Below are 115,343 nucleotides of genomic sequence, written 5' to 3'. Positions count from 1 at the left end.
TATATAGGTATACCATTTTTACTAATCATTTTTTATACGATTATAAGATGGTACAAAGAAAAAAATGTAAAGTTCTTAGCCTACATGATACTTGTTTCAGCACTATTATCCTTGGGACCATATCTCCATATTAATGGTCATATAACAAAGATCCCCCTGCCATGGATTTTGTTTGAATCGTTACCCTTATTAGAACATCTTCTGCCCGGCCGGTTTGCGCTGTACGTGATTTTATTCTCAGGCATTACAATTGCCATATTTATTTCAAAAGTGAACAAGCAGGAGAAAATACCGAAATTTACAGCATATGCGGTTTTTACTATTGGACTGTTTTGCATCATCCCTGTATTCCTTGTATCACCCTATCCAGTGCAGAAACCATCCATACCTGTTATTTTTAAGAACTCAACTATACAGCATTATATACCTGAGAATAGCAACATTTTGGTTGTTCCAGTATCTGAGGGAGCCGAAGGAACAGCCATGCTGTGGCAAATATACAGTGACATGTGGTTTAAAATGCCTGAGGGGTTTGCAATAAACCGGTATGGATTCGGCCCCATGCCTTCTTTATTTATCAAAACAGTAGATTCCATCCAGAAAAACGGCGTTTCCCCTCAAATGGATCATGGCTCCAAAGCAGAAATTTACGGTTACTTGAAATACTATGATATACGCTATATTATTGTCGGGCCAACAAAGAATAAACAGAACATCGTATCGTTCTTTACTGCTATTCTAGGAAAAGGGTATACATTGACGCATGGCGTATATATATGGACGGTAGATCCCTCTGCTTTAAAACAAGGATATTTTATAAGCGGAGATAAATACAGTACCTACTACAAAAATATGGACTGGATTGGCAGGCAAATAGAAATAACAACTTACAATACTATCGTTACCATAGAAATCAGCGGCAAATGGAGGCACAATGGAATCCCTATGAATATTACCGTATATATAAAAAGAAGATCTTCCGGAGATAAAATATCAGAATATCTTTATCGCGTAACTAACAATACGAATATTACTTTGTTTGCTCCACCCAATGCAACAATGACTATCATTGCAGATAATACCTGGATCCCGGACAGGTATATACACAATGGTGATCACAGGGAATTATCTGTTTTGTTTGAGGTGAAAAGTATACAAGATAAAAACAGAAAATAGCATATTAACGCATACCTCTGAGCATGTTGTTCTCATAATCGCACTGATATCCTTGGTTACTTATGTTTTTCTATACCTATCCATATATAAGTATAGCGTGCCTCCTATACATTCTGATGGTGAAGGATATTATGTGTATTTGTCTTCCTACTTTATTTATAAAGATCTCACAATAAAAAAGATCGCGGCTAAAAGATTTAATCAAAACACTCACTTGCTATCATTGGCGGGAGAAATTCAGATAACCGCGATTCATAATATAAATCGCACCAGTTTCCATAATAAGATCATCAATAATATTTACATCATGGACTTTACCACTTGTTATCTTGATAACAGTGGGGATATTCCCGCGTAAATCTGCAAATATCTATACCTCTACCCGATCCGCTTGTTAAACCTGCTCACGCCGAGCAAGAAAAGCATAATGCTGAAGATGGCAAGTAGCAAGGGGTCAAATCTTTTCAGCTACGTCATTAAAACCAAACCCAATGTGTCCCCCTTATCAAGGGATTGTAAATTACATTTTCCAATATCAAGAGCAAATCCTTATTTCCAATAAATCATCTCTCACATAAAAAATGCCAATATGGCAGGTTGTCCGAAATAATAACAGTGGAAAACTCTTTATTTAATGCCGCAATCTGATTTCTACTGAGCCTCTGCTCTATGTTGGTAAAAAACCGATCATATACATCCTGCTTTATACGCTTTATGGTATTCTTGTTATAAGACTCATACAGGGGAATATGTTTTGACAACCCGATAGGTTTTAGTATCTTACCTAACTCTATCATTGGTAAATATCCCGTAATTGTTGTGAACCAGGTAAAAATCGAACGAAATAAAGGATTCCTGATCCTTGAAACCAATTTCCGTAAAATGGTAACATGGAAAAACAAAATACGAAAATGGATTGGTCTATTATCGAGAGCATAATATAAGTATATCAAAAGAAGAGGGGAGTATTTTTTCAAATTTTTAACTTCATCAAGTGCGTCGGTGGGTAAATGATGTAGAACACCAAGACAGAATATCAAATCAGCGAAACTGTCTCTAAATGGTAATTTCTTAATGTCACACATAAAAAACAGAGCGTTACTGTCTTTTAAATTATTACGTGCGATAAATATCGATTCAGAAAAATCTACCAGTACAAGTTCCTTGCATTTGTCTCTCAGAAAGTAACTCCACCTTCCAATACCGCATCCGAGATCACAAACCCTTTTGTTTTTTATACTGTTCAAATCTATCAGATCAAAGTATTGAAGAAATTCTTGTTTATGCTCCGGTAATATTCTTGAAAATTTCTGCCACTCTTCACCAAATGTAAATTGAATATCTTCTGCGAACTCAGAGGATTTATTGTTTATTTTATCTGTAGTGATCTTTAATCTCTTTTTAAGATGTTCTGTATATTGTATTGGATCCAGCAAAACAATTACATCATCAACTATAGGATAAAAGTGTTTGTCGACAAGTAAGCCTTCCGAACTAAGGTTTACATTCTCTGTACCAAAGATATTTTTCAAGACCTCTATTTTGTCTGTATAATATCCCACTCTATTTCTTCCGCATTATCTCTTTTTATTTATAACTTCTTTTATAATCTTCAAATATACCGGGGCCCAGTCCTTTACCGAATACCGCTCTTCAACTGTTTTTCTTCCTGCCATACCAAGCCTTTGCCTTAACTCAGGATTTTCAATCAACAAAGATAGCTTCTCAACCCATTCTTTTTCATCTTTGGCAAGAAAACCATTGATACCATCCTGTATTATTCCTGTATTTACGCCAACAGGAGAAGCCGCGCACGGCATCTCCATAGCCATATACTGCAATACCTTCAATCCACACTTACCTCTTGTCCACTCATTATCCGGCAAAGGCATAATACCTATGTCAAATTCAGACATCTCTGTTAATTCCGTGTCCAATGACCATTTAACATTTTCGGTTTTGATACCATCAGGATTGTACCCCCCACCGATAATTTTTAGGCTGCAATTTTCAGGTAATCGCTTCCAGATATTATCAAGCAATTTAAGATACATAGCTGTAGATCCGCTGCCTATCCAGCCAATCACGACATTGCTTTTGTCTTGTTTAATATCTGTAGATTTATAATAATCCGTATCTACAATAGTCGGTATTACAGAGATGTGATCATTGTATAACTTTGCATGCGAGACGAGATAATTATTCCCCGCTATTATGTGCGTAGAAAGTCCTATTATCTCATCAAACTTCCTTTCTGATTTTATAAGCCTTTTTAAGAAAGGGCTTATGCCTGTTGTACTTTTAACCGGCATCCATATCGCATCATCAAAATCAAATATGATCGGTATTTTTCTCATTGAGATATACCTTTCTATCCATGGTCTGCCAAATAATATTGCCTCCCTATAAACTATTACTTCATCGTAAGACTTGATATCGGAGATATTGTGTATCTGTCTTAATAGGCCTTTTACCATTGCATTTGATTTCTCGAATAAAGAAGTGGCAGGATCGTTATATATGTGCATATACTCTGCACTGTTAAGGAATGCTCCTACCTTGTATTCAATGCCTGCTTCTTTAAAGTATGAGAGATATTGATATATGCGGAATCTGGGTCCAGGGGATTCTATTGGATGAGGCGATAGAATTAATATTCTCATAGTTTTATAATCAAAAGATTTCCACGATGTTTACGCCGGGGTAAAACGTCTATATCGTTATTCCCGCGAAAGAGGTAATCCGGAGAATGTATACCCACGTACTTGGGTATAACAGATATCCCGGTACAGGCGTCGGGATACTTCATTAAAAACTTCATAGAGTCGGTTCGTGTTTCATATTCTTTATCCACAGCAATCTAATGTTGTAATATCTTCCCTAAAGGGATCTGTTTTAAAAAATACCAAATTCCAAATGCTGAATATACTATATAAAAAGGCTCTATAGTAATGGTTCTAAATCTATTTTGAACATAAAAACCTACAGAGAAAATTATCATGGTTAAAAATAAACTTAAAATCCAGACATGTTTCCTAAAATCTTTTGTTAATGCTATTATTATCCCTAAATATCCAAACAAATAAATAGGTAAAGATACTATAAAACTCTGGAGCCATTTATTAAATGGATAATGTTTATAACTTACACCTGGTGTAAGAAATTGAAATAAATCTACTTTCTTTAGTTCAATAAATTTTCTTGGATTATCCTTAATCCATTGCAAAGCTTTTATAATATATAACTTACGGTCTTTTACCGCATCAGATGGAATCCAACTCATGCTTGCCAACCATTTGTATTCACTGCTATTGATTGAAGGGGTCGCAACCAAAAATTTATATGTTGATTCATTGTTGCCTGTATAAAAGAAAAAATCAGCTCCATTGGTTGAAAAAGTATAAACTCCATTAACTCGCAAATTATATAATCCGTACGGAAGCGTAAATAATAAGCATATTCCCCCAAACATAAGGCTATAGACCAATTTTCTTATTTTTGTAGTATTCATTGAAATAAAGATAATAAGTACAATGAATGGTGAGAATAATAATATATGCGATTTGGTTAGAAATGTAAGTAAATATAAAAATGCACTTGTAATTAGCGATTTAAGGTTTTGTTCTTTAAGAGCTTTTAATAAATAATAAATCGTTATTATAAATAAAGATTGAAAAAGCATCTCCTGTGAGAATGTTCCAACAAACCACATAGTCATAGGGAAGATTAAGTATATAAAAGCACTTAATAAAGGTATTCTTCTTGAATACTCCTCAAAAAGCAGTTCGGCTATAAGGTACAAATATATGCCAGATAAAGAGAACAATATTATCTGAACAAATATCATACCTATTATCCAGTGGTTACCAGTTAATAATTTGACAAAGGCTTCCAAATACGGATACAAAGGAGCTACAATAAAAATGCCAATATTAAGATTGAAATTCCCTGCAAGAATTTGATTACTTAAATGATTGTATCTCAAGTTATCATCAACCGAATAACCAACTCCAGTTGATTTCATTAAACGTGTAAACAAAACACCAATAAAAAAATAGGCTGAAAATAAAAGGAACAAATTTAGTTTACGATTTTTAAATAATAGTGCCGCATTTCTTTTCAGGCTTATTGCAAAAGTTTTCATATATGCTCCATTCCCTTGTTACAGTTTATCGTAAATCCACCTATACCTTTTCACCCCAACCTTTACGGATAATGATGTATCAACCATCCCCTGCGCTCTTTTATCAAAATCTGGATCGTTTATCAACTGCATTGCTCTATCAAACGCCCTTCTGTACTCCTTCTGCTCAAACTTATAAACGATAGAGCCAAGAGCATTTTCAAGGATTATCTCCTCTGTATCTCCTACGCCTGAATTCCCTATAACTGGTAAACCGCAGGATAAATATTCCGCAAGCTTGGTTGGAGATGAGGATTGCTTAGAAAAACTTGGTTTTATAAAGAATATGCCCATATCCGATGCCCACAGATATTTGTGCACTTCATCCGGTGATACCCCTTGAATCGTATGATCCTCAGGTGAAACGTCCTGATCCTTCAGTATGCGCAGGGCATAGGCATGCTCTGTTTTATTGAGCAGTAAAAAATGTGCCTTTGGCTCATTAGCCTTTATCACTTTGAAAAACTCAACCATTTTATCAAATAGATACCATGTGCCGATAGAGCCGGAGTAAACAATTACTATCTTATCATCGATATCGAGTTCTTTACGCATCTGATGACGCTGGTCTTCATCCAACAAACCCGCTTTAATAAATGTGCCTGTGTACTCATCTGAAAGACAGGTCGGGGAATTATTCCTATTAGGGAACCGGCTTGGATCAACGCATGTTGGGATAACGCTTATTGGAGCATTAATGTACGCAAAGGATTGAAGATAAGTTTTAATCTTATCTGTTAATACAACAATTGCATCCGCATTGATAAGCATTTTTCTTTCAGCCCATTTTGTAGTTTTGTAGCTTGTACTTTTTCTTGTCCACTGTTCAGCATCAACCTTTTCATCTGCCATCATACCTCGCATATCAAAGATGAATTTTGTTTTGAATATCTTTTTTAACATCAAAGCCATCATACCTGGAACATAGCTGCGTGCATGGACAATATAATAAGATTCTTTTGTAAAAAAGATTAGAGCCTTGAGGATTCCATACATTATATCATATAGGGAAGAAAAGAACATCGGATGTTTATGATATTTAATAGGGATCCATTTGATCCCGGCATTATCAAGTAAAGTTTGAACCTTTTTTTGCTCTGTCTCAAAGTCCTTTTCATAATGGTGCTCAAAAGATAATACTGTAAACTTATATCCCTGTTTAGAAAGCCCAATTATATAAGGTATCACCTGCGATTGTCCCAGCGGCTGACAGAGACCGTTGTAGGTAATATAAAGGACTTTGTTTCTTTTATTAATAGGATTGGTACATAATGGCATTAAACTGTAAAAGCATTTTATTTGACATAAATCAATTATTTGTGTAGCCAATCTTAATGAAGATTTTAATTACAGGCGGCAAGGGATTATTAGGCAACAGTATATTAAAAACAACCCCTTCAAACAAAGATATTATCTGGACATACTTTAAAAATCCCCCCCAAACACATGTTCCAAATGCAGTATACATGGACCTGAGTAATAAGGATACTGTTGAGCATGTTTTCAGTAATTTTATACCGGATTGGGTTATACACACTGCCGGGAATGGTAATGTTGATTGGTGCGAAAAGAACAAGGAAGAGGCATACAGAATCAATGTTGAAGGTACCGAGAATATAGTTTTTGCCTGTAAAAAGTACAAAGCGAAGATAATTTATATATCTTCGAATGCTGTTTTTGACGGTAACAATCCTCCCTATAAAGAAACTGATCTCGCAACACCTGTCAATTTCTACGGACATACAAAGATTATATGCGAACATATTGTAAAGGCTTTTATAGAGGATTCCGTCATAGTGAGACCAATCCTTATGTACGGCTGGGACAGCGAAGGCGAGAGAAGCAATCCTGTAACAAGGCTGGTCAAGACATTAAAAAAACATAAAACAGTAAAAATGGTTAATGATATTTTTGTAAATCCCCTGTATGATATGGATTGTGCACATGGTATTTGGAAGATTATAGAGAGTGGAAAAACCGGCACCTATAATTTCGCAGGTAAAGACTGTATGAACAGGTATGAGATGGCAATCGAAACTGCACGGGTATGGGGATTGGATGATAATTTGATAGAACCAGTAAAAAATGCATATTTTAAAGACATTGCTCCAAGACCGTTCAATACATGCTATGACACGACAAAAATGGAAAAAGACTTAGGCATAAAACCCCGTTCGTTTAAGGAGGGGTTACTGCTTATGAAAAAAGAGAGGGAATAATGCCTTTCTTTTCTATCGTAACACCTACATACACCCATGCCAATTTATTAGTAGAAACAATCAAAAGTGTACTTGATCAAACCTACAAAGATTTCGAACTCATTATCGTTGATGACGGTTCTCCTGATCATACAAAACAGGCTGTCGAGCCATTTCTATCTGATAGAATAAAATACTTTTATCAGCCAAACAAACGCCAGGGGGCAGCCAGGAATCTCGGGATCATAAATGCAAGCGGAGAATTTATAACCTTTCTCGATCATGACGACCTCTGGTCACCTCTGTTCCTTGAAACCTATTACAAGTTTATTCAGGGAAAGCCCGATACGCAATGGGTGCATGGTCCATTCTTCTGGTTTAATGAAAACTATTACTGGAAGGGCAATGCTTATCCTGTTGAAGGTTGGATATGGAAATTGTTGCTGAAAGGTAATCTTATAAATACGCTGACAATCGCCGTAAGAAGAAAGCTATTGGAAAATATCAAATTTGATGAGAGCCCTCTCATCTGGCCAAGCGAAGATTGGGAATTCAATTTTAGACTCTCAATAGCTTCACCCTGTTATTTTCAGCCATTACCATTACTCTTCATGAGAAACCATATAACAAGGACGTCCTCTACAACACAGCTCGTACAAATGGAAAAAGCTTACTTCTTTGCACTTGATAAAATGATACAAAATCCGTTTATGCATGATAAGCCTGCTCACCTAAAAAGCGCGGCATTGTCGCATGGTCACCTTTTTATTGCAGAAAATGCCTATGGGAGAAACCTTCAGGGACAACTGATGAAACATACGACAAATGCTGTTACAAATTATCCGTTTATTATATTCACAGAAAGATGGTTATCGCTGTTTATTAAAATATTTATTCCGGCATTTTTAAGAAATAAGTTGAGAAACCTGAAACAACGCCACCTTGCTAAAGAAAATAGAGACTCCCGGACCAATAGCCGGTTGCCAAGTGCATTAGAGCATTTATAACTGTTTACCCACCAAGCACTGTCTTGTATATCTTCAGCTTGTCTGCAACCTCTCGTTCAAGTGTATTGTTTTGCAGTACCCACTGCCGTGCCTCTTTCATCATGGGTTTGTATTTGTCAGGATGCAAGAGAACGTCTATTGCTGCGTCCGCCATTGCCTTCGCATCTCTATAAGGAACAAGTATGCCGTACTTGCCGTCCGCTATACCTTCTTTGTGCCATTCAAAGTCGTACACAACTATAGGAGTTTCAGCAAGCTGGCATTCGGGAATAACCCAGCCTGCATGCGGTGCAATAACAACGTCCGCTGTAGAAAGGAAGTTGGCAACAGCCGCCGTTGGTTGACTTTCTATAAAAAGAATCTTATCGGATAACCTGTATTTTTCTATTTCTTCTCTGAGATATTGCTTCAATGGCCCGTCTCCCACAATCCACATTACTGTGTCTGGAAGATCGTAATTTGAGAATAACTCTTCTGCTATTAGTGATAAATCCTCCGATCTCTTTTCTTGAATCAGCCTTCCTATATAGAGAACAACCTTTTTGTTTATTGAGTTATAGTTCGGTTTTAGATTTACTCTGTTTCCCGGAGGCGAGTAATGAGCCTCTTCCATTGAAAAATGATAACGGAAATATCGATCCCCAAGTTCATGAGGTATTATGCCATCATTCCAATAATTATCCCTGTCAGCCATAACACCGTTTGCGTGGAGCAGGGTAAAACGCAAGAGCCTTTTCTCGCGGTCGACGGTCTTCAGTATAGGGAGTTCCAGGCGTCCTTCTTCCCAATATATATTTTTAAAGTTCGAGCATACCTCCACGACATACGGCTTACCCGTAATCTTGGAAATGGCATAAGCAAGGCTTCCGAGGATAAAAGGCTCTTGTGAAAAGAGTACGCTGATGTTGTTTTTAGCGGTATAACGCCAGAGATACAATACATTATACATCAATGAAAGCGCTGTATTCAGATGCCTTAATTTGCCTTTTTGCAGCCATGTAAATCGTTTATTGCTGAGATATAAGATAGTATAGGTATCGTTAATCTTTTCTTTGTATGGTTTGAAAGGTTTATCCACCAGAAACACATAATGAACCTTTTTAAAATATCCCTTCAGATCTTGACTGAGGAGATCCTTTCTTTTGAACTTTGTTATAAAATCAGGATTAGCAATGCTGAAAATTAATATTGCTTTAGGATTATTTGTTCTGTTCAATCTCCACCCTGCACACTATATCAAAATGACAATCAAGAAAATTATAATCCGGTTTAACAATGGTATGTGTATCTGCCTTTCTAACAACATAACCTAATCCATGAAGTAGTTCTACTAACTCTTTTGCCGACGAATCTTGTCTTTTTAAGAAATTATCATCTACTTCGACAAATAATAGCGGTTTATGCCTCTGTAATATATGAAACGCACCTTTTAAAACATTATATTCGAATCCTTCTACGTCTATTTTAATTAAATCTATCTTTGGAACAGCATGAGTCTGAACGAATTTATCAATCGTTGTGACTGCAACGTTATAACTGGAATTTACCAGATCATCTTTCATACCATTAAGGTTTATATAAGCTCCGCCTTTATTTAAAGGACTCGGTGTGGTTAACGTAAATTCTCCATCCTGATTACCCAAACCCATGTTTGAGACTTTGATGTTGCTAAAATTATTAAGGCCTATATTTTCAATACATTTGTCATAAACTACCGGATTAGGTTCAAACCCGTATACAAAACCTTCACTCCCGACAGCTTTTGCAAAATTCAACAACATTATTCCGATATTAGTTCCCACATCAAACACCGTGTAACCTCTTTTACACAAAGCAATGGCATTTCCCAAAGCTATATCTTTGATTCCATAATAAAGCTGCCATTCCATCCAGTCGCTTATATCAAGCGTGTAAACGATACCATTGCGAACAACATTTCTGATCGAGTTTGGCCGGTATTGATAATTGTTGGGAGCCAACCTCACAATCAACGATCTGAAATCCCTGGACATGGTGTATTTTACCAGCAGCTTTTCCAATACAGATATTTTAAAGATGTTTCTCAATGAATTAAGAATTTTTGTTTTGAATCCGATTTTCAATTTATGCTTCCTATTCATCCGCAATGAATCAACGTATACGGTCTCGTACATTCTTACCATGGTGCGATATGAAAAATTCTTGGTTCCTCTCCCATCTGTGATCATTCCAGTGCAGGCAAATTAGCACAACCATAAAAGATTGCAACTACATAGTTATATGGGTCACGAAATCCGTATGCTCTCCGACTGATAAGCTTTATCTTATTGTTTCATCCCTTACACAACCCCATTGGAGATTCTGAGCTTGGTCCATGCCAAAATTCCTTCTTCATGCCTCCGCAAGAGATAGGCAAAGTCCTGGAGCAGTTTCAACCTGGAATGGGTCGCCCACCAAAACCATTGCTTGAGCCATCCTTGAGCCCATCCCTCAGAAAGGTACCCCCAAAAACCGTTGAAACGCCTCTTTGAGCAAATAAGCTCGTACAATGGGGAGATTCATTCTTAACATAGACCTCAGTGTCTCATGCTCTTTGTCTGTAAGATTCCATGGATTTTTGAGCCATAGGTAGCTTCGCTGATCTTATGAAAACCAAAGATAAGCTTTCTTTCAAAAATAATATCGACAAGTACTTGTCCAAACATATTATTTTTGTGCAGGGTTTTGATGGTTTATAGATGAAAATAGAAATTTTATCGTTTTAATACTGAGAGAGTACTTCAGTATAATCCTGCTTCCACGAAACAATGCGTCTCTTTGACTATAGGCAGCAGTATCTTTTTTGTATGTAAAATAGACTTTCTTTATAGAAGAAACAACTATCAGACGTACATTGACTATAAGGGTAAGAAAATACAAAAACACGATAGCATAAGAAGGAAAATGCTTTTTGTACAGGTAGAAATAGGGCTCATTAGTATGGTTATGAATACGTTTTTCCAGGATCATAGAAGGATTCTTAGGTATAGACTTACTACGGAAATGCACTATCTCTGCTAAAGGGAAAAGCTTTATTGCATATCCATTTTCTTTGACAGTCAGACATATATCCTGCTCTTCGCCTCCAAAGAAAAAGGTCTCATCAAAACCTCCTACTTTGTCAAACAATTCTTTTCTGATCAACATGCACGCCCCTGATATTTTATCTACCTCTACTGGAGAGAAAGACTTCATACGAGTCATTAGGTTATGATTACGTCTTCTATTGTAATAAGGATCAAAAAAGGTACCTAAGAATAGATGAAGTGGTGAATACTCCAAGAAACAGGTATACAAATCCATATTATTATCCTGATCGTATATTACAGGGCCCATTATTCCAATCTCTTTATGCTCTCTTATATGCTCCACCATCTCTTCCATGCCTTTTATAACTAGAGTATCAGGGTTAAAGATAAAGAGAACTTCGCCTTTTGCCTGTTTTACGGCAACATTATTTGCCTTGCTAAAGCCAAGGTTTGCATTGTTCTCAATGACCTTGACCCACGGGAATCGCTCGTGGATTGCTTCAATACTGCTGTCCACAGATCCGTTATCCGAGACTATAACCTCATACGGACATCTCTTTGCATCAATCTTATCTTGAATGGATTGGATACAGTTAAGGATGTATTCCTTTACGTTGTAATTGACGATGATGATGGAGAGGATGGGGGATTGAATCAATTTTTATTTAACCTTCAATTTCTTGTTAATATACTTCAAAAATGGAGAGTATAAAGAGGGAGCAATCCGTAAGAATCTTTTTATGTCCTCCCACCGTATGTCAAGATACCTATGAGCGAGGGTATTCCTTATTTTGGCGAGCTCTGAAAAGTCTTCTGCATCTCCTTCATTCTTATAAATATACGAAGCAATATGAAAAAGTACCTCTCTGGATGTCTCCGGGAGTTGTTCACCTTTTGTGGTTAATACCATCTTCGCAACATCCAGCGTGGCATTGATGATACATTCAACCCACCTTTCTATCTCCAGTCTTTTATTCCTTTGAGACTGATATTTTTTCCAATCAATTTCTTTTTCATAGAGCGATAGATAAGTCAGTTCTTTCTCTATATACTCTATATGAGGAATAATTTTAACTTTATCCGATTGCTGCAACCATTCTCTCCCTATAAGACTCAATAATATTCGTTCTTGCATATTCAGCTTCATCGCTTATCAGACATAAGAAATCCAGGAATATACTTGTATCTCTGATGAGAATGGGCACGCCTTTTCTTAAAATTTCATCTGCAACAATGGCACTTGCCCTATTGAGAACGACAAGGTCAACATCCTTTTTAAATAACATCTCAAGATCAAGAGCAATATGGTTTTCCTCTTTATATCTTTTCCCAAATGCTTCCCACTCTATACCTTTTTGTGGGGCAAAGTATACAGCGATATCGACGTCCCCGTCTGTACGGATTTTGTTCCTGACGGATGAACCAAAGAGGAACGTAAAAGCTATATCCGATCTCTTTACAAAATATTTTTTTAAAAGCCCCATCGCCTTCTTATCCATTGGGCAATCCCTTGAGGTAAGATTTAACCCAGAAATAATCAATATGCAAGGACTAATGCAGCACTATGCAACTTCCTTGATTTTTAACGAGATGCCGTCAACAACAGGCAAAGTACGGCGTTCCGCTACTATATATAAACCGTTTCCCTTTGATTGTTTTGGGTTTGATATTCATGAGCGGGTCAGGGTTTGAGTTTCTCGATAACGGCTTTTGCGACTTTGTAGTAATCTTTTATCGCATTTGGGTCATCGAGGATCCCCCTATAGTATCCGGCGATATGCAATGCCTTGTATAATTTTTCAAATTCCCTGGTAAGTTTCCCGTTGCACGGCGCAAGATACTTTCTTATCGCCGCTCTATATCCGTCCACGGATTGCGGCAAATCTTTCTCATCCACACCCCTGCTTACAAGATATTCATCTATGGCTTTCAGCACGGCAAGATAGGCAGTCGAGCAGGCTTCCTGGACGTATTAATGTCCGTATAGGTGTCATCCTCAAGGGGCGACTTGTGCAACAATACTTTTACATTTTCCAAACATCGTAAAGCCTCTCGCATTTCTCCACCTCTTTCTGATTAAACTATATCATCTTCATCTATCAAAAACCCGTCTTTAACAATAATACAGAGGATATGGTCGCACGAACATTATGTGGATAATTTTCGTAAAGTCAAGAAGTTGTGAGGAGTCATTTACTTGACATAATGCCTGTACCGCTGATAAATAAATTATCTATGACAATCCCTGAAACAGAAACACTCGACGCCTGCCCCAATTGTGGATCGAAAGAAAAAAGATTTCTTTTCACGAATACGGACAGGCTCCACGGGATTCCGGGAGAATTCGGGTTAAACCGCTGTATGAACTGTGCTGCCGTATATCTGTCCCCACGGCCGACGATCGAAGCTTTGCCTCGATACTATCCCGACGACTATGGGCCCCACCAAACAAGCGAACAGGCGTTTACTCAATCAGAGACCATGAGGGGATCGATGGACTTCCACAGAAACACCATTTTGAGTGAGGTTTATCATTACAAAGATTATGGAAACAGACCCAGGATAAAAACAACCATCGTTGCTAAGCTCGTTGCATACCTTTCATTCCCGTTATGGAAACGTGCTCGCTACGGTCTGTCGCGGATTACTTTTCCCCCGTATGTCCAGGGCGAAAAAACACTGGACATAGGGTGCGGGACCGGCAGTTACCTTAAAATGCTAAGAAATCTTGGATGGGAGGTCTATGGCTAAAGGATATGTATATTCCGCTCAAATCGGCAGGTGATTCCGGACAAATCGGCACCCCAATCGAAGCTTAAGCGACGCTGGCACGTTTTCCTGAAAAATAAAATGCGAAAAATTTGCAGTTGCAGTTTTTATCAGTTGTGCTAATTGATTTACCACATGATCACACGTTAGAAAATGGAAGTTAAATGATATCCATAGTTTGCGTATATAATAATCAAGATATTTTAAAAAATATTTTACTCAAAAGTTTGAAAACACAGACTACTAAGTTTGAGCTAATAACTATAGACAATACAAACCACAAATATGAATCAGCAGCTCAAGCACTCAATTTTGGTGGGGAGAATTCAAATAATAAGTATATCATGTTTGTACATCAGGATGTTGAGCTACATTCTAATTCATGGCTACAAGATGCGGAAACATATCTTGATTCAATACAAAACCTTGGAATAGCAGGTGTAGCAGGTATCTCTGAAAAAGGTAATACAGATAACGAAAGAGCGAGAAATATCATTAGACATGGTCCAGATTATCATGTATGGGGAAATAGCATTAACTCTCCAGAACCGGTTCAGACTTTGGATGAATGTCTAACAATTATACCTCAAACCGTCTTTCAGAAGCTTAAATTCGATGAGGGAGTATGTATAGATTGGCATCTCTATGCTGTTGATTATTGCCTTACTGTGAAAAGAATGAACCTCGCTGTTTATGTACTACCTATGTATATATATCACAAGTCACTGGGCTTTTCGTCATCTGAATATTATCAAACTGTAATAAATATATTAGAAAAACACAAAGATCATATTCAGTCGATTTATGCATCAGGCGGAAGCTGGAGCACAGCAATTGATATTACCAAACAATTGTGCGATCGTTTAGAAGAAAAAAATAATCTTATTAATGCAATTACTGCTGAACTGCAGCGGCGAGAGGAAATGTATACGTATAGCGGTCTATTCTGGAAGTTCCGGAATACCTATAACAAATTTATACATAAAGCTTTTCCTTATAGCTCCAGAAAGAGAAAAATTTATAGTTTCCTTCATGAAAGTTTAAAAAGTAATCCTCTTAAAGTAAATAAAGAATGAAAATCTCTGTTACCCATTTTATCAAATGAATCATAAAATAGAATATGAAACCATTGATAACTGTCCTGTATGCGGCTCAAAAAAGTCCGTTTATCTTTTTACAAACACAGATAGGTTGCACGGAATTCCGGGAGAATTTGGATTAAATGAATGTGGAAATTGTAAGGCTATATATCTTTCACCAAGACCGAGTCTAAAATCTTTGCCATTGTATTATCCGGATGATTATTCTCCACACCATTTGGATTCAATGGAAGCATCTGGCTTTCTAAGAGAAATAAGAAAACGTTTGAGGAATACAATTCTTTATGAACGTTATAATTATAAAAACTTCGAATTTCAACCAAGGATAAAGCCGGATTTGATTGGGAAGTTATTGGCATATCTATTATTCTTTTTCGGGGATAGATCGCGATATAATATACATAAGGTATTATTCCCACCATACACTAAAAATGGAAAAGTACTCGATATTGGATGCGGACCTGGTTATTTTTTGCATCTACTGAAAAGATTAGGCTTTCAGGCGTATGGGATAGAACCCGGTGAAATAGCGGCGAGTTTCGGAAGAAATAATTTCGGGCTTGACATAAAAAAAGGTACATTGCTTGATTATACATTCCCTGACAACTATTTCCATTTTATTACAATGACTCATGTACTTGAACATATACATAATCCTGTTGAGGTGTTAATAGAGGCAAAAAGGATACTTCGTCCTGATGGTATGATTGTGATCAGAACACCAAATATAGCCAGCTATGGATATAAAAGATTTGGGAAAAACTGGTTACCTATAGAGACGCCAAGGCATTTAATCCTTTACTCTAAAGAAAGTATTGTTGAGTTAGCAGATAAAACAGGATTAAAATTACATACGTTTTCTACAACTCATGTGAAGGGCATACTTTTTTGGGCATTAGGATATTCAGTACGGGACAAAAATAAAAATAATAAAGACTTTGGGTTTCCTGAACAATTTACAATTCCTCAAAAGCTATTCATTAATATATTAGATTTGTACGAAAGGGTTTTGATCTTATCAGGAAAAGATGTTGGCGAGGAACTGCAGGCAGTGCTTGTAAAGCGTTAAACCCATGTCCCTGTCCAAGACCTTGATCAAAAACGCCTTCAGCAACTATGCCGGGTTTGCCATCTCCGCGCTCGTCAGTATCTTCGTGTCCCCTTTCGTCGTCCACCATCTGGGCAATACGGGGTATGGATTATGGGCGTTGTTCCAGTCGGTGTTCGGTTATTTCGGCCTGCTTGACATGGGACTCGGTGTATCCGTAATAAAATACATCTCTCAATTCAAGGCCCGGGACGACCGGCAATCCATCAATACGTTCGGCTCGACGATATTCTTTACCTACACAATCATCGGCGGCGTCGCACTCGTCTTATCGCTTGGACTGGCCCCGATTATAACGCACGTCTTCAGCATACCTTCGGCATACAAACACATCGCATTCTATGCTGTCATTATAAGCGGGTTTACGACCGCCGTCGTGTTCCCTATGGGGTTTCTGGCGAACAGCCTATCCGCTCACCAACGATACGACCTTAGCAATGCAATAGGCATCATCAGGAGCATATTGTATGCGGCGAGCATAGTCTTCCTCTTGAAACATGGATTCGGGCTGTTGTCCTTGTTTATGCTGAACCTCGTCTTATCCGTTATTACAACACTGATAGCCGCTTACCTGGTGCTGGTAAAATATAAGTTTATATTGATAAAATTGCGTCTGTTTAGTCTTGACATGCTGAAGACGGCGTACAAATACAGCATATTCGTATTTTTAAACAGCCTCTCGGCGCAGGTATTGTTGAACATAGGAAACATGATCATAAGCATCCTCCTGACGGTCGAGCTTGTCACCTTTTACGCCCTTGCCACGAAGATAGGGAACGTGATCCTCCAGACGGTGTCGGCCATCGTCGCGATAACCTTGCCGGTCTTCTCTTCATTGTGGGACGTCAACGACAAAGAAAAGCTCAGGTTCACATACCTCGAGATAACCAAAGGGATCATGCTGCTCTCGCTCCCCGTTTCCATGGTAGCGATCATATTCAGCGAGTCTATATTGAACGTGTGGATAGGGCCAGGCTATCACCTTGCGGCGCTTACCCTGATATTCATCGTAGGGATCTTCTTTATCCATTACATCGGGGGCTATATCACGGGAATCTTGTTGTTCGGCATCGGCAGGCACAAGGCACTGTCCATAGCAAACGCCATCGCCGCCGCCGTCAACCTGCCTCTTGCCATAGGACTGACAAAACTCATAGAAATGAAATTCGGGCACGGTTACGGGATATTCGGTATACCTATTGCACTCGGGCTTTCGATGAACGCTGTGGACATATTTTTCCTGCCCTGGTACGTGAACAAGATCATAGAGCTGCCCAACAGGCAGTACCTCAAGACCTTCGTCAAACCCGTCCTTTTCATTGTCCCCGCAATCGTGGTCGCCCTGCTCATCAAGCATTACTACGAGCCGCACAAGCTGATCGTGTTTGTCCTTGAGAGCGCAATTATCGGTCTTTTCTACTGGGGGCTGTATTATCTGTTCGGGATGACGAAGGACGAGAGGGCCAGGTATCTGGGATACGTGAGTCAGTTTGTGGGCAAGAGTTAGAGGGGTATGAGTTCAGGAGTTAGGAATGGAATTCCGAGGCATGGGGTAAGTACCCCAGTTAGAACACAAGCCAAAAACTGATCTTCTACAAAAACGAATGAGCCTATAGCTCAAGTCCTCTGGCAAAGGCGTGGCGGGACTATCTACATCTATCTTCTTACCCGTTAAGTATAGTAAGATGTTGGTATCAAGTAAAAACTTAACCCCACTCACTTCGTATGTCTCTTTGGAACTTCTTGGAGGCTGTATTAAAAGCCCAGTAAAGTTGGGAATAAAAAATCAGATATTAGTTGTCTTTGTACCATTAATGGCTCTATAAATAATGATAAGGGATGCATATATGTCGGAATTGAGATTTAATTTTGTAACGGGTGATTGGGTTATCATTGCACCAGAGCGGGCCAAAAGACCCGAAGATTTTAGATTATCCGAAAAAAAAGAAGAGATACCAGCTTATGAGGTTGCCTGTCCTCTATGTGCCGGGAATGAGGATAAAACACCACCTGAAACATTCCGAATAAATAAAAATGATAACTGGGTGGTCAGGGTTGTACCTAATAAATTTTCTGCTGTTAATAGTGAAAACAATATAATAAGGCAAAGTACGGGTGTTAAAAAATTCATGACAGGTGCCGGACTGCATGAAGTCATAATAGATACCCCATTGCACAACGCGACTATCGCAACCATCCCTGTTTCAAATGTTGAAGACGTACTGTTCACATACAAAAGGAGGTTCCTTGATTTTTATAAGATCAGCTACATTGAGCATGTGATCATATTTAAAAATCATGGCTTAATGGCAGGGACTTCACTGCAGCATCCACATTCACAGATTGTCGGAACACCTGTAATACCCGGACAGCTTAAAAGCAGAATAGAAGAGGCTTTGAGATATTATGATGATTTTGGAGAATGTCTGTATTGTCTGATCCTCGAAGAGGAACTTAATGATGCAGTCAGGATCATATCTCAAAACGATTCTTTTGTTGCTTTCATACCGTACTCAGCATTATCGCCGTTCCATATATGGATATTTCCGAGAAGGCACATTGCATGTTTTGGAAGTATTACTGATTCAGAACTGCATGACCTTGCCAATATCCTTAAAGAAACATTATTAAGATTACATACGGGTTTAGGAAATCCAGATTTTAATTATGTTATACATTCGCTTTCACCTCAAGAATGCGAGGTCAAGTATTTTCACTGGTACTTATCCATCGTTACAAGAGTTACTCGGACCGCAGGGTTTGAAATCGGTACAGGCATGTACATAAACCCGTCATTGCCTGACAGCAGCGCCAGGTTTCTCAAGGATGTTAAGCTTTAAATATACCCGGCATAAATCCCAGCATACGTATAAAAAGAATAAGAATGTCTCCGAATACATTCAGGACTCCGTTTTTATTATGTATGCGCACAAAAAAACTATTCTGTTTCATTCTTCAATTTTTGTACTCTTCTAAAGAGATGCTTTATAAAATTATAGCTTAACGAAACAAATTCTCTTGGACTAAAGATGTTTTTGATGACTTTACGGTATGTTCCTTCACCAGATACAACCATAAAAAGAGATTCTTTTAAAGAAAGATCATCTTCGGCCATATCCAAAACGTGCTCTACGAATCCTGTTTTTATAGACAAAACAACTAAGGACCTGAAAAGTTTGCTATAGAAAAAATCAACTTTTAGATGCTTGAAAGCTGCCGGGTAAAGCTCCAGAGAATCTTTAGAAAACCCATCCTTTATCATTATGTCTGCTGCTTTTGCACCCGTTTCCAGTGCTATGTTGATCCCCTTGCCTTTATAAGGTCTTACCCATCCTGTTGCATCTCCAACTGCTACAAAACGATTTCCTATTATACCTTTTGCGGGCTTTATAGGGAACTTACCTTTGTAATAATCAAGATCGGAAAATCTTATATTATAAAGCATATTTTTAACAGGAGCGTATTCAAGAAAAGCATCCATATCTTTTGAAGTGATATGTTTACCTGCTATATTGATAATGATGTGATCCCCCTTGGGAGTTATTGCTCCAAACTCAAGGTTGTTTAACCCTAAAGGAATAAATGCATGTATCTTACTCTTGAATCTATCCTGTAGAATATCCCTGTCAATGTGTATTTTTGTAATAACCGTTTCAAGCACTTTTGTTGGTTTGGTATAGCCAATTGTATGCTTTGATGCATGTTCAAGTATGTTGGCCATACCATCATCAAGACCAAATGCACCAACAACCACATCAGCCCTTACAAAACCGCCTTCTGTATAAACATGGACACTATCGCTGTTGTTAAATTCAAGATCCGTTACCCGTGTTCTAATAATATGAGCGCCGAGTAACTGGGCGGTGTGAAGCATAAATCTATCAAACAATATCCTTCTCGTTGCATAAGTACCCTTTTCTCCGTGGAGCTCCAATTCTTTGTACGTTGAATAAAGATCATAACCGAGAATCTCGCGTCTAATAAGATCTTCGGGAAAAGGTATCTCAAGGGTATTATCAAAAATCTCTCTTATCGGATAAGAAAGCACACCAACACATTGGTTATAATGGTATGTAAAATCCTTACCTTCAAAGATGAACACATTTATATTCAATCCTTTTTTCTTCCCCTCTTTTAAAAGCTTTATCCCGGCAGATGCTCCTGCAGGACCTCCGCCTATTATTACTACAGTGGAGCCGTTAATGAGCTTAAAGTTATCACCTTTCATAATTAACCTTTCTTTGCAGTATACCCTTCACCCATAATTTAATAATCCCTATAATCTTAAAAGACTTTAAAAAAATATGTTTATAAGGTTTATCTCCAACAAACATATGCCACACAATATTCGATAACCATTGTTTTTTAACAGGCAAAGGCGATTCCTCCCTTATTAAGGAAATAGCTGCTAAACTTAAATGGTAATTAGATGCAATTGTATGGTGAACAAAAAACATGACTTTACCAAACCTGTTATCTCTTATAAGATTAGAATTGTATCTGGGATAATAATGTTCTTTAAATGCATTTTCATCAATGCCCTTGCTGATTGCTGTATCAGCAGCCCATTTGGCTGTGAAAAAGGCTGATTCAATGCCGTTTTTTAAGTACCTTGATACGCACGCATCTCCAATCATTACAACCCTTGTGTGAAATGGATTTTTAGCCTGTGTAACGGGTAATCTTGGGTGACAATGGCAAACGGGAGATAGTCTTAATCCATACTTGGAATCAATATGCAGCTCTTTTAATTCCCGGATCAATTCTGAAAATCGTACGTGCCTTCCTATACCGGTTACTGTAACATAACGTTCTTTAGGAATTGTTGCTGTAAATAGAAATTTAGAATGTTTTCTTGAAAAGATATTTATATAATTTGTTATATCATTTTCATGCAGCGATAAAAGTTCTGTCTGACATGTATGCCAGTATTTAGGCTCTTCATAGCCAAAACTTAAGTTTTTACCCAGCTCTGAGTTAACTCCAAATGCACCTACGACGAGTGATGCATTGAACTCCTGTATTTCGTTTTTTTCTGTTATATATTTTACAATGCACTTATCCTTATATGGATTTTTTGGAATCAATATATCTTTTACATTTCCGTATAAAACGGTTGCACCATATTCCCTTGCTTTCTTCAGTAAGAATCCGTCAAAACTAACAAATCCATCAGAGTCATTTTTTCGGGGTCCCATACCCCTGAATATGGTGTATACCCTTGAAGCCTGTCTAATGATTAGAGCGTCTTTATCATTAATATTAAGTTTGAAACCCTGGACATTCTTTCTTATAACGCTCTTATCAAATATGAGATCAAGTTCTGATATGATATTGACAAAATTACCACCAAGAACACCGGCGCACATGTTACATCCGCCGGGTCCATAGTTTGAAAAATATCTTCTTTCGAGTATGATAACGGATAAATTAATACCATATTTTCTTGCAAAGCCGATAACGTGCATTGCAAAAAAACTTCCTGCTGGCCCACCCCCTATTATTACTATTGTATCTCCATCAGCAAGCTTTAAATAATCCATGCTCCCTACCATAGCCGAATAAAAGAAAAAAATAAATGCTCAGGGCATATTTACCGCTTTGTATATTGTAGCTATACCGTAAGTCAATGGTATAACTTTTGTATCTTTAAAACCTGCCGAATCTATTTTCTTACTAAAACCTTTGGAATCAGGGAATTCTTCTACAGAACTTGTTAGATAAGAATAAGCACCGGTCTTTGTAAAAAATGCTCCGATCTTTTGTAAAATGTTTTCAAAATAGAATTTATAAACCTTACCGAAAAACCCTGCCGGCATAGAGAACTCAAGTATCATCAAAACACCATTTGGTTTTAAAACCCTGTGAAACTCCTTTAGCCCGGTTTCTCTTGGATATATGTTTCTTATGCCGAATGCACAGCTTAAAAGATCAAACGTATTATCCCGAAAAGGCAGTGATAAGGCAGAGGCTTTTATAAATCCTGTGTCGGTTGTTTTTAAACTTGCCCTTTTAAGCATCTCCATGCTTATATCTACTCCAAAGATGTTATATCCGTAACCAGCCCTTTTATAAGCAACTGCCAGATCGCCTGTACCTGTTGATACGTCAAGTATATTTCTTATGCCCTTATCAAGGCTTACCCTTACAGCTTTTTTCCTCCATCTAACATCCGTATAACCTGATAAAAGATGATTCAGCAGGTCATACCTGTATGCAATGCTGTCAAACATACTACCTATGTCATGCTCGTTAAATTCCATGCCTAATAAAGTCCTAACTTTTTTGCCACGATCTCCTTCATTATTTCAGATGTACCCGCACCTATTGTAAACATCCTTGCATCTCTATAAGCTCTTGCAACAGGGTATTCCTCCATGTATCCGTATCCGCCGAAAACCTGTATTGCGTCGTATGTAACTTTATTCGCAACCTCACATGCGAAAAGTTTTGTCATCGATACCTCCTTTGTAACATCCTCACCATGATCAAGCATCCATGCAGAATTATAGGTAAGCTGTCTTGCAGCTTCAAGCTGCGTCGCCATATCGACAAGCTTATGCGCTATAGCCTGATGCTGGGATATTGGCTTTCCAAAAGCGTTCCTTTCCTTAGCGTAGTTCTTCGCATCTTCAAATGCTACCTGTGCAAGCGCAAGAACGCCAATAGAACCCATAAGCCTTTCTGTCTGAAATCCACTCATTATATAATAAAATCCCTTGTTTACCTCACCAATAACCATGTTTTCAGGCACAAAACAGTCATCAAAAAACAACTCCGCCGTATGAGATGTATTGTGACCGAGTTTTTTTAACTTTCTTCCGACTGTGAAGCCTTTTGTTTTTGTATCAAATAAGAAAAGGGTTATACCTTTATACCCTTTGTTCAAGTCTGTTTTTGCAGCAAGTATTATGTAATCAGCCCATGTGCCGTTTGTTATAAAGATCTTTGAGCCATTTATCACATATCCGCCTTCAACCTTTTTAGCAGTACTTCTAATCCCTGCAACATCGGAACCGGCATTTGGTTCTGTATAGCCTATTGCAAAAACTGCCTCACCTTTTATGGCTTTCGTAAGGTATTTGGTTTTTTGTTCTTCTGTTCCATACTTAAAAAGTACAGGTGTTGACATATCCGTTTGAACCATAACATCAAGACACAAACCGGCCATTCTTGATCTATAAAGCTCTTCATAAAATACTATATCATAGAATATATCTAAACCCATCCCCCCGTAATTCTCAGGGTAACGTATCCCGAGAAAGTTTAAATCTCCGAATCTCTTGAATATTTCTTTAGGATAATCTTCCGACTCTTCCCATTCATTTGCATGAGGGATCAGTTCTTTTGTGACAATATCCCTTACACTTTTTCTAAACAATTCGTGTTCTTCTGTAAAATAATGGTTTCTCATACATCCTCCTATATTTATTTTTGGAGTAATAATTCTTGCAATTGTTTTTTAAAATTACAACAAATCGCTTTGATTTGTCTTATACAACCAGAGCAATTGACATTACATAGACCTGTTTAATTCCCGACCTTTTAAGGGCAGATACACAAGCCCTTATTGTAGAGCCTGTTGTGATCACGTCATCTATCAATAAAACATTTTTGCCCTTTAGATTTGCAGTATCTTTTGTTTTGTAAGCGCCTTTCACATTATCTATGCGTTCAAGCCCTTTAAGCCCAGACTGCGGCGGTGTATTCTTGATCTTCTCAAGTACGTTTATGCGGTAAAGAATACCAATCCTTTTTGAAAGTCCTTGTGTGAGCAGTTGCGATTGATTATAAGTTCTCTGTTTGAGTCTTTTTATAAACAATGGTACGGGTATCAGTGCTTCTATCTCTGATTGTTTAAAGTCTTTATTGTAAAGCCTTTCCATCTCGTCAACAAACATGGAAGTTAAATTAACATTGTCCTTGAATTTGAATCTTATGATAAGTTCAGCTATCAGACCACTGTACACAAAAACGGATCTTGATAAAGTAAACTCATTTTTATTTTTAATACAATCCATACATAAATGTGATATACCGCTGCGGGCATGGAAAGGTTTACCGCATTTCGTACACATGGGAGCTTTTATATAGTGTACGTCTTTTTTGCAGTCTTCACATAATCCATAAGATACAATCTCTTTGCCGCATCCTATACATCCGTGCGGCAAAACAATGTCCATTATATTCTTAAAACCATTCTTTGTTCTTCCCGCAAAAGTGGAAATCCAGTTTTTGTTTTCTCTGGATTCCCGTTTGCACGGAAATGAGACGTTAGAACGCAGTTTTTCGCTCACTACACAAACCTTCTTATTTTTAAATATATTATTTTGGTTAACATTATTTTTTCAGATGTATAAAAAATTCCTGATTACCTCCTGTACCCTTTATAATTGCAGGGGCAATATCGATAATCCTGAAGCCGAGTTTTAGGCTTAGATCGCTTATCTTTGTTGCAGCCTTTTTATGCTTTTCAGGCGATTTTATAACCCCGCCTTTATCGACATCCTTCTTATCAAGTTCAAATTGAGGTTTTATCAATGCAAGTACGGTGCCATTTTCTTTTACACATTGACTTACATTGGGGAGTATAAGCTCCAAAGATATGAACGAGACATCAATAGTTGCTATATCTATCTGTAGTGCCAGTACCGATGTGTAAAAGTGCCTGAAATTAACTCTCTCCATAAGGATAACGCGGGCATCTTTCCTGAGCTTGTAATCTGTAAGCCCGTATCCAACATCAATTGCGTAAACTTTTTGTGCCCCATGTTGAAGCAGACAATCCGTGAATCCCCCCGTAGATGCACCTATATCCATTGCTATTAGTCCATTAACGTCTATGCCAAAATTATGTAGTGCACCCTCAAGCTTGTATCCGCCCCTGCTCACATACCTTCCTTCTTCAGTTATAGTAATTTGGTCGGATTTTGAAACATAATAACCTTGTTTATCGGCAACAACTCCGTTTATCTTGACCCTTCCCTCCATAATATAAGCTCTTGCAAGATCAATTGATTGAGCTAAGCCCTTATCAAGTATTATCTGATCAAGCCTTGTTTTCATGTAATAACTTTAGCATATAAAGATGGATGAAGCCATTTTTTACCTTATAAAGCTTTCAAAATAAACATGATGGAGATCATACATATCCATTATTATTCTGTTATTATAATGAAAAAAAGGAGGCTGTATGAAATCGACAAAAATGCTTATGCATGAACATGAAATTATAAAAAGGATGCTTAATATCCTTTTAAAATACGCAGAAGACATAGAGCATAACAAAAAGGTGTCCATTGATAATATGCGTAAATGCGTGGATTTTATAAAAACATTTGGTGATACATGTCATCACTTAAAAGAAGAAGATGTGCTGTTTGTTGAGATGGAAACCCATGGCATGCCGAGATACGGCGGTCCAGTAGGAGTTATGCTTAGCGAGCATGAGACAGGCAGGGGCTATGTAAGGGCAATGGCTGATGCAATTGATCAATATGGGAAGGGTAATCAATCTGCTGATAGAGAATTTGCTAAAAATGCAAAGGCTTATGCCGGATTGTTATCACAGCACATTGATAAGGAAAATAATATCCTATATCCTATGGCGGATGAGATGCTCGCCGATATTGATGATGAGATTATAGAGAGGTTTGAAGAAAGGGAGAAAAAACTCGGTGAAGGTGTGCACGAAAAATATGTCAATATTATTGAGCAGCTTGAAAAAGGATTAAGCGGCAATTAAGAAGTCAATTTTTCCCTGTGATCTCCATTAACTATTCGTCAGCCCGGCCATGATAAGCCTAATCCTCATTGTGAACGGGTTTATCCGATTTGGTGAACCCGAGACGTGTACCCAGACTCGAAACAATAGCAGCCTTATCCGGGGACTGTACACTTGTTGTACGCACGTATATAATAAAAAGAACGGATATTGATAACCTGAAAAAAGAAGCCCTGAAGAAATTTGGCGTGATAGATGTCCGGGTAAATAATGCAGAAAGAGGCCGTAGAGGGTTACTGACAGTCATGCCGCTGTGTTCAGATGCCCAGTTGTAAAACGTCGCATCGCTCATCCCATGTTTTAGGAAGGACACCCTACAGCCACCCATGCTCCTTCGACAAATGCCCATCGCAACCATTTGTTGCACATCGGCAGTAACTGTCCATGATATTCCTTACCGCCAGAGGCATGGGTTGTTGGAACTAATCCTGCGTACGCACACAGCTTACTCGATGTCGTAAATCGCTCAATATCATCAATCTCCACACTTATGACCTGAGACAATATCGTGCCGATTACGGGTATAGATTCAAGGAGTTTTATTTCTTCTGGCGATACCTTCAAGAAGATCAAATAAGTATCCCCAGTTCCAACACGCTTCGAGTACTACTTTACAGAGATCATTCAACGATTGTATAAACAGCTCGAATCCAGCAGGTGTGTTCCCTTCGATCCGGCTCTCTTTTACAAGTTTACCATGCACATCCACTGCACCTGCTATGGAATTCTTCTTGTGAAAAATCTATCCTACAGATATCATGCGGCACCTCCTACTTATTCTATTGCTTCTGATTATATCAGAGGCTATTGGAGATTGCCGCTTTCCATGTTACCTGCCCCCAATTCTTCCAATTCTTATGAGATGATGATAACAGCAAAGTACAGAACAGCCGTGAGAAACTTCGTTTCTCATGTAAGGGATGAATTTTTCTCTTGATAGAGGCACTTTAAATGGGTGACCCCTTTTGACTTGACATATAAACCGAAATAGTATAAAAAAAGAAAAAACTAATTATGTTGCCAAGAAGATTATACATTTTTTTCATAAGTGTTCTGTCAGTCTTTGCCTTGAGTGCGCAGGCCGTCTGCGCGGACACCGTTGTGCTCAAGAATGGCGACACGATCACCGGAAAGATCACCGGAGGAAGCAAAGGCACACTCGTCATGTCCACGGACTATTCGTCTCCTATTACCCTGCAGACAAGTACAATCAAAAAAATTACCATGGGAAAACCGCTTAACGTGCAGCTTAAAAACGGCAAAACAATGCAGGGGAAATTTGCTGTAGGGAGTGACGGGAAACTCGAGATCCAAACCGGACAGGGTGTATCCCCTTCCACCCTGAACTGGGATCAGATTCGGGCATTGAATCCACCGCCGAGCTCTGTGACCGGAACAATCACAGCCGGAGCAAATTCGCAGTCCGGCAATGCCCACGTGTTGAATGCATCCATCGGTGGAAATGTCCTGTGGAAGGGATCATGGGACAATGCCGGTATCCGTTTCCTCTATAACTACGCACAGAGCGCAGGAATAATGTCTGCCCGGAACGTCTATGGCTCGGCAAAATATGAGCACCTTTTTACGGATTATTTTTACGGGTATGCGGACATGGAGATGCTTTCGGATAAATTCAGGGACTTGCGTCTGCGCACTGCTGAGGGCCCCGGCATAGGATATCAGGTATGGAGCATTCCTTCGAGCACCCTTTCGGTGGAAGCTGGTTACTCTTATTTTACCGAGGACCATTTTGTCGGGAAGGACGGCTCGTGGAGTACCCTGCGTGCTGCCGGCACGTTTCTGTGGGCCCTCGGAAAGGCGGTGCACTTTTCCGAATATTTCGTTCTGTATGACAGGCTCGACAGGACAGATAACTATACGACACGAAACGAAGCGAGTATCTCATCGTCGCTGGCAGGGAACCTGGCCCTCAAGGTATCAAATATCATCGAATATAACCGCACTCCGCCCCCCGGGATCTTCAGGATGGATATATACTGGATCATCGGCCTCCAATATACGTTTTAAGAAAGAGTAGCGTGGGAGCGGAGCCAGGTGTCACCTTATAATCTTATAATCCTGTCGGCCGCATGATGAATCTGCTTATAGCTCTGTAAGGACCGGGGGGCAGGGCTACACATTGCACAATCCACAAAAAATAAGATACAGAAGGTTTTATTGTGAAAAATGTTTCTGGCGCCGACATGCCGCCGCTTCTGCATGGATTCTCTGAGGAATGAAAGATTTTAGAGGTCTTTCAGACAGATATTTCGTATGCTGAGGCGGATGCGGGAACAAGGGATAGAAGGGCTTCTCCATAAAAACAGGGGTAAGCAAAGCCCATTTAGGCTTGAGGAAAGTATAAAGGAAAAGGTTATCACGCTTGCTAAGAGTAAATACCGGGATGTAAAAGATACCCATATGAAAGAGCTTCTTTTCAAAGAAGAAGGCATAGATAGAGGTAGGGAAACCCTCAGCATGACATTGAGGGAAATTGAAAATGGCCGGCTAATGCATAAGCTTACTGACATTTTCACTTGGTAATTAACTGACATATTGACTCGGCTTTAACAGATAAAAAAGCGAGGTGGTCTCAACGAAAACAGGGCAATTGAAGGACCACTACGTAAACAGCGTGGATTTTTCGTCGGTATGGAACAGGTTAATCATAGAGTTCGCCTTGACCCTCCCGACATAGGCGGGGGGGGTGCGGCGAACGCCCATTCATGTTACCTCTCCTATAATAACACCAAAATGTTTATGCCCTCTGAGGAGCTTTCGGGTAAGTTGAGTTGATTTATGCCGGTTGCTTTACTATGATAACGACATTATGGATAAGGAAGAAAAAAACTGGACAAAGATTCTCTCTTTTTACACAGGGAGAAAATATAAAAACATCCACGATGTTTTAAAGGACAAAACCGCTCTCGATATGCTGTGGCTTGAAATTCTTGTGAATGACAATGTACCCTGGGAAGAATATTTACATATACCGGCATTGAGAAAAAATTACAGGAAAGCAAGTATCTGGTATGCCAATTTTAAAACACTTATGGGGATTTGTGGAATACAAAGAAAAGCATTAAAACCGAGCAAGGGTGTGTTTGATATGAGAGAGTACAGAAAGTTTATAGAGGTATTACGTAATGTCTCTTAACTTAGATACAACTATTGAATCACTTAAAGAATTTATCAAGAAGGAACATTTAAGCCTTGAGATAATCATTCTGGGCGGGATTGCAATGGAATACTACGGGAAAAAAAATAGAATGACCATGGACCTGGATGCGGAAGTAAAAGGTTGTGATGCAGACAAACTACATGATTATTTAGAAAGCAAAGGTATTTATTCGGACATAGGGGAAGACATTTCACGCTGGGGTGTTGTCTCTATGCCACCAGATTACAGGAAAAAAGCTATTTCTATTTACCATGACCCTACTCTTACGGTTAAGGTGCTTCATCCATCAGATTTTATTATATCCAAATTAAGAAGGGCAACAGAAATAGACATACAAGACGCTCTTTTCGTAGCACAGAAATATAAATTGAATACAGAAGAGCTGCGCAAAGATGCAGACCTTGCTATCATAAATTCACCTAAAGACAACGCCCTGTTTATGTTCAAAAAAACAGTAGCGTACTTTTTAAATAAGTTGCAAGAGACACGAGCTATTTCTACGAAAGAGAAAACCAGTATCAAACAAACCGAAGAAGTTAAAAAGCGCCGTGGCCGGCACTATTAAAAGCGGAATGTGTCAACGATTTTGAGACACTTGTCTATTCCCAAATTTGTAGAATTTAACGTCTCCTTCATATAAATCTTGGCTTGGTTATGACCTTTATCCATTGCATTTTGTTATAGCCAAATTAAGAAGGGCAACAGAGGTGGACATACAGGATGCACTTTTTGTAGCGAAAAAATATAAGTTAAAGAAAGAAGAGTTGAGACATATTTCGGACATTGCTATTAAAAATTCACCCAAAGATACCTCTTTATTTATCTTTGGAAAAACAGTAGAGCATTTTTTGAAAAAGTTACAATAAGGGCGCACAAAAAGGGGGCGGGGCAAAGCCCCGCCCCTGGTTCGGCATCATCCCCCAGAAAAGTGGGAAAGAAGGGGTTGTTCTTTTGTGATGATTAAAACAAATAAAAAGGGGCAGGCACATTGGTGCCTGCCCCTGCATATAAATGTTTAACTTTCCCCTTTACGGTGCAATCACCCACATTATTGAACCCGTTGAACCCTCTTGAACTGTGTAGATAAGTTGTGACGGCGGTATTGCAATGCCGTTCGGATTTGTCAAAAGTTTTGCAGCAGGCGGTACAAGGGCTGTTACATGTGCTTGCGGGTCTACGCGGAACAATCCGTTATTGCTGTAATCTGCAATATAGAAGTTACCGAATATATCAAAGCCTATACCTTCCGGGCCACTAAACCCGGCTGTTGAGGGGATATATATACTTACCGCCCCTCCGGCAGTTGCAGACGCGCTTACTCTATCTATTCTGCTATTATTATAGTCACTTACATAGATATAGCCATTATTATACGCTATCTGATATTGGCCTGTTCCTGTTGCAAAACTGGGAGTCAGCGTTGTGCCGTCCCACTTAGCAATAGTACCGCTGTTGTTTATGAACAGGTTACCGCTGTTATCATATGCAATGCCAGATACCCCCATGTTAAATGTGCCCAGTTGAAAGACTGTGCTTGTAACACCTGTCGAAGAAACATTGATAACACTGCCATCAAATGAACCCACGGTAATATTCCCTGTAGGGTTTGCTATGACCGAAGCGCCGAAACCCTCAATCTGCGCAAGCACCCTCATGGTCCCATCAGACCTTATTTCGAATATGCTGTCTCCATAGGGTTCAGGAAACCAGCTGTTTACGGCATAAATAGAGCCGTTGGCGTACGTCAAATCATAAGGGGTTGCGAAGCCTTGTGCATACGTACTGGTATTGCATGCGCTGTTGACGTGGTACACAATAGCATCAGACACATCACCGACAAATATACCTCCAGCCCCGTCAGGTATGATGGACGAATTCGCGTGTGTTTCCCATGGTGAGAAATCAGCGCACATCGTGCTTGCAGGTCCGCCGGCAACAGGTGCGGTATATAGGGTCTGATTTGAATTTCTGGTTACCAGCATAGATGTTCCTGATATACTGATACCATAAGGTGCCGTAAGTCCGGTAATGCTGCTGTTTGTGACGGTACCGTTAGTACCTGATGATACTGCAATTTTATATATTGTATTGTTCGTCTGGCACGCAACATAGAGGTTTCCGCTTCCATCTGCTGTAATACCAAAAGGGCCTGATGGGAGGGCCACGTTTAGCGTAAGGTTTACAGCACTCAAGGTTGTGGTACTAATTTGTGTGATTCTATTTGTTGCACCGCTGTTCGCTACGTACAGATCACCGTTTGAATTTGAATAGGTTACGCCAATAGGGGTACTCAGCAGTCCATTGCCAGGACCAAGCACATACCATGTCTCGCTTGTAGTAGGATTGATACCGACAAGGGTGTTGTTGAAGCGGTCTGTTACTATCAGATTGCCGCTGTTGTCCATCGTGATGCCCGCCGGATCCGCAAGTGTGCAGTTTGCGCAGGATGCTGTTGCCGGTACTATCTTTGTTGTCCAACCAGTTGCATTGTCAACCGCGAATACGCCTGCGTTGTCAGCTACGTAGAGCTTGCCGGTTGCACTATCGTATACCACACCCTGTGGGCCTGTCAAAGACGCTGCAGGAAACTGCATGATATAGCCGGACGGAACTAGCCATTCGTTGATTGAATTGCTCATCTGCTTATTGACAAGCACTGCCACGCTTGCCTGATAAGGTAAAGATGACGATGAATTGCCGCATCCTGTAACGGTGATCTGTGTTGCACTATAGCTCATTAACATTGCCGGTGAGCCGTCACAGTAAACCGTTGGTGTCGTTGTGAAATTAGAACCATTGACTGTTATGATTGTGTTGAATGATGCCATTGTCGGATCCAATCCTGCGATAACCGGTGCAGGACTTAAAGGACCTGTTGCACCTGTTGATCCTTGTGATCCCTGGGAACCTGGTGCGCCTGGTGCGCCGGTTGATCCCTTCGATCCGCTGCACCCTGACACAACCATCATGGCAAGCATACTAAGAATAATTAGTTTACTAAATGCCTTTGTCTTCATTGTAACCTCCTGTTAATTCGGTATAGGAAAGCAAATTAAAATCGTGTATGATATGGATCACATTATAGTTATTTGTGTTAAATGAGAATTTTTGAAATATCAATTTGAGCATCCTCTCCTCCTTTGTGCAAATCTATACCACTCAAAAAGTCACAGATTGTTTTTTTTAACTTCAATTGGAGTTTTTAGGATAATAAATGACAGCCTTCCCTTTGGTGCAATACGTTTTAAAGCCTTAGAAGACAGCAAAAAATGAATCTGCACCGCTTAACAGCAGAAGTATTACTTTTTTGAGCTTCGTGCCCGCCCCGTTTTCCTGTGCCTTGCTTTCACCTCCACCCTTACAGGTGGGTTACTCTCGCTCAAACAGACGGTTTTTATGTCGCTATAAATTGTAGTGGATGCATTTGTGCGATTTGAAGAAGAACTTGCCATTGACAAAGAATTGGCAAAAACAATAAGAAAGATGGAGTCAAATAACAACACCCTGTTTATCATAGACATGAATAATATTAACAAGCTGCGGTCAGGCATTGTGTTGATCTTAAACCCCAAAGGTGCAGCAGCCACTAAGGATATATCGCCATTCGCAAGGTAGGGGTAGCAAGACATCACCTGCTTACAAAAAAAATGGCTTATCTCGTATAAGTCACTGTTCCACTTTTTGTTCCAAAAACATGGGACAGCATGAGATACCATCGGCTAAAATCGGATAACACATAGAAACCCACAAATGCAGTCTACAAAATGGTTTACACGGAATTAACCCTGCTTTTCAAGACCTTAAAGTGAATGCCGAAGGCGGGACTCGAACCCGCACGGTGTTACCCGCCACCCCCTCAAGATGGTGTGTCTACCAAATTCCACCACTTCGGCTTATGTAAATATATACCGCTGCCTGCATAGGCTGACTATACCATTTTCTATCATTTCCACAGTATTAAGCTGTAATCAACGTTTTACAACCCGCACGTTTTACGGCAACTAATCCAAATAATTTATTTTGGGGCAGTTGTGGATGTTACCGGTAAAGCAGGCTGATTGCGTTGCACTGGCATTGAGCTGGTCGGAGCAGGCATCTCGTTGAATAGCTTGTTACTGCCTCCCCTTACCCCTGGTGTTATATACGAAAGCACCAGTGATGTTACTATAAACAGGATACCGGCAATAATGGTCAGTTTTTCAAGAAAATTTCCAGGTCCGCTTGAACCGAAAAAACTTTCGCTTGAACCGCCAAATGCAGCGCCCATTCCAGCACCTTTACCAACCTGTAAAAGCACTGCAATTACAATAATAACAGCAATTATTATGTGTACAATCACAAGCCATGTATACATATTAAATCTCCTTTTTATAAACCTGATCTATTATATTTAAAAAAACGTTAAGGTCAAGACTTGCACCACCAATTAATGCACCATTTATGTCCTTCTGCTTGATAAGACCTGCTATGTTGTCCTGATTTACACTGCCGCCGTAAAGTATACGGATATTTGAGCCTATGTCTCTACCGAACCTTCCACAAAGGTATTCTCTAATAGTTTCGTGTACCGCCTGTGCCTGCTCAGGTGTTGCGACAACACCGGTGCCGATTGCCCATACAGGCTCGTAGGCAATCACAAGCTCATCAGGATTTTTTATTGTTAACCCAAATAAAGCAGAAGAAAGCTGAAACGTTACAAACTCATTTGTTACACCCTTTTTCCGGTCCTCCATCTTTTCCCCAATGCATACTACAGGAATAAGTCTATTGTCTATAAGTGCCAGCGCTTTCAGGTTTATCATCCTATCCGTCTCGTTAAAATATAGCCTTCTTTCTGAATGCCCTACAATACAGTAGCTCACGCCAAGTTCCTTTAGCATTGACGATGATATCTCTCCGGTAAAGGCACCTTTTTCTTCCCAGTAAACATTCTGCGCTGCAAGATAGAACCCATCACCTTTTGCCTTTGATAATGATACAAAAGGGGGTGCAATAATAATATCAATTGTCTGTGAGACAACTGTACTTATTCCTTCCGATAACGCCTTTGAAAAGGCGTGCGCCTCAGAAGGACCTTTGTTAAGTTTCCAGTTTCCTGCAATTAGTGGTTTTGGTTTCATTAGTTGTTCTTATTCTTGATTGCAGTTTCCAAAGCTTTTAACGCAGGCAATTCTTTGCCTTCAAGCAATTCAAGGAATGCACCGCCTCCTGTTGATATGTAAGAGATGTTTGCATTTTCTCCTGCCCTCTGTACTGCAACATCAGTATCTCCTCCTCCAACTATCGTAAGTGCATAAGAATTTGCAACATGCGTTACCATTAAGAGGGTCCCTCTTGCAAAGTTTTCCATCTCGAACACACCCATTGGTCCGTTCCATATAATGGTTTTGGCCCCGTTTATAGCCTGCGAAAAGACAAGATTTGTGGCAGGGCCGATATCCATTCCTATCCAGTCCTTTGGGATTTCCTGTATTGGTACAATCTTTGATTCTGCTGTTACAGCAAATTTATTTGCTACAACACAATCAACAGGCAGGTACAATTTCACACCCTTGTCTTTTGCCTTCTTCATAATGTCATAAGCAACATTCAATATGTCATTTTCTACAATAGAGTTCCCTATCTCATAGCCTAATGCCTTTAAAAAAGTGAATGCCATGCCTCCGCCTATGATTAACTTATCGACCTTATCGAGAAGGTTTGACATAGCACCGAGTTTGCTTGAAACCTTTGCACCGCCTATGATTGCAACAAATGGTCTCAAGGGATTTTCGGTTGCCTTTGAAAAGTAATTCAATTCCTTTTTCATCAAGAACCCGGCAGCGCACTCTGGAGCAAACTTTGTTATCGCCGATACGCTTGCATGATTTCTATGAGCTACTGCAAATGCGTCGTTAATATAAATATCGATATCCTGTGCAAGCTCTTTTGCAAAACCATCGTCGTTCTGTTCCTCACCCGGATTAAATCTTAGATTTTCAAGTAAAAGTATCTCCTCCTCGCCAAGGTGCTGTTTGTGCTTTTCTACTTCCTCTCCTATGCAATCATCCAAAAAGATGACTTCCTTATCAAGAAGTCTGGACAGCCTTTTCGCAACAACCTGCAAAGAGAATTTTGGGGTCTTTTTGCCTCTTGGTCTGTCCATGTGTGAAGCGAGTACTATGGATGCACCTTCATCGAGTGCATAGTTTATAGTCGGCAGTACACTTCTGATTCTCGTATCGTCGGATATTGCACCGTCCTCGGTGAGCGGGACATTAAAATCTACCCTTATAAAAAGTCTCTTCTTTTTTATATTGATGTTATCAATATATCTCAGATCATGAAAATTTATAGGCATGCTATATCCCGCCCCCTACCAACTCTATCAGATCAACCATTCTCGTAGAGAATCCCCATTCATTATCATACCATGAAAAGACTTTTACAAGATTACCATTTACAACCTTTGTTAAGAGAGAATCAAAAACTGTAGAATAGGATGTACCTCTGTGATCTATAGATACAAGAGGCTCTTCCGAATAGCCGAGTATGCCTTTCATCGATTTCTCTGATGCAGACTTAAATATCGTATTCACCTCTTCAACTGTGGTAGATTTTTTTACAATTGCAGACAGATCAACTATTGACACGTCAAACGTCGGAACCCTAATAGAGATACCATCGAGCTTACCTTTCATCTCGGGGATTACGAGATGCAGTGCCTTTGCGGCCCCTGTTGTTGTAGGGATCATTGATATCGCAGCTGCCCTTGCCCTTCTAAGATCTTTGTGTGGCAGATCGAGTATCCTTTGATCATTCGTATAAGAGTGAATTGTAGTCATAAATCCGCTCTCAATCCCGAGGCTGTCATTCAAAACCTTTACAACGGGTGCCAATCCGTTTGTTGTGCATGAAGCGTTAGATACGATATTATGTTTTTTTGGATCATAATCCTTATGATTGACACCTAAAACGATTGTTATATCCGGGTCTTTTGCAGGAGCCGATATAACGACCTTTTTTACGCCGCCGTTAAAATGTAATTGTGCCTTCTCTCTATCCGTAAATAGCCCGGAACTCTCGACAACAAGCTCAACGCCCAGAGACCTCCATGGAATATCCTTCGGGTCCCTATACGATGTTATCTTGATTTCACGGCCGTTAACTATTATTGAGTTATCCGTATGAGATACTTGGGTATTTAGTGTCCCGTGAACGGAATCGTATTTTAATAGATGTGCGAGCGTTTTGGAATCCGTAATATCATTAATGGAAACGACCTCCATGTCTTTCCTTTGCAAGGTTATTCTGTGAACAATCCTGCCTATCCTTCCATAACCGTTTATACCTATTTTCACTCTCTTATCCTCCTTTAAGCCTTTACCACAATAACGGGTTTAGCAGTATTCCGTATTACATATTCTGCTGTGCTGCCAAGCACCATTTCTACGATCCTTGAATGACCATGAGACCCCATGATTAAAAGGTCATAAGCATCCTGTGTCATTATACCCGTTAATTCCTTTTCAGCACTACCGTTTTTAATAATCGTTTCATAATTTATATTATAAGGTTGAATATAAGACAAAGCTTTGCTTAAAATCTCTCTGCCTGATGTCTCATCTTTATTTATGGTAATGACACTTAGCCTGAGGTTTAGTTCTTTACAGAACGACGCAGCAAAGCCGATGGCATTTTTGGCAGCATTGCTATCATCGTAGGCTAACATGATGCTGTTTATGTCCTTAAAGTCTTTAGGGCAAATAAATAAAGGTTTTGTTGTCCTTCTTGAAAGTCCTTCTGTAGTAGAACCGAGCATCTTTCTATCAAACTGCGCATTTACACCTTTTTGACCTACTATTACCATATCTACAAGTTTTTCTCTCTCACATATCTCTTTTGTTACTATACCTGTGTCAAGGTATGTTGTGCATTTAAGTCCTTCATCATTGCATTGTTTTTCTGCATCCAAGAGTATTTGTTTGCCTCTTTCTTTTAATATCTCCGTAACCTTTCCGGAAAAGTCTATAAATGGCTCAAAACCCATTGCTCCTGATATATCGTGAAGGAATGGATTTTCTAAAAATACTATATCAATGACATGCTGAAAATACAGATTTGCGTGCAATCTTTTTGAAAGATATAACCCGTAGGATATAGCAGTACTGCTATACTCGGATCCGTCTACTACAACAAGTATGTGTTTTATCATCTTTATCCCCTGTTATTTGCGTATTAAATATATTAATCTTAGTCAAGTCATAATGTTATTCAAAATCTCTTTTATATTTTAAGGTCACTGCTGTATTAACGTTGAAACCAGGGTGTGCAGTTTTTGGCCTTACTGGATCAGGTGGCGGTATTTCTGAATGTATTATTTGGATTAATACTTATTTTATGACATTTCTGGCATACCCAAGCCTTTTAGTGTCTCCGATATCAATCCATAAGCCATCATGTATATAACACGCTATTAAACTGCCGTGTTTTAACATTTCAGGATACATGTGAGTTGTTGTAGAAGGCTGTTTTACGTCTTCAGGGATGTAGTTTAGAGCATCGGGTTTGAGTAATTGTATGCCTGTAAACACGTACGATCTTGTTTCGGGATATGGTTTAAAAAGGCTTTTTACATAACCCTGCTTGTCTATAAATACATTAGATATCTTATGTTCGGTCTCATCAGCCGGGTGAACCACCATAACAGCGTCAGCGTGTTTATTATTAAGGATTTGCGGCAAAATGCTGAGAGCAACATTAAAGAGAATATCCCCATTGATAAGAAAAAACGGCTCATCAAGATACTTTTTAGCCCAGAGTAATGCGCCTGCAGTGCCTTTTATCTCGGGTTCATAAGAATAATGCAGGGATAAGCCGAATCTTTCACCGTTGCCGAGTGTAAATTTTATCATATCCCCAAGGTGGTGAAGATTGATGATAACATCGTGGATGCCTGCATTTTTTACCTGTTCAAGAACGTACTCAATAACGGGTTTATCTTTGATCTTTATAAGCGGTTTTGGGATTATATCTGTTATTGGCTTCAATCTAACACCAAAGCCTGCTGCAAGTATCATTGCCTTCATGGATTCACCATAACACAGATTTTTGTTTTAGCACGTAAACCTTACTGACAAACTTGTGCGTTTGCTTACATATATTTAATAAATCCCTCTCATTCTCCGATGCAATAGCTTATGCCTGCAATCCATATTGTCCGCGGCGTTATATAAACAGGACTGCCTGATGTTTGTGTTAGTGTAAGCTGCTTTGATAGGGAGATACCGGAGCCCAATGTTACATCCAATCCTTTAACAGGTGTAAATACATTTAAACCGAGTGTTAAATAAAGAGGATTTTCATGGAAAGACGCACTACCGTATGATTGGTCGGTTAACGAATATGAACCATACTTGTTAGCAAATTGGGAGGTTAATTCTATTAATGGTTCGATATAGTACTTTGGCAAAGGAAACAGCAAAGAAAGGCCGAGTATGGTAAGATTATCTCCTCTGATGCCCATAGCATACTTGCCAATAGGTGAGATTAGACTATCCTCATCCCTGGTGAGGAGATTTTGGGTGTTGTCCCATAGATGTCCTATTCTTAGATTTGCAATCAAAGGGAAGCCTATTGATGATCTCTTCATATTATAGGAAACAAGCAAACTCAAGGTATAACTTGCTGCCTTACCATTATACCCGATGTCGGTTACCTTACTGTACGCTAATACCTCCGCTAATGCACCGATGCTTAAACTGGGTATAACCTCATAACTGCCCTTTATCCCCAACCTAAGGTCTCCGCTGTAATGCAGGCTCTGTGATGAATCAACAAGGCTTGATGAATCAAGAGAACCAATGGATATATCGATGTATTTTAGAGGAGCGTAAGAGATTGCTCCATAGACCGTATCGTTCTCGAGTTTACCATTAGGAATAAACATATTCGTTTGAGAGTAATAGCTGTTATAAACGGCGATACGGGCAACCCCTTTTTCTACAAAAGCGGATGGAACATTTATTGAGCCGTTTTGTCCCGTTATTGTTACCTGAGCATAAGAAATTCCTGTAAACAGCATTAAACTACAAAAGGTGATTAAAAATGATTTCATATTGTCTCCTTTTAATAAGGCATATCAAATTGATTATCAAATTTCAATCTTATTAGCATACGGTATATGTTTACAAAACATTTGATTCAATCTTGATTTATGTGTATTAAAAGCTACTATGTTAATTGCGATACTTAAATATTTAGGGTTGTATGGTTTCACACCTTCAGATTTTGTTTTTTCTGTTTTTGTGTTTGTGGTAATTATTGTGCTGACAAAATTGAATACAAGAAAAAAGTGAAATAGGGGAAAAAGGTTTTAAACTATTTTGGTGGATTCATGCTGCCTGTACGATAGCCTTCAAGATCAATTGTTACATATTTGAATCCAAGCTTTTTTAAGCCTTTTAGAATCTGTACCCTTGTCTCCTGTTTTACGATACCGGATATATCTTCAGGCAAAACCTCAATCCTTGCTATATCACCATGATACCTTAATCTTAATTGCTTGAAACCCAGATTTCTTAAAAGTTCCTCTCCATGCTCTATCCTGCTCAAAACCTTTTCGGTGATCCTTGTCCCGTAAGGTACCCTTGAAGCAAGGCACGCAAAAGAAGGTTTATCCCATATTGATAGCCCGAGTTCTTTACTCAGTATCCTAATTTCATCCTTTGTTAAACCTGCCTCTAAAAGTGGAGCAATGGCATTGGCTTTTTTTGCTGCTTTCATTCCAGGGCGAAAATCTTTAAGATCATCTGCGTTTGCACCGTATATTATGTGTTCTATGCCTGCCTTATCAGCTTCTTCTCTTAATATTAAAAAAAGGTCCTGTTTGCAAAAGAAGCATCTGTCCGGCGTATTTGCAAGGTATGCCTCATCTTCAAATTCCCCGGTTTTAACAAGTACATGTTTTACACCTATAGCCTTTGCAAGAGTTCTGGCATCTTCAAGCTCTATTGATGGATAAGTTGGTGAGACAGCAGTAATCGCGATTACACTATCACCAAGCATATTGTATGCGACTTTCAGCAAAAAGGTTGAATCGACCCCGCCTGAAAATGCAATAACGGCATTACCAAGATTACCTATAAAAGTTTTGAGATAATCATATTTATCGTGTATATTTTGCTTCATAAGTTTGCGTAAAAATCACACCTTCATTTATAATATTAAAACATTATATTTTCAAATGCTTTTTTGCGGTTAATTGTGTCCTAAAGGCAGTATAGTGAAAGTGGAAGGATGCTGTTTACTTGACACCTTTAGAATTTATGAATAAAAAATATGTTTTCTCTGGCGGTGTAGCTCAGTTGGCAGAGCGGGGGTCTCATAAGCCCTATGTCCGGGGTTCGATTCCCTGCACCGCCATGTTTTATAAGGTTCTGGTTTATAGGGGTTGTTGGTTACAAACCCGCATGGATACAGGCTTTGCGCTATTCCATGCATTATTATCTGTTATCACGCTTTAACATCAATTATGCCCTTTTACTGACACGAAACAAGCACAAAATAAGCACAGGCTAAAATTAGTATGTATACAAGGTATACGAAAGCGTTTTAATACGAATACCTTCAACCTTTAACGGAATCCCATTGAAAGTAATGTATAAGAGGCACATATTAGGTATAACGAAATATATTGACAATTAGAAGTTGGATAAAATAATGCCTTGTAATATAGCTATTAAGATTTCTGATACCTTAGTAAGAAGGTATGATAATGATTTTCAATACCTTTAATATAGCTATTAAAGAAGGGGGTACGGCGATTTGAAAAAAATATGTGTTCAAAGCGAAAGTGGAAAAAAGTACGACATCCTAATAGATCATAATATATTAAACCAAATTGGATTGCACATTAAGAAGTTGAATATCGGGAACAGTGCTTTTATCATTACAAGCCCCAAAATAGGGAAGCTATATCTAACTCCAATTGTTAATAGTTTAAAAAAATCAGGAATCAAAGATATATCTATTAATCTTGTACCAGATGGTGAAAGATACAAAAATGAAAAATCATGGATCAGATTAACAGGTAAGATTGTCCAATTTAATAAAACTGATGATAAAAAGGTTTTTGTTCTTAATTTGGGTGGAGGTGTTATTGGGGATCTGGGAGGTTTTGTAGCCTCAACATACAATAGAGGAAGTGGATATATACAAGTACCGACTACATTATTGGCTTTCGTAGATTGCGGAATAGGCGGGAAAGTGGGGGTAAACTTTGCTTCTGTAAAAAACGTTATAGGTTCTTTTTATCAACCGCAGTTGGTATATGCGGATTTAGATTTATTAAAAACTTTAAATAAAAGGGAACTCAAATCAGGATTGGCGGAAGTAGTTAAATATGGTGTAATTTCTTCTCCAGAATTATTTAAATTCCTCGAAGACCATCTAAACCAAATTTTCTCTTTGGACACGAAAGCAATCCAGAAAATCGTAATTGATGGCTATTCGATAAAAGCAGATCTTGTTAAAAGAGATGAATTTGATAAAAAAAATATAAGAATTGTCCTTAATTATGGACATACAATAGGACACGCTGTAGAGTCCGCCTCACAATATGCATACAGACATGGAGAGGCAATATCTATAGGTATGGTTTGTGCAAATGATATTGCTGTAAAATTAGGCTTCTTGGATAAGAGTGTAGCTGATAGAGTAGAGAATCTTCTGTTAAAAATCGGGTTACCGCTGTAGAGTCCGCCTCACAATATTAACACCATAATGCATTTTTTCTGGAAAGATAAAAAATTTGTGAACGGTAAAAATAAATTTGTATTACTTAAAAAGCTTGGCACACCTAAGATTGTTCAGGGTATACCAATAGATGTTATAACTGATATTATTAAAAATAGATTTACAAAATAATTCAAACATATCATTTCTTCTGGATGCTTCCAGACAGAAGAAATTGTAAGGGTTTGTGAACGTTGATTAGGAGGCTTATGAAAAGTTTTAACAAGGTCGGTATGACAGCAAAATTCGTCGCCTACTGGAGACAGTACTCGGATATTCCTTTTGCGAAAGATATTGCCGAATTTATAGACGCCAACAAAACCATTGAGACATTTCTCAGTAAAAATCAAATAACCACGGATGAAATAAGCTGGTATGCGCCACTTTTTGAGGTCCGCTATAAAAGTATTTTGAAAACTGTTCGCAGAAAAAGGATGAAGCAAGTCCTTGAATTGGCAAGCGGCATCTCTTTACGCGGGCTGAATTTAACGCAGGACACTGATATCTCGTATGTTGAAACAGACCTCGAGGAATTGACGGACGAAAAAATTGCACTCGTCTCCATGCTCCGGCAAAAGTATTCATTGGCTGATAACGGCAACTTCCGTCTGTCCGCGGCAAATGCACTTGACCTGCATCAGCTCGTATCCGCAATAAAACATTTCCGGAACGACCTGCCCGTTGCCGTTATCAGTGAAGGATTGTTCCCGTATCTGACCATCCATGAAATGGAAACGGTCGTAAGGAATGTAAGGCACATTTTGATGAAATTTGGAGGAATATGGATTACACCGGATTTTTTATTGAAGGGGGACAGCGCCTGGACTTTTCCCCATCGCCGCCGGGTTGGGAAAGCAATTGCAGAATTGACAGGACGGCAGCTTCACAGAACCATGTTTGACAACGAGCAACAGTTATTTACCGTCTTTGACGGTTTCGGGCTGCGTGCGGAGGTGTTGAACCAGGCAGATCTCGTACCTGCCGTTGTTTCACTTGACACCTTAAAATTGCCTGCCGGCATCTTGGAGAAAGCAAGGCAAAAATTGAATCTCTGGATCCTGACACCAGCCGCAAAATAACGGCTCCATCATACATCGCAGTATACTTTTTTTTACAAGATACCGGCATTTATTTTGACAAACCGGGGATACCCTTTAAACAAAACCCACATGGTCCTCTTATTGGGTGGCAGTTTAAGAATTACAGTATTGCTTTATGAACGGAGACGGAGAGATGGCAAAAGTTCTGCTCACAAAGTCGCCATTATCCAACACTGTTCCTGTGGATATTTATCCCTAAAAAAGCTGCGATATTAATTTAGGAAATGTTAATATCTACGCCTTTTTTACAACAACTCTGTAATGCGTATCGTCTACCTTATCTATGGATAGAACCGTATTCCCATCATCTTCAATACTGCGTGGAACATTCTCTATCGGTTCGCCTTCATCCAGGTATACCTCGAGTTCATCCCCGCTTGTTAACTCTTCCAATTTCAATTTAGCCTTTACATAGTTAAAGGGACATTTTATACCTTTCAAATCCAGAGTATCCCGCATAAGTTTCACCTCTACTTTATTTATTCCTGTTATAGGTCTACTTCCAAGCAATGCCTCATCAAAAGCCTCTGATGACTTTCTTATACTGTGTATAGCCCTCATAACGTCCTTGATAATCTGTACAGCGTCCTCTTTATGAGGAGAACGATTGACTATCTTGTAAATATTTGCAACCGCATCATCTATAATATGTTCCTGTTTGAGTCCTTCAACATGAGATGCCATATCATCTGTAGTGGTTGATTCCGGATCTATACCCTTCATAATAAGCAATGATTGTATTGCATAGGTAATTGCAAACCTTGCCTGTTCCAGTGATTGCTCGTACGCCATTCTATTTGCATAAGTATTTGCATCCATTGCCTTTGTTTCCGCCCTGTTAAGGTATATCTCTATCATATCAACTACGCCGCCTGCACATTCTCCTTTCCCGATATTCTTTATACTGAATGGCTCATCCATACCATAATCATAATAAAACTCGGGTGATTTCTCATATTCGGGAAGATACGAATACGTTAATACATCTTCAAGAAGTCTTTTTTCATAACGATTAACCCATGAATTGAATATCTCATTTTTTTGTTTTGTTTTTGTATAAGACTCAAGGATGGCATCCGTTAACACCGGTACATTCTTTGCAGGCACTTTAATAAAAGGCTTTGCAAAGCTAAAACCATTTTCGTTAGCGTGCCCACCGAGATAAACCTGATAGAAGGGTGCATGTTTTTCACCGACACGGCGGGCCAATCCGCTAAATCCAATATTTCCGGTCCAATGCTGTGCACACGAATTAGGACACCCGCAGACCCTGATTGTTATATCTGAGAGATCCACATTCGAATGCGTTTTTAGCCGATCGTGTATTGCCATTGACAGGCTCTGAGAGCGTGCAATACCGAGATTACATGTTTTTGCACCGGGGCATGATACAATATTGCACATCAATGTATCCGCATAAAAACATAAATCATTGATCTCCCGGTAAATCGAGTTGAGATTTTCCTGTTTTACCCATGGAATTACAAAGTTCTGATCCAGTGTTGTTCTTAATTCGCCGCTGCCGTAATCCTGTGAAAGTTTTGCTATATCTTTAAGCTGTTTCGCCGTTATATCTCCATACGGAATATCGATAACTACCGCATAATAATCTTCCTGTCTTTGCTTTATAGCATAATGCCTGATCCATTCTGAAATCTTATCATCAAACACGGCTTCCTCGTGGTTATCACTTTTGCGGTCTATCGGCTCGACGTCCAGATCTTTTTGATCAGCGTATATCTCTTTAACGGATGAATACTCCCTATCTATTAAAATACTTACCTCTTCAAAACCCATTTCTTCAATAAGGTATTTTAGCCTTGCCTTATTTCTGTTATTCCTGTTTCCGTGTCTATCAAATACCCTTACAATTGCATCCGTATAATAAAGCACATCACTAACGGGAATAAAATCTTTAAGCAAATATGCAGTTCTTGGATGGCCGCCAAGACCGCCGCCAACATATACCCTGAATCCCGGCTTATCATCTTTATATACCGCTATAAAACCTATGTCATTAATACGGCTATACGAGCAGTCTTCTTCACAGCCGTTAAAAGAGATCTTGAATTTTCTTGGCAGGTTTTGGCTGATTGGATTTCTTAAAAAATGTAATGTTGTATTACGTGCAATGTTTGATATATCAAAAATCTCTTTTGCACATATACCCGCATACGGACAGGCAGTTACATTTCTTACCGCATTGCCGCACGACTCCCTTGTGGTTATACCCACTTCTGTGAGTGAATACAAAACGTCCGGTACATTTTTTAAATCAACCCAGTGCATCTGAATATCATGCCTCGTTGTAAGGTGTGCCAATCCACGTGCATACTGCTGGACAATATCGGAGATTCGTTCAATTTGGTAATCGAACATTCTGCCCTGAGGGAGTTTCGTTCTTATCATGTAAAATCCAGGCTGTCTCTGACCATAAATCCCGTGAGCCAGTCTTATAGATTTGAATTTATCTTCGTTGATAGTCCCTGATAAAAATCTTTCTATCTGGTGTTTAAATTCGTCTATCTCATTTTTAACTATTATTTCTTTTGTTATCATCTATATCTCCATGATATAATTATATAAATATAAGTATTATTGTCAAGAATTAGCTTTATGTAAAATTATACTTGTTTTTCAATATATTATTAGAATAAATAACCATAGTTCAAAATATGAATACCGGTGTTGAACTATCATTAAGCTTTTCAAGAAGTGTTTATATTAGGGAGAAACTTATTTCTGTCTCACAAAATTATCTTTCCAATAAAAATATCTGTTTCAATTGACCAATGGTATAAAAATCTATATTTATAATATAAACAGTGTAACAGGAGAAAAAAATAATGAAAGATAATGTAATATTAAAGACGGATTTAAAGGATGTAAAATTAAAAAGCAGGGGGAAAGTAAGGGATATATATGAGCTTGATGATAAGCTCATAATTATCACAACAGATAGGATATCGGCATTTGATTACATTATGCCCAACGGCATACCAGATAAGGGTAAAATACTTAATGGGCTTTCCCTTTTCTGGTTTGATTTTACAAAGGATATTATCAAGAACCATGTAATAAGCTCTGATGTTAAAGATTATCCAGCTATTTTGAAAAGGTATGAAGATATTTTAAAGGATAGATCAATGCTCGTAAAAAAATCAAAACCCTTACCTGTAGAGTGCGTGGTAAGAGGATATCTCTCGGGCTCCGGATGGAAAGAATACAAACAAACAGGCAAGATATGCGGGATAAAGATTGAAGAAGGACTTGTAGAATCCTCTAAATTGCCTGAACCTATTTTTACTCCATCAACTAAAGCGGTTTCCGGTCATGATGAGAATATAGATTTGAAAAAATTCGAAGATATAGTTGGTAATAAATACGCATCGCAGGTTATTGAGAAATCCATCTCTATATACAAAAAAGCCTCTGATTATGCGATATCAAAAGGCATCATTATAGCTGATACAAAATTTGAATTCGGGTTGACAGATGTTGGCGAATTGCTGATTATTGATGAAATGTTTACGCCGGATTCTTCGCGATTCTGGCCACTTGATACTTACAAACCAGGCGGCGCACAGAAAAGTTTTGACAAGCAGTTCTTAAGAGACTGGCTTGAATCCATCCACTGGGATAAAAAGCCGCCTACACCTGAATTACCCGAGGATATTATACAGAGAACAAGAGAAAAATACATTGAGGCATACATAAAACTAACAGGTAAAGTTTTCAAATAAATTGCATGCTTAATGAAAATAGGTATTAACTTTCTTTCATTTCGTTCTTACCAGGGCACGGAAGTGTTTGCAAAGCATTTAATCTCCGAGCTTTTAGAGCTTGATCATAAAAATGAATATGTGATTTTTGCGTCCGCTTATCTGCCGGAAGAGATGAAACTTAAAGCTGATAATCTGATCGTTGAATCAATCAATATAAATCCTGAGAAAACGATACAGATGGGCATATATCAACAGATAGCTTTGCCGTTTAAACTCCTCAAATCGGGTATAACAAAATTCTTTGCACCACTGCCGTCTATACCGGTCTTTTATACCGGTAAAAAAATAATTACTATTCATGACTGTGCGTATGACAGGTTTAATGAATATAAAAACCTTGCAGGCAGGCTATACATAAAGTCCATGTATATTTCAGGCAAATACCTCTGTGATACGATCATAACAGATTCTAACTTTGCAAAGAATGAGTTGATAGAACTTTACAACATAAAACCAGAAAGGATAAAAGTGGTGTATCCAGCCGTACCGGAACTCCCGCATGTTGATGATGCTTTTATAAATGAGACAAAACACCGATTTAATATTACACACCAATATTTTCTTTACGTTGGGATTACAAGACCGAGAAAAAACATAACGGGTCTATTAAAGGCTTTTAAGTTACTTGCCGGGAAGCACACAGATATCCAGCTTGTACTTGCGGGTAAGATAGATACATCATTTATAGATATTGAGAAGGAAATTCACGCTCTCGGGCTTGAGAAACATGTGATCCAGACGGGCTTTGTATCGGATATGCAGAAGTCTGCGATCTATAAAGGTGCAATCGCACTTTCTTTTCCCTCATACTATGAAGGCTTCGGCATACCTGTGATTGAGGCACAAAGCATCGGGACGCCCGTTATTGCATCAAATACCTCTTCTTTGCCCGAGGTAGCACAGGATGGTGCATTATACATCAATCCGGAAAATATTGAGGACATTACTAACGCAATGGAAAAATTATTGGATGATGCACAGAGAAAAGAACTTATTGAAAACGGATATAAGAATGTTCAGCGGTTTTCATGGAAAAACTCAGCAGCACAGTTGATGAATGTAATAAATGATGAATAGATGAAGATCCTGCAGATAAACAAAATGTACTATCCATGGGTAGGCGGGATAGAGACGGTTATAAAGCAGCTTGCAGAGGGCATAAACGGCACAGATGATTTTGCAGTAGATGTACTTGCCTGCAATGATAAACATATAACCGTAAAAGAATCTATAAATGGTGTTCATGTAACAAAAGCAAGAAGCCTGTTTATATTGTTCAGCATGCCCGTATCGGTTGATTTCATATTATTTCTTAAAAGATTATGGAAAAATCATGATCTACTGCACATTCATTTGCCGTTTCCGCTTGCAACCTTTGCTTTATGGTTTACAAGACCCACGAATAAGATTGTCATTACGTATCATAGCGATATAGTAAGGCAAAGAGTCATTTCAACAGCTATCGCATGGTTTGACAGATGGGCATTGAACCGCGCGGATAAGATTATTGTATCAAATCCTGTTATCATAGAAACCTCTAAAGTGCTCAGGAATTTCAAGAAAAAATGTATTGTAGTACCATTCGGTGTAGATCTTGATATATTTAAAATGGATTCTGAGAGAGAAAAATCGGTTGAGCTTATACATAAAACTTATGGAGAAAAAATCGTGCTGTTCGTCGGTAGATTGGTTTATTATAAAGGCGTGGACTATCTGATCAAGGCAATGGAGGATATTGATGCAAAACTTATTATCATAGGTGAAGGCCCGCTAAAACAATATTTAACTGCCTATGCCTATAGAATAGGGTTGGGCGGTAAGGTCGTATTCCTGCCTTACCTGTCACAGAATGAACTTGTAAATTTTTACTACGCCGCTTCATTATTTGTTTTGCCGTCTATTTATAGGAGCGAAGCGTTTGGCATATCAATTATAGAGGCAATGGCGTGTGCAACTCCTGTCGTATCAACGGAGCTTGGGACAGGCACATCTTACGCAAACCAAAATAATATAACGGGTTTTGTTGTCAGGCATAAGGACAGCAATGAACTCAACAAGGCTATAAAAAAGCTTCTTGACAATAAAATATTATCAACGAGTATGGGTAATGCTTGTAAAAAACGGATTGAAGCACTTTTTACATTGAAAAAAATGCTTAATGAACATAAACTTATCTATAAAAATGTATTGAGTACAAAATAGTATATGAAATTTTTATCAAGGCTAAAACTTTTTTTGCTTGTTATCGGTGATATCGTTTCAATGTACATATCACTCACATTAATGCTATTGATAAGATACCGCTCTTCCTTTAATATTGAGCTTTTTCATTATCACCTTTTGCCGTTCACACTTTTATTTATAATCTGGTTAGGATTATTTTATATAACGGGGTTTTATGATTTAAAAAATCTTAAAAATAATTTTGTATTTAAGAAGGATTTCTCTATTTTATTGTCCATATGTCTGATCAGCGGAATAACATTTTTCTACCTTATTCCGGTATTTAGAATAGCACCAAAAACAAATATGGCTATATTCTTTATTATATTCGGTATTGCAGGCTACGGTTGGAGATATTTATACAACGAGGCTCTATCTAGAACGATACCCCCCGTAAGGGTAAGTATAATAGGAAACAACAGTGACGTTGAAGTGCTTATTAACTATATAAATCTTAATCCTCAATTGGGCTACAGTATTGAACGATGGATTAAAAATATAGATAACGGACATGAACCCGCCGACATCTTTATCGGCAATATCTTACAAACGGACATAGAGCTACTTGTTATCCCGTCATATTTTAAAAGAGATAAAGCATTGGTAAAACTCATCTACGATGCAATGTTAAGGAATATAGATATCATCGATATCTCTACATTTTATGAGGAAATCTTCAGCAAGATACCTATAAGCGAGCTTGAGGAGGCATGGCTGATCGAGAATTTGAGAAACCAGCATTATTTATTTGATGAGCTTAAAAGACCGGTTGAACTCGTATCCGCCATACTACTTTTAGTGATTTTATTCCCTCTAATGCTTCCGATAGCAATCATCATAAAGATAACATCTAAAGGAAACATCATATACAGGCAAAAAAGGATAGGAAGGTATGAAAAGGAATTCATGTTTTATAAATTTAGAACCATGATTAGACACGCAGAGAAAGACGGACCACGATGGGCAGAAGAGGATGATACAAGGGTAACACTTTTTGGCCGTATACTTAGATACACCCATATTGATGAGTTACCCCAGCTTATAAATATTATAAAGGGCGAGCTGTCATTCGTCGGCCCAAGGCCTGAAAGGCCCGAATTCGTTAGAGAGCTCAAAAGCAAGATACCGTTTTACGAGATCAGACATATTGTAAAACCTGGCATTACAGGCTGGGCACAGATAAACTATAGATATGCTGCTTCAATTGATGAGACTTATGAAAAATTACAGTATGATATATATTACCTTAAGAGGAGATCAATGATGCTTGATATACTCATACTAATAAAAACCATTAAAACGTTTTTTATAAATCCAATGTAAAGGAGTTCAGATGGAACGGGTATCTTTTGGTACAGAGGGTTTTAGAGGGATCATCGGTTATGACTTTAATTTTCAAACCGTGGAGAGGATTGCAAAAGCGATCGCCTCATACGTTGTAGAGAATGGAGGGAAGAGGATCGTCGTAGGATATGATACAAGATTTTTATCAAAAGAGTTCGCAGAGCATGCTGCATTAATAGCTTCGAATCATGGAGTCGATGCCGTTATTTCCGACAACTTTTGTCCATCTCCTGTATTATCTTATGCAACAAAGACACTCGGATTCAATGGAGGGATAATGATAACCGCAAGCCATAACCCGCAGAAGTACAACGGCATAAAGTTTAAATCACCTCTTGGAGGCGCGGTCTCTAACGATGTTACCTCAAGGCTAACAGAACTAATTGATAGAACAGTTTCAGAAAACCTTTATCCCGGGTCTTTTACAAAGACGATTGATTTGAAGATCCATTATAAACGCGGGATCAAAAGATTTATTGATAAAACTGCCCATGGCTCAAAGAGGCTTAAAATAATCATAGATCCCATGTACGGGGCGGGTCAGAACATACTTGCAGAGATTATCGGTTCGATTGGGCATGATGTCATAGAAATAAGAAATACAATAAACCCATCTTTTGCAGGAACAAACCCTGAACCTGTTGAAAAAAACCTCCTGCCGCTTATCAAAACGGTTATCGATAAAAAGGCAGATCTCGGCATCGCATTAGACGGCGATTCGGACAGGATTGCACTCGTGGATGCAAGAGGCAGATACATTGATGCCCATAAAGTATTTGGTCTATTGCTTATGTATCTTGCAGAAGAACTTAACTTAAGTAAGGATGTCGTAAAAACGGTGTCGGGGACAGAGATGGTCGATAAATTGTGTAAACATTACAGATTAAATCTGCACATAACAAAGATTGGATTTAAGTATATATGTGAACTCATGCAGAGTAATGATGTAATGATCGGCGGGGAAGAAAGCGGCGGCATTGGTATTGCATCGCACATTCCTGAACGAGATCCACTGCTTGCATCCATACTTATAATCCAGATGATGTTAAAAAGAAAAAAATCCCTTGATATGCTTATCTCCGATATGATCAAAATCACAGGAAAATATTATTACAGAAGAAAAGATCTGCATATGAGTGATGCAAAGAATGTAAGTGAGTTTATCGTAAGCAATAAAGATAAGCTGTTAAAAGGTTTCGGAGATTATGAGATGAGCGACCTTGATGGATACAAATTTCAATTTAAAGATGGAGGTTTTCTTATGGTCAGGGCATCAGGCACAGAACCCGTATTAAGGATATACACAGAGCTAAACGACGTGCAGAAATCCAATACCATGATTGAAGAATTTATAGGCAGGCTTGAGAAAATCACCCGGAGGCATTTATGAAAAGTATGACAGGCTATGGCACATCGGAGGGTGCGGTAGAAGGTTTTGAATTGTTTTGTGAATTAAAGACACTCAACAGTAAATATCTTGATACAAATGTCAGGCTGCCTAAAGAACTATCAATATTTGAAGTTCCTCTCATAAGCATGCTTAAAAGCAAGTTCTCAAGGGGAAACATATATTTGAATGTTTTGATAAAGAATTATCGTTACAAAGAACGATGGCCGTTCACAATAGACAGCAAAAAAGCTGCACTGTACACAGAACTCCTGCGCAAATTAAAATATGCACTTAAACTGAGGGGCAAAATCTCAATCGATATTTTTACAAGCTCGCCGGAATTTTTTCTGAAAGATGACAAGCCTGTTTCAGATAGTGCTGTGAATGATCTGCTCAATATCGTTGAAGGGGCTGTTAAAAAAGCTATTGTACTGAGAGAAACGGAAGGTGAAGCAATAAAAAAAGAATTAAACACTATTTCAAATAATCTTCAAACAATTGTCGGCAACATAGAAGGTACAATTCCTTCTATTGTAGAACAGTACAAGCAGAAGTTAAAAGAGATTATAAATACAATGCAGGGAGGCGTAATGCCGGGCTTTGAATCTATAATCGGTAACTACATAGATAAAATAGATATCAACGAGGAGGTAAAACGCATTTTGATTCACATAAAGGCACTATCAAATCTGTTTGAAACGAAAGGGTCAATAGGTAAGAAACTGGAGTTCTATACACAGGAGCTTATACGAGAATTTAATACCATAGCTTCAAAATCCAGTTCTGCAGACATAACAACCAATGTTATAGAAGCGAAAAACTTCGTTGAAAGAATAAAAGAGCTTTCACAAAATATTGAATGATGTATGGATAAAAAGGGTCAAATAATTATTATCTCCGGTCCATCTGGTGTTGGTAAAACAACGCTTGTTAATATGCTCCTTAAAAGTGTTAAAAATCTATCAAGGTGCATCACATACACAACAAGAAAACCAAGGGGAAATGAAAAAAACGGCGAAGATTATTGGTTTGTGGATGATGCAGCCTTTTCAAAACTTATAAATGATAATGAACTTGCCGAATGGGCGGTTGTAAATAATCATAGATACGGTACGCCAAAACAAGGCATAGAAAGGATCGTATCATCTGGCATGGATGCTATGCTCGTTATAGATGTGAACGGCGCAAAATCAATAAAATCACAGTATCCCGATTCTTTATCCATCTTTATAGAACCACCTACCATGGATACCCTCAAGCAGAGATTAGAAGAACGGGGAGAGCAGGATCATGTAAGTATGAGATTAGACAGGGCAAAGATGGAGCTGAAGGAAAATCCGAATTTTGATTTTACGGTTATTAATGATAATCTTGATAATGCCGTTGATAGGCTAAGCAAAATAATGCGTTTAAAAAAAACAGAGAAGTCTGCGAAGTAACTGGATTAGTGCGTCATCGTATTTTTTGGGTCAAATTCATATTATCAAGGTAAAATGTGATCCTTTGATCATAAGGGATATCGGATGTGTTTTTGTTTACATAAAATGAAACCAATACATATGTTCCTGTAATAGGTATTGATATCGTCGACCATTGAAATGCGGGTAGAGATTGCGGTAAAGCTGAGTCATAAAAAACAACTCCATTGTTTGTCAATCTCACATTTACAAAATCAGTTGCACTTCTGTAGCGACCTGATGGAGTGTAAACAGCCTCCGGATAGACATCAAAACTCAAGGTATTAAATCCTGTTGTAGGAATGGATTGATTCATAGATAAGGTTACTTCGGTTAAACTGTTCAATGCCACAAGCAGGGAAAGACTATTGAGTGTAAAACTAATTCTACCCGATTGTGTGCCTATGTCCCTGATATTTGTTGACGGCAATATTACAGCAGAGCCGATACTGTTGTCGGGTTGAGGAAATGTGTCCACGATATTATTTGTAAAGCAGCTTAGATTGTTCATACTCATACATGATACTGCACTATTATCCGGTGCAGTGATATCAAAACCTGTAACCGTGGTGAAGTCGCTTTGAATGTTATTCAAGCCGTCTGCTTTCACACTGAACCACCACCGTCCTTGAGGCAGGTTATATGGAATCGTAAAACTCGTTTCATATATGTTGTTAAACCTCAACGTAAACCTTTCAGGCATACTCCTGTACGGAGATAAGATAACTGTATAGCTATCGGCACCTTTAACAGCATCCCAGCCTAAAACTATACCGCCATTATTGCCGGATGTTGATGTTATGAAATCGGGTGAATTCAATGCAGGGTTATTGATATCTGCGAGTTGAGCAAAAAGCATTGTTGTTGTATTGATAATACTATTAAAAAAGGTTTCATACAGCTCATCCTTTATATTAACAAAGCCGTAATTGCTGTTTTCGCCATCAAACCTGCCTGTTGCCGGCTCATCCGACCATTCGAACCAATGAAAGCCTGCCAAGAATGTAATACCGTTTATCTTTAGAGATAGAAGTCTATTAATGTCTTCTCTGTAAAATTGGCCTCTGTCGTTCTGTGTTTTAACAGACCAACCGGCGCCGTCTAAATTCGGCAGGCCTGAATCTTCTGCCCTTGTCCCGAACTCTGACTGCATAAAAGGCTTACCATAATAAGGGTTAAATATAGTTGAAAGCCAGAGCATGTGTTCCCATCTTTTAACAGGATCTCCGAGGACAATGTTGGATAAGGAATTATCAAGTGCATAGTAATCATTTACGCTTATGACATCGCAATATTGAGATGCGGCTTCAACTACCTGATCGGGCGCATAAGATGCAAACCTTGCACATAAATTAAGATGATTCGGGTCCACGGACTTGATCGCTGCGTTTGTTACGGAAAAATATGTAAGTGCTATATCATAAAGAAATGCCTGTTTATCCAATTGTATCTGAGGATGTGATGAATCATCGGGAAGTCCGGTAATATCGAGTAATTGAGACCAGCGTGTAAATGTTGTACCATAAAGCTGATTCAGCATATCAAGGCTATACCCCAATTTTTGTTGTAGAAAAGTATTTACCCAGTACTGTTTACCGGCATACGTAGATGGCAGTGCAATAAAATCATCGGCAAGTGTATGGGCAGGATTGTATATTAACTGGGCGCCGCCAAACCATGATAGCTCATTATCGATGAAATAACCCACAAGCCACGGGTCGTTCATAAAACCCGGCATGATTGCCTGTTGCGCATACGTATAAGCATCCTTCTTAAACCTGGGGTCATAAACGTCGGGAAAATCTGATGAAAAACCATTACTGACAGATGGGCAGTTATCAGAGCCAAAACCACCCTCAACAGAACTTGCAAAACCTAAGATAACTGTATACGGAATTTCATCTTGAAATGTGGTAAGCCCATTGTCAGACCATGCCCCGAGTGTGTTAAAACCAAGTTCTTTGTACCTGTTTATAACCTCCTGCACCCATTGCTCTGTTGCGTATTGTGAAAAGTATGATGGGAACAAGGATAATAAATTATGGGGATACTCGGCAAACCCTAATAAGGGCGATTCATCTCCATAAAAACTGACATGATTAATGCCGAGTGAGAAAAAAGGATGATTATCCGGATCAACAAAAAGCCATCTGTTATTTATAAGCTGTGTTCTGAAGAACCCTGATTGATTATTCCCGCTGATATCTGTTAAACCGCCATACTTATCCAGGGATGGTTCTTTCATAATCCCGGCTCCATTCCTTGAACATCCTATAAATAACGATATGATGGCTACCAAGAACAGCAACTTTGATTTTAATGATATTAGCATAATTAACCACTCCTTGGATGGAATTTGTCATACATCTGTTTTAAAATCTCTGTATTGAGATGGGTATATACCTGTGTGGTTGATATATCCGAATGGCCAAGCATAAGCTGAACAGATCGGAGATCTGCGCCGTGTTCGAGCATGTGTGTTGCAAAAGAGTGTCTTAATGTATGAGGTGATATGTGTTTTTTTATATCAAGTATCTTCAGATATTCTTTTAATAACTTCCAGAAACCCTGTCTTGTGAAACGATTGTGCCGTTCTGTTAAAAATAGATAGTCTACATTATGTTTGAGATATAATTGTCTTGAATGCTCAAGGTATTGCTGTATTGCATCTTTTGCCGCTTCTCCAAAAGGGATGAGTCTCTCCTTACTGCCTTTGCCCTTTACTTTAATATAGCCAGCAGTCATTTCAAGATCATTGAGTTTTAAACCAACGAGTTCTGATACACGGATTCCGGTTGCGTATAAAGTCTCAAACATGGCATTGTCCCTGAAATATCTTTTTTTATCTTTGAGCATGGAAGGAGCGCTTAAAATAAGATTTATCTCGTTTTCATTCATTGTATCCGGAAGTTTTCTATCCCTTTTAGGCAGCTCAAGAATATGAGCCGGATCGGATTTAGTAACACTTTGCTTCATAAGAAATTTAAAAAAATTTCTTATTGTTACCTGATATCTCATAACAGATGTGTGACTCAGCCCATTCTTTTTCAGCATCTTTAAAAACCGTACAATCATATCGGTTTTTATATCCTGGGTATCCGTTACGGATGATTTATCAAGATATTCTATAAATCTTTTCAGGTCGCTGCTATATGACAGAATCGTATTGTTTGATAAGCCTTTTTCGGTTGCGATATAGTTTATAAAGTTGTCTACCGCATTATCTATATTCATTTTAGTTTATACCTCCAAAAGGTGCAATACCGGCAGGGGTCTGATTAATAAAACCATGCAAACCTGTAATCCACACGTAGGGCAAACCCTATAATAAAATACATATTTTCTTCAAACGCGTTATTTGGGTACTGCATTTCCTTTTTTATCTATCACATGTGTAAGCTCGTAGACAAGGTTCTCAGTCTCTTTTTTATTTAAGGTTTTCCCGCCATTTATCTTTTCAAGATAAAATATGTCAGCCACCTGATCCACCCTTGTGGTAACCTTTGCAATAGCAATATTGAGACTGAGTTTTGATATAGTGCTTGTTATGTCATAAAGAAGACCCTGTCTATCCTGCGTATAAATCTCTACAAGGGTGTATATGTCTGAAACATCTTCGTTAACAATAATCTCTGTTGGTAATTTGTTTATAACCTTTTCTTTCAGTATGGATGGCTTAAATCTTTGTGTCATTAGTATATCAACATTCGATTTACCCGACAAGCATTCTCTCAAATCATTTTTAAACTTATCAAATTTATATTCAGCAAAAGGGTGAATCTTATCAAGGTCCTCAACCCTGAATACGTCTATTACAATACCATCCGTTCTAACCATTATGTTTGCGTCCATGATATTTGCCCCATTAGCTGTTAGAACGCCTGCAATGGTTGCAAAAAGCCCTGGTTTATCTGCTGTGCAAACACTGATTTTTGTGTATCCAAGTTGTGAATTTACCATACTTGCCACAGACAAAGAGCCATCCATTTTAAACTTAACAATCAAACCGAAGTGCTCTACTATCTCCTGGGAAGAATAGGATGTAAAATATCTTGGCCTAAAGCCATCAAGGAATTCATCTATCATACCGCTGTCGATAGTGCTTAATAATATTTTTGTTACCTCTTCTCTAACACGAATATATCTCTCTGTTGTTAGCCTTGCCATATCCAGCCCCTGTTCAAGTGCCTCCTCGGACTTTTTAAATAACTCTTTTATTAATGAACCTTTCCATTCCGTCCATACACCGGGGGCAACGGCTTTGAGATCTGCTATTGTAAGGATATAAAGCATTTTGAGATTTTCTCTTCTTTTTACAAGGCTTGAAAATTCATATATAAGCTTTTCATCATTCAGATCCCTTCTCTGTGCCGTATCCGATAATATTAAATGGTTCCTTACTAAAAATGCTACCAGATCAGCATCTGTTGGCGAGATACCGAGTCTTAATACAATTCTATGTGCTATCTCGCTGCCTTTTCTTGCGTGATCCTTGCCATGACCTTTCCCTATATCATGGAGAAACGCTGCAAGCATAAGTATCTGTTTATTCTTTATTTGATTGTATATGGATTCTGTAAAGGGATCCTCGTCATCATTTGGAATCTTCTCTATCTGTTCTATGGCCTTTATAGAATGAGTGCCAACTGTGTAAATATGATACATGTCATACTGAACCCTAAAAGCTATTGTTTTAAACTCCCTTATGATTATGCATAAAACACCATAATTATTCATCATGCGAAGGATTTTGGCGGAAGATTTTTCTGCGAATATCTTGAGAAAGTACGGATAGATTCTGTCGAGTTCATCATCCTGCTCAAGCTTTGTTAGAGCCCGTTTGATTGCATTCTTCAGTGCTATATCTGCGCTCAGATTATTGTAAGCAAGTATTTTAAATGTACTTATGATCTCCTCGGGATGTTTCAAATAAAATTCTGGATGATTATCTTCAAACATGAGTTGATCGTTTTTGACAATATAGGATGAACCAATATTCTTAATTTCCTGTTCGCCTGATTTATTGAAATTGACGTTCCTGAGATACTTGATATAATCATCCACCACTTCCTGGATTTGATGCATAACCCCGTAAAAATCACTCAGGAACTTTTCAACACCAAGTATATCTTCTTCATTCTCATAATGTAAAAAGTCTGATAGATGCTTTTGCATATCGAGCGTCAAACGATCATTCTTTACATTACTTTCAAAATGATTTTCATTTCTTATCCTCATTAGCAGGTTATAACTTGACATGAACTGTTCATAAGATTCCCTGTCAAAGAAAGGAATAGTTTTTAAATCTTTGATTGAGGTTATATCGTTGAATAGTTTTGTAAGCCACACCATATTATGGACATCTCTCAAGCCTCCGGGACCCTCTTTTATGTTTGGTTCAAGCGTATAAACCGAATTGGAATACTTTTCCCTTCTTTTGCTTATCTCTTTTTCTCTATCCGTAAAAAAGGTATAAGCACCTGCACGAACCAGCTTTAAAAATCTCATATGCAATGATTCATAAAGTCTGTAATCGCCTGCTATAAATCTTATGTCCATCAATGAAGTAAGTATTGTTGGGTCCGATTCAGCATCCTCTATACATTCGTCAACCGTTCTTGAACTGTGTCCAATCTCGATCTTTGTGTCCCACAACGGATACAGTATGCTATTTTGAAAAGCCTCGGACAGCATGTCCTTGTAAAGAAAGAGCAGGTCAATATCAGAATATGCATTTAGTTCACTTCTGCCGTAGCCCCCGAGTGCAAGTACTGCCGTATTCTCAGGTAATCTATTGTTTGATAGTGCAAAAAGTGCTTTCATAAGCCCGTCGATAAAATCGCTGAATATTACCGAAAATTCGTACCCACCAAGCCCTGAATTATGAGCTTCTCTCAGCTTTCCGCGCAATGTTGATATGAACTCTTTTGTAACCATATTTCTATTGGAGCCGGTTATGCTACCGATAAGCGGCAAGAGGAGTTTATCAAGCTGTTCCCTTATATCATTCTGCATTATCAATATGCTCCTTTTCTGGAAAGGATTGCAGGAATGGTGCGTAGAACAATGATCATATCAAGCAAAAGAGAACGGTTTTTTATGTAGTAAAAATCATACTCAAGATTGTTATGAAGAGGGATATCTTTTCTGCCAAGAATTTGCCATAATCCTGTTATCCCGGGTTTTACGGTGAGTCTTTTTTTTTGCCATTCCTCATACTGTTCTACAATAAACGGCATCTCAGGTCTTGGCCCGACAATACTCATCTCCCCTTTGATTACGTTTATAAGGTTTGGAAGCTCATCCATACTTGTTTGTCTCAAAAATTTGCCAACCTTTGTTATTCGTGCATCTTCACCTTTGCTCGGGGAGTAGTTATAAGGAGCCGTATCAGAATGCATTGTCCGAAACTTATATATATTAAAAGGCCTTCCGTTTATCCCTATTCTTTCGTGTATAAAAAAAATGCCGCCTTCTGAATCAAGCCTTATCATTAGTGGAATTATTATCCATACCGGCAAAGACAATATGATAAGCATAGAGGTAATGATTATATCCATAGCTCTTTTTAGTATCTCATAAACGAGGTTGTTCTTTTCTTCTTTAAGATCAAATACAGGAAAATCTTCTATAAATTCTATGTCAGCATTGTGCGCAAGCACTCCGAATAAATCCGATACGATCCTGAATCCAACCGATACACCCTCGCATCTCATTATGAGATCCATTATCCTATTATGTGACAGAGAAGGAATTGCAATGATTACCTCTTCTATTTTGTGTTTATCAACTATCCCCCTTATATCGTCCACTGTACCGAGAACAGGTATATTTGATATGGAAATACCTGATTTGTTGATATCGTCATCAAGAAAACCTATTACTTTATAACCCTTTTCAGGGTGATCCGATATCCTCTGGAGTGCCCTTATACCTGTGGTGCCTGCACCTATTATAATACACTTGGTATTACCATAACCAAGTTTCATATATTTCTCATGAACACTGAAAAGTATGAGCCTTGATATCCCTGTTAGTATAAAATTTAATGAAATAAAAATCAGTACAACGGATCTGGCAAAATCATATTCCTTTATAAGGAATGATGCCGACATTACAACAAGCGCGGATAGAGTTACCCCGCGTATAATGAGTTGAAATTCCTCAAGAGGTTTTTTGATTTTTCTTGGTTTGTATATGCCGAATATGCTGTTTGTTATGATCCACAGCAAAAACATGATTGGGTAAAATTCGGAATATATTTTTAAAGAATTTATTTCATAGCCGAATAACGGTGCAATAAAAATTCTTAACCAGTATGCTCCGAACCATGATATGGATATCAGTATGGCATCAGATACGAGGATTACAAAATGCGTCCTTCTCAATAGCCATTGTTTCATATTCTATATTAAAACCAAAGTCCAAGTCCTATGATTCCGTTTAATGAGTTAATATTTATACTCATACCGTTATTTGATGCTGTAGTATTTGCGTATTTACCTGCGATAAATATTCCAACCTGTCTCATAATCCTTATACCGAGCTGCAGCCCAATGCCAATATCCGATATATTATCAAAACCGTAGGTTCTGCTTGAAGTGTTTGTAGTTAACAGATTTGTATCCGCAGAAATTGTGGTGATATTTGAATAAGGTGTGTAGAACCCGTAATAACCAAGTAATGTTAGCTCAATATGGTTACCAATAAAACTGTGCACCCTTAATGATGCACCAATGCTTGATATGATTATAGCCTCTGCATCGCCTTTGAAGGATGAATTTGTTAAGGACAGGCTGCTTGTTGATGCCCCACCTATACCGACCGATGTCAGCCCGAAGTAGGGACCAACCATGATGGATAAACCTCTTGTTGTGTATACGACACCCTGAAAATCCATATTGATATCTGCGATAAATGATTTATTTGTGGTTGTCCCGTCTGAAAATGTTACAGAACCAAGGCCGCCGCCATCAAGCATTACATGATACGCAAGGTATAAACCTTCTGAATCATCTTCAAGATATCCCGAGAAACTTGAATTGTGAATATTTGATGCGGAGACGCTATTTGTATTTTGTTTCCAGTTGCCTGTGCCTAAACCAATTAGAAGCCTTGCGTGTGTATCAAGGGGATCTGCAACCACTCTTGCATTAGCAGATACTGATACACTTATAATAGTCGTAATCGTAACCATAAAAAACAAGAAAACCTTATTCATAACTACCTCCTTATTTTTTTGTATCACATATAGTCTAGTTAATAAAGATATATAGTCAGGTGTTACACAAATACCATTTATCGCGCAAGTAAACTTCCCCATCACACCCATTATGTTAACATAATGGATTATGGATAGAATTAATTGAGAATCATCGTATCTGTATAATAAGAAAAATACTTTTATTGACATTTTTTGTATTGTAACATATCAACTAATTAAATCAGAGGTTATACCATGGACAAAAAAGAAGAGAAGGAACGAAATATTTTTGATAGAGCTGAAGAGTTTTTACAGATATTTAAAAAGGGAGCGGAGTTTACTCAGGAGCTTTTAAAAACGAATGAAAAGCTAAGATATAAAATACTACAGCTTGAAGAAGACAATAAATCGATAAAAAAGTCGCCTGCCGCTCAGAACGAGCAGTACGAAACACTTATGCAGCAGATATCTGAGCTGAAACAAGAAAAAGAAGAGATAGCCGTACGAATAAAAGAGATTGAAAATGAGAATAAAGACTTTGCACAAAGATACATAGAAGTAGAAGAAGAGAACAACAATCTTGCAAATCTTTATATAGCAAGCTATCAGCTTCATTCAACCCTTGATTTTAAAGAAGTTCTGCAGATCATACTTGAAATAATAATAAACCTTGTCGGTGCTGAAGAATTTGGTATATTTTTACTTGATGAAAAAACACACGAGCTTAAAATGATGGCATCAGAAGGTATAGACGACGGGCAGGTGCCGTCGATAAATGTCGGCTCGGGTATTATAGGTAGGGCAGCTAAGACAGGGGAGTCATACTTCATGGAGGATATCTCGGATCCTGCAAAGATCGATTGGATACATCCTCTGGTAGCAATACCGTTAAAAATAAAAGAGCATGTCATAGGAGTAATAGTGATTTACAAACTGCTACAGCAGAAAAAAACCTTTACACCGCTTGATCATGAATTGTTTACATTGCTTGCAGGGCACGCAGCTACGGCGATATTTAGTTCCAAGCTTTTCTCTGAGTCGGAGAGAAAGCTTTCCACTATTCAGGGTTTTATAGACCTGCTTACAAAATAAAGAATGGGATCTGATCATGGAAGAGTATAAAATCTTAATCGTTGAAGATTCGCCAACAATGAGGCAACTCATATCATTTGCACTTAAGAGGCTTAAAAATTCAAGAATAGTGGAAGCAAGTGATGGAGTTGATGGCTTAAAAAAACTCTCGCAAGATTCTTTTAATATCATAATAACGGATATTAATATGCCTGTAATGGATGGATTAAAACTTGTAAGCCTTGTAAGAAAGGACCCTACTTACAAAGAAACACCCATCATTATTATTACAACAGAGGGCGCGCAGGAAGATAAAGATCGCGCTATGGCATTGGGTGCAAATACTTATGTAACCAAACCTATCTCAGGATCACAAGTACTTGAAACTGTAAAAACATACCTCAATATAAAATAGCGGATTTATAAGTTATCTGCTAAGAACCTCGTTTTACCTACACGAGGTATTCATTGAATATGTTTGCTCTCAATACCCTTCTTTAAATCAGATTTATTATCAATATTTCGTTTTTTTGATTAACCGAGACTGATAGAAAAAACTTGACTATAATCGTTCTTCTACATAATAGATATCTACTGGCCAGATAGCTCAGTCGGTAGAGCAGCGGACTGAAAATCCGCGTGTCGGCGGTTCAATTCCGTCTCTGGCCATTTTTGAGATTAAAATGTCCGGTTTTTATAATGCTCTTGCCGCTACACTTACTGTGTAATTCCTATGTATCCCAGGTGAATCCCATACAGCAGTCGAACCGGTAAACATGGGTACACCACCTATAGTCCATACATAGCTTAAGGGATCCACAGCTTGGCCATAAGCATCGCACGGCAAGATGGCAGACGTAATAGCCGGATAAAGTACAATTTTATCTCCGCTGAGCACTTGAATTGGTATTCCATATCGGTTCACATGTACTTGCAAGAATACCGGGTTGCAGTATTACAGAATATAAAGAAATTTCATTAAAACTCTGGGAACTTGGATTGTAAAGAAGTATTTTGCCGAAGTAACAGTTAAGGGCAAAATCCTTCAAATCACTGCTGCACCATGATATGCAAGAGCAGTGGCAATGGCTGCTCCAATACCCTTGCTTGCCCCTGTTATAAGTATTACTTTACCATTTAAACCAAGTTCCATAATGATTGGTCTCCTTTTTACGGTCGCTCTAAAGTAAAATCGTAAATTTATCAGATTTCGTATTTAAAATTTCTTTGCTCTATCTTATTCAAACTAATTTTATTAACTAAACTACATTCAACCGGCAAGTGCCACACTTAGAGCTTATCTTGGATCTTTATACCGTATGTGGATATATATAATTGACAGGGCAGATGTACTGTTTCTATTACTCCGATATAAATAAGAAGGGCTAACCGGATACAAGGAAAATTTGAGATTCTGAATTCCCTATCAAGCCTGTCATCTGCTCAGATTCATGGATGCTGGATTGAGAATTGATGGTGTGCATGGCGATTGAAAATATTGAGGAATTCATCAGTAGAGCTATATACAGTACGTCTCTATCTTCTTATTGCATTTTTCGGATAAATGGTTTTATGAAGTGTATATAAATGATGTCTCAGGAGGTATTAAATGGAATATCAGGAGATTATTGACAGGCTAAAACACATTGTTGATACACCAACACATCCCATACCAGAGGGCACTTTATCAAAAATTAAGGAACGTTATTATGCACAACACGGCAGGTCAGCCGCATTGTATGAGAAGGCAAAGGAAGTAATCCCGGGAGGCGTTGAGCATAACCTCAGCCTTGAAAAGCCCTTCCCTATCACTATGGACGGGGCAAAGGGCTACAAGATGTGGGACATAGACGGTAACGAATACGTTGATTATCTGATGTCCGGAGCGCCGATTATACTCGGACATCATTATGATCCTCTTGATAACAAGATCATAGACATCATAAAAGAAAAGGGTCCTTCTACCGGATGCACGTCAGAGTACGAGATACTCGCTGCACAGGAAGTTATAAAGCACGTGCCCAACGTCGAGATGGTAAGGTTCCTGCAGTCGGGTACGGAAAGCGTGATGGCGGCACTGCGTATTGCACGGATATACACCCAGAAGGACAAAATTATCAAGATCGGAGGCAGCTATCACGGATGGAGCGACCAGGTTGTATACTCACTACATGTGCCCGGTGCAGGCCAGCTTGAATCAGCAGGCATACCTTCCGATTGTTTCAACAACATGGTAGATGTATTTCCCAATGATTTTGAAGGATTAAAGACCGCATTTGAGGAAAATAAAAACAAAGGCGGCATTGCAGCGGTAATTGTAGAGCCTATCGGCGGTGAGTCGGGCACACACCCGGTACACCCGGACTGGAACAATGCCATCAGAAAGCTGTGTGATGTGTACGGTGCACTGTTAATCTTTGACGAGGTTGTTACAGGGTTCAGACTTGGCCTGGCAGGTGCACAAAAATATTTCAATGTTAATGCCGATATTGTTGTGTTCGGGAAGATCATAGCACACGGCTATCCTGCAGCAGGTGGTATAGGCGGGAGAAAGGACATTATGGCTATATGCTCGGGCGTGGGCAGTATAGGTCAAAAGGCATACATCGGAGGAACCCTATCGGCAAACCCGATATCAACAGCCGCGTGTTATTATACGTTAAAACTCATGGAAGAAAACGATGCTGTTCAGAAAGCAGCAGACTATGCTGATAAACTGACAAAAGAGATGAACACTCTGTTCTCCACAAGGGAGGACCTGCCGTTTTTCGCATTTAACTTTGGTCCTATCATACACTATGAAACAACCGGCATGCTATCGGTAAGCGTTCATAATCCGGATGTCTTCAATGAGGTTATGACACGGAGACATATTGCCCAGGACTATCAAATGGTGATAATCGATCAGGGGATCTTTACCCTTGCAGGCTCAAGGATGTACACCTGCATGCAGCATGACAAAGAGGCACTCGATAAAACCATCAAGGCATGGGAATACACACTTTCATTGATTCCAAAGGGTTGAGGATAAAGATACGGACAAAAAAGTGCAACATGGAAGGACGTTTGCTCATCCGGGATCTTATCCGGACTGATTTATTGAATCAAGCCAGTTTCTTATTACCGGATAAACCTCTTTGGGAGCGTTTTTGCCGAAAACCATATCTATGTGTCCATAATCTGCAGAAAATTTATCAGATTTTGAAAGTTCGATATACGATTTATCAACCGATGCGAATTTTTCATAAGCCAATACGGTATCTTTCACAGGTGCAATCATATCTTCTGCACCGGAGATAACGAGCATGGGTATGGAAACTTTATCAAGGTTTGCTGTTACATTTGTGCCGTCTGAAAGCTTTATATCTCCTTGTTTAAGCCATGATGCGAACTGAAAGAGAAGCTTTGTGGATAACGGTGTTATAGCATTGTACTGAGCAGTGCGGATGATGTTATAATCAACATTTTTTACATTCATCTGAAACTTTACAAACGAGCTATTAAGTATACCGGTAAGAGGCGAGATGAGTTTTGCAAACGAATCAAATCGCAGCTTTACGGTAAGTTTCATCAATAGCCTTAATCGTATCAATTTTACAAGATGTGACCTTGCGTTGTTAAATGCGGCAGGCGAACCAAGCGTAACTCCTGCCTTTACAAATTGCTCACCACCGGTAACAAGGAATGCATGCAATAACATGCCTCCCATTGAGTGTCCTACCCAGCACACCCTATCCTCTGCTGTCTTATTAAGAACATATTTAACAGCAGCTGGAATATCCTTTTTTAAGTAATCGTCATAACTAAAATCCCAGTTATCATACTCTATGATGCCTTTTACATTCGCACCCCTTAAATTCAATATCCAGCTATCGTATCCGGCTTCTGAAAGGTGCCGGGCTAATGAATACCCTCCGCTTATATCAAAGTTATGCATATTAGCCCCAAGTCCATGACACAATATTACCGGCTTTTTATGAGTATGTTCGCCTTTGGGTACGTACCTGAAAATCGCGATTTTTATATCATCCGATGTACTTATAAAATGTATCTCATCGGACATTGTCTTGATTGCATATTTTTTTGAAAGGATTCGCGTGTATGCAAATAACAATACTACAGCAGCAAATAAAAATGCCAGATAAATCATAAAACTTAATAGAACATATTTTTATGCATCGCACAATAAGAAGAAGGTCTAAAAAGGTTTAACTATACTAAATATTCAACAATACATTATCAATTTATTGACATAACAAACAATTGACTTTATTGATTTATCTATCAAAATTTTAAGGAGGTAGCTTTATGGGGCTTTTGGATGGAAAGGCAGCTATAGTAACGGGTGCAGGTAATGGTATAGGTAAGTCGCACGCCATTGCACTTGCAAAAGAAGGGGCAAAGGTTGTTGTAAACGATCTCGGCGGCACAAGAGACGGGTCGGGAACTTCAACGAATTTTGCCGACACGGTAGTAGACGAGATCAAAAAGATGGGTGGTAAGGCTGCTGCAAATTATGATTCTGTTGCAACAATTGAAGGTGCAGCAAAGATAGTAAAAACAGCCGTTGATGCTTTTGGTAGACTCGACATACTCGTTAATAACGCCGGTATACTGCGAGATAAAACATTATTGAAAATGTCGGAAGCAGAATGGGATATCGTTATATCGGTTCATTTAAAAGGCACATTCGCTATGAGTCAGGCAGCAGCAAGGGTTTTTAAAGAACAGGGACAGGGCGGTAAAATCATAAATACAACATCCATAGCGGGCCTGCTTGGAAACTTTGGGCAAACAAACTACAGTGCTGCAAAAGGCGGTATATACTCTATGACAAAAACGGACGCAATGGAACTTGAGAAAGCAGGCATAACGGTAAATGCCATTGCGCCCATCGCGTATACAAGGCTCACAGAAGACCTTCCCATGTTTCAAGGACAGGAAAAAGAACTTGCGCCGGAATATATATCTCCTGTTGTTGTGTTCCTATCCTCCGACCTTGCAAAGGGCATTACAGGCAAGATCTTTGGGGTACAAGGCAGAAAGCTTTATCAGTTCTATATGAAGATGACCGAGGGTGTTACCAGGCCGGAAGGTATGTGGACACCTCAGGATATCGCATCCCAAATAGATAAAATATTAGCCGAATAGGGATTATGTTAATAGTTGTATCGGGCAGGCCGTAATGCCTGCCCGATAAGCAGGAGAATGTTATGTCATTCAAATACGCAGACAGACTATATGTTTTACCATCGTACCTTTTTGCAGAACTCGATAGACTCAAATCGGAATATATAAAGAGCGGTAAGGAAGTCATAGACCTCGGTGTCGGGGATCCGGATATCCCGACATCAAAAGATATCGTTGAAGCACTTAAAATTGCCTCGGAAGATCCCGCAAACCATATCTATCCATCCTATTCTGGCATGGATAGATTCAGGGAAGTGGCAGCAGAATGGTTTTATAAAAGATTCAATGTGAAACTTGATTATAAAAAACAAATACTTTCATTGATAGGCTCAAAAGAAGGTATAGCACATTTCCCTATTGCGTTTGTTAATCCCGGTGATGTGGTATTGTACACAGAGCCAGGCTATCCTGTTTATTTTGCTTCAACAATATTTGCAGGGGGTAATCCGTATCCGTTACCGCTTATTGAAAAAAACCGTTTCCTGCCGGACCTCAACAGTATACCCGAACGTGTATTAAAAAAGACAAAATTGTTATTTATAAACTATCCCAACAATCCGACGTCTGCAGTTGCAGATCACACCTTTTTTAAGAAGATAATAGAGTTTGCGAAGGTCCATAATATTATTGTTGCCCATGATGCTGCATATTCCGAAATGTATTTTAAAGAGAAGACCCACTCTATACTTGAGTATCCAGGTGCTATGGATGTGGCTATAGAATTCCATTCCCTGTCAAAAACATTCAGCATGACAGGATGGCGTATAGGGTTTGCGTGCGGCAATGATGAACTTATTGCAGGGCTTGGGAAAATAAAAACGAACATAGATTCGGGCGTGTTCCAAGCTGTTCAATGGGCAGGAATAAAGGCATTAACCCTTGGGGATGCATTATCAGAACCATTGAGGGAGTGTTATCATCGACGTGTGGATATGGTTACCACTAAATTAATAAAATCAGGGCTCAAGCCGTTCAATAATTCAGCTACATTTTATATATGGACAAAGCTGCCGGACTGCATAGACTCAACCTCGTTCACGATGAAGCTGTTACAGCAAACTGGTGTTGTTGTATCTCCTGGTATCGGCTTCGGAAAATCGGGAGAAGGATACTTCAGAATGTCTGTAACAAATAAAGAAGAACTGCTTGAAAAGGCTTGTGAGAAAATAGACGGGTTCATAAAGTCAATGCTATAATAAGGAATTTGTTAAGGATAAATAAAAGATGCTTGATCGCTTTTTTAAATTTTTAGAAAAAGACAGATTTTATTATCCGTTCATTTATCTGGTCGTCGGAATTTATGCGGAGATAAGAGGATTGTTTGAAGCTCGCATTTTTCATCCCGCTAACATGAACATCCCGTTGATGTTAAGATATGATGCTATTGCATATTTCTGGCTGGCATTTCTTGCTGGAACAACGATAGTCTCGATAATTGCAAGCATACCGCTCAAAAACATATCCAATCTATTCTTATACGGTTTCTGGCTGATTATCATGCCGCCCGTGTTTGACGAATATATTTTTCACCACCCATCATACTATCATTATACGGGTTCTTTACATTTTTTTCATAATCTCATTTTCTTTTATAGCAAAACAGGCATCACACCTGGGATAAAGCTTGAAGTCGCGATCATACTTTTACTTGTATTCATATATTCTTTTGTACGAACAAAAAACTTATTCAAAAGCCTTCTCGCTGTGATACTTATATACGTATTGTCAGTCGCTTTAAAAAGTACCGATACTCTGAAGCCTTTTTTATGGCTTGCAGCGCATTTTAGCAATGAAAGGGGTAAATTGTTTCTTGCTGTTGTATTCAATTTAGCAATGCTGTTTGTTCTTCCTTTTACAGAGGACGGAAGAGAACTTATAGCCGAGAGCATTAGATCTATCTCGTTATTGCCCATACTGAATGTATTTATCGGATTATCGGGTGTGTTTATTTATGATGTCATTACAAAACGTGATATTTCTATTCGTCCGCTTGATATGTTTGTCTTTGGTATATTCACGGTCTCTATGATTTCAAACCTCAAGCATAATAAGAAATTACTCTACACCTATCTCTTCATTTCAATATGGTTCATTTTATCTTCGTCCCTGCTTTCTGCAATTCTATTGACAGCTATGCTTATTCTATCACTCATTGTAAAGAAGATGCCGGGTTATATATCAATAATATTTGCACTGCTTACCGGGTTATTTTCTGTTTAAACAGCAAAAAATAGCACCTTGACAAAAGAACCGGTTTATATAAAATACCGAATAATATTCGTTTATCTCCGAGTATATTTGGGGGTTTGACTTTGTAGATATAAAAAATAAACAACGGCTTCAAGTTATGTTGCATTTTTAAAAACTTTTATGATTTACTGTTCAAGTCGGGAGGTATTATGCCTAAAAAAATTAGGATTTTAATCGGCAAACCGGGTCTTGATGGACACGACCGCGGCGCAAGGATCATTGCAAGGCTACTAAGAGATGCGGGTTATGAAGTTATATACACCGGACTGCACCAAACCCCTGAGATGATAGTTGAGGCTGCACTGCAGGAAGATGTTGATGCAATAGGTTTGAGTATACTTTCGGGTGCACATAATACCCTGTTTAAAAAGGTTGTAGACCTGTTAAAAGAAAAGGGGTTAACTGACATAACCGTATTTGGCGGTGGAATTATCCCTGAAGAGGATGTTAAATATTTAAAAGGCATAGGTGTAAAGGGTTTATTTACACCTGGTACGAGTATGGAAGAAATAGTAAACTTTGTAAAAAATAACATAAAATCAAAAGTGTAGAAAGGAGAATTTATGGAACCGGTTTATATGGTATCGGGCGGTATAACAAAATTTGCAAAGGCTCATCCTGAGATGACATTTCAGCTTATGGTAAAGAAGGCTTACGATTATGCACTAAATGATATAGGGCTTACACATAAGGATGCATATCCTTTAATAGACGGCTCTGTAGCCTCTTACTTCTCAGACCACTTCACCAGACAACTTATGGCAGGGATCATGGTTCAGGATTATCTCGGGCTTGTACCGAAACCAAGTCATAGGGTAGAGGGCGGCGGGGCTACAGGAGGCATATGTTTCCAGGAGGCTTATAAGTCCGTCGCGTCCGGAGTAATGGATGTTTGTCTTGCTTATGGATTTGAAACCATGTCACACGTGAACACATGGAAGGGAAATGAGTTTATAGCCAATGCATCAGACATGAATTTTGATTATCCTGTCGGAGGTTTTTATACAGGTTACTATGCAATGATGGTTGTAAGACACATGAAAGAATTTGGAACTAAGGTAGAGCAAATGGCAAGGGTGTCTGTGAAAAATCATATTAATGCATATCATAACCCTTATGCACAAAAGCGTGAGAAGCTTACGATAGAGGATGTAAGAAACGCACCAATGGTTGCATGGCCATTAACAAGGCTTGATGTGTGTGTAATGTCTGATGGTGCAGCAGTTGCATTGCTTGCAAATGAAAAAGGGTTAAAAAAACTGGAAAAGGCTTCAGGCACAAAACTCAATCCTGTAAAGATCTCGGCTGTCGGCAGGGGCACCGATGCTATGAGAATGGCTGATAGGCCGCATGGCAAGGTTATACTGCTTCCACATGAAAGCCCTGATGATTATAAAGATCTCGATTACCCCGGTATACATTCATTTAGAGCAGGGAGAATGGCAACAAAACTTGCGTACGAAATGGCAAATATCGATAATCCTTTAAAACAGATTGATTTTGTAGAGCTGCATGATGCGTATACATCGTCAGAGATACAGACATACGAAGATATGGGACTTTGCAAGTACGGCGAAGGCGGAAAGTTTGTGGAAGAAGGTAATCCCTTTATGCCAAACCTTGATTATGGTTTAAAGCTTAAAAAACAGGGCACGATACCAGTAAACCCGTCAGGAGGACTGATCGCCTGCGGGCATCCGGTAGGTGCAACAGGTTTAATGCAGGCCGTATTTGCATTATGGCAGATCCAGCATTCAATTAAAAAGCATTTTGGCGATGATACCTTACAGGTTAAAAATGCAAAAAGGGGTGCCATACACAGCCATGCAGGCACAGGCACTTATGTAACAGTATCTATACTTGAAAAGGCATAAGGAGGCAATCATGGATAGAGATAACAAAAACATTACAATACCGGAGACAGAAGACGGCACCGTTCTATTTAACGTGCCGTTTCCAAAGGATATAAAACAGCTTAAGGACATAACACCCATAGTCTATTTGCAGCAGTACAACATTAATTATATTGTAAGCTATGGGCAGGATTCACCATTTTTTGCAGGGCTTGCGAATGGAAAACTGCTTGGGACAAAATGCACAAAATGCGGATACATACATGTTACACCAAAAATGCACTGTCAGGAGTGCGGCGGGGAGTGTGATTGGATAGAGCTTCCAAAAGAGGGAAGGATCCATACATTTACGGTATGCTATTTTGGCAGCGAGGAGTTTTTAAAAGAAACCCCATTCATACTAATCCTTGTCGAATTTGAGGGAGCAAAAACTCTTTTGCTTTCAAGGCTTGTTGGTTTCGATGCTTCTAAGGCATCGCTTGATCTTGTGGGTAAAAAGGTAATGCCAAGGTTTAAAAGAAATTCAAAGTTTAAGCCGACTGATGCGTATTTTGTGTTTGCTGAGTAACATTAACGGGCGGTAGAACGTTTATGCAGGGAAAAATAAATATAGATGTAAAAAAGGTGGCGGAGCTTGCAAGGCTTGAGTTTAAAGAAGATGAACTCAAGGTGTTTAGCTCGCAGTTTGAAAACATCCTTGAATATATAAGCCAGATAGACGAGCTCGAACTTAATAATGTAGAGCCCATGTCAAGCCCTTTGCAATCATCACAACGGTTTAGGGATGATAAACATATAAATAATGGTTTAACGAGGGATGAGGTACTTTCAAACGTGCAAAAAGCAAAGGACGGATTTTTCGTAGTTCCAAAGGTAATAGAATAATGGAGATACATGAAATCAGTATAAACGAGCTTTCAGAACTTTATAGAAAAAAAGCTGTAAGCCCGCGAGAGGTTGTATTAAACCTTTTAAACAGAATTGAAAAGCTCAATAAAACATTAAATGCCTTTATCACGGTTGATAAAGAGTATGCGTTAAAACAGGCTGACCATGCAATGGAAATGCTCAAAGATAAGGACGCATCACTACTGTGCGGCGTACCTGTGGCGGTAAAAGATATCTTTGCAACAAGAGGTATGAGAACAACGTGTGCATCAAAGATCCTTGAAAACTTTATCCCGCCTTACGACGCAACGGTTATAAGCAAATTAAAAAAACACGGGGCCGTTTTTATAGGTAAAACGAATATGGACGAGTTTGCTATGGGATCATCAACAGAAACATCATACTTCGGTCCTGCTAAAAATCCTTATGCACTTGACGCGGTCCCGGGAGGATCAAGCGGAGGGTCTGCATCGGCAGTGAGTGCCGATATGGCTTATGCTGCACTCGGGACAGATACAGGCGGTTCAATAAGACAACCGGCATCACTTTGCGGCATTGTTGGACTTAAACCCACTTACGGCAGGGTAAGCAGATACGGTATGATTGCATTTGCCTCTTCTCTTGATCAGGGCGGCACAATGACAAAGACCGTTTACGATACCGCCGCCATGCTTGAGGCAATAGCCGGTTTTGATCCATTGGATTCAACATCAGCGGATGTTCCTGTAGAGCCTTTTACGTCGCTTTTAACAAAGGATATAAGAGGCATGAAAATAGGCGTTCCTGAGGAATACTTTATAGACGGTATGGATAAGGATGTAGAACAGGCTGTTCATAATGCAATAGATGTTATGAAAGGGCTAGGATCCCAGATCGTGGATATCAGCCTGCCGCATACAAAGTATGCCGTTGCAGTTTATTACATACTTGCATCTTCAGAAGCAAGCTCTAACCTTGCAAGGTATGACGGGGTCAGATTTGGATACAGAACAGACAGGGATGTAAACCTTTTAAACATGTATAAACAAACGCGTGCACAGGGTTTTGGTAAAGAGGTTAAGCGAAGGATTATGCTTGGAACTTTTGCACTGTCAGCAGGATACTATGAAGCATTCTATGGTAAGGCACAAAGGGCCAGAAGGCTTATAAAAAACGATTTCGATAATGCATTTAAGCAATGTGATGTAATCCTTGCTCCCACAAGTCCTACCCCTGCGTTCAAATTCGGGTCAAAGCTTGAGGATCCTCTCAAGATGTATCTGTCCGATATCTTTACAATCCCGCTTAACCTTGCCGGACTGCCCGGTATTGCAATACCGGCAGGCTTTTCTAAAGAAAAGCTGCCTATAGGCATCCAATTGATAGGCAGGATGTTTGATGAAAAGTCTATCTTTAATACAGCTTATGCTTATGAGAATGCGGTTCAGTGGCATAAGCAAAAGCCATCTTTAAAGGCAGGATAAGGGGCGCAATGGAATACGAAGCAGTAATAGGACTGGAGATACATGCACAGTTAAAAACGGAGACAAAAGCATTTTGTTCATGCTCTACTACATTCGCACTGGATCCAAATATAAATGTGTGCCCAGTATGTCTAGGCTTACCTGGTGCACTCCCTGTGCTTAATGAGAAGGTTGTTCTGTACGCATGTATGCTTGCAATGTCAGTGAGTGGAGAAATTTCAAAACGCAGCGTGTTTGCAAGGAAAAACTATTTTTATCCTGATCTTCCAAAAGGATATCAGATATCACAGTATGAATTACCCATTTCAAGACATGGAGTCATACATGTACAGGTTAATAATGAAAACAGGGCTATCAATCTTAACAGGATTCACATTGAAGAGGATGCTGGAAAACTAATGCATAATCAGGATGGAACAAGCTTTGTGGATTTTAATAGATCAGGAGTTCCGTTACTTGAGATTGTATCAGAGCCTGATATGACAAGCCCGGATGAAGCGGTTGCGTATCTTAAAAAACTAAGGACCATCTTGATCTATCTGGGCATTTGTGATGGAAATATGGAGGAAGGCTCTTTACGATGCGATGCGAATATTTCTGTAAGGCCCAAAGGCACCAGTACACTTGGTGTTAAAGCAGAGCTAAAGAACATGAACTCATTCAGATTTATACACAAGGCGCTTACTTATGAGATACAAAGACAGATTGATGTTATTGAGGAAGGCGGCACGATTATTCAGGAAACGAGGTTGTGGGATGAGGGAACCTCTACAACAATGCCGATGCGATCAAAAGAAGAGGCGCACGATTACAGGTATTTCCCGGAGCCTGATCTTCTTACGCTCGAGCTTAACGAAGAGATCCTGAAACGCGCAAAAGAAAGCATACCGGAATTGCCGGATATGAAAATGAAAAGATTTACGGCAGACTATAACCTGCCTTCTTATGATGCAGATGTCCTTACAGCAGCTAAGGACCTTGCTAATTATTTTGAAGGTGTAGTGAAACTTTTCAATAAACCAAAGGTTATAAGTAACTGGATCATGAGTGAGATGCTTAGGTTCATAAAAGATATTGATACAGAGATAAAAGACTTTAAGGTAAAGCCGGAACAAACAGCAGAGCTGCTTGAATTGATAGACAATGGGACAATAAGCGGAAAGATTGCAAAAACAATTTATGAAAAAATGGTAGAAACAGCTAAGTCTCCGGACACGCTTGTAAAAGAACTCGGGCTTGAACAGGTCTCTGACCAGAGCATCATCATGGATGTTGTAAAATCGGTTATTGAAAAGCAGCCAAAAGAGGTTGAGCAGTATAAGGCAGGCAAGGGAAAACTGATCGGTTTCTTTGTAGGTCAGGTGATGAAGGCAACTAACGGGAAAGCAAACCCTGGCATGGTAAATGAGATATTAACAAAGTTATTAAAAGGGAGCTAAATATGAAGATAAAAAAAACCATAATCTATCCAGTAATAGGACTCGTTACTATCATTATAATATTGGCGGTGCTGCCTTTTGTGATCAATCTTGACAATTACATAAGCAAGATCACAGTGCCGGCATCAAAAGCGATTGGGAGGCAGGTAACAATAAAACACATAAGACTGAGTATTTTAACGGGACTTGGTCTTGAGCTGAAAGATGTTTCAATAGCGGACGTAACGGCATCATCCGCTCCGTTTGTACATATTGATGACGTAAAGGTTGGCGTTGATATCCTGCCTTTATTCAAAAAGGAGATCTCAATAAACAGTATCAAGCTTTTGGACCCGAACGTTCATTTAATAAGGTATCCTGATGGTAAGTATAACTTCTCGGATCTTCTTAAAAAAAAGCCGGCAGAAAAAACAAAAGCATCCGCATCTAAGCCATCCAGCATACCGGAAGGATTTTATCTCGGCAAGCTGTTGCTTGATAATGGTACTGTTACATTAACATCCGTTGAGAACAATAAGGTTAAAGAGTATATAGTAAAAGATATCAATCTCGGGATTAGTAATTTTAATGTAAAAAATCCGTTCAGTATTTATTTAACTGCAAACCTTGGTGCGATTAAAGATACAGGATTTGAGATAAAAGGCATGATTGGTCCTATTGGACAATACGTATCCGCAGAAAAGCTCCCCTATGATCTTACTGCTAAGTTTAATCATATAGATATCCCTTATATCCTTAAATTTGCGGGCTTAAAAAAAGAGATATTAAAATCAGGAATTGTTGATGCAGATGAGACTTTAAAATCTACCATGCATGGTACTGTGGATATCACAGGAAAGGTTTCATTATCAGGAATTGCATTTACCGATGCAGATATAAAACCATTTGATATAACGAATAACCTTGAATTCACAACAGCCCAAAAATCATTAAAAATAAACGATATCGTATTACAATCGGACGGCATTAATATAGATGCTAAAGGAAATGTAAACTTAAACAAGCACGTATCAATCGTACACCTTGAATCAAAAGAATTAGTACTGAATAATCTGATTGCATTTTATAGTACATTAAAACAAAAACTACCCCAAGAGCTTCTTTTGAGCGGTAACGGGAGCATAAAAACAGACGTATCTATGACACCCAGATCTACCGATATAAATGGGGTTGTTGATTTTACAGACGCAAAGGTAGCTTATGACAAAAAATTTATTAAACAATCTTCTATACCGTTCCAACTCACGTACCATATATTAAAACAAGGAGCTCGGTTTGATCTTAAAGATGTTGATCTTGTGCTTGATAAGCTAAATGTATTGCTTACAGGTAATGTGCTTACACCAGGTGATATGAGGGCGGACATTAGTGTGAAAACAAATCGAATCAATCTGGCATCTCTTGAAAACATATTGCCTATGCTCAAAACGTACAATGCTCATGGCTATTTATCAATAACAACACGGGCGAAGGGCGAACTAAAAAAACCAAAAGAACTCAGCATCAACGGGGGTATCAAGGTTAATGATGTTTCAGTACAAATAGCATCAATACCACAGCCTTTAAAATCACTCAATATGGATGCAGCATTTACAAAGCATAGTTTGTTATTAAAATCGTTGCTGCTGGTCATTGGTCAGTCAATAATCAAAGCAAACGGCAGTATCTCCGATTTCTCTGCACCAAAAGGCAGGATCAATATAGTATCTCCGTATCTTAATATGGACGAGCTGACGCCTAAAACAAAGCCATCCACAAAACAGGCGAGTGAAAAGGTAACTAACAAAGAAAGCAATAAACCGTCCATCATAGATAAAGCCGATATAACGGTCGATGCAAGGGTAGATAAGGGTATAGTTAAAAAAGCTCAGTTCAAATCATTGTATGCATTGATCCAGCTTACAAAAGCCGTATTAATGATAAAACAGTTTCATGTAAACGCGTTTTCCGGTATTATATCGGCAAACGGTAGTGTGGGCCTAAGACATGAACAGCCTTATGATTTAAAGCTTAATGTGGCAAAGCTTGAACTCGGGCAGCTTTTAAACACTTTTACAACATACGGAAATGTTCTATCCGGTAAACTTGCTTCTGATCTGGCACTGAATGGAGATATCAAGGATCTCAAACATACGGTTTCAGGCAATGGTATTATAACAGTTACAGACGGAGAAATAAAAACATTCTCAGCGCTCTCAGAACTGTTAAAAGTAGCAAGTCTTTCAACTATTGGCAAGGGACAGACAACAAGATTCAATAATATCAAATTAACCGCTGTAATCAATCATGGTAAGGTTACAACTAATGATCTGAAACTCCTTAGTAATGAAATGGATATCACGTCCAATGGGTACTTTGACCTCGAGGGGAATCTCAATTTTCATGGGAATAGTATACTTTCAAGGGCTTTATCAAACGGTATCGGCGGCACGATAGGACAGGTCATAAAAAATGAGCAGGGCCGCGTAGAAATACCATTTTTGCTGACAGGTACTATTAGAAAACCAGTATTCGCACTTGACAGACAGGCTTATTCGCAAAGGCTGAAGGAGCTTGCAAAAAAGCAGGTGATCCGGGAACTTAATAAACAGATCAATAAAGAATTAAAAGGCAATGAGAATAAACAAATCCAGCAATTGCAGCAAAAAGGCTCAAAAGCAATAGAGCAATTGTTTAAATAAATATGGAATTCCACACACTTATTCCGAAAGAAAAAGCCGTGCTTGTGCTTGATCAAAGGCTTTTGCCTTTAAAAATGCATTACATAAAAGTAAAAACATATCAGGATGTGTATTATGCTATAAAGCACATGGCTATAAGAGGCGCTCCAGCTATAGGTGTTATTGCTGCGTTTGGTATGTGGCTCGGCTCAAAGCAGATCAAAACTAACAGCATCGGAAGTTATTATGCAAAACTTAAACGCATTGGGGCACATTTGATAAATGCAAGGCCTACCGCACATAATCTTTCGTGGGCTGTAAACAGGATGTTACAAATTGCGGCAGAATATGATCACCCTGATGAGATCACCGACAGACTGCATGAGGAGGCAATCCGGATATATAAAGAGGACATAGAAACCAATAAGCGAATCGGCAAGAATGGTGAATCACTCATAAAAGGCGGCTGGTCAATACTCACACATTGCAATGCCGGGGCTCTTGCAACTGCAGGGTACGGGACAGCGCTTGGAGTACTCCGAGCCGCAAAAGAAGCCGGCAAGGATATAAAGGTTTTCGTGGATGAAACAAGACCGTTTTTGCAGGGTGCAAGGCTAACAGCATGGGAATTAAAGCAGGATGGCTTTGATGTTACATTGATCACGGATAATATGGCAGGATGGATGATGGCAAATAATTTGATCGATGCCTGTATCGTTGGCGCGGATCGTATAGCAAAAAATGGCGACGTAGCAAATAAGATTGGCACATACAGCGTGGCAGTGCTTGCAGATGCGCATAAGATACCTTTTTATGTCGCAGCACCGGCATCTACTTTTGATCCATCCATATTAACAGGGAATGAAATTGTTATAGAAGAAAGAGCTTATAAAGAGGTTATGTGCATAGGCGGCAGGATGATTGCACCGAAAAGAATAAATGTCCGTAATCCTGCATTTGATGTAACACCTGCAAGATATATTAATGCTATTATTACAGAAAAATCTGTAATCTATCCGCCATTCAAATCAGGAATCAAGAGAATACTCTACAAGAAAGTTTAACCCGAATAATGCATTTCCTTCTAAATTCTAAAAATCATTTTGGCATAAGCCGATCATTGATCATTAATAGTTTATCAAGCAGTTCATGCCTTTTTGCTGTAATAACCTCTCCTGTTTTTCTTATTTTTATTTCAAGCAATCCTTCTCTTTTATATTTCATACCTATGATAACCCTGATCGGGAATCCTATCAAATCCGCATCTTTCAGCTTCATGCCGGGTGATATATCCCTATCGTCATAAATAACATCAAGCCCGCGTTCAACCAATTCTTTATAAATTGTTTCCGCTGTATCCGTTATATCTTTATCCATCATATTGATTGCCGCAAGTTCTATTTCATAAGGTGCTATTGTTAATGGAAAAATGATCCCGTCCTTATCATTATTTTGTTCAATTGATGCTGCAAAAGTCCTGCCAACACCAATCCCGTAACATCCCATGATAAACGGTTTTGACGTACCCTTCTCGTCAAGAAATTCCGCATGCATTTTTTCTGAGTATTTTGTACCGAGCTTGAAAATGTGCCCTACCTCTATGCCTCTTGTTATGCTCAAGGGTTTGAAGCATCGCGGACATGCATCCCCCGCCACTGCATTGCGTATATCCGCAAATACATCAGGATTGAAGTCCCTGCCTGGATATGCGCCCGTATAGTGGAAGTTGTCTTCATTTGCTCCGGTAACAATATTACCCATATACTTTATTTCATTGTCAGCAATGGTCTTTAGTTTTAGCCCTATAGTACCCAGTGAGCCTGTATGTGCACCTGTAAGCCTTACGCAATCTGCATCAGCGGCGAGTTCGACATTTTTTGCATCGATTGCGTTCTTCAGTTTTATCAGGTTGAGTTCCCTGTCGCCTCTTACAAGCGCAGCAACAAATCCATTATCTGTTTTTACAATCATTGTCTTGATAATGCTTTGAGACGGAACATGTAAAAAACTTGATACCTCTTCTACAGAATGCTTAGCAGGTGTTGGCACTTTATTTAATTCTACTGCGACATCATTTGAAGGTCTCTGAGTCTTATGTCCGATCTCAGCTTTTTCTACATTTGCTGTATATCCGCATGATTCACAATAAGCAATGGCATCTTCGCCTGTATCGGCAAGCACCATGAACTCATGGGAAAATTTACCTCCGATTGTACCTGTATCTGCTTCAACAGGCCTGAAGTTCAAGCCGCACTGTTTGAATATCCAATTGTAGGCATCGTACATCCTCTGGTATGTAATATCCGCGTGTTCGTTGTCTGCGTCAAAGCTGTACCCATCCTTCATGATAAATTCTCTACTTCTCATTACCCCGAATCTTGGTCTTATCTCGTCCCTGAATTTCTCGGCTATTTGATAAAGATTAAGAGGAAGCTGCCTATAAGATCGAACCTCGTTTCTTACAAGATCAACAATAACCTCTTCATGTGTGGGCCCGAGTGTAAATTCCCTGTCGTGGCGGTCTTTAAACCTCAAAAGTTCTTTGCCATACTCATTCCATCTTCCACTTTCTTCCCACAGTTCTTTCTGAATAACAAAAGGCAGCAACACTTCTCTTGCAGCGGCTTTTTCCATGCCCTTTCTAATGATATCAGAGATTTTTTTTATGGATTTGAGACCAAGAGGAAGATAGGTGTATATGCCGGAAGAAAGTTTTCTTATCAATCCTGCTCTGAACATAAGCTTGTGACTTATGATATCCGCTTCTTTGGGCGCTTCTTTTAATGTCGGTATAAAAGTTTGGGTAAACCTCATTTTCTTCTCCTTTGACATAGTTCTTAATGCAAAAGTAAAAGTTCAGTCAATGCCTTTTTTACATGCTTATAATTGAGTATGTGCTCTGCAATACGAACGGTGGATTTCTACGCTAATCTAAACAAGTCTGGTGTTTCACCGTCTATCCAGTGGTAAACCTACTGCTTTACCACTGGATAGAATTGTGATAAATAAGTAGCAAAGATAATTAATAGTATGGTATCTCTCGAATCAAAATTATAATAGTCTAATAAATAGGGAGGACTATGATACTCAAGTGTGAAAATTGTCAGACGATGTATATGTTCACAGAGTCGCAGTTGAAGGCTCAGGATTATAAGTTTGTATGTAAAAAGTGTAATCATGAGAATAGAGTATCGCTACCTTCAGATTTTATAACTAAAGAAGCACCAAAGGGTGTGCAGGATTTGGACTCACCCGAACGTGTGATTCCAGAACAGCCATTGTATGAAGATATTTTTCAGTATCTACCAATGGATGAACAGAAAAAAGAGGTAGAACCGTTAAAACCCGAAAATCCTATTCAGGAAGAGGAACCGAAAGCAGATGACATCTTTACTTCACCCGTGACAATAGATGATGGTGACAAAAAAATACCGGAAGATGATGGTAAACAACCCGGTCAATCAGCGTATGCATCTGTAAAACCTGTTCAGAAAGAGCCTGAGGTTACAGAGAAAAACCAGGAAGATGTTATAGAAGGGTTTGAAGAATTTACAATGGATGATCTTAATGAGTCCGTAGGGTCAATAGAGACAAAAGAAGAACCCGAAAAACCGGTAGATTCACTATCAGAAGAAACTGATACAGGCTGGCTTGAATCAACAAAAATACAGGATGAAACACCAAAACCAAATGTGAAAGACGGGATCACTGCTGAGGTTATACCGGAATCATTATCAATAGAAGAGCGTCATGAAGAACCGGAAGCCGAAAAAATTTCTCAAACACCGGACGGGACATTATTGAATGAAGAATCAATATTAATTCCGGAAGTTGATAATTCACCTGTAGTAAAAAAAGATGTTTTGCCTTTAAAAAAGCCGTTTGTCTTAAGAGCTATCACCTTTACAGGAATAGGTATTCTATTGGTTATTGCATTAATCGCGGGTTTTTATTACTATTTAGTGGAGTACACGCCGTCTAACCCTGATTTAAGCAAACTCACCTTGATGACATACAGCGTGTTTCCCGTATCCGAGAGTAAAAAGGATAAGGCAGCGGAGCTTGTTAAATCAGCGGATGAACTTTATCTGAAGGATACAACGAACGATTATGATAAATCACTCAGTCTCTATAAAAAGGCTGTTATTATGGATCATCACCTTGTTGATGGGTATATTGGCATAGCAAAAGATTATGCATTACTTGCTTATGATCATAAAGATCGAAATGGACTTAAAAACATAAACAGGTTTTTACAACGGTTAAAGGTTATGACACATAGCAGCAGTGATTATTATCTTGTAAGCGGAATGGCGGATCTTGCAGAAAACGATATTAATCGTGCAAAGCTGGAATTTATCACAGCTTTAAAACAATCTCCTCAATTCCCTGAAGCACTGTACTATGAAGGTTTTGTTGATTTTTTACAGGGGAAACCGTTGTCGGATACAGCATCTCTCGTTACCGAGGCAGTAAAGCTTAAACCCTATATGACTCAGGCGCAACTTTTGCTCGCAAAGATATATTATAAACAGGGTAACATATCGGAGGCGAATGATATATTAGAGCATACTCTCCAGGACTCTCCCTACAATGTAAAAGCTAATATACTATTTACTAAAATAGAATCAATTACAGTAACAGACACGAGTAGCTTGATTTCACAACTTGACAACATTCTCAATAAAGGTGCTGGAGAGTTGACCCGTTATGATCAAAGTAAAATATACTATACCATTGGAAAGCTATTCAGCAAAAATAATAATGCCGCATTAGCTATTGATGCATTCAACAAATCTATAGGCATGGAACCCTCTTATGGTGCATTTATCGCGATTGGTGATGTATATGTAACAAATAAAGAGCTTGATAAAGCGGAACAGGCATACAGTAAAGCTGCTTCAATGGATGATAAGCTGCCGGAAGCATACTTTAGGTTGGGCAAAGCTTATTATGATGACAATAAATATGTGTATGCCATTGAGAATTATAAAAAGGGTCTGGGCATACAGGGAAACAATCCTTATATGTTATACGAATTGTCACTTGCCAGATATAAAAACGGTGAGATAAAAAATGCATTAGATAAAATAGATGAGGCGATAAAGATTTCTTCCGACAATCCTGAATTCATAACCCTGAAAGGCAAATTGTTAGCCGACAGCGGTGATTATAAAGGCGCTTATGATTTACTGTCTGATGCTGTACAAAAATTCCCCGGCTATGCGCCCCTGCATACGGAATACAGCATAGTCCTTGATAGGAATGGAAATTATAATGATGCGTTGAATCAGATTACTATAGCAATTAAGCTTTCTCCAAATAGCTATAATAGTTATCCGTACATGGCTTATACATTGAATAAGCTCTCGAGATATAAGGATGCAGAGAAATACGCCTTAAGCGCGATTAATAGAATGAAGGACGATGCATTTGCCTATAAGGTGCTTGGAGAAATTTATTTTAATGAAGGCAAATGGAATGATGCGATAAATTCGTATAAAGAATCCATTAAATCACAACCGTATGATTCAGATGTGTTTTATAAACTCGCACAGGTTTATTCGGTGGGTAAAACATTTACAGAAGCTATCCAATCACTTGAAAATGCTATAAAGCTCAATCCTGCAAATGCATTGTACCACTATATGCTTGGTAATGTTTATAAGGATATGGGTGATATACAGCTTGCAATTGGTGAATATGGTAAATCATTAGATATAGACAGTACTATGGCTGAGGCTTATTATGAAAGGGGTGAGATGAATATCTTGGGCAGAAATGATCTTGCTGCTGTAAGCGATCTTAAAAATGCGATCAAATATGCACCTAAAGAATCAAAATACCTTGTCGCGCTTGCTGATTACTACTATCATAATAAAGAAACATATGCAGCTATAGATTATCTAAAAAGTGCTTTAAAAATAGCACCGCAGGATCCCGAGGTGCACTACAAACTCGGCATTGTCTATAACTATGTTGGAGACATTAATAGTGCAAAAAAACAATTTATGAAGGCATTGGATCTGTCTTATAATAACCCAAAGCCGATGGTTGGACTTGGTAATGCGTATTACCAGAATGGGGATAACAAAAGAGCAATACAATTTTATTTAAGAGCCATAAGAATTGATCCCCATTATGGAGATGCTTATGAGGCAATCGGAGCTCTTTACCAATCCGAGGGGCAATACGATAAGGCAATAACAGCCTACAGGGAAGCGGCAGAGTTTATGAGCAAGCCCGCAGATGCATATTTCAAACTTGGTATGCTTCTTGCCAATGTTGGAGACAACAGCGGAGCAAAAAATGCGTTGAAAAAGGCTATAAAGCTTGGTTTGCCGGACGGGCTTGAGAATCAGGCAGAAAAGAAATTGAGTGAATTAATATAGATAAGTGGATGGAGGAATATGCAGTTAAAAAGACTCGAGATACATGGATTTAAATCTTTTATTGAACCTGTGAATTTTAGTTTTGGTTACCCTATTATCGCTATTGTCGGCCCAAACGGCAGCGGCAAAAGTAATATTGTCGATGCAATAAAATGGTGTATGGGTGAACAGGGAACCAAGCAATTAAGAGCATCTCAAATGTCTGATCTGATATTTAATGGATCGGAGCATCGTAAACCAGTGGGTATGGCAGAGGTTTCTCTTATTTTTGAGAACAATGGCGGGAATGTACCGTCTGAATATGCATCTTTTTCTGAAATTGCAGTTACGAGAAGGGCGTACAGGGATGGTGAAAGTGAGTATTATATCAATAAAGAAGTCCGCAGGCTAAAGGATATAATAGAATTGCTTATTGATATAGGAATAAGTTCAAAGGCTTACTCTATCATAGAACAGGGGCAAATCGGTGAAATTATTAATGTTAAGCCGGAGATGAGGCGATATGTTATTGAAGAAGCAGCCGGTATCCTTAAGTACAAGAATAGAAAGAAAATAGCTATCGATAAGATAGAAATCACAAAGACCAGCATGGCTCGCATAGTTGATCTGCTTTCAGAGCTAAAGAGACAGCTGAGTCAGGTTGGCAGGCAGGTAAAGATAGCTCAGGATTACAAAACAATGAAGGATGAATATAAAAATCTTGATATCGGAATAATGAAAACAGATCATGCCAAAATCATTTCCGAAAATGAGAATAAAAAGTCTTCACTCGAGCAGATAAGATTTGAGATCGCAAAACTATCATCAAGATCATCCGCAAGATATGTCGATTATCAAAGATTTAAAGGCAGGCTTGATAAACAGGCTTCCGATATTTCCGAGAAACAAATGCAAATTAACAATCTGACAAGTGAAAGTATGGTATTAAAGGAAAGGATAGAATCATCAAACAGGCTCAAGGAAGCGATACATATTGAAAACCAAAAAATCCATTCTTCTATTGAAGAACAGCAAAAAAAGGAGCTGTCGACTAGAGAACAAATTGCAAAAATTAAGAAAGACATCGAGGTTGAGCATAAAGAACTTATAACATTTCAGGAGGAACTCAAGGCTTTAGAACGGCAGAAGGATGAGCTCTTTGAACAGGTTAATGAATTAAAAAACAGATTAGAAGAAGAAAAGGACAATGAGTTCAACAGGGCAAGAAAGATCACGGAGATTGATAATCAGATCCTCTCAATAGAACATGAAGTAAAGAGTGTAACATACAGGCTTGAAAAGCTGGAGCACGACAGAAGTGTAATCGAACAAAAAATAATAGCCAATAAAGAAGAAAAAAAGCATCTTGAGGGAGACGAAAAGTCGATCGAGGTAAAGCAGTCTTTGCTGGACAGCAAAATAAAGGATTTAAAAGACCTCATAGAGTCGCTTTCCGTTGAAATAGAAGATATCAATAGAATTATAGAACAGAAGAAGAACATGCACGAAGGTGTCCGCTCAAGATGTGCAACACTCGAGGATTTAAGAAAAAATCTTGATGGTTATTCAGACGGAGCAAGATTTATAATTAAACAGAAAGAGCAATTCGATATTGATAAAGTTGTAGCAGATTATATAAAAGTAAGTCCAGGGTATGAGCTTGCCGTCCAGTCTGCATTGGATGATGTGGTTCAGGGAATTATTACATCTGATTATGAGAAGGTAGAACAGATTATAAACGCATTAAGAAAAGGTGATAGCGGAAGAGCTATATTTATTATCGGTTCGGATATTAAAATAGGCGAAAAGCAAAAAGAAAAAAATGGAATCTTACTGGCGGATGTCATTGAAATTACCGATGAGCACGTAAAACCATTGGTACAAGCATTGATTGACGATGTATATGTTGTTGATAACTTAAAAGACGCTTTTGCTCATGCAAAAAGTGGAAGGTTCGCGGTTACCGTTAACGGGGATCTAGTTAAACCGGGTATCGTTTACGGCGGATCGAATAATGCCATTAAGGGCGGAATAATTTATAGAAGGCATGAGGCCGATGAACTTAAAGAAAAACTTGAGTTATTATCAAAGGAGATCTCACAGGCTGAATTAAAAAAGCAGGAACTTGCAGATAAAATTGATAATCACAGGGCAGAGCTATCTTCCATAATAAGCAGTCGCCAGGAGACAGAACGACAGGGCTTGGGGATAGCTGCAAGGCTTCAGAATATTAATGAACAGATAGGTAATCACGAATCGGCTATAATTGCTATCGACATAGAACAACAAGAATTGAGAAAAAACGAATCGGAATTGTATGAGGAAGTAGCGGATATAAGACAAAAGAAGGCCATTTATGAAGAGGACAGCGGCACAAATGTAAATCTGATAGATTCACTCAGAGAGGGGTTGACCAACATGGAATCCCAGCTTGAAGATAAAAAACAGGCAGTATCGGATTATAATTCAAAAATAGCCGTACTAAAGGAAAGATCGAATACCAGGATGCGTGAAATAGAAAGGATGGAATACGATTACGAAAGTGTAAAACAGTCCATCTCTCTGGCACATCAAGAAGAAGCGAATAATAAAACCAAACTTGACAGTATAGAACAGGAAATCATAACGTCTAATGGTAAACTTAGCTCTAAAAACGAAGACCTCGTGCTGCTTCAGAATCAGCTTGTAGATTCCAAAACTGTTTATGACCGGGATTATAAAGAGTACTCCGAGATCGAGAAAGAAATAAAAGAAATAGAGAAAGAACTCAACACAATTAAAGAGAAAGAATCAGCTCAATCGATTGAGTTAGCTGAGCTGACAATGAAAGCTGGATATATAGCAGATACGGCAAAGGATAAGTATAATATTATACTTGAACATTTTGAAACCGAGATATTGCCGGAGAATGATATAAAAAATACCAGGGATAAGGTTTTAGTCTTGTCGGAAAAAATCGCAAAAATGGGAGATGTAAATTTAGGAGCTATAACCGAGTACGAAGATTTACAGAAGCGGGTTTCTTTCTATGAAAAACAGAAACAGGATCTCGATAAGGCTATAGAAGACCTGAAAAGAATAATCAACTCCATAAATAGAGAATCAAGAAAACTGTTCAGGGATGTTTTTGATAAGGTAAATGAAAATTTTAAGCAGGTGGTACCAAAACTCTACGATGGAGGTAGAGGTGAACTGATCCTTACCGACGAACAGGATCTTCTCGAGAGTGGAATGGAGATTATTATTCAGCCGCCGGGTAAGAGGCTACAGGACATAAGTCTATTATCGGGAGGGGAAAAAGCTCTAGGCGCAATTGCATTACTTATATCCGTGTTTATGGTCAAACCGAGTCCGTTCGCCTTACTTGATGAAATTGATGCGCCTCTTGACGATGCAAGTGTGGTAAAGCTGAATAACGTTATAAAGGAATTGTCAAAAAATACCCAGTTTATTTTAATCACACATAACAAAAAAACGATTGAGATCGCAGATGCACTTTACGGCATAACGATGGAGGAGCCCGGCGTTTCAAAAGTCATATCTGTAAAATTGAAGAGAGAAGCCGTTTAATATGAATAGAGATACAATGCGGGACGTTATTGAAACCGCAAAAGGTATAAGCGGTATAATATTTGTAGATGCAGAGGGCGAGGCTATAGATTGGGCGGCAAATATGGATGAGAACGAGTTAAAGATTATAGGGGCACATTTCAGCATATTCTTTAATACACTCAAAAATTTTGGTTCTATCCCTCATTCTATAATTATTACAATGCACCCTTACCTGCTCGGTATGTACAGAATCACGGAAGATTATTTTTTACTTGTTCTTTACATCTCTTCCTATGAAGAGGTAATAAACAGATCAAGAGTGAATGAGTTAATAAGCTTTATAAAAAATTCACTATAAGATCATGCCTGGATTATTTTCAAGGTTAGCATCTGTTTTTTCAAGGTTTCCTGATAACAATACCGCGTCCATTGATATGGATAAATACACAGAAGAACTCCTGAGTATGGATATGAGTCTATCCGTTATTGATAGGCTTTTAGGCGATTTCAAGCAAGGGCATACCGGCGTTGAAGATTTAAAAAACAGGATGAAAGATATACTAATATCATCACAGTTATGTGAACCGAGATGTGGAATTCTGATGATAGGTATCAATGGCGGAGGTAAAACAACCACAATAGGTAAACTTGGAAAATGGTATAGTGATCAAGGATATAGCGTTATTGCAGCAGCAGGAGATACGTTCAGGGCAGCAGCAATAGAGCAGCTTATCATTGTAGTGGAAAGAGCAGGTTTTGATATCGTTAAAGCCATGCCAAAGGTCGATCCCTCATCGGTAATTCATGATGCTGTTAGTGCTTACATTGCAAGAGGTAAAGACGTTGTTATAGCCGATACAGCAGGCAGGCTACACACAAATGTTAACCTGATTAATGAGCTTAAAAAGATTAAATCTGTCATGCATAGAGCAATGGCAGGAGATAAACTTGTAACTTATCTTACCTTAGATGCAACAATTGGGAAGAACTCCTTTCAACAGGCAAAGCTGTTTAATGAGAATATCGGCGTGGATGGAATTATCATTACAAAGCTTGACGGAACCGCAAGAGCGGGCATTATATTTACCATATGCGAAGAGCTTAAAATCCCTATCGTAGGGATGGGAACGGGGGAAGGGATTGATGATTTTATGCTATTTGATAAAAATAAATTTGTCGAGTCACTTTTTGCATGAACAGGCCAATCGTATTTGGACATAGAGGTGCATCGGGCTATGAGATCGAAAACACGATTCCATCTTTTCAGCTCGCCGTAAAAATGAATGCCGATGCAGTTGAACTTGATGCTCAGCTTACATCGGATGAAGAAGTTATTGTATTTCATGATTTCAGTCTCAACAGGCTTTTTAATGTAAATAAACGGATTTCGGAATTAAGGCTTATTGAATTAAGTCAATATGTTTTTGATGCTGATCGCGATGTGCGCATACCGTCGCTCGAAGATATTTTTAAAGCCATCGGCCACAAAATCACAATAAATATAGAACTTAAATTAGAGGATGGTAAGGATTCAAAAGCAGGATTGTTGTGCAAAAAGGTATACGGATTAATAAGAGAATATGATTTGCTAAAATATGTTATCATTTCATCGTTTAATATCAATGCCTTAAAAGAGGTAAGGATGCTGTCAAAGGACATAAGGCTTGGGGTGCTTGCGGAGAGTATAAATACAGCCGATGAGTCTGCTGAAAATTCATTACGATTTTATATAAAGCTCGCATCAGAATTAAATGCGGGATGTATAAATATGCTTTATTCTTATGCCGATAAACAACTGATAAGTAAGTTGCATGCGAATGGCCTGAAAGGAAATGTGTTTACAGTAAACAACGATGATCTGATAATAGAATTACTTCATAACGGCGTTGATGGTTTTTTTACCAATTATCCCGATAGAGCTATTGCCGCAATTCAACATGATATTGGTTTAAACAACCCGGGGACATGATCCTACTTATAACTTCTATAGGAAGTCTCGCACTTTTTCTATACGGCATTGACCTTATAAATTCAAGCCTTAATAAATTATTCAGGGAACAAATAAAAGAACTTTTACAGCGTGCTTCAAAAAATATTTTGTGGGCAGTTATTATCGGTGGGGTTGTAACGATCCTTATACAGAACAGCAATACTCCGATTGTTATGCTCATGGGTTTTGCAACATCAAGATTGATCGATCTTAAAGGTGCTATAGGTATTATCCTCGGGGCTGATATGGGTACAACACTTACAGTTCAGATTATTTCATTCAATTTATACGGTTATGCCATATGGTTTATAGCGTCAGGGTTTGTTCTCGGAGTATTCATAAAGGAACAAAGGGTGCAGGCATTATCAAGGTTCTTGACAGGGTTCGGTTTTATATTTTTCAGCATGATGCTGTTAACAAATGTTTCAAAGAATATTACACCCGGTAACAGAATAATAGAAATATTCATCCGCAATCCTTTGATCGGTTTTTTTTCATCTCTTGCGCTTACAACCGTTATACAGAACAGCGCTGCCACTATAGGTCTTGCTATATCCATGGTACACGGTGGCACTATAAATCTTTCACAGGCTTTACCGATAGTTTTTGGTGCTAATGTGGGTACATGTTCAACCGCCGTATTTGCAATGTTTAAGGCTGATGAGCAGGGTCGCAGGGTGGCTATTATGCATCTTGCATTTAAGATAGCGGGGGTTTTAATAATCGTTTTACTCTATAAACCGTTTATTGACATTGTAAGGCTGAGCGCACACAGCGTTACGCACCAGATAGCTAATGCTCACACGTTATTCAATATAGTTATTACCTTATTTTTTGCACCGCTTGCAAAACCCATATCGGGTTTTTTTGAACGCTATGTAAAAGCCGGTAAAAAAGTAGAACTGCCCAGTAAACCGAAATATCTTGATATGTCGGCATTGGCAACCCCGGATATTGCGTACGATTATGCATTAAAAGAGATTGTAAGGCTTGGCGTCTATGTTAAAGAGATGCTCGAAAACTCTTATAAAGCACTTTCAGCAAATAACTTATGGGGTATCAATGAGTTAAAGGCACAGAATCAAGCTGTTGAAGAACTTTCATATCAAATAAAACTTTATTTAACCCATGTTTCTACTTCATTGCAGCTGTCATCGGATGAAACATCAAGACAGTTTGAGCTTATTAATTACTTAAAGAACCTTGAGGTTATATCAGACATAATCGGTCAGAACCTCTCTAATAATATAGAGAAAAAAACCGTTGAGAAACACAGGCTTTCGGAAGAGGGATGGCAGGAGATAAAAAATTTTTTCTACGGCGTGATTGGATTTTTTGCTGATGTGCTTAATGCTGTTGAAAAAGATGATAAGAATTTAATGAAGCAGTGCATAGAAAAGAAAAATCAGCTTGCACAGACTGAGCTTGTTCTTCTCAGATCTCATTTGAACAGACTCAATAAAGGGTATGAGGAATCCATAGATACAAGTGCATTACACATAGAGATTGTCAGCGGGCTAAGACGGATTGTTTCTCAACTCGCATATATGGTCAGGCCGTTTGATACTTAACGATCACTGCCGCTCTGCTTTTTAGCCGATTTTTCAATACAACTGCTCTTCTTTTATATAAGCGACAGTTTTGTAAACGATTTCCGGATCGTATCTGTTCCCGGAGCTTTTTTAAGCTCTCCTATAACGGTTTTCCAGCTAAGGGCTTTCTTATACGCTTTTTTTGTTTTGATTGCATCCATTGCATCTGCAACCGCTATTATTCATGAACCGACCGGTATCTCTTTTCCTTTCAGCCCATCAGGGTATCCTTTACCATCATAATTTCTCCTGTGAGTATCCCGCCAGCTGGCCAAGGTCATATAGTATATCTACAGAATCTATAAGCTCCATTGTGTACACGGTATGCTTTTTCATTATTTTCCATTCCGACTTACTTAATGGTCCTGGTTTATCAAGTATGGATAAAGGTATAGCGATCTTTCCAGGATCGTGAAGATATACAGCCATTGCTATTTTTTTTATTTCTCTTTTATTAAGTCCGGGCCGTCTTGATAATATTATTGAATAATCCCTTACCCTTTCCGAATGTCCTGCCGTATAAGTATGCTTTGCATCTATTACGATGCCGAATACTTTTAAGCCTGTATTCCCCAAATAAGAATGTAAAATTGCATTGGAAAAACTCCATTAAAATGTTTTGTGTAGGGCAGTTCCTCTAACAGTTCTTTTAGTTTAAGCGGGATGGTTACCCATACCTGTTATCCCGATATCATGCAGTAAGCCCGCATAAAAAAGCCACTGGGAATCGCCAATATTGATTTCATCGGACAGGTATTTGGCAACAATTGCAGTGCGCCATGCGTGATATAATTGCTTTCCACCCTGATAGTCAATTATAAGAGATAATGTGGTGATCCCTGTACTGCTCATAACCAAATTTTCTTATTGTATTTTTGTGTTAAAGAGAGTATCAGGGAAAATAAGAATTTTATGTTTAAAAAAATACTTATAGCAAACCGTTCCGAAATAGCGGTAAGGATCATAAGGGCATGTCACGAGATGTCAATTTCCGTTGTTGCTGTTTACTCTGATGCGGACAGAGATGCTCTTTATGTAAGAATGGCTGATGAGGCTTATTCAATCGGAAACCCGCAGCCAATGGAAAGTTATCTCAACATGGATAAAATCATCGGTATTGCAAGGGCAAGCTCGGCGGATGCGATTCATCCGGGATACGGCTTTCTTGCAGAGAATGAGACCTTTGCAAAAAGGGTAAAAGAAAATGGGCTAATATTTATAGGTCCATCACCGGAAGCTATAAATGCAATGGGCGGAAAGATTAACGCAAGAAGGATCGCAAAGCATGCCGGTGTACCTATTGTTCCCGGTACTATTGATCCTGTAAAAGATGCTGATGAATCAAGCAGGATAGCAAAAGAGATTGGTTATCCTGTTATGATTAAAGCGGCTGCCGGCGGAGGTGGTAAAGGTATGAGGCTGGTGGAGAGCGGAGATGATATACATAACAGCTTTGAAAGGGCCAGGTCGGAGGCAGAGTCTGCGTTTGGGAACGGAGAGCTTTATATTGAAAAATTTATAAGGAATCCCAGACATATAGAATTTCAGATCATTGGAGATACACATGGCAATATGATACACCTTAATGAAAGGGAATGCTCGATTCAAAGGAAACATCAGAAGCTTATAGAAGAAAGCCCGTCGCCGGTTATCAGTGCAGAACAACGCGTAAGATACGGCAAAATGGCTATTGATATTGCGAAGTCGGTTGGATATTATAATGCAGGGACAATGGAATTTATTATGGATCAAAATGAGAAACTTTACTTTATGGAGATGAATACAAGGCTCCAGGTTGAACACCCGGTAACAGAACTCGTTACAGGTGTAGATATCGTAAAGGAACAAATTCGTATAGCACAGGGTGAAAGGTTAAGGTATAAACAGGAAGATATAACTATATCTGGTAGTGCCATAGAATGTAGAATAGTTGCAGAAGATTCTATGAATGATTTTTCTCCAACCCCCGGTAAAATCGTTTATCTTCATGAGCCATCGGGTGCAGGGATAAGGGTTGATAGCGGTGTTTATGAAGGCTTTGATGTGCCTGGCTGGTATGATTCTTTAATTACAAAGATACAATCGTACGGTAAAACAAGAAACGAAGCCATTGAAAAAATGCGCCGTGCACTTGATGAGTACAGAATACTGGGGATCTCAACAAGCATTCCACTATATAGATGGATATTCAGGCATGAAAGATTTATTAAGGGTGACCTCGGTACCAGCTTCCTTGAACAGGAGATGGATAAATTCGTAAAAGATACATCACAACTATGGATAGTTGCCGCAATAAGCGCTGCTATAAATGAGATAAATAGCTCTATATCTCCACAAACAACATCAACGAATGATCAATCAAAATGGAGGCTAACAGGCAGGCAAATGGCTATAAATAGATAAAATGACATGGCATTAAACTATAAATGAATAATTTAGATGAAATCAGAAGCAGGGCAAAGCATATAGAATTCATCGCAACCGATGTTGACGATACTTTAACAATAAATGGTATATTAACATCCGGTGTACTTGATACACTGGAGCTTCTAAACAGGATAGGAAAAAAGATTATCCTTGTCACGGGCAGATCAGGGGGTGCATGTACAACATTAGCACAGTATCTTCCGGTTGCAAGTGTTATAGCAGAAAACGGCGGCGTGATTATAAAAAAGCATGATCTTGCAACCGTAAAGCTGCCAAAGGATCATCGGGAGAGATTAAATAAATGTTTTAATGATATAAGAAGTATTTTCCCGTCTGTTGTGCCGGCACAGGATAACCAATTTAGACTTACCGATATGTCAATAGAAAATACTTCTGTTCCTGATGGTGCAATAAATAAAATAAAAAAGATAGCAATCGGGTATGGACTTATGATAACTATAAGCTCTATACAGACACATATAATTTCGCCAGGCTTTAATAAAGCATCCACACTTAAGAAAATTGTTAAGAAAAGTAAAACCATAACGATAGGCGATTCTATAAATGATGAATCAATGTTTAATCCTGCGATATTCCCACTGTCGGTTGGAGTGGCAAATATTAAAAAATATCTTAAGTTTATGAAGTATCATCCAAGGTGGATTATGGATAATGAGCAGGGGTATGGCTTTATAGAATTTGCAGAAATGATTAGGTCAAGAAATGTATTTAAGGAAACAGGCAAGGTTGTGAAGCAATCGTAGTAATGTATCTTTCGGATCAGTATTTTAAAGTATTGACTTATAAATCAGGAGAGCTTATTCTTTTTAGGAGCGATAATTTTTTAACAAAAACATGGAACAGACGGTTACAAAATTTTTTATTGTATCGATAGTTGTTGTTATACTCAACATGCCGTTCGGATACTGGCGGGCAAATGAGAAAAAGTTCTCAAGGGGCTGGTTTTTAGCAGTGCACATCCCTGTGCCATTTATTATCGCTTTGAGGCTCTTATCAGGATTGGGATGGCATTTCATAACATTTCCCATCATGATCTCTTCGTTTTTTATCGGGCAATTTTTAGGCGGGCGAATTCTCCACTGGAGAAAGATGCATAATAAGGAACCACTCACATCTTGTTTTGTATGGGACTTGATAAAGTCTTATCACATATCCCGCAATAATAATCCTTTATAGACAAAATTCTTATTTTGTGCTTTAATTAAGCGTTTTCATTATATGAGAGAACTTTTACCATTCTTAAGAAAACCTTCAAGATACATTGGACCCGAGTCTAATGCTGTCGTAAAACGACATGATTCGGTTAAGATAAAGGTGGCACTCGTATACCCCGATCTCTATGAAGTTGGGCTTCCAAACCTTGGGCTTAAGATACTCTATCAGGTAATTAATGAGCTGCCTTACGCACTTGCAGAAAGGGCTTATTTGCCTGCATGGGATATGCAGACATTGTTAAAAAAACACCTCGTGAGACTTGCAAGCATAGAAACAGACACTCCGCTGGATCGATTTGATATTATAGGTATCACACTTCAAACAGAACTTAATTACATAAATATTCCTAATCTTCTTAAACTCGCAGGACTGAATCTGTACAGTAAAGATAGAGCCTTACCGTATCCGCTTATAATAGCAGGAGGCAGTTGTGCATTTAACCCGGAGCCTGTCAGCCCGTTTTTTGATGCAATCATTGTTGGTGATGGTGAAGATGTCATTAAAGAGATTATTGATGCCTTTGCAATAAGTAAGGACAGGAATCAATCAAAAGATGTATGTCTTGAAATGCTTGCCGATATACAGGGTGTGTATGTCCCGGCCCTTTACAAACAGGTCTATGATGAAAACGGCACGTTTAAAGGCATAGTGCCTGTTAATCAATCTTCAAAAAAGATAAAGAGAAGGATAGTTTCTGATATCAATAAAAGCACGATTAAACGTACCATAATCCCTTATATAAAGCCCGTCCATGACAGGCTTATCATAGAAATAGCAAGAGGGTGTACAAAAGGTTGCAGATTCTGTCAGGCGGGCATGATCTATAGGCCCGTGCGTGAAAAAGATGCAGAAGTGGTAATCAGAGAAATTCAGGAAAATGTACAATCCTCCGGTTATTCGGACATAAGCCTTCTGTCTTTGAGCGCAGGAAACTATTCAAATCTTATGCCACTGCTTAAGGCATTTATGCAGATATATAAGGATGACAGATGCTCTATATCCCTACCATCATTAAGGACAAATACGGTTACAATGGAAATGCTTGAAGAGATTAAAAAGGTAAGGAAAAGCGGATTTACGGTTGCGCCGGAGGCAGGAACACAGAGGTTAAGGGATATAATAAACAAGGGCATCACAGAACAGGATATTTTAACAAGTGTGGAGATTGCTTCTAAACTTGGGTGGCAGACAATCAAGCTGTACTTCATGATTGGTTTGCCGTATGAGACGGATGAAGACATTAAGGGGCTCGGCGAACTTTTATTAAAGATACACGATATTGTCAGAAAACAACATAAAAAAACAAAGATCAATACAAGCATTGCAATGTTTATCCCAAAGCCTCATACGGCATTTCAATGGTCTGGGATCATATCTATAGATGAGTATCGAAGAAGACTGGGTCTGATAAGACAGCTAATAAAAAAAACGGACGTGAGTATAAAATGGCAGGCACCGGAAGTAAGTCACATAGAAGCAATACTTTCTGCCGGAGACAGAAGACTTGCCGGTGTTATTGAAAAGGTAAGCGGGAATGAGGAGATATATGACGGAACGGGGGAATCAATAAACTATAATCTATGGGTTAATGAAATATCAAAACAGGGATTTAATATAGAAGAGTTTATTGGAGAGCGCGGGTTAGAAGAACCGTTACCATGGGATCACATCGATACATATATACCAAAATCTTTTTTGATTGATGAACTGATAAAATCACAGAAACGTGCTTTAACACCGGATTGTTTTCAGTCGACATGCTATGATTGCGGCGTATGTGATTTCAGGCTTATTGAACCTGTAGTATCAAAGATTTTGTCTTTTAAGCCTGTCGATCACAATAAAAAAATCCAGCAGGATGCTGTTAATTGGTCAATGATAATCCGTATAAGATACACCAAGACAGGTATGTTAAGGTTTTTAAGTCATCTTGAATTTATTGATTTTTTAATGCGATCCATCCATAGGGCAGGACTTCCCGTTGCATACACATCAGGCTTTCATCCAAAGCCGCGGCTCTCTTTTTGTGATCCATTACAGGTAGGGATTGAGAGTGAAGCAGAATATATGGATTTGAATCTATACGGAGAAGTAAAATCCGAGTATGTGTTACAAATGCTTAAGACAGTAGAGTATGAAGGTCTGAGATTTCTTGAGGTTAAGATTTTACCTTATGGCTCAAAACCTGTTAATAATATGATAAGGACTATTCATTATGAACTTTTACTTGAAACAATCAATAGCTGCAATATGTCTGTACTTAGCACCGGAATAGATCTTATTTTAAAAAGTGATAATTTTATAATAACGTCTGGACAAAAAGATAAGAAAAAGGATATTGATGTAAGACAATTTATAGATCGAATGTTTATAGATCCATCAGGTAAGCTTGTTATTGTTATAAAAAAGGTTAACAATAGAATCATAGGGCCGATAGACATACTTGAAAAAGGACTTGCAATCCCGTATCACGAGATTATAAATGTACCGTTAAAAAAGGTTGATGTAGAGTTTATAGATGAGTGAGAATAAGATTTTAATTAATCATACAAATAAAACTGCAAGCAGACTTGATTACATAAGTGTGGTGAGTCTTTTGATGCTTCTGTTTTTTGTCCCGATTACTTTTTACAGATATGAATACGTCTGGACAAAGGTATTTGTAATTTATGTATTTTTCTTTCCTGTGCTAATAGCTTACTTTTTAAGATCGATACTGTACAAAAAAATAGAATTTTTTTATGCCCCTGTTTTAATCCCATTGATTTTACTTGATATCGCAGTACTTTTATCGGTGTTTAATTCTTACAATCCGCATCTCTCATTTCAGTTTATAGCAAAACAGATAGCCTATCAAGGCTTGTTCTTCTTTGCTATTTATTATGCAAACAATATTAAGCTTCGGACGGTTAGCATAATCATAGTGATAGTATCACTGATTGTAAGTGCATATGGGTTGCTGCAATTTTCCAAAATAATTTCATCACCTCTGGATCTTTATGGCAGGCCAAATCCGGCAAGCACCATGGGACTAACAAATTTTACAACAGATTATATCGTGATGGTAATGCCTCTTTTAATATCGCTTTTCTTTATTGAATCGAAGGCTATAATAAAATACATTACCTATTTAGGGATCATACTATCCCTCTCCTACGTACTCATAGGTAAGAATCGTGCCGGCTGGGTAGCACTTGTATTTGCAGCTATCTATTTTGTTAGCCTGCTTAATATATATAAAGTGCATTCGTTGTTTAATAGAAAAATAAAACGGATTATACTTTATACATTAACAGGTATAGCTGCTATTCTGCTTATTAGTGTTGCATTCACAAAACAGGGCAGAGAACTTATTTATAGAGGTGAAAGCATATTCAATAGCAGCTATCCATCTAATTCTTTCAGAATTCTGGTATGGGACAGCACTTTAAAAGAACTTAAAGATAACCCTTTATTGGGTGTTGGCATAGGCAATTATGAGATCAATATACCTCTTTATGAGGTAAAAGCACTAAAAAATACAGATTGGCTTGAACTGAGATACCTCAACAATGCGCACAATGAATACCTGCAAATCTTGTTTGAACTCGGTATTGTGGGTTTACTGCTATTCCTCTGGTTTATAATAGAGATATTTATTACTGCCTTTAAAAGTATAAAGGATGCAAAAGATGATACCCAGAATATACTATGGATGATAGCACTCTCTACAGGTATTGTCGCTGCACTGATAACTGCATTTTTCACATTCAATCTTGAGAATCCTGCTTCTTCTATTATGTTCTGGTTTTTTGCAGGGCTCATTGTGGGGAAAAGAAAGTACCGATATTTTGAGGATGAGTACGGTTTTATATCTACTTTAAAAAAACTAACAAGTTTTAAATGGCGATGGAAGTATGATTTTGAAATCGGGATGACTCATAACTACTTCCTTTCCGTATTCTACACGGGGCTGTTAATAATCATAGTATTTTTATTGAGCAACCTTGCCGGGTTTTCTTATAAACAGGCATTTGCAGACATCTATAATACAGAAGCAGAAACTTATATAGACCTTAAGATGCCTCAAAAGGCGAGAAACCTTTTGAACAAGGCTTACAATCTTGCTCCGGATGACTACATAATTCTGTACAATCGTTCGAGAGCAGAGGCTGGAACACGCGATTATGCCGATGCCATATCAGATGCAAAAACGGTTTTAAGACTTAACCCGTACTTCTATTATGGTCATAAATTGCTTGGCTTCTTATACTACAAGCAGGACAATTTTTCTGGAGCCATAAGTGAATTTAAAAAAACAATAGACCTTCAGCCTTTATCTGTCAAAGAAATCGGTCCTTATCTGATAAGCGCGTATCTAAATACAAATAATGTCAATGATGCCCTTGCGCTTGCCTTATCTTTATCAAAGAACAACGGGGATAAAGATGTATACGATTTCCTTATTGGTACTGCGTATTATATGAAAGCTGACTATCAGAATGCGATCAATTACCTGAAAGAAGCTACAAAAGAAAACCCATCTGATTTTAAAGCTATATTAAACCTTACAGAATGTTTGCAAAAAACAAATGCTTACAACGATGCATTAAAGTATGCTTTGCAACTGACAAAGATTGAGCCGCACAACCCCGTTGCATGGTATAAACTTGCCCAGGGATATATGCTTGTAAAAAATGAGGGAGCTGCCCTTGATGCACTTGCCACCCTTTTCAAGATAAACACATCCTTTAAAATTACGGTGGTAAATGACAGTATATTTTCTAAATTACTTGGCAGACCAAAAATGAAAGAACTTCTCACAGGCAAAGCATTCGTGCTGCCCCGCAGGGTTCCGAAAAGAAAACACTAATATACCCTAATTTGTATGTGTACTGTCAGACTTTTTTTCTTCCTGCTTACCTGATTCAAGCTCTTTCTTTTCATCGTTTTTAGGAGTTGCCTCTATTTCATTCATAGCCTTTTTAAAGTTTTTTATTGCTTCTCCAAGGCTTTTCCCAACCTCAGGAAGTTTTTTGCCGCCAAAAAGCACAAGGATAATTACGAATATCACTATTAGCTCTGGCATACCGATATCAAACATAATACTCTCCTTTTATCTTAGTTTATAGTGTAAGCCTTTCAAATTTATTTTTCAAGTTAAATATTAATTCCAAATTCCGATTTAGAAAATTAGTACCTGTTAACAGGTGGAAATTATATTGTGTGTTTTATCCATGATTCGGGACAGGTAAGTCTATTGAATCCTATAAACAGGCTGTATGCGAGTGTGACGATATTGGGTTTAATAAACCTCATCATGCCCTTCAATGTCTATTACCATAACTTCATTTTTACTCAACCACGATTGCACCCGGCAGCAGATGTATAGACTACACCGGATAAAGTGAGAAGCAGGGGCGGGGTTTAGACCAGCCGCTCCAACTCTATTGCATTTTTTGGATTTATTCAAAGATCGTAACCCATTGTAAAAAAAGGCTTATTTTATTATAAAAAATTTCTATTGACACGGCTGACAATAACTATATATAGACAATCATATAAATCATTATACTACATATAGGAGGATATGTGAAAACAAATATTAGCCATCTTACACCACCTTTTCCAGTAAAGCTTACTGATAATGCACAAAAGGTGCTTGCAAAAAGATATTTAAAAAAAGATGAAACGGGTACGCCGGTTGAAACCCCGGACCAAATGTTTCTCCGTGTTGCTTATAACATAGCAAAGATAGACGGTGATTATGAACCTGCTGCTGATATAGAAGCACTTGCATATAGGTTCTATGATATGATGGCTAATCTTGAATTTTTACCAAACTCCCCGACTTTAATGAATGCAGGCAGGGAGCTTGGTCAGCTCTCTGCCTGCTTTGTTTTGCCTGTAGAGGACTCAATGGAAAGTATATTTGAAACCATAAAGCATACAGCATTAATACATAAAAGCGGAGGTGGTACAGGTTTTTCTTTCTCCCGCATAAGACCAAAAAATGATGTTGTTCTATCCACAAAAGGCATATCAAGCGGTCCAATATCCTTTATGACAGTGTTTGATGCTGCAACAGAGACAATAAAGCAGGGTGGAACCCGCAGGGGCGCCAATATGGGGATACTGCGCGTGGATCACCCTGACATACTGGAGTTTATTCATTCAAAGGAACAAACGGATAAATTAAATAACTTTAACATCTCAGTAGCGATTACAGAGGCATTTATGAAGGCTGCTGATAACAATGAAGAGTATGGGCTGATCAATCCAAGAACAAAAGGACCTGCCGGCAGATTGAATGCGCGTGATATATTTAATAAGATTATACATCAGGCATGGCTTACCGGTGAGCCCGGCATCATATTTATAGACAGGATCAATCTCGATAATCCAACACCCAATATTGGTACAATAGAGAGCACAAATCCTTGCGGTGAACAGCCGTTACTTCCTTATGAGTCCTGTAATCTTGGCTCTATAAACCTTTCAAACATGGTTATGGATGGATCCGTTGATTTTGAGAAACTTAAAAAGACTACTATCGATGCGGTGCACTTCCTTGATAATGTGATTGATGCAAACAGATTCCCTTTGCATGCTATTGAACAGATGACCAAGGCCAATAGGAAAATAGGCCTTGGTGTAATGGGGTTTGCAGATATGCTCGTTAAGCTTGAAATACCTTATGATTCGGAAGAGGCTATTGAGCTTGGTTCAAAAGTCATGAAAACCATACTTGAGCATGGTAAAGAAATGTCGCATGAACTCGCAGGGAGAAGAGGCGCATTCCCAAACTTTAAAGGCAGTGTGTATGATAAACCTGGCAATACTCCTCTGAGAAATGCAACCATTACGACAATTGCACCAACAGGCACACTCAGTATCATTGCCGGTGTATCAAGCGGCATAGAACCTGTATTTGCACTTGCTTATGTTAGAAATGTACTTGATAATGCAAAGCTGCCGGAACTTCATCCTTTGTTTTTTGATAAGGCAAAACAGGAACATTTTTATTCCGAAAAGCTTGTGAACGAGATCCTTAATCACGGTAGCGTAAGGGGTATTGATGATGTGCCTGAAAAATGGCAGGGTATTTTTGGGGTTGCACATGACATAACTCCTATCTGGCATATAAAAATGCAGGCCGCTTTTCAAAAGTATGTTGATAATGCGGTTAGCAAAACAGTAAACTTTCATAAAGATGCAAAAGAAAACGATATAGAAGAGGTTTACTGGCTTGCATACCGGCTTGGATGCAAAGGCGTTACAGTATACAGGGATGGGAGCCGTGAAAATCAGGTGTTATCGATCAGCATTAATGATAAAAAAGAAACAGAAAAAGACGTACCTCCGAATGTCCCAAAGGCGCCGAAACCAAGGCCGGAGGTTATTGCAGGATTGACAAGACGTATGACAACGGGATGTGGAAATCTGTATGTTACTATAAATGAGGATCCAGAAGGCCCTTTTGAGGTATTTGCCGCAATGGGTAAGGCAGGAGGGTGCAGCGCATCTCAAACAGAGGCAATATCGAGACTTGTATCACTTTCTCTCAGATCAGGCCTTGATAAGGAAACGATCATAAAACAATTAAAAGGCGTAAGATGTCCTGCACCTGCAAGGGAAAAGGGAGGAGGTATTATACTCTCCTGTGCGGATGCCATTGCAAAGGCTATTGAAAGATATCTTGAGGAAAAAAAAGGCATACAGAATACCGAATCAAAGCCGGCTTTCACCCTTACAATAGCTACTTCTGGGAGTAGTACAAAACACAATATAAAGGAAACACCCTATGTGCTTGAAGGGGACATGCTTTATCCAACATGTCCTGAATGCGGCAGTGTAATGATGCCGTCGGAAGGATGCTACACCTGCCAGAGCTGTGGGTTTTCTAAATGCTCTTAACCTGACCTCAGGTATTCCTCTATAACCGACATGATCGCCTTTTTTCTATGGCTGATCCCGTTTTTTTCTTCAGGATTGAGCTTAGCAAGTGTAATATCACAACCGTCGGGTACAAATATGGAATCATATCCAAAACCGTTGGAACCTGACAGGGCTTCCGTTATGTGCCCTTCTAATGCACCGTATCCTGTAAAAAAAGATCCATTCGTACAGGCTATAACAACGTAAGCCTTGAATAAGGCATGCCTGTCATGCCCTTCCAGATGCTTCATTCTTTCAAGCAATGCATTGTTTCTATCCATATCACTGCCCTTTACAAACCTTGCCGAGACAACACCAGGGAATCCATTAAGAGCGGGGATTTCTATACCGGAGTCCTCCCCAAGCGAATCAACCCGGAACCGCTCTGTAAAATACATGGCTTTTGCCTTAGCATTTGCCTCATAGGATTGGATACCTTCTTTAATATCGGCAATCGGACTTCTGTCAGGCGTTAAAATCGTAATCTTATGCGATTGTGCATACCGTTCTATTATCGATTTTATCTCTAAGAACTTTGCATGGTTCTGTGTAGCAAGTAAAAGCCTTTTTTGAAAAGTCATTCTTGAAAATATTAAACGGGCTTATGCCGTGCCCTTCATTGTTTTATAGCCCGCTTGCATATCATTAAATAACTGCTCTACAGATTGATACCTTTGTTCAGGCTGCTTCTTAAGGCATTTAAGCACAACATCTGAAAGCCATGCAGGGATTTGTGTATTAATATCGGTTAAATGGGGTGGCTCTGTGTGAACATGATGATAGCCTATGTCGCCCTGTATAAATGGCGGCTTTGATGTGAGCATTTCATACAGTGTACAGCCGAATGAATAAATATCCGTTCTTGCATCCGTTTTCTCTCCGAGAATTTGTTCCGGTGACATATAAAGTGGTGTGCCCCCAAGAATTGTTTCGCCATGTTTGATCTCTTCAATCGCTTTTGCAAGCCCGAAGTCCATAAGTTTTGCAACGCGTTTTGGCGTCCACATAATGTTCGAAGGTTTTATATCCCGGTGGATTATGCCCTTTTCATGTGCATAAGCAAGACCCTTCAGTATTTGTGCAGAGACAAAAATGCAAAGCATAATGTCCATACCTTTTGGATAATCTTCGAGTAGCTTTTTTAGTATGGTCCCGTCTACGAATTCCATTACGATGTAAAATGCACCCCTATCCTCTCCAACATCATACACTGTAACGATATTCGGATGATTTAGAGATGCAGATGTCCGTGCTTCCCTAATAAAAGCGTCTATACGCTTTGGATCTGTTGCACTACCCGCGGACATTAGCTTTACAGCAACAACCCGCCCGAGGACAATGTCCTGTGCCTTTACCACGATGCCCATGCCCCCTCTGCCAAGCTCGGTGATAAGCCTATACCTTTTTGATAATACCCCTTCACCCGTGTCCGAGAGCAGAACGGTTTTTGCGTATTGATCAATAACGGATGGTGAGGGCGCTTCTGTAAGCCTTTTTATTTTTTCTATACGTTCTGTAATGTCAAGGTAGCCTTGATCGATCTTGACGAGCTTGTTATAGATGGTTATAGCGTCCTTTACCCTGCCTTCTTCTTCATAGATATTCGCAAGCTTATAATAAAGGTTTATATTTGCTGTACTCGGAGAGCGTCCGCCCAGTCCCTGCTCTATAATCGCAGCAGCGTCTTTGTACATGCCCTTTTCAAGGAACAGATCGAGTTTTAATGCCGCGGCTTCTTCTGTCTGCTTATCTTTTTCTGATGCTGATTCGAGTATTGATAATGATTTATCCACATAGCCCATATCCCTGTATATTGATGCCGCAAGAACATGTTTGTCTGCTTTTACATACAGGTCTGCTGCTTTAAGTTTTTCTCCAAGTGTCTCGTATAATTTTGCTGATTCTTCAAACCTGCCAAGCTTCTCATACTGCTCTATTGCTTCGCGCTTCATACCTTTTTCTTCATAGTATGAAGCCATAACAAGCGCCGCTTTATCCTGCCAGCCTGCTTTTTCCATAATCTTAGCAGCGGATTTTTTATCACCCGCTGATAAAAACAATTCACTCGCCTTTGCAAAGTTATCAAGTTTGTAATAAAGCGCTGCAGCCTGCTTGAAAAGCCCTGACCTTTCAGTAACCTGAGCAGCCTTCTCAATATTGCCTGTTGCATTATAAGCCAGTGCGGATTTTAGTGCATAATTTGATATTGCCCTCGGTATGATATTACCTTTTGGCAAAACAACTCCGGATTCATAAGCAGTTGCCACCATTGCATTATTCCCGAGTTTATGAAAAAGCTCACCTGCCTTGATATTAAATCCAGCGGACATATATGTTTTGGCTGCTTTTTCAATATTGCCTGTTGCTTCAAGCATAGTTGCTGCTTGCAGCAGTTCATGTGCTTTAAGCAGGTTCTCTACCGCCTTATCATACATGGGGAGCTCCTTGTAAAGCTCCCCGGCTTCTTTGTAGAAGCCGAGCTGTTCTAATGCCCTTGCTTCTTTATCTTTTATTCCAAGCTTTTTATAAAGCTGCGCCGCATAATAAATTGCACCCGCATTATAATAAGCGTCCGCTGCCTCATGAATTTTGTTAGCTCTTTCATAAAGCTTTGCAGCTTCAACAAATCTGCCGAGCTTTAAAAGTCTGCTTGCTTTTTTTTCTAAAGCTTGGATCTCTCCATTAATATCCGCTTTTCTTGCTCTATGCATTTTGTGTACAATAATAAACAATACACCTAAAATGATTATCACTCCCCACAATATCTGTGTGCCCGGATCCATGATCTTGCCCGTATAATTAACAATCGAATGTCCAATATAAGCAAAATAGGGCTTTATGTTGATTAGGAGCTGATTCATGTTGTTATAAATAAGTTAAGGGATGGGGAAATAACCCATCCCTTAAAGCCATCACACATTAAAAGTAATAATGCATACCCGCCTGCAGAAAGTCGGCATTCCGGAAACCAAGGTCATCACCTGCAAAATGGTCTCCACTAAAGGAGTATGAGTGATACCCAAGCCCTAACTCTATATTGAATCCGAGCTCAGGAATCTGTGGAATAAAGAATTCAGGGCCAGCAATGAAGTCAAAACCTGTTCCTATTAGTGCTCCCATATTTTTACCGTCTAAATCCGTGTACATTAATGCTATACCTCCATTGAATTTTACATAGGGCTTGGATATGATCGCATAAAAAGCCTTTAACCCAACATCAAACACATTAACATCTCCGATACCCGTAATAGCATATTGGTTTCCCCCGATATCAAACTCCCCACCAAAAGGTCCTGCAAGTACTCTTATAGAAATGTCGGCAGGAGCGGTTGGCTGTAATTGTATAGTCCCCCCGGGTAAGGTTAGCTGCTCCGGCGTAGATGGAATAACATACATTTGCCTGTTGAATCCCACACCTATCTTGATGGGTAATAAAGTGAATTGTGATCCTCCTGCCCCCCCGATATTATCGGCAAACGCACTGATCGTCAAACCAAGCATGATAAACAAAGTCGTAATACTTAAAACCATCTTTTTCATATCTATTTCCTCCTCTTTTATGATAGAATTTATACTTGCAGATTATGAATTTGTCAAACAAGCTTTTTTACGAGAACATCCACTATATCGATAACCTCTACTCTCTCGTCAGCCTTTTTAAGCCATCTTACACAGCTCGGGCATGCTGTTAAAAGTTTATCAGCACCAGTAATTTTGAACTCTTCCATCCTCTTTTTACCTATTCTTGAGGATGTATCAGGATTAGTCAAAGGTACTGCGCCGCCTCCGCCGCAGCAGTTTGCCTCTTCTTTTGACCATTGAAATTCAACCCTCTTTTCATAAATCAGATCGATTATTTCTCGCGGCGTATCATAATTGCCAAGATGCCTGCCGAGATGACATGGATCATGATAAGCAACAACCGCATCGGTCTTTGTGATTTGTTTTAACAACTGTTTTATTTTTGGTGCGATAAACTCAAGTATGTGCATCGGGTTTGCCCTGAGCTCAATGCCGTTTCTCCTGTAGATGTTTTTGAATGTATTTATACATGTAGGACATGTACTTATAACTGTATCATATTTATCAAGTGTTCCTTTAAGTTTGGCAGCAGTCTTTTGGAACCAGTCCTTTACGCCAGCAGCATAGCCTGGATAGCCGCAACACGTGGGCTCATCCATAATATCAAAATCTATATCAAGTACGGTAAGCAACCGGCTTACACCTTTCACGGTATCCTTATAAAACCTAAGTGCAGTGCAGCCGGGGAAATAAAACACCCTCCCCCTATCAAGGGACGGCTTCTCGTGATCCTCTCCTTGATAAGGAGCGGCAAGTGGAGGCATGCCATTGGTTTTCTTCTGTTCCTTATAACGACTGTGCAAACCGGAGACCACCTCTTTCAGGTTGTCCTCCATTATATGGCTATAAGGATGGTCGTACTTTTCAAGTAAACCTGCAAACTTTTTTATGTTCTGATCGGATATCCCTGATTCATAAACCTTTGCCCTTGCTTCAATAAGCACCTTAGGGACATCAATCTTATGCAGGCATGGTGTTATACAATGCTTACAATCAACGCACATATAAAATGCGTCTTTAACCTTTTCAGGATCTGCCTTTGCAATCTCAACCAGATAAACAAGCGACATCTTACCCGTTGGAGTATATGTTTCATTTGATTCTGCTATTGCCGTAGGACATTCAAACCTACACAATCTGGGGCAGAAAGTGCAGTACTCTATCTCCCTTTTATATTTTTTTAAAAGCTCCATTCAATTCATCCTACTATTATAGACTTTTAACCTATGGTGTTTTAAATATTCTTTCAACCATTTTATCAAATGGTCTTTTAAATTCGTAATTGGGTTTGTAATTTTAATTTTCAATGCTTAAAATAAACTGAGGAGAAGTTATGGAAAATACGCAATTACAAAATCGCATAAGGGCATTATTAAAAGAGAAACGTGCCGTAATGCTGGCGCACAATTATCAAAGACCGGAGATACAGGATGTTGCTGATTTCGTAGGCGACTCATATGAGCTCAGCGTAAAGGCTTCAAAAACGGACGCAGATATAATAGTTTTTTGCGGCGTAAGATTTATGGCTGAAACGGCAAAAATCCTGTCCCCTTCAAAGACTGTTCTATTGCCAAACATCAACGCAGGGTGTCCTATGGCCGATATGATAACTGCACAAGAGCTTTCTCAGCTTAAAAAATCCTACCCCGATGCCTGGGTAGTAAGCTATGTTAATACAAATGCGGATGTAAAGGCTATGACGGATGTTTGCTGTACATCATCGAACGCAATAGATATTGTAAAAGCAGTACCGTCTGACCGGGTTATCTTTGTCCCGGATAAGAATCTCGGGAATTATGTTAAAAAGTTTGTGAAAAAGGAAATGATTATCTGGAAAGGCTATTGCCCTACCCATCATCACGTATATCCCGAAGAAATAAAAGCGCTTAAAACCAAATATCCTTATGCTGTTTTTGTATGCCATCCCGAATGCAGACCGGAAGTGGTTGAGATTGCGGATAAGGTTGCATCAACCTCCGGCATTCTAAGGTTTGTCAGAGAGGACAATCACGGGAGATTTATCATAGGCACGGAAGAAGGCATAATTCATAGATTGAAAAAAGAAAATCCTGCAAAAGAGTTTATAATAGCGTCGCACGGGTTCGTTTGCCCCAATATGAAGAGGACAAGGCTTGGCGACGTTCTATCCGCGTTAGAGAAGAATCAATACGAGATTACCCTGCCGGAGGAAATCATTGAAAAAGCACGCCTCTCCCTTGAGCGTATGATTTCTGTCCTGTAGAACACAACACTTCACAACAATTGATATTATAAATATATGTGATATAAAAAATCAAAGTGTCTATATGTCTATAGATACTGTTATTGGTTTTGTGCATAACTTTTTTACAATACAATGAGGAGGGCTCATGCCTGATAAAGAAAAGCTGCTTATAGCGGATGATACCGCGACAGTTCTTATGCTTGAAGAGATCTTACTTAAAAAAACTGGTTATGATATTTTAAAGGCCAAAACAGGGACAGAGGCTCTTAAAAGAGTCCAACTCGAAAAACCAAGATTTGCGCTGCTGGATCTGGTGATGCCGGAAATGAACGGCGATGCGATATGCAGGTTTATCAAAAGCAGTGAAGATCTCAAACACATAAAGGTGATAATCATAACTTCTCACGGCAATTCAGAAGACAGGGAACGGGCAATAAAAAGCGGCTGTGATTATTTTATAACCAAGCCGATAAATAAAAAAGAATTGCTTGACATAATAGCAAAACGTTAAATTGAAACTTAATCAATAAAAGGAGATCCGCATGAAAAGAATACTTTATATATGCTCGATAGCCCTATTATCTGTAATCACGGCATCAGGATGTGCAAGCTCATCCAATAGCAAATCATACAAGGTCGGTTCATTTACAATACAACTTAACGGCAGCGGGCCTGTATTAACCGTGGTGGATCAATATGATAGAGTAATCTTACCCCAGAGCAGCATAGAATGGGGCAATGGCAAGGCTAATGTACAGGAAATGCTGGGTTCTTTTGAGATTACAGACACATCATCATGGGTGCAAACCAGCGCCTTTAATGTTATTGAATCGTCTCCAGATGTGCTAATCCTAAAGATCAGTTCAAATGCGGGTGATGGTTATATGACGATAAGTCCTATTAATAATAATATGCTCGGCTTAAACATCTCAGCACCATCAGTCCAACCAATAAACAGGATATCATTGGGGTTTGCATGTAATAAAAACGATCACTTTTACGGTCTTGGTGAACAATTTAACAGCCTCGACCAGCGGGGAAATATCGTTGGGATCTGGGCTCAGGATCATGGGTATTTGCAGGATATCCCCGATGCTCCCCGGTTAGCACTGGCACTGCATCCAGCATATTTTCCGGAGCCGTTTATGCTGACAAGTGCGCCGGCGGGTGTGCTGATTAGCTCTACCTCATACAGCAAGTTTGATCTATGCAGTACAAACCCAAAGCAGGTAAGAATAAAACTATGGGACAGCAGCATGCATATAATACTCATTTCAGATAAATTGCCCTTAAACATTGTCCAGGATTTTACATCTATTGTAGGCAGACAGCCCTTATCACCTCCATGGGTAATAGGTCCATGGATCTCAATAGAAGGCGGTAGTTCTGTACTGTTAAATACCGCATATCAGCTCCGTTCAGACGATATCCCTTCCTCCGCTATATGGTACCAGGACTGGGTAGGCGGTCAAAGTTCAGGTAACGGATATGATCTGCCTTATCACTGGACACCCGATTTTACACTTTATCCCGAGATGGCCGGTGTCAATATGACGCTCAACTCGTTAGGATTTAAAGCAATGGCTTACTTTAACAGCTTTGTCGATGAATCTCAGGATCAATGGAGCACAGCAGTAACAAACGGCTATCTTATAACACAATCTACTGGTCTTCCTTTTACATTTTTTAGTATTCAGGGCAATCAGAGTATGGTAGATCTTTCTAATCCATCTGCAACAACATGGGTTCAGGGATATCTGAGTAATGCAATAGGTCTCGGTTTTAGCGGCTGGATGGCAGATTTTGGAGAATGGCTACCTTACGATGCATACATGAAAGCAGGGACCGGAGCCGTTATGCACAATGAATACCCTATACTTTGGGCAAAAACAAATTATGAACTGATGTCATCGGTTATACCATCGGGTGATTTTGTATTCTTTATGAGATCAGGTTATCTTGGTTCACAGCCATATCAACCTGTTATATGGGCAGGAGATCAGAACACAGATTTTGATACACAGTTTGGTTTTCCCACCGCAATAATTGCCAATTTAAACATGGGCATCTCAGGCGTACCTATCGTCACAAGCGATATAGCAGGTTATATAAGTTTGTCATGTCCCCCGTCCACAAAAGAACTCTATTTTAGATGGACAGAACTCGGGTGCTTCACACCCGTTATGCGAACACACAACGGATATGACCTGTATTCCAATTGGAATTGGAACAGCGATCAGGATACGATAAACATGTTTCAAAAGTATGCAAACCTCCACGTCGCTTTATTCCCGTACATCTATACCTATATGAATCGGGCACACGATTACGGTACACCTATTATGCGGGCATTATGGCTCGAGTATCCCTATGATCCAAATACCGCAACTGTAGATGACGAGTATTTGTTTGGAGATGATATGCTTGTTGCACCTGTTATAATCCAGGGCGCAAAACAAAGGGCCGTGTATCTTCCGAACGGGAATTGGTATCCATTTGATGGAGGCAATGCTGTCGCAGGCGGCGTTAGTGTTACGGTACCGGCACCTATGGATATCATACCTGTGTTTATCAAAGCAGGTTCAGTAATACCAATGCTTACAAACATACCTGATACACTCATATCGGTCAATAATCCAACAGTAACGACCCTTGCCCGGGAAATAACATCACAAACCATAAGGGTATATCCGGGTGCAAACGGCAGTTTTACTGTTTATGACGGCTCATCTTTTACATTGGCGTCAGGAATAAACGGGTTAAATCCGGGAGCGGGCGTTGTATTGAGCACACAGAGCGGGGGTCCTATTGGTTCATGCAGCAGCACCGACACCGGTGCAGTAGGATGCGGTGTGGTGAATGGGAGTTTCGATATTAACGGCAGTTTTAACGGAAACACTATTTTCACGTTGCAGGGGACATCGGCTTTTACAAATACAACCTATAGAATAGAGGTCTTTTAAACACACTGCCTTCATCCAAACAATGCATTTGAAAAAAACAGCATGTTATAAAAGTTAATCTTTGTGTAGTTCGTGCTTTTATTAAGCTTCGTGAGATGCTTTTTATGAACACGGAATTATCACATAAACTTTCATAGTTCGAGCGGAAAGTAGGATCACACGATATTGCGAGCCGGCAAGATACTGGGATTGACGATCATGTTTGAGACAGGACAGATAGAACGATTTGCGGAAGTTTGGTACAAAAAGTATGATGAAATTAAATCGGAGGTGCTATTATATATATTGATACGGTGAACCGTTATTGGGGTTGCTAAAACCAAAGACCTCCTCTGAAAAGCTTTGTCAACCTCCAATTAGTAAATGTCAAATTTTTGTGATGGCTTCCATTAAATTTTCATACTTTCTTTTGTTATTGATTTCTTAAAATCAATTCTGATCCCTTTGCGTTTAGCCCGTTTCCGGATTCTCCCGCATCAGGTACCGGTCGGGAACAGGCCCATCTTGACAATACCGTAGAGATATGCAAATCCTTTACCATGACAACAATCGCACTTGACGTAATGGGCGGCGATTTTGCGCCTGACGATGTTTTAAAGGGAGCTGCATGGATAAGTCTGGACACGGATATTAATGTTATCATTGTAGGGGATGAACAGCTTATATCAAAAAGATTAAGCGAACTTGAGTATAACCCCGAACATGTATCTGTTTATCATGCCACACAGCGCGTTAACATGGATGAGCATCCAAAAGAGGCTATTGATAAAAAGCCCGATTCGTCAATTCTTGTAGCAGCAAGACTTGTAGAGGATGGTAAAGCAGATGCGATTGTTAGTGCAGGGAATACGGGCGCTTCAATACTTGCATGTGCAAAGACATTTAAAAAACTGCCGGGAGTATCAAAAGCTGCTCTTGCGGCAGTTTATCCAACAGAATTAAGGAGAGGTGAAAAGAACGACCCGTTTTCTTTGATCCTTGATGTTGGTGCAACACTTAATGTAACGGCTCAAGATCTGTTTGCGTTTGGGGTAATGGGAAGTGCTTATGCAAGAATCGTGAGCAAGAATCCCGATCCAAAGGTTGCACTTCTTTCTAATGGGGTTGAAGAGATAAAAGGCAGAGAAGAGATTGTTGCAGCCTATGGCATGCTGAAGCAGTGTAATTGCATGTATTTTATCGGGAATATAGAAGGTGTTGACATTCCAAAAGGCACTGCCGACGTTGTCGTTTGCAATGGTTTTGACGGTAATATAGTGCTTAAGATGCTTGAAGGCGTTTCTGAAACAATGATCAGGCTAGCGCGATATGCTTACAAACAGCATATCGCATGGAAACTCGGTTTGTTTATGCTTAAGGGTGCCATTTCACAGTTGAAACAGATCACGGATTGGGAACAATACGGAGGTGCTCCTGTGCTTGGATTTGATCATCTGTTCATAAAGGCACATGGGAGATCAAGAGCAAGAGCTACATCCAATGCAATAAAGGTTGCCGCGAAGGCAGTGAGAGGCAAACTTATTGAGCAAATAGTATCAACCATGCAGGCACATGTTAAATAACGTTCTTTAAAATTATTAAATAAACATTTATGATTTATAAGTGGGATCTTGATAAGACCTACATCAAAACGGATTTTGAAACCCTTAAGGGGCTTATAAAAACTGTATTACAAAAACCCGAAGAGAAAGAAAACGTCCCCGGAGCATCTGCACTTATCAAAGAAATAGAGAAGGATAAAAACAATTCTGTTTATTTTATATCGGGCAGTCCTGAACAGATGAGACACGTGCTTGAGGTAAAGCTCAAGATCGACGGTATAAAATGGGACAATTTTGTTTTAAAGCCGAACCTGAGGAACCTCTTGCATGCAAAATTCCGTGCTTTAAAAGATCAGATAGGCTACAAACTGCCCGTATTATTAGAACAGAGGAGGATCACACCTGTAGAAGTAGACGAGGTGCTCCTGGGAGACGATGCGGAAACGGATGCATTCGTTTATTCAATGTACGCAGACATTATTGCACGCAGAGTTAGTAAGGATATGGTTGAGCATGTACTGCATGAAGCAAACATATATGAACACATAAAAAACAATATTTTAAAATTATATGAAGAAGTAAAAACGGCCGATCCGGTAAAAAGTATATTTATTCATCTTGAAAAGAGAACACCTCCATATCGGTTTAACCATTACGGAAATCGCGTGATCCCCATATACAATTATTTTCAGGCAGCTATTGTATTATATAAGGGCATGTATATAGATTATGATGCTGTTGTAAATGTGGGAATGAACCTCGTAAATAATTTTAATTATTCTGTAGACATGCTCGTTAATTCTTTACAGGATCTTCTTAGAAGAAAAACGATCATAAAAAAAGACATCGACCGATTTAAAAAAGAAATAAAAGAAGACAAGAAAATTTGGCTTAAAACACCCGTATCCGAAATATTGTTCTCGAGATTTAACGAGAGTGCGGAACATTTAGATTATTTGTCTATTGATAAAAAAACAGAATTCATTCCGGAAAATATCAATTATATTGATCTTTACAGGGAAAAGAACACAAAGACTGAGAAAAAAAGGAGATCATTCTTTGAACAGTATTTTGAGTGATAAAATCATTTACTATCGTTTAATTCTACTTAAAGTTGATGATTTTCTGCTGGTCTTCAGCTCCGGATTAAAGCTCATGAAACTTCGGTTTTTTATTTCCCTGTCAAGTCATGTAAAAATCTAACCGAAATAGGTATCATCTTGTCATCCAGAAATCTAATCATGGGGTTGGGTAATAAGCTCTCCTTTCTTGTTCTTGATATATACTTTCATACCAAAGATTTCA

At 38.9% G+C, this 115,343-nt stretch carries 101 protein-coding genes, 3 tRNA genes and 2 pseudogenes (1 of these 106 running past the window's edge); 60 read left to right on the top strand and 46 right to left on the bottom strand.

The annotated features are described in order from the left end of the window. Positions 1-1,176: the 3' portion of a hypothetical protein gene (locus tag M1381_08030; GenBank protein MCL4479027.1), read on the top strand. 921 nt of this gene lie to the left of the window's left edge; 1,176 of the gene's 2,097 nt are visible here — the last part of the coding sequence; the start codon falls outside the window, past its left edge; its stop codon occupies positions 1,174-1,176. Between the two features lie 226 nt (positions 1,177-1,402). Here the strand turns inward: M1381_08030 and M1381_08025 are convergent. The 6 genes and pseudogenes from M1381_08025 to M1381_08000 all read right to left on the bottom strand — a co-directional run bounded on the left by M1381_08025 (position 1,403) and on the right by M1381_08000 (position 6,637). Then, positions 1,403-1,537: pseudogene (locus M1381_08025) on the bottom strand (IS4 family transposase). A 202-nt stretch (positions 1,538-1,739) separates the two neighbouring features. Next, complete coding sequence (locus M1381_08020; GenBank protein MCL4479026.1) at positions 1,740-2,738, bottom strand: class I SAM-dependent methyltransferase; 999 nt, start codon at positions 2,736-2,738, stop codon at positions 1,740-1,742. Between the two features lie 15 nt (positions 2,739-2,753). Further along, positions 2,754-3,839, bottom strand: coding sequence for a glycosyltransferase family 4 protein (locus tag M1381_08015; protein MCL4479025.1), 1,086 nt, complete (start codon positions 3,837-3,839; stop codon positions 2,754-2,756). Next, positions 3,836-3,997, bottom strand: a complete 162-nt coding sequence (locus tag M1381_08010) for a hypothetical protein (GenBank protein ID MCL4479024.1) — start codon at positions 3,995-3,997, stop codon at positions 3,836-3,838. The genes M1381_08015 and M1381_08010 overlap by 4 nt, the downstream gene beginning before the upstream one ends. Before the next feature lie 39 nt (positions 3,998-4,036). Beyond that, positions 4,037-5,320: a glycosyltransferase family 39 protein gene (locus M1381_08005; protein MCL4479023.1), complete on the bottom strand. Its 1,284-nt coding sequence runs from the start codon at positions 5,318-5,320 to the stop codon at positions 4,037-4,039. A gap of 18 nt (positions 5,321-5,338) precedes the next feature. Beyond that, the gene (locus tag M1381_08000) at positions 5,339-6,637 is read right to left on the bottom strand and encodes a glycosyltransferase (protein ID MCL4479022.1); all 1,299 of its coding nucleotides are present in this window, start codon (positions 6,635-6,637) and stop codon (positions 5,339-5,341) included. 56 nt (positions 6,638-6,693) lie between these two features. On the opposite strand from M1381_08000, the gene M1381_07995 reads away from it, so the two are divergent. Continuing rightward, the gene (locus M1381_07995) at positions 6,694-7,578 is read left to right on the top strand and encodes an SDR family oxidoreductase (GenBank protein MCL4479021.1); all 885 of its coding nucleotides are present in this window, start codon (positions 6,694-6,696) and stop codon (positions 7,576-7,578) included. Further along, positions 7,578-8,564, top strand: coding sequence for a glycosyltransferase (locus M1381_07990; GenBank protein ID MCL4479020.1), 987 nt, complete (start codon positions 7,578-7,580; stop codon positions 8,562-8,564). The genes M1381_07995 and M1381_07990 overlap by 1 nt, the downstream gene beginning before the upstream one ends. 4 nt (positions 8,565-8,568) lie before the next feature. On the opposite strand, the gene M1381_07985 is transcribed toward M1381_07990, so the two are convergent. The 6 genes from M1381_07985 to M1381_07960 form a co-directional block, all read right to left on the bottom strand. Next, positions 8,569-9,780, bottom strand: a complete 1,212-nt coding sequence (locus M1381_07985) for a glycosyltransferase (GenBank protein MCL4479019.1) — start codon at positions 9,778-9,780, stop codon at positions 8,569-8,571. Beyond that, positions 9,764-10,684, bottom strand: coding sequence for an FkbM family methyltransferase (locus M1381_07980; protein ID MCL4479018.1), 921 nt, complete (start codon positions 10,682-10,684; stop codon positions 9,764-9,766). The genes M1381_07985 and M1381_07980 overlap by 17 nt, the downstream gene beginning before the upstream one ends. 565 nt (positions 10,685-11,249) lie before the next feature. Beyond that, a complete protein-coding gene (locus M1381_07975) occupies positions 11,250-12,269 on the bottom strand; it encodes a glycosyltransferase family 2 protein (GenBank protein MCL4479017.1) in 1,020 nt (339 codons plus the stop codon). 3 nt (positions 12,270-12,272) lie between these two features. Further along, positions 12,273-12,746, bottom strand: coding sequence for a DUF86 domain-containing protein (locus M1381_07970; GenBank protein MCL4479016.1), 474 nt, complete (start codon positions 12,744-12,746; stop codon positions 12,273-12,275). After that, a complete protein-coding gene (locus tag M1381_07965) occupies positions 12,688-13,110 on the bottom strand; it encodes a nucleotidyltransferase domain-containing protein (protein ID MCL4479015.1) in 423 nt (140 codons plus the stop codon). Before M1381_07965 ends, M1381_07970 begins: the two co-directional genes overlap by 59 nt. Before the next feature lie 182 nt (positions 13,111-13,292). Then, positions 13,293-13,547, bottom strand: coding sequence for a DUF5618 family protein (locus tag M1381_07960; protein ID MCL4479014.1), 255 nt, complete (start codon positions 13,545-13,547; stop codon positions 13,293-13,295). Positions 13,548-13,816: 269 nt separating this feature from the next. Here M1381_07960 and M1381_07955 point away from each other — a divergent pair, with 269 nt between their 5' ends. From M1381_07955 to galT, 5 genes are all read left to right on the top strand, one after another. Next, complete coding sequence (locus tag M1381_07955) at positions 13,817-14,362, top strand: class I SAM-dependent methyltransferase (GenBank protein MCL4479013.1); 546 nt, start codon at positions 13,817-13,819, stop codon at positions 14,360-14,362. Positions 14,363-14,544: 182 nt separating this feature from the next. Further along, positions 14,545-15,456: a glycosyltransferase gene (locus M1381_07950; protein MCL4479012.1), complete on the top strand. Its 912-nt coding sequence runs from the start codon at positions 14,545-14,547 to the stop codon at positions 15,454-15,456. A 25-nt stretch (positions 15,457-15,481) separates the two neighbouring features. Beyond that, positions 15,482-16,549 (top strand): class I SAM-dependent methyltransferase, encoded by a 1,068-nt coding sequence (locus M1381_07945; protein ID MCL4479011.1) that lies wholly within the window; start codon positions 15,482-15,484, stop codon positions 16,547-16,549. A gap of 4 nt (positions 16,550-16,553) precedes the next feature. Beyond that, entirely contained in the window at positions 16,554-18,095 is a 1,542-nt protein-coding gene (locus tag M1381_07940; protein ID MCL4479010.1) for an oligosaccharide flippase family protein, read from the top strand. A gap of 340 nt (positions 18,096-18,435) precedes the next feature. Then, positions 18,436-19,428: a galactose-1-phosphate uridylyltransferase gene (gene galT / locus M1381_07935; protein MCL4479009.1), complete on the top strand. Its 993-nt coding sequence runs from the start codon at positions 18,436-18,438 to the stop codon at positions 19,426-19,428. 98 nt (positions 19,429-19,526) lie between these two features. Here the strand turns inward: galT and M1381_07930 are convergent, their stop codons facing one another. The 6 genes from M1381_07930 to M1381_07905 all read right to left on the bottom strand — a co-directional run bounded on the left by M1381_07930 (position 19,527) and on the right by M1381_07905 (position 25,654). Beyond that, positions 19,527-20,816 (bottom strand): hypothetical protein, encoded by a 1,290-nt coding sequence (locus M1381_07930; protein ID MCL4479008.1) that lies wholly within the window; start codon positions 20,814-20,816, stop codon positions 19,527-19,529. Then, entirely contained in the window at positions 20,806-22,131 is a 1,326-nt protein-coding gene (locus M1381_07925; protein ID MCL4479007.1) for an NAD(P)/FAD-dependent oxidoreductase, read from the bottom strand. The genes M1381_07930 and M1381_07925 overlap by 11 nt, the downstream gene beginning before the upstream one ends. Positions 22,132-22,170: 39 nt before the next feature. Then, positions 22,171-22,851: a ubiquinone/menaquinone biosynthesis methyltransferase gene (locus tag M1381_07920; GenBank protein MCL4479006.1), complete on the bottom strand. Its 681-nt coding sequence runs from the start codon at positions 22,849-22,851 to the stop codon at positions 22,171-22,173. 2 nt (positions 22,852-22,853) lie between these two features. Continuing rightward, positions 22,854-24,002 (bottom strand): acyl-CoA dehydrogenase family protein, encoded by a 1,149-nt coding sequence (locus tag M1381_07915; GenBank protein MCL4479005.1) that lies wholly within the window; start codon positions 24,000-24,002, stop codon positions 22,854-22,856. A gap of 79 nt (positions 24,003-24,081) precedes the next feature. Beyond that, the gene (locus tag M1381_07910; GenBank protein ID MCL4479004.1) at positions 24,082-24,885 is read right to left on the bottom strand and encodes a ComF family protein; all 804 of its coding nucleotides are present in this window, start codon (positions 24,883-24,885) and stop codon (positions 24,082-24,084) included. Between the two features lie 43 nt (positions 24,886-24,928). Beyond that, positions 24,929-25,654, bottom strand: a complete 726-nt coding sequence (locus M1381_07905) for a TlyA family RNA methyltransferase (protein MCL4479003.1) — start codon at positions 25,652-25,654, stop codon at positions 24,929-24,931. Between the two features lie 127 nt (positions 25,655-25,781). Here M1381_07905 and M1381_07900 point away from each other — a divergent pair, with 127 nt between their 5' ends. Then, the gene (locus M1381_07900; protein ID MCL4479002.1) at positions 25,782-26,333 is read left to right on the top strand and encodes a hemerythrin domain-containing protein; all 552 of its coding nucleotides are present in this window, start codon (positions 25,782-25,784) and stop codon (positions 26,331-26,333) included. 92 nt (positions 26,334-26,425) lie between these two features. Next, complete coding sequence (locus tag M1381_07895; GenBank protein ID MCL4479001.1) at positions 26,426-26,647, top strand: hypothetical protein; 222 nt, start codon at positions 26,426-26,428, stop codon at positions 26,645-26,647. A 25-nt stretch (positions 26,648-26,672) separates the two neighbouring features. Here the strand turns inward: M1381_07895 and M1381_07890 are convergent, their stop codons facing one another. Beyond that, on the bottom strand, positions 26,673-26,945 hold the full coding sequence (locus M1381_07890) for an IS110 family transposase (GenBank protein ID MCL4479000.1): 273 nt from the start codon (positions 26,943-26,945) through the stop codon (positions 26,673-26,675). Positions 26,946-27,069: 124 nt separating this feature from the next. Here M1381_07890 and M1381_07885 point away from each other — a divergent pair, with 124 nt between their 5' ends. The 6 genes from M1381_07885 to M1381_07860 all read left to right on the top strand — a co-directional run bounded on the left by M1381_07885 (position 27,070) and on the right by M1381_07860 (position 30,419). Further along, on the top strand, positions 27,070-27,309 hold the full coding sequence (locus M1381_07885; protein MCL4478999.1) for a hypothetical protein: 240 nt from the start codon (positions 27,070-27,072) through the stop codon (positions 27,307-27,309). Between the two features lie 164 nt (positions 27,310-27,473). Continuing rightward, positions 27,474-28,400 carry a DUF481 domain-containing protein gene (locus M1381_07880; protein MCL4478998.1) on the top strand — a complete coding sequence of 309 codons (927 nt, stop codon included), beginning with the start codon at positions 27,474-27,476 and terminating at the stop codon, positions 28,398-28,400. Between the two features lie 246 nt (positions 28,401-28,646). After that, entirely contained in the window at positions 28,647-28,916 is a 270-nt protein-coding gene (locus tag M1381_07875; GenBank protein MCL4478997.1) for a hypothetical protein, read from the top strand. A gap of 286 nt (positions 28,917-29,202) precedes the next feature. Next, on the top strand, positions 29,203-29,529 hold the full coding sequence (locus M1381_07870; GenBank protein MCL4478996.1) for a hypothetical protein: 327 nt from the start codon (positions 29,203-29,205) through the stop codon (positions 29,527-29,529). Then, the gene (locus tag M1381_07865) at positions 29,519-30,118 is read left to right on the top strand and encodes a DUF6036 family nucleotidyltransferase (GenBank protein MCL4478995.1); all 600 of its coding nucleotides are present in this window, start codon (positions 29,519-29,521) and stop codon (positions 30,116-30,118) included. Before M1381_07870 ends, M1381_07865 begins: the two co-directional genes overlap by 11 nt. A gap of 103 nt (positions 30,119-30,221) precedes the next feature. Then, positions 30,222-30,419 carry a hypothetical protein gene (locus M1381_07860; protein ID MCL4478994.1) on the top strand — a complete coding sequence of 66 codons (198 nt, stop codon included), beginning with the start codon at positions 30,222-30,224 and terminating at the stop codon, positions 30,417-30,419. 162 nt (positions 30,420-30,581) lie between these two features. Here M1381_07860 and M1381_07855 read toward each other — a convergent pair whose 3' ends face one another. After that, the gene (locus M1381_07855) at positions 30,582-32,570 is read right to left on the bottom strand and encodes a hypothetical protein (protein MCL4478993.1); all 1,989 of its coding nucleotides are present in this window, start codon (positions 32,568-32,570) and stop codon (positions 30,582-30,584) included. Between the two features lie 409 nt (positions 32,571-32,979). Between M1381_07855 and M1381_07850 the strand changes: the two genes are divergently transcribed. Next, the gene (locus M1381_07850; GenBank protein ID MCL4478992.1) at positions 32,980-33,168 is read left to right on the top strand and encodes a hypothetical protein; all 189 of its coding nucleotides are present in this window, start codon (positions 32,980-32,982) and stop codon (positions 33,166-33,168) included. Between the two features lie 195 nt (positions 33,169-33,363). Here M1381_07850 and M1381_07845 read toward each other — a convergent pair. From M1381_07845 to larE, 9 genes are all read right to left on the bottom strand, one after another. Beyond that, positions 33,364-33,446 (bottom strand) — tRNA-Leu (locus M1381_07845). Positions 33,447-33,568: 122 nt separating this feature from the next. Then, a complete protein-coding gene (secG, locus tag M1381_07840) occupies positions 33,569-33,907 on the bottom strand; it encodes a preprotein translocase subunit SecG (GenBank protein MCL4478991.1) in 339 nt (112 codons plus the stop codon). Between the two features lies 1 nt (position 33,908). Continuing rightward, complete coding sequence (gene tpiA, locus M1381_07835) at positions 33,909-34,673, bottom strand: triose-phosphate isomerase (GenBank protein MCL4478990.1); 765 nt, start codon at positions 34,671-34,673, stop codon at positions 33,909-33,911. Beyond that, a complete protein-coding gene (locus tag M1381_07830) occupies positions 34,673-35,893 on the bottom strand; it encodes a phosphoglycerate kinase (GenBank protein ID MCL4478989.1) in 1,221 nt (406 codons plus the stop codon). Before M1381_07830 ends, tpiA begins: the two co-directional genes overlap by 1 nt. Before the next feature lies 1 nt (position 35,894). Beyond that, on the bottom strand, positions 35,895-36,893 hold the full coding sequence (gap, locus tag M1381_07825) for a type I glyceraldehyde-3-phosphate dehydrogenase (protein ID MCL4478988.1): 999 nt from the start codon (positions 36,891-36,893) through the stop codon (positions 35,895-35,897). A gap of 14 nt (positions 36,894-36,907) precedes the next feature. Beyond that, on the bottom strand, positions 36,908-37,747 hold the full coding sequence (locus tag M1381_07820) for a universal stress protein (protein MCL4478987.1): 840 nt from the start codon (positions 37,745-37,747) through the stop codon (positions 36,908-36,910). A 178-nt stretch (positions 37,748-37,925) separates the two neighbouring features. Next, positions 37,926-38,621 carry a nucleotidyltransferase family protein gene (locus tag M1381_07815; GenBank protein MCL4478986.1) on the bottom strand — a complete coding sequence of 232 codons (696 nt, stop codon included), beginning with the start codon at positions 38,619-38,621 and terminating at the stop codon, positions 37,926-37,928. An 89-nt stretch (positions 38,622-38,710) separates the two neighbouring features. Next, complete coding sequence (locus M1381_07810) at positions 38,711-39,649, bottom strand: hypothetical protein (GenBank protein MCL4478985.1); 939 nt, start codon at positions 39,647-39,649, stop codon at positions 38,711-38,713. A 263-nt stretch (positions 39,650-39,912) separates the two neighbouring features. Then, on the bottom strand, positions 39,913-40,722 hold the full coding sequence (larE, locus tag M1381_07805; protein ID MCL4478984.1) for an ATP-dependent sacrificial sulfur transferase LarE: 810 nt from the start codon (positions 40,720-40,722) through the stop codon (positions 39,913-39,915). Between the two features lie 161 nt (positions 40,723-40,883). On the opposite strand from larE, the gene M1381_07800 reads away from it, so the two are divergent. From M1381_07800 to M1381_07785, 4 genes are all read left to right on the top strand, one after another. Then, positions 40,884-40,956: transfer RNA gene (locus M1381_07800), tRNA-Met, on the top strand. 402 nt (positions 40,957-41,358) lie between these two features. Next, positions 41,359-42,288, top strand: coding sequence for a 3-dehydroquinate synthase (gene aroB / locus M1381_07795; protein ID MCL4478983.1), 930 nt, complete (start codon positions 41,359-41,361; stop codon positions 42,286-42,288). Between the two features lie 27 nt (positions 42,289-42,315). Beyond that, positions 42,316-42,459, top strand: a complete 144-nt coding sequence (locus M1381_07790; protein MCL4478982.1) for a hypothetical protein — start codon at positions 42,316-42,318, stop codon at positions 42,457-42,459. 77 nt (positions 42,460-42,536) lie between these two features. Further along, on the top strand, positions 42,537-43,406 hold the full coding sequence (locus M1381_07785; GenBank protein MCL4478981.1) for a class I SAM-dependent methyltransferase: 870 nt from the start codon (positions 42,537-42,539) through the stop codon (positions 43,404-43,406). 255 nt (positions 43,407-43,661) lie between these two features. Here M1381_07785 and M1381_07780 read toward each other — a convergent pair whose 3' ends face one another. Further along, positions 43,662-45,986, bottom strand: a complete 2,325-nt coding sequence (locus M1381_07780) for a sulfurtransferase TusA family protein (GenBank protein MCL4478980.1) — start codon at positions 45,984-45,986, stop codon at positions 43,662-43,664. Between the two features lie 287 nt (positions 45,987-46,273). Here M1381_07780 and M1381_07775 point away from each other — a divergent pair, with 287 nt between their 5' ends. From M1381_07775 to gmk, 7 genes are read left to right on the top strand one after another with little or no spacing between them, the layout of a single operon-like run. Then, positions 46,274-47,170: a phosphoribosylaminoimidazolesuccinocarboxamide synthase gene (locus M1381_07775; GenBank protein MCL4478979.1), complete on the top strand. Its 897-nt coding sequence runs from the start codon at positions 46,274-46,276 to the stop codon at positions 47,168-47,170. Between the two features lie 12 nt (positions 47,171-47,182). Next, complete coding sequence (locus M1381_07770) at positions 47,183-48,289, top strand: glycosyltransferase family 4 protein (GenBank protein ID MCL4478978.1); 1,107 nt, start codon at positions 47,183-47,185, stop codon at positions 48,287-48,289. After that, positions 48,290-49,414, top strand: coding sequence for a glycosyltransferase (locus tag M1381_07765; GenBank protein MCL4478977.1), 1,125 nt, complete (start codon positions 48,290-48,292; stop codon positions 49,412-49,414). Between the two features lie 3 nt (positions 49,415-49,417). Beyond that, complete coding sequence (locus M1381_07760) at positions 49,418-50,758, top strand: sugar transferase (GenBank protein MCL4478976.1); 1,341 nt, start codon at positions 49,418-49,420, stop codon at positions 50,756-50,758. A 10-nt stretch (positions 50,759-50,768) separates the two neighbouring features. Further along, positions 50,769-52,169 (top strand): phosphoglucomutase/phosphomannomutase family protein, encoded by a 1,401-nt coding sequence (locus tag M1381_07755; protein MCL4478975.1) that lies wholly within the window; start codon positions 50,769-50,771, stop codon positions 52,167-52,169. Further along, entirely contained in the window at positions 52,166-53,032 is an 867-nt protein-coding gene (locus M1381_07750; GenBank protein ID MCL4478974.1) for a YicC family protein, read from the top strand. The genes M1381_07755 and M1381_07750 overlap by 4 nt, the downstream gene beginning before the upstream one ends. 3 nt (positions 53,033-53,035) lie before the next feature. Continuing rightward, a complete protein-coding gene (gmk, locus tag M1381_07745) occupies positions 53,036-53,608 on the top strand; it encodes a guanylate kinase (GenBank protein MCL4478973.1) in 573 nt (190 codons plus the stop codon). A 13-nt stretch (positions 53,609-53,621) separates the two neighbouring features. Here the strand turns inward: gmk and M1381_07740 are convergent, their stop codons facing one another. The 5 genes from M1381_07740 to M1381_07720 form a co-directional block, all read right to left on the bottom strand. After that, positions 53,622-55,958 (bottom strand): beta-galactosidase, encoded by a 2,337-nt coding sequence (locus M1381_07740; protein MCL4478972.1) that lies wholly within the window; start codon positions 55,956-55,958, stop codon positions 53,622-53,624. A 2-nt stretch (positions 55,959-55,960) separates the two neighbouring features. Then, positions 55,961-56,860 carry a site-specific tyrosine recombinase XerD gene (xerD, locus tag M1381_07735; GenBank protein ID MCL4478971.1) on the bottom strand — a complete coding sequence of 300 codons (900 nt, stop codon included), beginning with the start codon at positions 56,858-56,860 and terminating at the stop codon, positions 55,961-55,963. A gap of 120 nt (positions 56,861-56,980) precedes the next feature. Further along, entirely contained in the window at positions 56,981-59,641 is a 2,661-nt protein-coding gene (gene glnD / locus M1381_07730) for a [protein-PII] uridylyltransferase (GenBank protein MCL4478970.1), read from the bottom strand. Positions 59,642-59,643: 2 nt separating this feature from the next. After that, positions 59,644-61,029: an exopolysaccharide biosynthesis polyprenyl glycosylphosphotransferase gene (locus tag M1381_07725; protein MCL4478969.1), complete on the bottom strand. Its 1,386-nt coding sequence runs from the start codon at positions 61,027-61,029 to the stop codon at positions 59,644-59,646. Between the two features lie 8 nt (positions 61,030-61,037). After that, positions 61,038-61,847, bottom strand: coding sequence for a hypothetical protein (locus M1381_07720; GenBank protein MCL4478968.1), 810 nt, complete (start codon positions 61,845-61,847; stop codon positions 61,038-61,040). A 237-nt stretch (positions 61,848-62,084) separates the two neighbouring features. Here M1381_07720 and M1381_07715 point away from each other — a divergent pair, with 237 nt between their 5' ends. From M1381_07715 to M1381_07705, 3 genes are all read left to right on the top strand, one after another. After that, entirely contained in the window at positions 62,085-62,921 is an 837-nt protein-coding gene (locus M1381_07715; protein ID MCL4478967.1) for a GAF domain-containing protein, read from the top strand. 16 nt (positions 62,922-62,937) lie between these two features. Next, positions 62,938-63,315, top strand: coding sequence for a response regulator (locus tag M1381_07710; GenBank protein ID MCL4478966.1), 378 nt, complete (start codon positions 62,938-62,940; stop codon positions 63,313-63,315). A 181-nt stretch (positions 63,316-63,496) separates the two neighbouring features. Continuing rightward, positions 63,497-63,569: transfer RNA gene (locus M1381_07705), tRNA-Phe, on the top strand. Between the two features lie 25 nt (positions 63,570-63,594). On the opposite strand, the gene M1381_07700 is transcribed toward M1381_07705, so the two are convergent. Next, entirely contained in the window at positions 63,595-63,825 is a 231-nt protein-coding gene (locus M1381_07700) for a hypothetical protein (protein MCL4478965.1), read from the bottom strand. Between the two features lie 123 nt (positions 63,826-63,948). Continuing rightward, a pseudogene (locus M1381_07695) lies at positions 63,949-64,053 on the bottom strand (SDR family NAD(P)-dependent oxidoreductase). A 456-nt stretch (positions 64,054-64,509) separates the two neighbouring features. Between M1381_07695 and M1381_07690 the strand changes: the two are divergent. After that, positions 64,510-65,925 carry an aminotransferase class III-fold pyridoxal phosphate-dependent enzyme gene (locus tag M1381_07690; GenBank protein ID MCL4478964.1) on the top strand — a complete coding sequence of 472 codons (1,416 nt, stop codon included), beginning with the start codon at positions 64,510-64,512 and terminating at the stop codon, positions 65,923-65,925. 57 nt (positions 65,926-65,982) lie between these two features. Here the strand turns inward: M1381_07690 and M1381_07685 are convergent, their stop codons facing one another. Next, entirely contained in the window at positions 65,983-67,050 is a 1,068-nt protein-coding gene (locus M1381_07685) for a lysophospholipase (GenBank protein MCL4478963.1), read from the bottom strand. Between the two features lie 158 nt (positions 67,051-67,208). Here M1381_07685 and M1381_07680 point away from each other — a divergent pair, with 158 nt between their 5' ends. The 11 genes from M1381_07680 to mtnA all read left to right on the top strand — a co-directional run bounded on the left by M1381_07680 (position 67,209) and on the right by mtnA (position 79,707). Then, positions 67,209-68,051, top strand: a complete 843-nt coding sequence (locus M1381_07680) for an SDR family NAD(P)-dependent oxidoreductase (protein MCL4478962.1) — start codon at positions 67,209-67,211, stop codon at positions 68,049-68,051. A gap of 62 nt (positions 68,052-68,113) precedes the next feature. Continuing rightward, positions 68,114-69,286 carry an LL-diaminopimelate aminotransferase gene (locus M1381_07675; protein ID MCL4478961.1) on the top strand — a complete coding sequence of 391 codons (1,173 nt, stop codon included), beginning with the start codon at positions 68,114-68,116 and terminating at the stop codon, positions 69,284-69,286. 28 nt (positions 69,287-69,314) lie between these two features. After that, complete coding sequence (locus M1381_07670) at positions 69,315-70,310, top strand: hypothetical protein (protein MCL4478960.1); 996 nt, start codon at positions 69,315-69,317, stop codon at positions 70,308-70,310. Positions 70,311-70,489: 179 nt separating this feature from the next. Further along, on the top strand, positions 70,490-70,891 hold the full coding sequence (locus M1381_07665; protein ID MCL4478959.1) for a cobalamin B12-binding domain-containing protein: 402 nt from the start codon (positions 70,490-70,492) through the stop codon (positions 70,889-70,891). A 12-nt stretch (positions 70,892-70,903) separates the two neighbouring features. Then, complete coding sequence (locus M1381_07660) at positions 70,904-72,214, top strand: thiolase domain-containing protein (GenBank protein ID MCL4478958.1); 1,311 nt, start codon at positions 70,904-70,906, stop codon at positions 72,212-72,214. A 10-nt stretch (positions 72,215-72,224) separates the two neighbouring features. After that, a complete protein-coding gene (locus M1381_07655) occupies positions 72,225-72,761 on the top strand; it encodes a Zn-ribbon domain-containing OB-fold protein (GenBank protein MCL4478957.1) in 537 nt (178 codons plus the stop codon). 23 nt (positions 72,762-72,784) lie between these two features. After that, on the top strand, positions 72,785-73,078 hold the full coding sequence (gene gatC, locus M1381_07650) for an Asp-tRNA(Asn)/Glu-tRNA(Gln) amidotransferase subunit GatC (protein MCL4478956.1): 294 nt from the start codon (positions 72,785-72,787) through the stop codon (positions 73,076-73,078). Beyond that, the gene (gatA, locus tag M1381_07645) at positions 73,078-74,544 is read left to right on the top strand and encodes an Asp-tRNA(Asn)/Glu-tRNA(Gln) amidotransferase subunit GatA (protein ID MCL4478955.1); all 1,467 of its coding nucleotides are present in this window, start codon (positions 73,078-73,080) and stop codon (positions 74,542-74,544) included. The genes gatC and gatA overlap by 1 nt, the downstream gene beginning before the upstream one ends. 8 nt (positions 74,545-74,552) lie before the next feature. Beyond that, a complete protein-coding gene (gene gatB / locus M1381_07640; GenBank protein MCL4478954.1) occupies positions 74,553-75,983 on the top strand; it encodes an Asp-tRNA(Asn)/Glu-tRNA(Gln) amidotransferase subunit GatB in 1,431 nt (476 codons plus the stop codon). 2 nt (positions 75,984-75,985) lie between these two features. Further along, positions 75,986-78,664, top strand: coding sequence for an AsmA family protein (locus M1381_07635; GenBank protein MCL4478953.1), 2,679 nt, complete (start codon positions 75,986-75,988; stop codon positions 78,662-78,664). Positions 78,665-78,666: 2 nt separating this feature from the next. Then, complete coding sequence (mtnA, locus tag M1381_07630; GenBank protein ID MCL4478952.1) at positions 78,667-79,707, top strand: S-methyl-5-thioribose-1-phosphate isomerase; 1,041 nt, start codon at positions 78,667-78,669, stop codon at positions 79,705-79,707. A 34-nt stretch (positions 79,708-79,741) separates the two neighbouring features. On the opposite strand, the gene M1381_07625 is transcribed toward mtnA, so the two are convergent. Continuing rightward, on the bottom strand, positions 79,742-81,457 hold the full coding sequence (locus M1381_07625) for a proline--tRNA ligase (GenBank protein MCL4478951.1): 1,716 nt from the start codon (positions 81,455-81,457) through the stop codon (positions 79,742-79,744). A gap of 302 nt (positions 81,458-81,759) precedes the next feature. On the opposite strand from M1381_07625, the gene M1381_07620 reads away from it, so the two are divergent. The 6 genes from M1381_07620 to M1381_07595 are packed head-to-tail and all read left to right on the top strand — an operon-like array spanning position 81,760 to position 92,127. Beyond that, a complete protein-coding gene (locus M1381_07620; GenBank protein MCL4478950.1) occupies positions 81,760-85,035 on the top strand; it encodes a tetratricopeptide repeat protein in 3,276 nt (1,091 codons plus the stop codon). An 18-nt stretch (positions 85,036-85,053) separates the two neighbouring features. Continuing rightward, on the top strand, positions 85,054-88,584 hold the full coding sequence (gene smc / locus M1381_07615) for a chromosome segregation protein SMC (protein ID MCL4478949.1): 3,531 nt from the start codon (positions 85,054-85,056) through the stop codon (positions 88,582-88,584). A gap of 1 nt (position 88,585) precedes the next feature. Next, entirely contained in the window at positions 88,586-88,924 is a 339-nt protein-coding gene (locus tag M1381_07610) for a hypothetical protein (protein MCL4478948.1), read from the top strand. 4 nt (positions 88,925-88,928) lie between these two features. Further along, the gene (gene ftsY, locus M1381_07605) at positions 88,929-89,762 is read left to right on the top strand and encodes a signal recognition particle-docking protein FtsY (GenBank protein ID MCL4478947.1); all 834 of its coding nucleotides are present in this window, start codon (positions 88,929-88,931) and stop codon (positions 89,760-89,762) included. Beyond that, complete coding sequence (locus M1381_07600; protein ID MCL4478946.1) at positions 89,759-90,535, top strand: glycerophosphodiester phosphodiesterase; 777 nt, start codon at positions 89,759-89,761, stop codon at positions 90,533-90,535. Before ftsY ends, M1381_07600 begins: the two co-directional genes overlap by 4 nt. Next, positions 90,532-92,127: a Na/Pi cotransporter family protein gene (locus M1381_07595; GenBank protein ID MCL4478945.1), complete on the top strand. Its 1,596-nt coding sequence runs from the start codon at positions 90,532-90,534 to the stop codon at positions 92,125-92,127. Before M1381_07600 ends, M1381_07595 begins: the two co-directional genes overlap by 4 nt. A 258-nt stretch (positions 92,128-92,385) precedes the next feature. Here M1381_07595 and M1381_07590 read toward each other — a convergent pair whose 3' ends face one another. Beyond that, the gene (locus tag M1381_07590) at positions 92,386-92,724 is read right to left on the bottom strand and encodes an HD domain-containing protein (GenBank protein MCL4478944.1); all 339 of its coding nucleotides are present in this window, start codon (positions 92,722-92,724) and stop codon (positions 92,386-92,388) included. 78 nt (positions 92,725-92,802) lie between these two features. Continuing rightward, complete coding sequence (locus M1381_07585; protein ID MCL4478943.1) at positions 92,803-93,000, bottom strand: HD domain-containing protein; 198 nt, start codon at positions 92,998-93,000, stop codon at positions 92,803-92,805. Between the two features lie 60 nt (positions 93,001-93,060). Here M1381_07585 and accC point away from each other — a divergent pair, with 60 nt between their 5' ends. From accC to M1381_07560, 5 genes are all read left to right on the top strand, one after another. Next, positions 93,061-94,551 (top strand): acetyl-CoA carboxylase biotin carboxylase subunit, encoded by a 1,491-nt coding sequence (gene accC / locus M1381_07580; GenBank protein ID MCL4478942.1) that lies wholly within the window; start codon positions 93,061-93,063, stop codon positions 94,549-94,551. Between the two features lie 23 nt (positions 94,552-94,574). Continuing rightward, a complete protein-coding gene (locus tag M1381_07575) occupies positions 94,575-95,339 on the top strand; it encodes an HAD-IIB family hydrolase (GenBank protein ID MCL4478941.1) in 765 nt (254 codons plus the stop codon). Positions 95,340-95,430: 91 nt separating this feature from the next. Continuing rightward, positions 95,431-95,772 (top strand): hypothetical protein, encoded by a 342-nt coding sequence (locus tag M1381_07570; GenBank protein MCL4478940.1) that lies wholly within the window; start codon positions 95,431-95,433, stop codon positions 95,770-95,772. Between the two features lie 42 nt (positions 95,773-95,814). Then, entirely contained in the window at positions 95,815-98,337 is a 2,523-nt protein-coding gene (locus tag M1381_07565) for a TIGR03960 family B12-binding radical SAM protein (protein MCL4478939.1), read from the top strand. Beyond that, entirely contained in the window at positions 98,330-100,663 is a 2,334-nt protein-coding gene (locus M1381_07560; protein ID MCL4478938.1) for an O-antigen ligase family protein, read from the top strand. The genes M1381_07565 and M1381_07560 overlap by 8 nt, the downstream gene beginning before the upstream one ends. Before the next feature lie 6 nt (positions 100,664-100,669). On the opposite strand, the gene M1381_07555 is transcribed toward M1381_07560, so the two are convergent. Next, positions 100,670-100,894: a twin-arginine translocase TatA/TatE family subunit gene (locus M1381_07555; GenBank protein ID MCL4478937.1), complete on the bottom strand. Its 225-nt coding sequence runs from the start codon at positions 100,892-100,894 to the stop codon at positions 100,670-100,672. 488 nt (positions 100,895-101,382) lie between these two features. On the opposite strand from M1381_07555, the gene M1381_07550 reads away from it, so the two are divergent. Beyond that, a complete protein-coding gene (locus M1381_07550; protein ID MCL4478936.1) occupies positions 101,383-103,707 on the top strand; it encodes a vitamin B12-dependent ribonucleotide reductase in 2,325 nt (774 codons plus the stop codon). On the opposite strand, the gene M1381_07545 is transcribed toward M1381_07550, so the two are convergent. Genes M1381_07545 through M1381_07530 form a run of 4 tightly spaced genes read right to left on the bottom strand, consistent with a single transcriptional unit; the run spans position 103,704 to position 108,503 of the window. Continuing rightward, positions 103,704-104,309: a non-canonical purine NTP pyrophosphatase gene (locus tag M1381_07545; GenBank protein MCL4478935.1), complete on the bottom strand. Its 606-nt coding sequence runs from the start codon at positions 104,307-104,309 to the stop codon at positions 103,704-103,706. The genes M1381_07550 and M1381_07545 overlap by 4 nt on opposite strands. Before the next feature lie 21 nt (positions 104,310-104,330). Further along, positions 104,331-106,589, bottom strand: coding sequence for a protein kinase (locus M1381_07540; GenBank protein ID MCL4478934.1), 2,259 nt, complete (start codon positions 106,587-106,589; stop codon positions 104,331-104,333). Positions 106,590-106,647: 58 nt separating this feature from the next. Then, complete coding sequence (locus M1381_07535; protein ID MCL4478933.1) at positions 106,648-107,268, bottom strand: hypothetical protein; 621 nt, start codon at positions 107,266-107,268, stop codon at positions 106,648-106,650. 53 nt (positions 107,269-107,321) lie between these two features. Then, on the bottom strand, positions 107,322-108,503 hold the full coding sequence (locus tag M1381_07530) for a (Fe-S)-binding protein (protein ID MCL4478932.1): 1,182 nt from the start codon (positions 108,501-108,503) through the stop codon (positions 107,322-107,324). A gap of 140 nt (positions 108,504-108,643) precedes the next feature. Between M1381_07530 and nadA the strand changes: the two genes are divergently transcribed. The 5 genes from nadA (at position 108,644) to M1381_07505 (ending at position 115,117) form a co-directional block, all read left to right on the top strand. Continuing rightward, positions 108,644-109,552, top strand: a complete 909-nt coding sequence (gene nadA / locus M1381_07525; protein ID MCL4478931.1) for a quinolinate synthase NadA — start codon at positions 108,644-108,646, stop codon at positions 109,550-109,552. A gap of 127 nt (positions 109,553-109,679) precedes the next feature. Further along, a complete protein-coding gene (locus M1381_07520; protein MCL4478930.1) occupies positions 109,680-110,045 on the top strand; it encodes a response regulator in 366 nt (121 codons plus the stop codon). Between the two features lie 31 nt (positions 110,046-110,076). Then, a complete protein-coding gene (locus M1381_07515) occupies positions 110,077-112,497 on the top strand; it encodes a hypothetical protein (GenBank protein ID MCL4478929.1) in 2,421 nt (806 codons plus the stop codon). 539 nt (positions 112,498-113,036) lie between these two features. Beyond that, positions 113,037-114,059, top strand: coding sequence for a phosphate acyltransferase PlsX (gene plsX, locus M1381_07510; GenBank protein MCL4478928.1), 1,023 nt, complete (start codon positions 113,037-113,039; stop codon positions 114,057-114,059). 29 nt (positions 114,060-114,088) lie between these two features. Next, positions 114,089-115,117 (top strand): hypothetical protein, encoded by a 1,029-nt coding sequence (locus tag M1381_07505; GenBank protein ID MCL4478927.1) that lies wholly within the window; start codon positions 114,089-114,091, stop codon positions 115,115-115,117. Positions 115,118-115,343 lie beyond the last annotated feature (226 nt).

It is taken from the genome of Deltaproteobacteria bacterium (assembly GCA_023382265.1).
In the GTDB taxonomy this organism is placed as follows: domain Bacteria; phylum JAMCPX01; class JAMCPX01; order JAMCPX01; family JAMCPX01; genus JAMCPX01.
The sequence above is the reverse complement of the archived record's forward strand: the minus strand, read 5'-3'. Positions and strand labels throughout refer to the sequence as shown.

Excerpts from the sequence above, each read along its gene's own strand:
- M1381_08015 (MCL4479025.1), bottom strand. The coding sequence starts at position 3,839 with ATGAGAATATTAATTCTATCGCCTCATCCAATAGAATCCCCTGGACCC.
- M1381_08010 (MCL4479024.1), bottom strand. The coding sequence starts at position 3,997 with ATGAAGTTTTTAATGAAGTATCCCGACGCCTGTACCGGGATATCTGTT.
- M1381_08005 (MCL4479023.1), bottom strand. The coding sequence starts at position 5,320 with ATGAAAACTTTTGCAATAAGCCTGAAAAGAAATGCGGCACTATTATTT.
- M1381_08000 (MCL4479022.1), bottom strand. The coding sequence starts at position 6,637 with ATGCCATTATGTACCAATCCTATTAATAAAAGAAACAAAGTCCTTTAT.
- M1381_07995 (MCL4479021.1), top strand. The coding sequence starts at position 6,694 with ATGAAGATTTTAATTACAGGCGGCAAGGGATTATTAGGCAACAGTATA.
- M1381_07990 (MCL4479020.1), top strand. The coding sequence starts at position 7,578 with ATGCCTTTCTTTTCTATCGTAACACCTACATACACCCATGCCAATTTA.
- M1381_07980 (MCL4479018.1), bottom strand. The coding sequence starts at position 10,684 with ATGAATAGGAAGCATAAATTGAAAATCGGATTCAAAACAAAAATTCTT.
- M1381_07970 (MCL4479016.1), bottom strand. The coding sequence starts at position 12,746 with ATGCAAGAACGAATATTATTGAGTCTTATAGGGAGAGAATGGTTGCAG.
- M1381_07965 (MCL4479015.1), bottom strand. The coding sequence starts at position 13,110 with ATGGATAAGAAGGCGATGGGGCTTTTAAAAAAATATTTTGTAAAGAGA.
- M1381_07955 (MCL4479013.1), top strand. The coding sequence starts at position 13,817 with ATGCCTGTACCGCTGATAAATAAATTATCTATGACAATCCCTGAAACA.
- M1381_07950 (MCL4479012.1), top strand. The coding sequence starts at position 14,545 with ATGATATCCATAGTTTGCGTATATAATAATCAAGATATTTTAAAAAAT.
- M1381_07945 (MCL4479011.1), top strand. The coding sequence starts at position 15,482 with ATGAATCATAAAATAGAATATGAAACCATTGATAACTGTCCTGTATGC.
- M1381_07940 (MCL4479010.1), top strand. The coding sequence starts at position 16,554 with ATGTCCCTGTCCAAGACCTTGATCAAAAACGCCTTCAGCAACTATGCC.
- galT (MCL4479009.1), top strand. The coding sequence starts at position 18,436 with ATGTCGGAATTGAGATTTAATTTTGTAACGGGTGATTGGGTTATCATT.
- M1381_07930 (MCL4479008.1), bottom strand. The coding sequence starts at position 20,816 with ATGAAAGGTGATAACTTTAAGCTCATTAACGGCTCCACTGTAGTAATA.
- M1381_07925 (MCL4479007.1), bottom strand. The coding sequence starts at position 22,131 with ATGGATTATTTAAAGCTTGCTGATGGAGATACAATAGTAATAATAGGG.
- M1381_07920 (MCL4479006.1), bottom strand. The coding sequence starts at position 22,851 with ATGGAATTTAACGAGCATGACATAGGTAGTATGTTTGACAGCATTGCA.
- M1381_07915 (MCL4479005.1), bottom strand. The coding sequence starts at position 24,002 with ATGAGAAACCATTATTTTACAGAAGAACACGAATTGTTTAGAAAAAGT.
- M1381_07905 (MCL4479003.1), bottom strand. The coding sequence starts at position 25,654 with ATGAAAACAAGGCTTGATCAGATAATACTTGATAAGGGCTTAGCTCAA.
- M1381_07900 (MCL4479002.1), top strand. The coding sequence starts at position 25,782 with ATGAAATCGACAAAAATGCTTATGCATGAACATGAAATTATAAAAAGG.
- M1381_07885 (MCL4478999.1), top strand. The coding sequence starts at position 27,070 with ATGCACATCCACTGCACCTGCTATGGAATTCTTCTTGTGAAAAATCTA.
- M1381_07875 (MCL4478997.1), top strand. The coding sequence starts at position 28,647 with ATGCTGAGGCGGATGCGGGAACAAGGGATAGAAGGGCTTCTCCATAAA.
- M1381_07870 (MCL4478996.1), top strand. The coding sequence starts at position 29,203 with ATGGATAAGGAAGAAAAAAACTGGACAAAGATTCTCTCTTTTTACACA.
- M1381_07865 (MCL4478995.1), top strand. The coding sequence starts at position 29,519 with ATGTCTCTTAACTTAGATACAACTATTGAATCACTTAAAGAATTTATC.
- M1381_07855 (MCL4478993.1), bottom strand. The coding sequence starts at position 32,570 with ATGAAGACAAAGGCATTTAGTAAACTAATTATTCTTAGTATGCTTGCC.
- secG (MCL4478991.1), bottom strand. The coding sequence starts at position 33,907 with ATGTATACATGGCTTGTGATTGTACACATAATAATTGCTGTTATTATT.
- tpiA (MCL4478990.1), bottom strand. The coding sequence starts at position 34,673 with ATGAAACCAAAACCACTAATTGCAGGAAACTGGAAACTTAACAAAGGT.
- M1381_07830 (MCL4478989.1), bottom strand. The coding sequence starts at position 35,893 with ATGCCTATAAATTTTCATGATCTGAGATATATTGATAACATCAATATA.
- M1381_07820 (MCL4478987.1), bottom strand. The coding sequence starts at position 37,747 with ATGATAAAACACATACTTGTTGTAGTAGACGGATCCGAGTATAGCAGT.
- M1381_07815 (MCL4478986.1), bottom strand. The coding sequence starts at position 38,621 with ATGAAGGCAATGATACTTGCAGCAGGCTTTGGTGTTAGATTGAAGCCA.
- M1381_07810 (MCL4478985.1), bottom strand. The coding sequence starts at position 39,649 with ATGAAATCATTTTTAATCACCTTTTGTAGTTTAATGCTGTTTACAGGA.
- larE (MCL4478984.1), bottom strand. The coding sequence starts at position 40,722 with ATGAAGCAAAATATACACGATAAATATGATTATCTCAAAACTTTTATA.
- M1381_07790 (MCL4478982.1), top strand. The coding sequence starts at position 42,316 with ATGCATTTTTTCTGGAAAGATAAAAAATTTGTGAACGGTAAAAATAAA.
- M1381_07785 (MCL4478981.1), top strand. The coding sequence starts at position 42,537 with ATGAAAAGTTTTAACAAGGTCGGTATGACAGCAAAATTCGTCGCCTAC.
- M1381_07780 (MCL4478980.1), bottom strand. The coding sequence starts at position 45,986 with ATGATAACAAAAGAAATAATAGTTAAAAATGAGATAGACGAATTTAAA.
- M1381_07775 (MCL4478979.1), top strand. The coding sequence starts at position 46,274 with ATGAAAGATAATGTAATATTAAAGACGGATTTAAAGGATGTAAAATTA.
- M1381_07770 (MCL4478978.1), top strand. The coding sequence starts at position 47,183 with ATGAAAATAGGTATTAACTTTCTTTCATTTCGTTCTTACCAGGGCACG.
- M1381_07765 (MCL4478977.1), top strand. The coding sequence starts at position 48,290 with ATGAAGATCCTGCAGATAAACAAAATGTACTATCCATGGGTAGGCGGG.
- M1381_07760 (MCL4478976.1), top strand. The coding sequence starts at position 49,418 with ATGAAATTTTTATCAAGGCTAAAACTTTTTTTGCTTGTTATCGGTGAT.
- M1381_07755 (MCL4478975.1), top strand. The coding sequence starts at position 50,769 with ATGGAACGGGTATCTTTTGGTACAGAGGGTTTTAGAGGGATCATCGGT.
- M1381_07750 (MCL4478974.1), top strand. The coding sequence starts at position 52,166 with ATGAAAAGTATGACAGGCTATGGCACATCGGAGGGTGCGGTAGAAGGT.
- gmk (MCL4478973.1), top strand. The coding sequence starts at position 53,036 with ATGGATAAAAAGGGTCAAATAATTATTATCTCCGGTCCATCTGGTGTT.
- M1381_07740 (MCL4478972.1), bottom strand. The coding sequence starts at position 55,958 with ATGCTAATATCATTAAAATCAAAGTTGCTGTTCTTGGTAGCCATCATA.
- xerD (MCL4478971.1), bottom strand. The coding sequence starts at position 56,860 with ATGAATATAGATAATGCGGTAGACAACTTTATAAACTATATCGCAACC.
- glnD (MCL4478970.1), bottom strand. The coding sequence starts at position 59,641 with ATGCAGAATGATATAAGGGAACAGCTTGATAAACTCCTCTTGCCGCTT.
- M1381_07725 (MCL4478969.1), bottom strand. The coding sequence starts at position 61,029 with ATGAAACAATGGCTATTGAGAAGGACGCATTTTGTAATCCTCGTATCT.
- M1381_07720 (MCL4478968.1), bottom strand. The coding sequence starts at position 61,847 with ATGAATAAGGTTTTCTTGTTTTTTATGGTTACGATTACGACTATTATA.
- M1381_07715 (MCL4478967.1), top strand. The coding sequence starts at position 62,085 with ATGGACAAAAAAGAAGAGAAGGAACGAAATATTTTTGATAGAGCTGAA.
- M1381_07710 (MCL4478966.1), top strand. The coding sequence starts at position 62,938 with ATGGAAGAGTATAAAATCTTAATCGTTGAAGATTCGCCAACAATGAGG.
- M1381_07690 (MCL4478964.1), top strand. The coding sequence starts at position 64,510 with ATGGAATATCAGGAGATTATTGACAGGCTAAAACACATTGTTGATACA.
- M1381_07685 (MCL4478963.1), bottom strand. The coding sequence starts at position 67,050 with ATGATTTATCTGGCATTTTTATTTGCTGCTGTAGTATTGTTATTTGCA.
- M1381_07680 (MCL4478962.1), top strand. The coding sequence starts at position 67,209 with ATGGGGCTTTTGGATGGAAAGGCAGCTATAGTAACGGGTGCAGGTAAT.
- M1381_07675 (MCL4478961.1), top strand. The coding sequence starts at position 68,114 with ATGTCATTCAAATACGCAGACAGACTATATGTTTTACCATCGTACCTT.
- M1381_07670 (MCL4478960.1), top strand. The coding sequence starts at position 69,315 with ATGCTTGATCGCTTTTTTAAATTTTTAGAAAAAGACAGATTTTATTAT.
- M1381_07665 (MCL4478959.1), top strand. The coding sequence starts at position 70,490 with ATGCCTAAAAAAATTAGGATTTTAATCGGCAAACCGGGTCTTGATGGA.
- M1381_07660 (MCL4478958.1), top strand. The coding sequence starts at position 70,904 with ATGGAACCGGTTTATATGGTATCGGGCGGTATAACAAAATTTGCAAAG.
- M1381_07655 (MCL4478957.1), top strand. The coding sequence starts at position 72,225 with ATGGATAGAGATAACAAAAACATTACAATACCGGAGACAGAAGACGGC.
- gatC (MCL4478956.1), top strand. The coding sequence starts at position 72,785 with ATGCAGGGAAAAATAAATATAGATGTAAAAAAGGTGGCGGAGCTTGCA.
- gatA (MCL4478955.1), top strand. The coding sequence starts at position 73,078 with ATGGAGATACATGAAATCAGTATAAACGAGCTTTCAGAACTTTATAGA.
- gatB (MCL4478954.1), top strand. The coding sequence starts at position 74,553 with ATGGAATACGAAGCAGTAATAGGACTGGAGATACATGCACAGTTAAAA.
- M1381_07635 (MCL4478953.1), top strand. The coding sequence starts at position 75,986 with ATGAAGATAAAAAAAACCATAATCTATCCAGTAATAGGACTCGTTACT.
- mtnA (MCL4478952.1), top strand. The coding sequence starts at position 78,667 with ATGGAATTCCACACACTTATTCCGAAAGAAAAAGCCGTGCTTGTGCTT.
- M1381_07625 (MCL4478951.1), bottom strand. The coding sequence starts at position 81,457 with ATGAGGTTTACCCAAACTTTTATACCGACATTAAAAGAAGCGCCCAAA.
- M1381_07620 (MCL4478950.1), top strand. The coding sequence starts at position 81,760 with ATGTTCACAGAGTCGCAGTTGAAGGCTCAGGATTATAAGTTTGTATGT.
- smc (MCL4478949.1), top strand. The coding sequence starts at position 85,054 with ATGCAGTTAAAAAGACTCGAGATACATGGATTTAAATCTTTTATTGAA.
- M1381_07610 (MCL4478948.1), top strand. The coding sequence starts at position 88,586 with ATGAATAGAGATACAATGCGGGACGTTATTGAAACCGCAAAAGGTATA.
- ftsY (MCL4478947.1), top strand. The coding sequence starts at position 88,929 with ATGCCTGGATTATTTTCAAGGTTAGCATCTGTTTTTTCAAGGTTTCCT.
- M1381_07600 (MCL4478946.1), top strand. The coding sequence starts at position 89,759 with ATGAACAGGCCAATCGTATTTGGACATAGAGGTGCATCGGGCTATGAG.
- M1381_07595 (MCL4478945.1), top strand. The coding sequence starts at position 90,532 with ATGATCCTACTTATAACTTCTATAGGAAGTCTCGCACTTTTTCTATAC.
- M1381_07585 (MCL4478943.1), bottom strand. The coding sequence starts at position 93,000 with ATGAGCAGTACAGGGATCACCACATTATCTCTTATAATTGACTATCAG.
- accC (MCL4478942.1), top strand. The coding sequence starts at position 93,061 with ATGTTTAAAAAAATACTTATAGCAAACCGTTCCGAAATAGCGGTAAGG.
- M1381_07575 (MCL4478941.1), top strand. The coding sequence starts at position 94,575 with ATGAATAATTTAGATGAAATCAGAAGCAGGGCAAAGCATATAGAATTC.
- M1381_07570 (MCL4478940.1), top strand. The coding sequence starts at position 95,431 with ATGGAACAGACGGTTACAAAATTTTTTATTGTATCGATAGTTGTTGTT.
- M1381_07565 (MCL4478939.1), top strand. The coding sequence starts at position 95,815 with ATGAGAGAACTTTTACCATTCTTAAGAAAACCTTCAAGATACATTGGA.
- M1381_07560 (MCL4478938.1), top strand. The coding sequence starts at position 98,330 with ATGAGTGAGAATAAGATTTTAATTAATCATACAAATAAAACTGCAAGC.
- M1381_07555 (MCL4478937.1), bottom strand. The coding sequence starts at position 100,894 with ATGTTTGATATCGGTATGCCAGAGCTAATAGTGATATTCGTAATTATC.
- M1381_07545 (MCL4478935.1), bottom strand. The coding sequence starts at position 104,309 with ATGACTTTTCAAAAAAGGCTTTTACTTGCTACACAGAACCATGCAAAG.
- M1381_07540 (MCL4478934.1), bottom strand. The coding sequence starts at position 106,589 with ATGAATCAGCTCCTAATCAACATAAAGCCCTATTTTGCTTATATTGGA.
- M1381_07535 (MCL4478933.1), bottom strand. The coding sequence starts at position 107,268 with ATGAAAAAGATGGTTTTAAGTATTACGACTTTGTTTATCATGCTTGGT.
- M1381_07530 (MCL4478932.1), bottom strand. The coding sequence starts at position 108,503 with ATGGAGCTTTTAAAAAAATATAAAAGGGAGATAGAGTACTGCACTTTC.
- nadA (MCL4478931.1), top strand. The coding sequence starts at position 108,644 with ATGGAAAATACGCAATTACAAAATCGCATAAGGGCATTATTAAAAGAG.
- M1381_07520 (MCL4478930.1), top strand. The coding sequence starts at position 109,680 with ATGCCTGATAAAGAAAAGCTGCTTATAGCGGATGATACCGCGACAGTT.
- M1381_07515 (MCL4478929.1), top strand. The coding sequence starts at position 110,077 with ATGAAAAGAATACTTTATATATGCTCGATAGCCCTATTATCTGTAATC.
- plsX (MCL4478928.1), top strand. The coding sequence starts at position 113,037 with ATGACAACAATCGCACTTGACGTAATGGGCGGCGATTTTGCGCCTGAC.
- M1381_07505 (MCL4478927.1), top strand. The coding sequence starts at position 114,089 with ATGATTTATAAGTGGGATCTTGATAAGACCTACATCAAAACGGATTTT.